The sequence below is a fragment of the Pantoea rwandensis genome (assembly GCF_002095475.1).
GTDB classification, from domain to species: Bacteria; Pseudomonadota; Gammaproteobacteria; order Enterobacterales; family Enterobacteriaceae; genus Pantoea; species Pantoea rwandensis.
On record NZ_MLFR01000001.1, the window covers coordinates 576,523 to 691,364 of the forward strand.

The 114,842-nt window shown below is 53.1% G+C and carries 112 protein-coding genes, 3 pseudogenes and 1 riboswitch (2 of these 116 only partly in view); of the genes and pseudogenes, 48 read left to right on the plus strand and 67 right to left on the minus strand.

Annotated features, from left to right (window positions below):
* The 3 genes from HA51_RS02695 to HA51_RS02705 form a co-directional block, all read right to left on the minus strand.
* Positions 1–846 carry the 5' portion of an ABC transporter ATP-binding protein gene (locus HA51_RS02695; protein ID WP_084931734.1) on the minus strand. It extends 216 nt beyond the left edge of the window, so the window shows 846 of its 1,062 coding nt (coding positions 1–846); it begins with the start codon at positions 844–846; the stop codon falls past the left edge of the window.
* The gene (locus HA51_RS02700) at positions 843–3,065 is read right to left on the minus strand and encodes an ABC transporter permease (RefSeq protein WP_084931735.1); all 2,223 of its coding nucleotides are present in this window, start codon (positions 3,063–3,065) and stop codon (positions 843–845) included. The genes HA51_RS02695 and HA51_RS02700 overlap by 4 nt, the downstream gene beginning before the upstream one ends.
* A 116-nt stretch (positions 3,066–3,181) precedes the next feature.
* Positions 3,182–4,210: an ABC transporter substrate-binding protein gene (locus tag HA51_RS02705; protein ID WP_084931736.1), complete on the minus strand. Its 1,029-nt coding sequence runs from the start codon at positions 4,208–4,210 to the stop codon at positions 3,182–3,184.
* A gap of 217 nt (positions 4,211–4,427) precedes the next feature.
* Between HA51_RS02705 and HA51_RS02710 the strand changes: the two genes are divergently transcribed.
* The gene (locus HA51_RS02710; RefSeq protein ID WP_084931737.1) at positions 4,428–5,462 is read left to right on the plus strand and encodes a LacI family DNA-binding transcriptional regulator; all 1,035 of its coding nucleotides are present in this window, start codon (positions 4,428–4,430) and stop codon (positions 5,460–5,462) included.
* Here the strand turns inward: HA51_RS02710 and argE are convergent.
* From argE to HA51_RS02735, 5 genes are all read right to left on the minus strand, one after another.
* Positions 5,459–6,607: an acetylornithine deacetylase gene (argE, locus tag HA51_RS02715; RefSeq protein WP_084931738.1), complete on the minus strand. Its 1,149-nt coding sequence runs from the start codon at positions 6,605–6,607 to the stop codon at positions 5,459–5,461. The genes HA51_RS02710 and argE overlap by 4 nt on opposite strands.
* A complete protein-coding gene (locus HA51_RS02720; RefSeq protein ID WP_084931739.1) occupies positions 6,600–7,274 on the minus strand; it encodes a DUF1028 domain-containing protein in 675 nt (224 codons plus the stop codon). Before HA51_RS02720 ends, argE begins: the two co-directional genes overlap by 8 nt.
* Entirely contained in the window at positions 7,274–7,705 is a 432-nt protein-coding gene (locus HA51_RS02725) for a RidA family protein (protein WP_084931740.1), read from the minus strand. The genes HA51_RS02720 and HA51_RS02725 overlap by 1 nt, the downstream gene beginning before the upstream one ends.
* Before the next feature lie 14 nt (positions 7,706–7,719).
* Positions 7,720–8,985, minus strand: a complete 1,266-nt coding sequence (locus HA51_RS02730; protein ID WP_084931741.1) for a flavin-containing monooxygenase — start codon at positions 8,983–8,985, stop codon at positions 7,720–7,722.
* 217 nt (positions 8,986–9,202) lie between these two features.
* Positions 9,203–10,123, minus strand: coding sequence for a LysR substrate-binding domain-containing protein (locus HA51_RS02735; protein ID WP_084931742.1), 921 nt, complete (start codon positions 10,121–10,123; stop codon positions 9,203–9,205).
* Between the two features lie 485 nt (positions 10,124–10,608).
* Between HA51_RS02735 and HA51_RS02740 the strand changes: the two genes are divergently transcribed.
* From HA51_RS02740 to HA51_RS02755, 4 genes are all read left to right on the plus strand, one after another.
* Positions 10,609–12,975 (plus strand): glycoside hydrolase family 3 C-terminal domain-containing protein, encoded by a 2,367-nt coding sequence (locus HA51_RS02740; protein ID WP_084931743.1) that lies wholly within the window; start codon positions 10,609–10,611, stop codon positions 12,973–12,975.
* A 72-nt stretch (positions 12,976–13,047) separates the two neighbouring features.
* Positions 13,048–14,148: an ABC transporter substrate-binding protein gene (locus HA51_RS02745; protein WP_084931744.1), complete on the plus strand. Its 1,101-nt coding sequence runs from the start codon at positions 13,048–13,050 to the stop codon at positions 14,146–14,148.
* 43 nt (positions 14,149–14,191) lie between these two features.
* Positions 14,192–15,955: an ABC transporter permease subunit gene (locus HA51_RS02750; RefSeq protein WP_084931745.1), complete on the plus strand. Its 1,764-nt coding sequence runs from the start codon at positions 14,192–14,194 to the stop codon at positions 15,953–15,955.
* 10 nt (positions 15,956–15,965) lie between these two features.
* Positions 15,966–17,006, plus strand: coding sequence for an ABC transporter ATP-binding protein (locus HA51_RS02755; RefSeq protein ID WP_084931746.1), 1,041 nt, complete (start codon positions 15,966–15,968; stop codon positions 17,004–17,006).
* Here the strand turns inward: HA51_RS02755 and HA51_RS02760 are convergent.
* Positions 16,995–17,900 carry a LysR family transcriptional regulator gene (locus HA51_RS02760; protein WP_084931747.1) on the minus strand — a complete coding sequence of 302 codons (906 nt, stop codon included), beginning with the start codon at positions 17,898–17,900 and terminating at the stop codon, positions 16,995–16,997. The two genes, HA51_RS02755 and HA51_RS02760, sit on opposite strands and share 12 nt — an antisense overlap.
* 132 nt (positions 17,901–18,032) lie before the next feature.
* On the opposite strand from HA51_RS02760, the gene HA51_RS02765 reads away from it, so the two are divergent.
* Positions 18,033–18,713: an SDR family NAD(P)-dependent oxidoreductase gene (locus HA51_RS02765; RefSeq protein ID WP_084931748.1), complete on the plus strand. Its 681-nt coding sequence runs from the start codon at positions 18,033–18,035 to the stop codon at positions 18,711–18,713.
* 187 nt (positions 18,714–18,900) lie between these two features.
* Here HA51_RS02765 and HA51_RS02770 read toward each other — a convergent pair whose 3' ends face one another.
* Positions 18,901–19,779 carry a LysR family transcriptional regulator gene (locus tag HA51_RS02770; RefSeq protein WP_342744868.1) on the minus strand — a complete coding sequence of 293 codons (879 nt, stop codon included), beginning with the start codon at positions 19,777–19,779 and terminating at the stop codon, positions 18,901–18,903.
* 130 nt (positions 19,780–19,909) lie between these two features.
* On the opposite strand from HA51_RS02770, the gene HA51_RS02775 reads away from it, so the two are divergent.
* A complete protein-coding gene (locus HA51_RS02775; RefSeq protein ID WP_084931750.1) occupies positions 19,910–20,731 on the plus strand; it encodes an MBL fold metallo-hydrolase in 822 nt (273 codons plus the stop codon).
* A gap of 4 nt (positions 20,732–20,735) precedes the next feature.
* The gene (locus tag HA51_RS02780; RefSeq protein ID WP_084931751.1) at positions 20,736–22,088 is read left to right on the plus strand and encodes an amidase; all 1,353 of its coding nucleotides are present in this window, start codon (positions 20,736–20,738) and stop codon (positions 22,086–22,088) included.
* A 312-nt stretch (positions 22,089–22,400) separates the two neighbouring features.
* Here HA51_RS02780 and HA51_RS02785 read toward each other — a convergent pair whose 3' ends face one another.
* The 4 genes from HA51_RS02785 to HA51_RS02800 all read right to left on the minus strand — a co-directional run bounded on the left by HA51_RS02785 (position 22,401) and on the right by HA51_RS02800 (position 26,001).
* Entirely contained in the window at positions 22,401–22,808 is a 408-nt protein-coding gene (locus tag HA51_RS02785; protein ID WP_084931752.1) for a DUF2000 family protein, read from the minus strand.
* Positions 22,809–22,842: 34 nt separating this feature from the next.
* Complete coding sequence (locus tag HA51_RS02790) at positions 22,843–23,700, minus strand: AraC family transcriptional regulator (RefSeq protein WP_084931753.1); 858 nt, start codon at positions 23,698–23,700, stop codon at positions 22,843–22,845.
* A gap of 21 nt (positions 23,701–23,721) precedes the next feature.
* A complete protein-coding gene (locus tag HA51_RS02795) occupies positions 23,722–25,020 on the minus strand; it encodes an SLC13 family permease (RefSeq protein ID WP_084931754.1) in 1,299 nt (432 codons plus the stop codon).
* A gap of 78 nt (positions 25,021–25,098) precedes the next feature.
* On the minus strand, positions 25,099–26,001 hold the full coding sequence (locus tag HA51_RS02800; RefSeq protein WP_084931755.1) for a LysR substrate-binding domain-containing protein: 903 nt from the start codon (positions 25,999–26,001) through the stop codon (positions 25,099–25,101).
* A 98-nt stretch (positions 26,002–26,099) separates the two neighbouring features.
* Here HA51_RS02800 and HA51_RS02805 point away from each other — a divergent pair, with 98 nt between their 5' ends.
* On the plus strand, positions 26,100–26,870 hold the full coding sequence (locus HA51_RS02805) for a HalD/BesD family halogenase (protein ID WP_084931756.1): 771 nt from the start codon (positions 26,100–26,102) through the stop codon (positions 26,868–26,870).
* On the opposite strand, the gene HA51_RS02810 is transcribed toward HA51_RS02805, so the two are convergent.
* The 8 genes from HA51_RS02810 to HA51_RS02845 form a co-directional block, all read right to left on the minus strand.
* Positions 26,855–27,943 carry a DUF2817 domain-containing protein gene (locus tag HA51_RS02810; protein WP_084931757.1) on the minus strand — a complete coding sequence of 363 codons (1,089 nt, stop codon included), beginning with the start codon at positions 27,941–27,943 and terminating at the stop codon, positions 26,855–26,857. The genes HA51_RS02805 and HA51_RS02810 overlap by 16 nt on opposite strands.
* Before the next feature lie 26 nt (positions 27,944–27,969).
* Positions 27,970–28,740: an ABC transporter substrate-binding protein gene (locus HA51_RS02815; protein ID WP_084931758.1), complete on the minus strand. Its 771-nt coding sequence runs from the start codon at positions 28,738–28,740 to the stop codon at positions 27,970–27,972.
* Between the two features lie 180 nt (positions 28,741–28,920).
* Positions 28,921–29,784 (minus strand): PfkB family carbohydrate kinase, encoded by an 864-nt coding sequence (locus HA51_RS02820; RefSeq protein ID WP_084931759.1) that lies wholly within the window; start codon positions 29,782–29,784, stop codon positions 28,921–28,923.
* A 2-nt stretch (positions 29,785–29,786) separates the two neighbouring features.
* Complete coding sequence (locus HA51_RS02825; protein ID WP_084931760.1) at positions 29,787–30,644, minus strand: MurR/RpiR family transcriptional regulator; 858 nt, start codon at positions 30,642–30,644, stop codon at positions 29,787–29,789.
* Positions 30,644–31,615 carry an ABC transporter permease gene (locus HA51_RS02830; protein WP_084931761.1) on the minus strand — a complete coding sequence of 324 codons (972 nt, stop codon included), beginning with the start codon at positions 31,613–31,615 and terminating at the stop codon, positions 30,644–30,646. Before HA51_RS02830 ends, HA51_RS02825 begins: the two co-directional genes overlap by 1 nt.
* A gap of 33 nt (positions 31,616–31,648) precedes the next feature.
* Entirely contained in the window at positions 31,649–33,151 is a 1,503-nt protein-coding gene (locus HA51_RS02835; RefSeq protein ID WP_084931762.1) for a sugar ABC transporter ATP-binding protein, read from the minus strand.
* A gap of 16 nt (positions 33,152–33,167) precedes the next feature.
* On the minus strand, positions 33,168–34,208 hold the full coding sequence (locus HA51_RS02840; RefSeq protein ID WP_084931763.1) for a sugar ABC transporter substrate-binding protein: 1,041 nt from the start codon (positions 34,206–34,208) through the stop codon (positions 33,168–33,170).
* A gap of 50 nt (positions 34,209–34,258) precedes the next feature.
* Positions 34,259–35,239, minus strand: a complete 981-nt coding sequence (locus HA51_RS02845) for a TIM barrel protein (protein WP_084931764.1) — start codon at positions 35,237–35,239, stop codon at positions 34,259–34,261.
* Between the two features lie 252 nt (positions 35,240–35,491).
* Here HA51_RS02845 and HA51_RS02850 point away from each other — a divergent pair, with 252 nt between their 5' ends.
* From HA51_RS02850 to HA51_RS02860, 3 genes are read left to right on the plus strand one after another with little or no spacing between them, the layout of a single operon-like run.
* On the plus strand, positions 35,492–36,253 hold the full coding sequence (locus HA51_RS02850; RefSeq protein WP_084931765.1) for an alpha/beta hydrolase: 762 nt from the start codon (positions 35,492–35,494) through the stop codon (positions 36,251–36,253).
* Between the two features lie 24 nt (positions 36,254–36,277).
* Entirely contained in the window at positions 36,278–36,952 is a 675-nt protein-coding gene (locus tag HA51_RS02855) for a heavy metal response regulator transcription factor (protein WP_084931766.1), read from the plus strand.
* Positions 36,949–38,343, plus strand: a complete 1,395-nt coding sequence (locus HA51_RS02860; protein WP_084931767.1) for a heavy metal sensor histidine kinase — start codon at positions 36,949–36,951, stop codon at positions 38,341–38,343. Before HA51_RS02855 ends, HA51_RS02860 begins: the two co-directional genes overlap by 4 nt.
* Before the next feature lie 147 nt (positions 38,344–38,490).
* On the opposite strand, the gene nfsB is transcribed toward HA51_RS02860, so the two are convergent.
* On the minus strand, positions 38,491–39,144 hold the full coding sequence (gene nfsB / locus HA51_RS02865) for an oxygen-insensitive NAD(P)H nitroreductase (protein ID WP_084931768.1): 654 nt from the start codon (positions 39,142–39,144) through the stop codon (positions 38,491–38,493).
* Between the two features lie 267 nt (positions 39,145–39,411).
* On the minus strand, positions 39,412–40,413 hold the full coding sequence (locus HA51_RS02870) for a zinc-binding alcohol dehydrogenase family protein (protein WP_084931769.1): 1,002 nt from the start codon (positions 40,411–40,413) through the stop codon (positions 39,412–39,414).
* 131 nt (positions 40,414–40,544) lie between these two features.
* Between HA51_RS02870 and HA51_RS02875 the strand changes: the two genes are divergently transcribed.
* From HA51_RS02875 to HA51_RS02885, 3 genes are all read left to right on the plus strand, one after another.
* Positions 40,545–41,453 carry a LysR family transcriptional regulator gene (locus tag HA51_RS02875; protein WP_084931770.1) on the plus strand — a complete coding sequence of 303 codons (909 nt, stop codon included), beginning with the start codon at positions 40,545–40,547 and terminating at the stop codon, positions 41,451–41,453.
* A gap of 96 nt (positions 41,454–41,549) precedes the next feature.
* Complete coding sequence (locus HA51_RS02880) at positions 41,550–42,500, plus strand: aliphatic sulfonate ABC transporter substrate-binding protein (protein ID WP_084931771.1); 951 nt, start codon at positions 41,550–41,552, stop codon at positions 42,498–42,500.
* Positions 42,501–42,587: 87 nt separating this feature from the next.
* Positions 42,588–42,776: a YjfB family protein gene (locus HA51_RS02885; protein ID WP_084931772.1), complete on the plus strand. Its 189-nt coding sequence runs from the start codon at positions 42,588–42,590 to the stop codon at positions 42,774–42,776.
* A gap of 131 nt (positions 42,777–42,907) precedes the next feature.
* Here HA51_RS02885 and cspE read toward each other — a convergent pair whose 3' ends face one another.
* Positions 42,908–43,120 (minus strand): transcription antiterminator/RNA stability regulator CspE, encoded by a 213-nt coding sequence (gene cspE / locus HA51_RS02890; RefSeq protein WP_007885867.1) that lies wholly within the window; start codon positions 43,118–43,120, stop codon positions 42,908–42,910.
* 408 nt (positions 43,121–43,528) lie between these two features.
* Here cspE and HA51_RS02895 point away from each other — a divergent pair, with 408 nt between their 5' ends.
* From HA51_RS02895 to HA51_RS02920, 6 genes are all read left to right on the plus strand, one after another.
* Positions 43,529–43,993, plus strand: a complete 465-nt coding sequence (locus tag HA51_RS02895) for a GNAT family N-acetyltransferase (protein ID WP_084931773.1) — start codon at positions 43,529–43,531, stop codon at positions 43,991–43,993.
* A gap of 142 nt (positions 43,994–44,135) precedes the next feature.
* The gene (locus HA51_RS02900; RefSeq protein ID WP_084931774.1) at positions 44,136–44,693 is read left to right on the plus strand and encodes a nucleotidyltransferase family protein; all 558 of its coding nucleotides are present in this window, start codon (positions 44,136–44,138) and stop codon (positions 44,691–44,693) included.
* Positions 44,694–44,958: 265 nt separating this feature from the next.
* The gene (locus HA51_RS02905; protein ID WP_084931775.1) at positions 44,959–45,618 is read left to right on the plus strand and encodes a hypothetical protein; all 660 of its coding nucleotides are present in this window, start codon (positions 44,959–44,961) and stop codon (positions 45,616–45,618) included.
* A gap of 404 nt (positions 45,619–46,022) precedes the next feature.
* Positions 46,023–46,613, plus strand: a complete 591-nt coding sequence (locus tag HA51_RS02910; RefSeq protein ID WP_211282890.1) for a hypothetical protein — start codon at positions 46,023–46,025, stop codon at positions 46,611–46,613.
* A gap of 12 nt (positions 46,614–46,625) precedes the next feature.
* The gene (locus tag HA51_RS02915; RefSeq protein ID WP_084931776.1) at positions 46,626–46,967 is read left to right on the plus strand and encodes a cupin domain-containing protein; all 342 of its coding nucleotides are present in this window, start codon (positions 46,626–46,628) and stop codon (positions 46,965–46,967) included.
* Between the two features lie 118 nt (positions 46,968–47,085).
* Positions 47,086–47,700: a class I SAM-dependent methyltransferase gene (locus HA51_RS02920; protein ID WP_084931777.1), complete on the plus strand. Its 615-nt coding sequence runs from the start codon at positions 47,086–47,088 to the stop codon at positions 47,698–47,700.
* 39 nt (positions 47,701–47,739) lie between these two features.
* Here the strand turns inward: HA51_RS02920 and HA51_RS02925 are convergent, their stop codons facing one another.
* Both HA51_RS02925 and HA51_RS02930 read right to left on the minus strand, forming a co-directional pair.
* A complete protein-coding gene (locus tag HA51_RS02925) occupies positions 47,740–49,641 on the minus strand; it encodes an acyltransferase family protein (RefSeq protein ID WP_084931778.1) in 1,902 nt (633 codons plus the stop codon).
* Positions 49,642–50,072: 431 nt separating this feature from the next.
* Positions 50,073–50,531, minus strand: a complete 459-nt coding sequence (locus HA51_RS02930; RefSeq protein WP_084931779.1) for an NUDIX hydrolase — start codon at positions 50,529–50,531, stop codon at positions 50,073–50,075.
* 353 nt (positions 50,532–50,884) lie between these two features.
* Between HA51_RS02930 and HA51_RS02935 the strand changes: the two genes are divergently transcribed.
* The 3 genes and pseudogenes from HA51_RS02935 to HA51_RS27420 all read left to right on the plus strand — a co-directional run.
* Positions 50,885–51,634: a YoaK family protein gene (locus HA51_RS02935; RefSeq protein WP_084931780.1), complete on the plus strand. Its 750-nt coding sequence runs from the start codon at positions 50,885–50,887 to the stop codon at positions 51,632–51,634.
* Between the two features lie 66 nt (positions 51,635–51,700).
* A complete protein-coding gene (locus HA51_RS02940) occupies positions 51,701–52,330 on the plus strand; it encodes a LysE family translocator (protein WP_084931781.1) in 630 nt (209 codons plus the stop codon).
* A gap of 27 nt (positions 52,331–52,357) precedes the next feature.
* Positions 52,358–52,524: pseudogene (locus tag HA51_RS27420) on the plus strand (AAA family ATPase); the annotation flags it as partial.
* Positions 52,525–52,544: 20 nt separating this feature from the next.
* Here the strand turns inward: HA51_RS27420 and HA51_RS02945 are convergent.
* Together HA51_RS02945 and HA51_RS02950 are read right to left on the minus strand one after the other, a co-directional pair.
* Entirely contained in the window at positions 52,545–53,003 is a 459-nt protein-coding gene (locus HA51_RS02945; RefSeq protein WP_084931782.1) for a hypothetical protein, read from the minus strand.
* A gap of 168 nt (positions 53,004–53,171) precedes the next feature.
* On the minus strand, positions 53,172–55,361 hold the full coding sequence (locus HA51_RS02950) for a TonB-dependent siderophore receptor (protein WP_084931783.1): 2,190 nt from the start codon (positions 55,359–55,361) through the stop codon (positions 53,172–53,174).
* Between the two features lie 266 nt (positions 55,362–55,627).
* Between HA51_RS02950 and fes the strand changes: the two genes are divergently transcribed.
* Entirely contained in the window at positions 55,628–56,956 is a 1,329-nt protein-coding gene (gene fes / locus HA51_RS02955) for an enterochelin esterase (protein WP_084931784.1), read from the plus strand.
* A gap of 4 nt (positions 56,957–56,960) precedes the next feature.
* On the opposite strand, the gene fepB is transcribed toward fes, so the two are convergent.
* The 8 genes from fepB to HA51_RS02995 form a co-directional block, all read right to left on the minus strand.
* On the minus strand, positions 56,961–57,896 hold the full coding sequence (fepB, locus tag HA51_RS02960; RefSeq protein ID WP_245840145.1) for a Fe2+-enterobactin ABC transporter substrate-binding protein: 936 nt from the start codon (positions 57,894–57,896) through the stop codon (positions 56,961–56,963).
* 191 nt (positions 57,897–58,087) lie between these two features.
* Positions 58,088–59,023, minus strand: coding sequence for an ABC transporter substrate-binding protein (locus HA51_RS02965; RefSeq protein WP_084931786.1), 936 nt, complete (start codon positions 59,021–59,023; stop codon positions 58,088–58,090).
* Positions 59,024–59,032: 9 nt separating this feature from the next.
* The gene (locus HA51_RS02970) at positions 59,033–59,767 is read right to left on the minus strand and encodes an ABC transporter permease (protein ID WP_084931787.1); all 735 of its coding nucleotides are present in this window, start codon (positions 59,765–59,767) and stop codon (positions 59,033–59,035) included.
* A complete protein-coding gene (locus HA51_RS02975) occupies positions 59,751–60,464 on the minus strand; it encodes an ABC transporter ATP-binding protein (protein ID WP_084931788.1) in 714 nt (237 codons plus the stop codon). The genes HA51_RS02970 and HA51_RS02975 overlap by 17 nt, the downstream gene beginning before the upstream one ends.
* Positions 60,461–61,426: a HesA/MoeB/ThiF family protein gene (locus tag HA51_RS02980; RefSeq protein ID WP_084931789.1), complete on the minus strand. Its 966-nt coding sequence runs from the start codon at positions 61,424–61,426 to the stop codon at positions 60,461–60,463. The genes HA51_RS02975 and HA51_RS02980 overlap by 4 nt, the downstream gene beginning before the upstream one ends.
* Positions 61,427–61,435: 9 nt before the next feature.
* The gene (locus tag HA51_RS02985; protein WP_084931790.1) at positions 61,436–62,194 is read right to left on the minus strand and encodes a thiazole synthase; all 759 of its coding nucleotides are present in this window, start codon (positions 62,192–62,194) and stop codon (positions 61,436–61,438) included.
* 3 nt (positions 62,195–62,197) lie between these two features.
* Positions 62,198–62,395 (minus strand): sulfur carrier protein ThiS, encoded by a 198-nt coding sequence (gene thiS / locus HA51_RS02990; RefSeq protein WP_084931791.1) that lies wholly within the window; start codon positions 62,393–62,395, stop codon positions 62,198–62,200.
* Positions 62,379–63,320: an FAD-dependent oxidoreductase gene (locus tag HA51_RS02995; protein ID WP_084931792.1), complete on the minus strand. Its 942-nt coding sequence runs from the start codon at positions 63,318–63,320 to the stop codon at positions 62,379–62,381. The genes thiS and HA51_RS02995 overlap by 17 nt, the downstream gene beginning before the upstream one ends.
* Before the next feature lie 115 nt (positions 63,321–63,435).
* Positions 63,436–63,555: riboswitch (TPP riboswitch) on the minus strand.
* A gap of 163 nt (positions 63,556–63,718) precedes the next feature.
* Between HA51_RS02995 and HA51_RS03000 the strand changes: the two genes are divergently transcribed.
* Positions 63,719–64,156 (plus strand): 6,7-dimethyl-8-ribityllumazine synthase, encoded by a 438-nt coding sequence (locus HA51_RS03000; RefSeq protein WP_084932086.1) that lies wholly within the window; start codon positions 63,719–63,721, stop codon positions 64,154–64,156.
* Positions 64,157–64,221: 65 nt separating this feature from the next.
* Here HA51_RS03000 and HA51_RS03005 read toward each other — a convergent pair whose 3' ends face one another.
* From HA51_RS03005 to HA51_RS03015, 3 genes are read right to left on the minus strand one after another with little or no spacing between them, the layout of a single operon-like run.
* Positions 64,222–64,452, minus strand: coding sequence for a glutaredoxin family protein (locus HA51_RS03005; protein WP_084931793.1), 231 nt, complete (start codon positions 64,450–64,452; stop codon positions 64,222–64,224).
* Positions 64,453–64,503: 51 nt separating this feature from the next.
* A complete protein-coding gene (locus HA51_RS03010; RefSeq protein WP_084931794.1) occupies positions 64,504–65,397 on the minus strand; it encodes a dihydrodipicolinate synthase family protein in 894 nt (297 codons plus the stop codon).
* 25 nt (positions 65,398–65,422) lie between these two features.
* Positions 65,423–66,205 (minus strand): aldolase, encoded by a 783-nt coding sequence (locus HA51_RS03015; RefSeq protein ID WP_084931795.1) that lies wholly within the window; start codon positions 66,203–66,205, stop codon positions 65,423–65,425.
* Positions 66,206–66,359: 154 nt separating this feature from the next.
* Between HA51_RS03015 and HA51_RS03020 the strand changes: the two genes are divergently transcribed.
* The 6 genes and pseudogenes from HA51_RS03020 (at position 66,360) to HA51_RS03045 (ending at position 71,643) form a co-directional block, all read left to right on the plus strand.
* Positions 66,360–66,893, plus strand: a complete 534-nt coding sequence (locus HA51_RS03020) for a helix-turn-helix domain-containing protein (RefSeq protein WP_245840131.1) — start codon at positions 66,360–66,362, stop codon at positions 66,891–66,893.
* A 240-nt stretch (positions 66,894–67,133) separates the two neighbouring features.
* Positions 67,134–68,033: a metal ABC transporter substrate-binding protein gene (locus HA51_RS03025; protein ID WP_084931796.1), complete on the plus strand. Its 900-nt coding sequence runs from the start codon at positions 67,134–67,136 to the stop codon at positions 68,031–68,033.
* Positions 68,030–68,815 carry a manganese/iron ABC transporter ATP-binding protein gene (locus HA51_RS03030; RefSeq protein ID WP_084931797.1) on the plus strand — a complete coding sequence of 262 codons (786 nt, stop codon included), beginning with the start codon at positions 68,030–68,032 and terminating at the stop codon, positions 68,813–68,815. The genes HA51_RS03025 and HA51_RS03030 overlap by 4 nt, the downstream gene beginning before the upstream one ends.
* Complete coding sequence (gene sitC, locus HA51_RS03035; RefSeq protein WP_084931798.1) at positions 68,799–69,662, plus strand: iron/manganese ABC transporter permease subunit SitC; 864 nt, start codon at positions 68,799–68,801, stop codon at positions 69,660–69,662. The genes HA51_RS03030 and sitC overlap by 17 nt, the downstream gene beginning before the upstream one ends.
* Positions 69,655–70,492, plus strand: a pseudogene (locus HA51_RS03040) (metal ABC transporter permease). Before sitC ends, HA51_RS03040 begins: the two are co-directional and overlap by 8 nt.
* A gap of 197 nt (positions 70,493–70,689) precedes the next feature.
* The gene (locus HA51_RS03045; RefSeq protein WP_084931799.1) at positions 70,690–71,643 is read left to right on the plus strand and encodes a LysR family transcriptional regulator; all 954 of its coding nucleotides are present in this window, start codon (positions 70,690–70,692) and stop codon (positions 71,641–71,643) included.
* On the opposite strand, the gene mdcH is transcribed toward HA51_RS03045, so the two are convergent.
* The 15 genes and pseudogenes from mdcH to HA51_RS03120 form a co-directional block, all read right to left on the minus strand.
* Complete coding sequence (gene mdcH / locus HA51_RS03050) at positions 71,619–72,524, minus strand: malonate decarboxylase subunit epsilon (protein ID WP_084931800.1); 906 nt, start codon at positions 72,522–72,524, stop codon at positions 71,619–71,621. The two genes, HA51_RS03045 and mdcH, sit on opposite strands and share 25 nt — an antisense overlap.
* A complete protein-coding gene (locus HA51_RS03055; RefSeq protein ID WP_084931801.1) occupies positions 72,521–73,129 on the minus strand; it encodes a malonate decarboxylase holo-ACP synthase in 609 nt (202 codons plus the stop codon). The genes mdcH and HA51_RS03055 overlap by 4 nt, the downstream gene beginning before the upstream one ends.
* A 2-nt stretch (positions 73,130–73,131) precedes the next feature.
* Entirely contained in the window at positions 73,132–74,091 is a 960-nt protein-coding gene (locus HA51_RS03060) for an AEC family transporter (protein WP_084931802.1), read from the minus strand.
* A gap of 137 nt (positions 74,092–74,228) precedes the next feature.
* Positions 74,229–75,029, minus strand: coding sequence for a biotin-independent malonate decarboxylase subunit gamma (gene mdcE / locus HA51_RS03065; RefSeq protein WP_084931803.1), 801 nt, complete (start codon positions 75,027–75,029; stop codon positions 74,229–74,231).
* The gene (locus HA51_RS03070; protein ID WP_084931804.1) at positions 75,026–75,862 is read right to left on the minus strand and encodes a biotin-independent malonate decarboxylase subunit beta; all 837 of its coding nucleotides are present in this window, start codon (positions 75,860–75,862) and stop codon (positions 75,026–75,028) included. The genes mdcE and HA51_RS03070 overlap by 4 nt, the downstream gene beginning before the upstream one ends.
* Positions 75,855–76,154, minus strand: a complete 300-nt coding sequence (mdcC, locus tag HA51_RS03075) for a malonate decarboxylase acyl carrier protein (protein WP_084931805.1) — start codon at positions 76,152–76,154, stop codon at positions 75,855–75,857. The genes HA51_RS03070 and mdcC overlap by 8 nt, the downstream gene beginning before the upstream one ends.
* A 9-nt stretch (positions 76,155–76,163) precedes the next feature.
* Positions 76,164–77,020: pseudogene (locus HA51_RS03080) on the minus strand (triphosphoribosyl-dephospho-CoA synthase).
* Positions 77,020–78,675, minus strand: a complete 1,656-nt coding sequence (gene mdcA, locus HA51_RS03085; protein ID WP_084931806.1) for a malonate decarboxylase subunit alpha — start codon at positions 78,673–78,675, stop codon at positions 77,020–77,022. The pseudogene HA51_RS03080 and the gene mdcA overlap by 1 nt, the downstream one beginning before the upstream one ends.
* A 293-nt stretch (positions 78,676–78,968) precedes the next feature.
* Positions 78,969–79,724: an SDR family NAD(P)-dependent oxidoreductase gene (locus tag HA51_RS03090; RefSeq protein WP_084931807.1), complete on the minus strand. Its 756-nt coding sequence runs from the start codon at positions 79,722–79,724 to the stop codon at positions 78,969–78,971.
* Positions 79,725–79,733: 9 nt separating this feature from the next.
* Positions 79,734–80,828: a glycerol dehydrogenase gene (locus tag HA51_RS03095; protein ID WP_211282892.1), complete on the minus strand. Its 1,095-nt coding sequence runs from the start codon at positions 80,826–80,828 to the stop codon at positions 79,734–79,736.
* Complete coding sequence (locus HA51_RS03100) at positions 80,815–81,426, minus strand: SDR family NAD(P)-dependent oxidoreductase (RefSeq protein WP_245840132.1); 612 nt, start codon at positions 81,424–81,426, stop codon at positions 80,815–80,817. The genes HA51_RS03095 and HA51_RS03100 overlap by 14 nt, the downstream gene beginning before the upstream one ends.
* A gap of 184 nt (positions 81,427–81,610) precedes the next feature.
* Complete coding sequence (locus tag HA51_RS03105) at positions 81,611–83,116, minus strand: xylulokinase (RefSeq protein WP_084931809.1); 1,506 nt, start codon at positions 83,114–83,116, stop codon at positions 81,611–81,613.
* Positions 83,117–83,126: 10 nt separating this feature from the next.
* The gene (locus tag HA51_RS03110) at positions 83,127–84,107 is read right to left on the minus strand and encodes an ABC transporter permease (RefSeq protein ID WP_084931810.1); all 981 of its coding nucleotides are present in this window, start codon (positions 84,105–84,107) and stop codon (positions 83,127–83,129) included.
* A complete protein-coding gene (locus tag HA51_RS03115; protein ID WP_084931811.1) occupies positions 84,104–85,618 on the minus strand; it encodes a sugar ABC transporter ATP-binding protein in 1,515 nt (504 codons plus the stop codon). The genes HA51_RS03110 and HA51_RS03115 overlap by 4 nt, the downstream gene beginning before the upstream one ends.
* 44 nt (positions 85,619–85,662) lie before the next feature.
* Positions 85,663–86,637 carry a sugar ABC transporter substrate-binding protein gene (locus HA51_RS03120; protein WP_084931812.1) on the minus strand — a complete coding sequence of 325 codons (975 nt, stop codon included), beginning with the start codon at positions 86,635–86,637 and terminating at the stop codon, positions 85,663–85,665.
* A gap of 232 nt (positions 86,638–86,869) precedes the next feature.
* Here HA51_RS03120 and HA51_RS03125 point away from each other — a divergent pair, with 232 nt between their 5' ends.
* Genes HA51_RS03125 through HA51_RS03150 form a run of 6 tightly spaced genes read left to right on the plus strand, consistent with a single transcriptional unit; the run spans position 86,870 to position 91,811 of the window.
* Entirely contained in the window at positions 86,870–87,496 is a 627-nt protein-coding gene (locus HA51_RS03125) for a glucose-6-phosphate isomerase (RefSeq protein ID WP_211282893.1), read from the plus strand.
* Positions 87,496–88,146 (plus strand): bifunctional 4-hydroxy-2-oxoglutarate aldolase/2-dehydro-3-deoxy-phosphogluconate aldolase, encoded by a 651-nt coding sequence (eda, locus tag HA51_RS03130; protein ID WP_084931813.1) that lies wholly within the window; start codon positions 87,496–87,498, stop codon positions 88,144–88,146. The genes HA51_RS03125 and eda overlap by 1 nt, the downstream gene beginning before the upstream one ends.
* Complete coding sequence (locus HA51_RS03135; protein WP_084931814.1) at positions 88,146–89,111, plus strand: shikimate dehydrogenase family protein; 966 nt, start codon at positions 88,146–88,148, stop codon at positions 89,109–89,111. The genes eda and HA51_RS03135 overlap by 1 nt, the downstream gene beginning before the upstream one ends.
* A complete protein-coding gene (locus tag HA51_RS03140; RefSeq protein ID WP_084931815.1) occupies positions 89,108–90,040 on the plus strand; it encodes a phosphoglycerate dehydrogenase in 933 nt (310 codons plus the stop codon). The genes HA51_RS03135 and HA51_RS03140 overlap by 4 nt, the downstream gene beginning before the upstream one ends.
* Entirely contained in the window at positions 90,040–90,930 is an 891-nt protein-coding gene (locus HA51_RS03145) for an MBL fold metallo-hydrolase (protein ID WP_139810616.1), read from the plus strand. The genes HA51_RS03140 and HA51_RS03145 overlap by 1 nt, the downstream gene beginning before the upstream one ends.
* Positions 90,927–91,811, plus strand: coding sequence for an SIS domain-containing protein (locus HA51_RS03150; protein ID WP_084931817.1), 885 nt, complete (start codon positions 90,927–90,929; stop codon positions 91,809–91,811). Before HA51_RS03145 ends, HA51_RS03150 begins: the two co-directional genes overlap by 4 nt.
* A 406-nt stretch (positions 91,812–92,217) precedes the next feature.
* Here HA51_RS03150 and HA51_RS03155 read toward each other — a convergent pair whose 3' ends face one another.
* Positions 92,218–92,775, minus strand: a complete 558-nt coding sequence (locus HA51_RS03155; protein WP_139810617.1) for a hypothetical protein — start codon at positions 92,773–92,775, stop codon at positions 92,218–92,220.
* A gap of 269 nt (positions 92,776–93,044) precedes the next feature.
* Positions 93,045–94,055, minus strand: a complete 1,011-nt coding sequence (locus HA51_RS03160; protein ID WP_139810618.1) for a GntR family transcriptional regulator — start codon at positions 94,053–94,055, stop codon at positions 93,045–93,047.
* Between the two features lie 319 nt (positions 94,056–94,374).
* Here HA51_RS03160 and HA51_RS03165 point away from each other — a divergent pair, with 319 nt between their 5' ends.
* Genes HA51_RS03165 through HA51_RS03200 form a run of 8 tightly spaced genes read left to right on the plus strand, consistent with a single transcriptional unit; the run spans position 94,375 to position 102,107 of the window.
* The gene (locus tag HA51_RS03165; RefSeq protein ID WP_084931820.1) at positions 94,375–95,754 is read left to right on the plus strand and encodes an amidase family protein; all 1,380 of its coding nucleotides are present in this window, start codon (positions 94,375–94,377) and stop codon (positions 95,752–95,754) included.
* The gene (locus HA51_RS03170; RefSeq protein WP_084931821.1) at positions 95,754–96,635 is read left to right on the plus strand and encodes a polysaccharide deacetylase family protein; all 882 of its coding nucleotides are present in this window, start codon (positions 95,754–95,756) and stop codon (positions 96,633–96,635) included. The genes HA51_RS03165 and HA51_RS03170 overlap by 1 nt, the downstream gene beginning before the upstream one ends.
* Positions 96,636–96,667: 32 nt before the next feature.
* Positions 96,668–98,038 (plus strand): MFS transporter, encoded by a 1,371-nt coding sequence (locus HA51_RS03175; protein WP_084931822.1) that lies wholly within the window; start codon positions 96,668–96,670, stop codon positions 98,036–98,038.
* Positions 98,039–98,047: 9 nt separating this feature from the next.
* Positions 98,048–98,821: an SDR family NAD(P)-dependent oxidoreductase gene (locus tag HA51_RS03180; RefSeq protein WP_084931823.1), complete on the plus strand. Its 774-nt coding sequence runs from the start codon at positions 98,048–98,050 to the stop codon at positions 98,819–98,821.
* A 9-nt stretch (positions 98,822–98,830) separates the two neighbouring features.
* Positions 98,831–99,577 (plus strand): SDR family NAD(P)-dependent oxidoreductase, encoded by a 747-nt coding sequence (locus HA51_RS03185; protein WP_084931824.1) that lies wholly within the window; start codon positions 98,831–98,833, stop codon positions 99,575–99,577.
* Positions 99,578–99,588: 11 nt separating this feature from the next.
* A complete protein-coding gene (locus HA51_RS03190) occupies positions 99,589–99,882 on the plus strand; it encodes a hypothetical protein (RefSeq protein ID WP_084931825.1) in 294 nt (97 codons plus the stop codon).
* A 2-nt stretch (positions 99,883–99,884) separates the two neighbouring features.
* The gene (locus tag HA51_RS03195) at positions 99,885–100,907 is read left to right on the plus strand and encodes a CobW family GTP-binding protein (protein WP_084931826.1); all 1,023 of its coding nucleotides are present in this window, start codon (positions 99,885–99,887) and stop codon (positions 100,905–100,907) included.
* 3 nt (positions 100,908–100,910) lie between these two features.
* Positions 100,911–102,107 carry an ABC transporter substrate-binding protein gene (locus tag HA51_RS03200; RefSeq protein WP_084931827.1) on the plus strand — a complete coding sequence of 399 codons (1,197 nt, stop codon included), beginning with the start codon at positions 100,911–100,913 and terminating at the stop codon, positions 102,105–102,107.
* A gap of 34 nt (positions 102,108–102,141) precedes the next feature.
* Here HA51_RS03200 and HA51_RS03205 read toward each other — a convergent pair whose 3' ends face one another.
* The 5 genes from HA51_RS03205 to HA51_RS03225 form a co-directional block, all read right to left on the minus strand.
* Positions 102,142–103,452, minus strand: coding sequence for an MFS transporter (locus HA51_RS03205; RefSeq protein ID WP_084932093.1), 1,311 nt, complete (start codon positions 103,450–103,452; stop codon positions 102,142–102,144).
* A 332-nt stretch (positions 103,453–103,784) separates the two neighbouring features.
* Complete coding sequence (locus tag HA51_RS03210; protein ID WP_084931828.1) at positions 103,785–105,170, minus strand: c-type cytochrome; 1,386 nt, start codon at positions 105,168–105,170, stop codon at positions 103,785–103,787.
* Positions 105,167–106,822: a GMC family oxidoreductase gene (locus tag HA51_RS03215; protein ID WP_084931829.1), complete on the minus strand. Its 1,656-nt coding sequence runs from the start codon at positions 106,820–106,822 to the stop codon at positions 105,167–105,169. Before HA51_RS03215 ends, HA51_RS03210 begins: the two co-directional genes overlap by 4 nt.
* A gap of 29 nt (positions 106,823–106,851) precedes the next feature.
* Positions 106,852–107,418, minus strand: coding sequence for a sugar dehydrogenase complex small subunit (locus HA51_RS03220; RefSeq protein ID WP_084931830.1), 567 nt, complete (start codon positions 107,416–107,418; stop codon positions 106,852–106,854).
* A gap of 183 nt (positions 107,419–107,601) precedes the next feature.
* Entirely contained in the window at positions 107,602–108,627 is a 1,026-nt protein-coding gene (locus tag HA51_RS03225) for a LacI family DNA-binding transcriptional regulator (RefSeq protein ID WP_084931831.1), read from the minus strand.
* A gap of 235 nt (positions 108,628–108,862) precedes the next feature.
* Between HA51_RS03225 and iolG the strand changes: the two genes are divergently transcribed.
* Positions 108,863–109,864, plus strand: a complete 1,002-nt coding sequence (gene iolG / locus HA51_RS03230) for an inositol 2-dehydrogenase (RefSeq protein ID WP_084931832.1) — start codon at positions 108,863–108,865, stop codon at positions 109,862–109,864.
* A 95-nt stretch (positions 109,865–109,959) separates the two neighbouring features.
* Here the strand turns inward: iolG and HA51_RS03235 are convergent, their stop codons facing one another.
* A complete protein-coding gene (locus tag HA51_RS03235; protein ID WP_084931833.1) occupies positions 109,960–110,685 on the minus strand; it encodes a pirin family protein in 726 nt (241 codons plus the stop codon).
* 123 nt (positions 110,686–110,808) lie between these two features.
* Here HA51_RS03235 and HA51_RS03240 point away from each other — a divergent pair, with 123 nt between their 5' ends.
* Entirely contained in the window at positions 110,809–111,690 is an 882-nt protein-coding gene (locus HA51_RS03240; RefSeq protein WP_084931834.1) for a LysR family transcriptional regulator, read from the plus strand.
* Here the strand turns inward: HA51_RS03240 and HA51_RS26825 are convergent.
* The 4 genes from HA51_RS26825 to HA51_RS03255 form a co-directional block, all read right to left on the minus strand.
* The gene (locus HA51_RS26825; RefSeq protein ID WP_139810619.1) at positions 111,612–111,950 is read right to left on the minus strand and encodes a hypothetical protein; all 339 of its coding nucleotides are present in this window, start codon (positions 111,948–111,950) and stop codon (positions 111,612–111,614) included. The two genes, HA51_RS03240 and HA51_RS26825, sit on opposite strands and share 79 nt — an antisense overlap.
* Before the next feature lie 27 nt (positions 111,951–111,977).
* Complete coding sequence (locus tag HA51_RS03245) at positions 111,978–113,213, minus strand: MFS transporter (RefSeq protein WP_084931835.1); 1,236 nt, start codon at positions 113,211–113,213, stop codon at positions 111,978–111,980.
* 193 nt (positions 113,214–113,406) lie between these two features.
* Positions 113,407–114,342, minus strand: a complete 936-nt coding sequence (locus HA51_RS03250) for an ROK family protein (protein ID WP_084931836.1) — start codon at positions 114,340–114,342, stop codon at positions 113,407–113,409.
* On the minus strand, positions 114,339–114,842 hold the 3' portion of the coding sequence (locus tag HA51_RS03255) for an ABC transporter permease (protein WP_084931837.1). Its footprint extends 363 nt past the window's final position; the window shows 504 of its 867 coding nt (coding positions 364–867); the start codon falls outside the window, past its right edge; it ends in the stop codon at positions 114,339–114,341. Before HA51_RS03255 ends, HA51_RS03250 begins: the two co-directional genes overlap by 4 nt.

Below are 114,842 nucleotides of genomic sequence, written 5' to 3' on the forward strand. Positions count from 1 at the left end.
TACCGATAGCTGTGCCGTACCGGGTTGCACGCCATTACCGCGCACGCGGTAACGTTGACTGCCTAGCCGCACCCACGCATCGCTGCCTTCCAGTTGCTCGACTTCACAAGGTAGGATGTTGGCTTCCCCCATAAAATCAGCGATGAACACCGAATTCGGAGCGTGGTAGAGGCTTTCAGGCGCACCCTGCTGTGCAATATCCCCCTCTTTCATGACAATAATTTTATCAGAGACCGCCAAAGCTTCTTCCTGATCGTGGGTCACGTAGACCGCCGTGAAGCCAAGCCGTTGTTGCAGGTCACGAATATCGGTGCGGACTCGACGCCGCAAGCGTTCATCGAGGTTGGATAACGGCTCATCCAGCAATAACACCTGGGGCTCCAGCACCAGTGCCCGCGCCACGGCTATACGCTGCTGTTGCCCGCCAGAAAGCTCAGAAGGCAGACGATTGCCCTGCGTCTCCAGCCCGACCAACTTGAGGCCTTCACGAGCACGGTCCTGCGCCTCACGCTTATTCATGCCGGAAGCCTGTAAACCGTACAGGATGTTGTCGAGCGCACTCATATGGGGAAATAGCGCATAGGATTGGAACACCATCGCCACATCACGTTCATTCGCGGGCAGTTGGGTGACATCTTTGCCACCAATCAAAATGCGCCCGGATGTGGGATGTTCCAGCCCTGCCAGTAGGCGTAGCGTGGTGGTTTTGCCACATCCTGATGGGCCAAGCAGCGTCACCAGCGTGCCCGGCTCAACCGTTAACGACAGATTAGGAATCGCATCAAAGCCTGCAAAGCGTTTTGTCACCTGTTCGAACACCACAGAACCCGCCGTTACACGTGTCATACCGCTCTCTCCTGGGTCAATGAAGTGGAGGATGGGATCGCCGCGACGTCTACTGGACGCGCCACACGGCGCAGACGCCGTTCACCTACCAGCCACTGGAATACACCAATAATCAGCAACATCACCACGATCAACACGGTGGAGTAGGCGATCGCCACACCGTACTCACCGTTCTCTACCAGTCCAACAATGTAGGATGTCGCCATGTTGTACTGCGCACTCACCAGGAAGATGACAGCGCTGATCGAAGTGATGGCGCGTACGAAGGCGTAAACCAACGCCGCACTGATGGCCGGTTTTAATAACGGCAGCACCACCTTACGTAGCGTGCGGAAGCTGTTTGCCCCCAACGTGAGTGATGCCTCATCCAGACTTTTATCCAACTGACTCATGGCCGCGATACCGCCACGCACGCCGACTGGCATATTGCGAAACACGAAACAGGCAATCAGGATCAATGCCGTGCCCGTGATCTCCAGCGGCGGCAGGTTATAGGCCATGACATAACTCACGCCAATCACCGTGCCCGGTATGGCAAAACTCAACATCAGCAAGAATTCAAAAGTCTGACGACCGGCAAATTTCTGTCGCACAATCAGCCAAGCGGTTAGCAGCCCGACAATCGCGGTCAGCGGCGCCGCAATAAGTGCAATCTCCAGCGTGGTCCAGAAGGAGTTCCATGCCACCCCGCTCCAGAGCAAATGCCCATCACTGACGCTGACACGGAATGCACGCACATAGTGTTCAATCGTGAGCGCATCATTGAGTCCCCACGACTGCACGAATCCTCCCACCGCGATCATGCCGTAGATGACTAAGGTGAAGAGCCCCCACGGAATCACCATGCCGTAAACCCCATAGCGCAGCACTCGTGGTAGCTGCCCGTGCTTACCGCCATCTCCCTTGCCCGTTACCGTGGCAAAGTTCTTACCCCCTAACCACCAGCGTTGCAGCACGAAGGCCGCTAAGGTGAAACACAGCAATATCATCGCCAGTACGGCGGCACGACTCGGGTCGTTTTGCGCACCCACCACTGAGAAGAAGATTTCTGTTGAGAGCACGCCATGGCTGCCACCCAGAACCATCGGGTTACCAAAATCCGCCATGCTTTCAATAAAGCTGATGAGAAACGCGTTGGCCAAGCCCGGAGCCATCAATGGCAATGAGATACGGCTAAAGGTGCGCCAGCGATCCGCACGCAAGGTTTGCGACGCTTCTTCCAGCGACGGACTGACACCTTCCACCACGCCAATGAGCACCAGGAAAGCGATAGGGGTAAACGAGAGAACCTGCGCAATCCAGATGCCAGTCAAACCGTACAACCAGCGTCCAGGTTCAATACCAAACAACTCAGCCAGATGTTGTGTGACGACACCGGATCGCCCAAACAGCAGGATCAGCGCGAGGCCAATCACAAACGGCGGTGTGATAATCGGCAGGATGGTGAGCATACGCAGGGCTTTTTTGCACGGTAGCGGTGTCCGGGTGGCGGCAAGGGCAAAGGCCAGACCGAGCAGCGTGGAACCGCTGGCCGTCATCAACGCCAACCACAGTGTGCGCCAGGCGGTGCCGCACGTACCGCCCTTGAGACAGGCCAGGCTCCAGATAGAGGGGTCCTGAATATTGCTGATCAAGCCATCGGGTTTAAAACTGCCGTCGACATCTTGGACCGAGACCACAAACATGCTCAACACCGGATAAAGCACAAACACGCTCACCAACGCTGTTAGCAACACCAGCGAGGCCACCACAAAGGCATCACCTTTCAACACGCCTCGTTCCGCCAGCGCAAATGAAAACAACAGCAGAAAAGTGGTGAGTAGTAGCAGCGCGCCTGCGCCCATCGCGGGTTGTCCTTGGTCTAGTGCGCCGAAGCGATTTTCCAGCCACAGCCAACTCCAGCCGCTGTAACCAATCGCATGCCCTTCTATCACCAAGAAAATCACACCAAGAGCGCTGAACAGCAGCAGCAAGCGACTGCGTGCACCAGACGGCAGTAGTCCGCACGTTGCACACAAGCCCCACAACGTCAGCGCGATAGCCAGCCAGGGATGCTCAGCAAGTTGCCACAGGGCAGGCGCATTGGCGCTATCGCCCCATAAATTAGTCAACCAGCCGCCATCAAAGAAACCCGCTTCCAGGCTGTACCACGGCAACAGCAGCAGCGCGACGGCGCCCAGCAGTAGCGCTGCCGACAGGCGACGATTATTTGCGTTCATGAAACACCTCGAGAGGGGTGATGGTTCTTACCGTGCCGGATTTTTGCTTGCGCAATGAATGGCGCCACTACCCCATTGCAGCGGCGTGATTCATTCATCGCGCTTCCAGTCAGCCTTTACTGCGCGCTGGCACCAATCTCTTTATCCCAGCGGCTCAGTAACGCCTTACGCTTGGCGGAATCGCCGTAGGTTTTGAAGTCATAATCGATCAACTTGATGTTCTCGAAGCGTGGAGCGTACTGAGAAATTTCCGCATTGCGGTTTGACGGTAACTGGAAGGATTTTGCCTCTTTCATGTGCGACTGAGCGGCTGCACTTAATGCCCAGTCGTACCAGACTTTGGCATTCGCCAGATTGCGCGCACCTTTGACAATCGACATCGAGCCAATTTCATAGCCGGTGCCTTCACAAGGCGCGACAGTCTTAATCGGGAAGCCGTCCACTTCCATCGCCACTGCATCATGCATAAACACAATGCCGACCGTGGTTTCACCGCGCGCGGCGGCTTTGACCGGGGCTGAGCCAGACTTGGTGTATTGCGAAATGTTAGCGTTGAGTTTTTTCAGGTAATCAAAGGCTTTATCCTCGCCCATGATTTGCACCAGCGTGGCTAAGGTGTTGTAGGCAGTACCAGAGGAGTTAGGGTTGGCGATTTGTATTTCCCCCTTGAAGCCAGGATCAAGCAGATCGGCCCAACAAGCAGGCGCTTTAAGTTTTTTATCCGCCAGTAGCTTGGTGTTGTAACCCCAGCCCAGCGCACCCGCATAGATGCCCACCGTGCGGTAACCGGAGTTTTCTGCCTGTTTCTGTGCCCAGTCTTGCTGCTGATCCAGGAGCGGTGATTTGTAGACTTGGGTTAAACCCTCGTCCGCTGCCTGCATATGCGGGTCGCCTGTACCAGCCCACCAGATATCGGTGCGTGGATTGCGCGCTTCACTCCGCAGGCGTGCATAAGCTTCCCCTGCCGACAAGCGCACCATGCTGACTTTAATATCCGGGTGCTCCTGGCTGAAGATGCGCGTCATGTGCTCGCACACCACCACATCGGCCGAGCAGACCATATTGAGATTGCCCGCTGCGGAAGCAGCGAAAGGTACAGCAGTGCAACAAACGGATAGCGCAACGGCGATAGAGGTAGCTCGCATGGTGTTCTCCTTGGATGGTAGGGTGGTGCTTCACTGGCACCTGATATTGCACGTGTGTGCAAAGTAGTAATGAACAAGAAATCACCTGTCAAATGCCTTGCTACGCAATTGATAGTCTATGTCACAAAATTGCAACAAATGAGATCTCGAACTGTTTGCACAGCTTTGCAATCTGAGGCAGACTCATTTTCAGCCGCGAAATGGGGAGAAAGGCAGCATGCAAAATGAGAAAGCGATGGTCAGTGCGCAAGATGTTGCCGATCGCGCGGGCGTGTCGCGTTCTGCGGTCTCACGGGCCTTCACGCCAGGCGCTAGCGTGTCTCCCGCAATGCGCACCCGCGTAATGAAAGCCGCCGAGGAGTTGGGATATCACGTTAATCACCTGGCGCGCGGACTGGTGCGCAATCGCAGTGGTATCGTGTGTTTAGTGGTATCTGAGATTGCGACGCCCTATCGCGCCAGCCTGGTGCGCTGGCTGACTCAGTATCTGCAAGAAGCAGGCAAAATTGCGATGCTGATCAACACCGATCGTTCTGATAACAGCGTGTCAGCCGCACTGCAGCAGGCGATTAACTTTCGTGCCGATGCCTCCATCATTCTTTCAGGGATGCCGGATCGCAACATCACCCGCCAGTGTTACCAACACGGTCAGCGTATTATTTTGATCAATCGTGATGAGGATTTACCCGGCTCACTCAGCATTCATCTGGATGCGCAACGCGCGGCGGCAACAGCGGTGATGGCATTTCAACGTGCAGGATGTCGGCATCTGGCGTTTGCCAACTCCCTCGCCGGTACACCCAGCCTGATGAAGCGCGAAGCCGCCTTTATCACTGAGGCCGAACGCGCAGGATTGCAGGTCACGGTGGAACGATTTGGTACCACCTCCTACGAGAGTGGACAGATTCTGGCGCATCGCCTGCTAACACGACATCAACGCCCCGATGCGGTGTTTTGCGTCACCGACTTGGTGGCATGTGGATTTATGGATGAGGCACGACATCGCTTTGCTCTGCGTGTGCCAGAGGATATCTGCCTGATCGGTTACGACAACATCGCGCAGGCAGGCTGGTCATCCTACAATCTCACCACCTTTGCACAGCCAGTTGAACAGTTTGCCCGTGATGCGGTGAGTTGGTTAATGCAAACCGAAAAAAATGAAACGGGTTTAACCCCGCAAAATGATCAGCAGCATGACAGCCTAATTTATCAAGCCGATGTGGTGTGGCGTGGGTCGGTGCGCGGCGGTTAAGCGCGCATCCAGTGGCAAAGATTGTCCAGCATTTGCGTGCAGCGTTTTATTTGGTCAGCAGAAACAAATTCATTGGGTTTATGCCCCTGCGCCATACTGCCTGGGCCACAAACTAATGTCGCGATGCCTGCCTCATCAAACAAGCCGCCTTCAGTGCCAAAAGCAACAGTGGAGAACTGATCGCAGTCACTCCATTGTGATAGCCACTGAGCAAACTGAGACTGCGGATCGGTGAGTAACCCAGGGTAGCGGCTTAGCGTAGTAAAGCGAATATCGCTCTCTACTGCCACGCTGCGCATTGCCGGTAACAATTCCTGCTGTGCATAGCGTTGTGCTTCAATCAGTACGCCATCAATGTTCACATCCGGTAAATGGCGAATCTCAAAATCGAACTGACAATCCTGCGGCACAATGTTCAGTGCACTGCCGCCATGAATCACACCAATTTGCAAGGTGCTGTACGGCGGGTCAAACCGGGCGTCCTCCTGTAATGACAGATGCGCACGGCTTTCACTCAGGTGAGTGATCATTTTGGCGGCAAACTCAATAGCATTGACGCCATCTGGTGCATACGCCGAATGGCAGGCGCGCCCATGTAACTGACAACGCATCGCCACTTTACCTTTATGCCCATAAACCGGTTGCATCTCGGTTGGCTCACCAATAATACACATCGCGGGTTTATCTGGAGCGGCCCGGAGCCATTCGATCATGCTGCGCACACCGAGACATCCCACTTCCTCATCATAGGAGAATGCCAGATGCAATGGCATGCGTAACGGCTCCGCCAGGAAGTGCTCAAGCGAGGCCAGTACGCAAGCCAGAAACCCTTTCATATCTGCACTACCACGCCCATAGAAGCGTCCATCTCGTTCGGTGAGAGCGAACGGTGGCACTTGCCAGTCTTGCCCAGCAATGGGGACCACATCCGTATGGCCAGAAAGCATTACTCCACCGTCACCCGTCGGCCCGATACGGGCGTAGAGATTAGCCTTGGTACCCTCGGCATTGATAATACGCACTGCCTCCACACCACGTTGAGCAAGAAAATCCTCAATCCAACTAATCAACGCCAGATTAGATTCTCGGCTGGTGGTATCAAATGCCAACAGCGTCGCCAAGATGTCACGTACAGGATTACTCATCGCCTGGTACGCCGTAACTGGGCGCTTCACGCGGGTCCAGCGCCCTTGTCACATAGGCCTGCATTTGTGGCTCATAAGCCAACCACAGCGTGTTTAAAACAGCTACCGGTTCCTCCTCGGCCCAGTCAACTCGCAAGTCCACTAACGGCCAGGTGTAATCATCCACCACTTTTACCGCCGCTGAATGCACCGGGCCTGCTTCGCCACCCGCATCAATTCCCGCCTGCAATGCACCAATCAGACGGCTGGTCAGTTCACCACTTGATAATTCAAAAGCCGTTGCCATTGCCGTAATCACCGACGGTTCCTTCAGCATGTTACCCGCCGCAACACAATTTCCCCCCTGCACCACATGATGAATGCCAAGCGTTTTATCACCACTGAATGCGGTGCTATTCCCATTAGCATCGATGACCGTCACCTGGCGGTACTCGCTAAAACGATCTTCTGCCAGAGCACTTTTCATCGCTTGCTGTGGTGTTAGACCCGCTTCCAGCAATGCAAGGATCTGCTGCCCCAACGCAGGTAACGTAATATTCTGGCTGGAAACCGCACCGATGCCTGCCACCAGCCACGGACAACGCGCCCCTACCGCAATGCTTGAAGAGCTGATGGCAATACCTAGCTGACCACTCTCTGGGCAGCGTGCTGCAATAGAAATCGTCATTATTCTTCCTTAGCATCCCACTCATCTGGAATAACGGCGATCACATCAATTTCCATTAACCACTGTGGCTGTGCCAACGCAGAGACTACTAAACCGGTGGAGATCGGAAAGACACCTTTCAACCATTTTCCGACTTCCTGATACACGGGTTCGCGATAACGTGGGTCAATGATGTAAGTCGTCGTTTTTACCACGTGACTCAGGTCACTACCCGCTTCTTCCAGCAACTGCTTAAGGTTTTTCATTGCCTGTTCAGCCTGGGCACGAGGATCGCCTAAACCTACCAGGTTACCGTCAAAATCGGTTCCAACTTGACCGCGCACATAGACAGTATTACCGGCGCGCACCGCCTGGCAAAGATCGTTATCCAGAGACTGGTTAGGATAGGTCTCTTTGGTGTTAAACATGCGAATACGTTGATGAGTGGGCATAGAGGCTCCGTTAATTAAAGGTCATGCGAAGTTTGGTACTGCTGATATTGACGCTGAATGGCGATCTGATCGGCGATAAATTTAGCGTCATGCCACACCCCCCAGATAAAAGTCGATCCACGACGTGATAACCAAGGTAAGCCGAGAAAATAGACACCTGGTTCGTTAGAGACTCCACGATGGTGCTGCGGACGTTGCTGTTCGTTGAATGCATTGACCTTAAGCCAGCTGTAATCTGCAACGTATCCGGTCGCCCAAATAATGCTGGTAATCCCCGCCTCAGCGAGATTGAGTGAGAGTGTTGGATCAGTGATGCAAGTCGGGTCAGGCAAAAACTCACGCGCCTGTGGTTCGGGTGGCAAATCGAGGCCATTGCGTTCAATGTAAGCATCAGCGGCATCCAGCAGCGACAGATAATTGGCATCGCCGTTGGCTATGTTTAAAGCAAGGTCGTCGCGGAACGACACGCTGTTTTCGCAGAAACGTTGTGTCAACCCGACCAAGTTCACGCCCTGCTGCGCAAGACGGCGGAAATCCACGGTGTGGCCGCCACGCGCACCACTTACTGCAATGGTGACGTGTTCTTTACCCGGCTGATTGGCAGCAGCATCCCATAACCCCAGAACACCAAGCCACCAACAAAAATCACGATTGCGATAGGCACGCGGTGGCCTATCGTGTGCGCCTACTGAGAGCCAGACATCCTTGCCTGCACGCTGCAATTCGTCAGCAATCTGTACGCCAGAAGAACCTGCGCCCACCACCAGTACCCCACCTTGTGGAAGCTGCTGAGGATTTTTATAGTCGGCTGAATGTATCTGCCATAACGCGCTATTCTGTGGCGCAATCGGCGGGATTATAGGACGCTGGAACGGCCCAGTCGCAGCCACAATACGCTGCACGTTGAAAACGCCTGCCGAGGTTTGCACACGGAATCCAGCATGGCCGACATTGCGCTCTGCGCTCAACACTTCTACGCCAGTGCGAACAGGCGCCTGATATTTTTCAGCATAGGTGGCGAAGTAATCAGCCACCTGCTCCTTGCCGACAAAGCTGTCAGGCGAGCAACCAGGAAATTCCATGCCAGGGAAACGGTCATGCCAGGCTGGGCCGTTAGCAACCAGTGAATCCCAACGGCGGCTGCGCCAGGATTCAGCAATGCGATTTTTTTCCACTACCACATGTGGAATACCAAGGCGCGTCAGGTGTTCGCTCATGGCGACTCCAGCCTGGCCCGCGCCAACTATTAGCGTATCTGTTTCAGTCACTGATGTTGTCATTTCAACGTCCTTCGTCCTGCATTGCACCAGGACTTCGCTCATTAAGAAGTGCCTAAGACTATTGGAGCGGACGAAAACGGTAAAATATTATAAATCTGGCGTCTGAATAGAAAATAAATAGGGTTTGAGAATAAAGATAAATATTACGACTAGGGTGAAGAGTTTCCTATTAACAGTCGCACGCACCCGAAAAAATCGCTTTTTCAACAATGTTAAATCATCGAACCATCGACGTTGGCGTTAATTCTACGCTTCGACAATAATCCATAAAAAGCCGTGTTGGGCGCGTTGGCTCGTTATTTTGCAGATAGGCCATGATTAAGGTTGAAGCAGCCATGTCATCCACAATATCCAGCTGAACCAGCCGCTGACCGTCATATGTGATATCAGAACAAGGACGGGTGACCAGCACCGAAAAACCTAAACCTTGCCCCACCATGCAGCGCACCATTTCAATCGACGGTGAGCTGTATGCGACTTCAGGATGGTAACCATTCTCTTTAAAAATGCTGATGAAATAGTTTTTGCTCGGTACAGCATCAAGCAAAATCATGGGCTCACGCGCCAGTTCCTGAAGCGTGACTTTACTTTTTTGCGCTAACGGATGTGCAGCGGGTAATAATGCATAGGGCTTGTGTGGCGCATTAAGCGGCTCTTTTTTGATGACGTTATCCAACTCAAGGTCATAGAGAAATGCCACATCGAAACGCCCACGATGTAGTCCGTGCATCAGTTCATGCTGCTCACCGTCATACAGCTGGATAGTGATCTCTGGATAGAGCTTTTTGAAACCGGCTATCAAGCGAGGCATATAGAGCGGTGCTGCAGATTCATAGCAGCCAACCGCGACAGTGCCGCACACCAGTTCATTGTCAGCGCGCGAACTTTGCTCAAACTCATAAGATAACCGCAGTAGTTCACGCGCTTTTTCATAAAAACGTCGCCCACTGGATGTGAGCGACACACCCTGCGCGTGATGACGAATAAACAGTTGTTGTTCGAAGGCGTCTTCCAAATTTTTAATCGCCACAGAAATCGATGGCTGAGCGATATGCAACTCGCGTGAAGCCTCAGCGATGCTTTCAGTTTCCACTACGGTGACGAAATACTTAAGTTGTTTTAAAGTGAAGTGCGTCATGATTAGGCCATTATTAATTTATTGTCTGAAGTGAGCATTGATTAGCTTTAAGCTAATCAACACACATTAAGCAAGCGCTATGCCACACAATGTGATCCTGATAACAACAAAGCCATTGAGCCATTCTCAAGACGGCTTTTTGTAAAGACTGACACTTAACTTGTTGGTGAACCTGATTACCCAGAGATAATTCCTTTCTGCTCATTTTCGAGAATCACATCACATCTTTGCACTAACTTAAGACGCCATGTTCCAATTTAATGCGACTAGCGCACTATTAAGGTGCATGCCATTCAATTAAACCGCCTCCGTGATATGTTAATAAAACACTTTCCCAAAGAAATCATTCGTCATTCATTGTTGGATAGTTTTTTTTAATTTAAAGGCCAACAATTTAATAATTGCTTCGTGCTCTCTACTGCCGCCATAGTGTCCGACATCTTGATAACAGTCGGTCACATCCTTCTTACTGTGGAATAACAATAATGCCTGCAAACCTGTTCGAAAATGGAGAGTTTCTCTCTCTGGCTAAAGCCATGTCACCCGCCGAATTGAGCGATATTCTCAGCGGCCATGGTATGTGGAAAACAGAGTCAAATGAACGTTTAGGCATACCGCGCATGGTGATGACGGACGGCACATACGGTGTGCGTTACTCTATTCAGCAGATCGATGATGATGAAAAAGGCGGGCAGGACTTTGCTGGCTTCCTCAATGTGGTGAACCAGCGCGCTAAAGATGTCGAAGTGGCTTGGGGTACCATGAAACCCGCAACCTGCTTTCCGAATGGCTCAAGCTTTGCCTGTAGCTGGGATGCGGGTTTGGCGCAGACGCTAGGCGATGCCTTGGGTCGCGAATGCCAAATGATGGGGGTACACCTGCTGCTCGGCCCTGGCATCAATATCCGTCGTACGCCGTTAGGCGGTCGCAGTTACGAATACTATTCAGAAGATCCACTGATTTCTGGTGAAATTGCCACAGGGGTGATTAACGGACTGCAGCAGCAAGGTGTGGGTTCGTCACTGAAACACTTCGCCTGCAACAATTCGGAGATTGAACGCACCAGCATGGATTCGCTGGTAGACGAGCGAGCGCTACGTGAAATCTATTTACGCGGCTTTGAGCGGGCGATTAAGCAGTCCCGCCCATGGACAGTGATGAGTTCTTATAACCGTCTGAATGGTACACAAACGGCTGAAGACAGCTGGTTGCTCACTGACGTACTACGTCACGATTGGGGCTTTGATGGTGTCGTGGTCGCTGACTGGCACGGCATCAAAAATCGTCCACAGTCGCTTCTGGCGGGTAACGATCTCGATATGCCTGAGAGCGAAACCCGTAAAGCAGCGCTGACGGCCGCACTTGAGCGCGGCGAAGTATCGCGTGAGCAGGCTGAAATTTCAGCGGTACGCGTACTGGAGATGGTGCAACGCGCCATTCACGGTGAGAAGCGCGAAACAAAAGTTGATCACACTGAACATCACGCATTAGCGCGCCACATGGTTGCGGAATCAATCGTGCTGCTGAAAAACGACCGTCAGGTTCTACCACTCAAACGCCATAGCGGTGCACATGTGCTTGTGGTCGGAGAAGGTGCAAAAAAACCGGTGATTCAAGGATCAGGCTGCGCCACCACACTACCTACGCAGGTCGATATTCCCTGGAATGAGTTAGAAAAACTGGCAGACGGTATTCAGCTCAACTGGTGTCAAGGCGACTCTATCGATGCCAGCCAAGCCCAACGGTTGCGTGACGAAGCCTGCATGGCAGCTCGTGAAGTGGATCGCGTGGTGGTATTTGCTAACAGTGAAGATGGTTATGACGGAGAAGGTTCCGATCGCCGCACACTGAATCTGCAGGCGGGCCAAGATGAGCTCATCAGCGCACTGGCAGCGGTTAACAATAATGTGATTGTGGTTCTTGCAAATCCAGATGCGGTGGTGATGCCATGGTTGAATCAGGTTGCAGCCGTTGTTGAAACATTCTATGCCGGCCAGGCAATGGGGGGCGGTTTAGCTGACGTGCTTTTTGGTGTTGTAAACCCGAGCGGTAAGTTGACTGTCACCTTCCCACAGCAGATCGAAGATATTCCTGGCTGGCACAGCTATCCGGGTGAGAATGGCCGCCATCTTTATAGTGAAGGCATTTTCGTCGGTTATCGCTGGTATGATGTGCGTAACCTCGCACCACTTTTCCCCTTTGGTTTTGGACTGAGTTACACCACTTTCGCTTACAGCGATATCACCGTGGACCGCGCCAACATTAAATGCGGTGAATCGCTGACGGTGAGCTTCACCCTGACCAACACCGGTAATGTGGCTGGCAAAGAAATCAGCCAGCTTTACAGCCATTATCGCCACTCACGCCTCAAACGTCCGTTAAAAGAGTTGCGCGCTTTCAGCAAAACCGAACTGCAGCCAGGTGAATCACGCCGCATCAGTTTTAACCTGCCGGTTGAAGACCTGCGCTATTACGACACGGCACGTCAACAGTGGGTATTAGAAGAAGGCGAGATTGACCTCTGTGTAGGTGGGCATTCACGTGAGCTCCCGGTGCAGGTTAGCGTCACCGCGTTAAATAAAGTAGCACGTTATCGTTTAGTCGCTCGTGATACTCAACCCGTATTTGTTCTGGAAAATCCGATAGCACGCCAGCATTTCAATCGCTTCTTGCAGCAGCAGCTCAACATTTCAGAGCCAGATGCAGACCGTATGCTTGATCACTGCGCTAACTCCTTCTTTGGTTTGATCACCACCTTTGACAGGCGCTTCCGTCAGCGATTTGACCAGCAAGCGATTGATCAACTTATCGCTGAAACCAATGCCGCAATTCTTCAGGCAGAAAGTGAATAACGCACCAACACCAGGTAATCGCCCGCTTTAAGACGGGCATCTTATAAAAACAAGGCTATGCAGAGGGTTCTAATGAGTAAACTGACTGAGATTAAAGGCCAGTACACGCGCCGTGATGCGCTAAAACTCGGCCTGAGTGCAGCGGCGGTGGCTTCTGTTGCACCGTTGCTGATGTCATCACGCACGGCACAGGCAGCTGAGGTCACCACCTTGACAGTGGCAGATGTTGGCGGTCCTTATGGCACTGGCTTCAGCAAAGCATTTTATAAACCATTTGAAGAGGCAACGGGCATCAAAATCATCAATACCGTGCTCGGTCCCGATCCCGTGCCACAGTTCCAGATGATGGTTGATACCAAAAACTATCTGTTCGATGTCGCGCTGCTCAACCCGGAACATCTGGTGCGTCTCAACAAACTCGGCAAACCCTATTTAGAAGATATCAACGTTACCGTGCCAGACCCTGAGAATTACGTAAAAGGCTCGATAACCAAACAATTTGGCGGCGTCAGTATCTTCGCGCTGGCACTGGGCTATCGCCTTGATGCCTTCTCTGGAGATAAAGCGCCGAAGAATTGGGTCGACTTCTGGAATACCGAGAACTTCAAAGGGCGTCGCGGCTTGTGGCGTAGTCCCATCTGCACGCTGGAAGTGGCGTTAATGGCAGATGGAGTTGATCCCAAAAATCTCTACCCACTCGATGTAGACCGTGCGTTCCGCAGCCTCGATAAAATCCGCAAAAGCATTGATGTGTGGTGGACGGGCGGTGCCCAGGCTACACAATTATTGCAGAGCGGCGAACTGGATATGCTGAGTATCTGGAGTTCTCGCGCGCAAACAGCAATTGATGCTGGCACGCCAGCGGCTATCGCCTGGGATCAGGGCCTGTATAACATCGATGGGTTCACCATTCCGCACGGCAGCCCGAAAGTCGAAGCTGCGCGTAAGTTTATTCAGTTCTGTATGGATGCCAAACGCCAGTCAGTCTTTACCGAGGATTTGGCTTGTGGTCCAACCAACGTGAAAGCCTACGATTTCATTGATAAGAAGAAAGCCACACTGCTGCCAACCGCGCCTGATCATATTGGCCAGTTAGCACTACTGGGCGCAGATTACTGGGGCGAAAATCAGTTAGCACTGACGGAACGCTTCGAAAAATGGGTAATGAGTTGATCCGCAAGGGGGCTTCGGCCCTCTCTCGCTGGAGGATTTCTTTTTGAGTGAATTTGCTACATCAAAGCCCAGTAACAAAACTGGGCGCAAGCGCCTTACGCTGCACCCTCTATGGCTGACCGCGCCAGGTTTGCTGTTTCTGGCCATCTTTCTTGCCTGGCCCACCCTGAAGTTAATGCTGTTGAGCTTCCAAGACAGCGAGGGGCACTTCTCACTGGATGTGTGGAGTCAGATGTTTGGCGCAGGCATTTACGTCAAAGTGACAATCAACACTTTCATCATTGCACTGCAAACGACCCTAGTCTGTTTACTCATCGCCTATCCGGTCGCTTACTGGCTGGCACAGCGCGGTGAAATCACACGCCGTCGCCTGATGTGGCTGATCTTGTTGCCATTCTGGACGAGTGCTCTGTTGAAAAACTTCGCGTGGATGGTGCTTCTGTCTCGGCGTGGTATTTTATCGGAAATCTTAATGGGATTGGGCGCGGATCAACCACTGAATGTGCTTTACACGCGCGGAGTAGTGGTATTTGCCATGGTCCACAGCATGTTGCCGCTGGCAATCATTACTATGCTGCCAACCATGACGAGTATCGATAATCGCCTGATGCCCGCCAGCCACACGCTGGGTGCATCGCGTCCGCAGGCATTCTGGCGTATTTTCTTCCCGCTCTCCATGCCAGGTCTGGTTGCTGCTTGTCTGTTGATATTCATCGGCTCGCTCGGCTTCTTCATTACACCAGCGCTACTCGGCAGCCCGCAGGATTCGGTGATTGGCCAACTGTTGATCACGCAGGTACAACAATTGCTCAACTGGCGACTGGCGGGGGCGATTGCCATGCTACTGTTGGTGGTGACCCTGCTGGTTTGTTTCTGCTACGACAAGCTGTTTGGCATGTCGTCGATTGCCGGGGGAGAAGGCCATGCCAGCAATCCTCGCATTCGTGCAATAGGCTACGCGCTGATTAGTCTGCTGGCGCGTATAAGTGATGCAATCGGCACTTTGCTGAGTCTGATACCGGGTAAACCACGCTTCGGCTGGTTATTGACGCTATTTAGCGTGTTAACTATTGCTGTGCTTATTTTGCCCGTGGTCTCTTTCCTGCCAATGGCGTTCAGCAGTTCCAGCTTCCTGCAGTTTCCGCCACCAGGCTTCTCGTTGCGTTGGATGCAAACCTATCTGGCATCCCCTATCTGGACGGGCGCAACAGCACGATCCTTCGGCATCGCTTTAGTGACCGCATTGCTGGCTGTTCTGATTGCCACCACAGCCGCCTTTGGTCTGGCCCGTCATCAGGGCAAAAGTGGCAGTTTAGTCGTGATGACCTTCCTGCTCCCGATGATTGTGCCGAACATTGTCACCGCGGTGGCACTGTTCTATCTGTTTGCCAACTTCGGTCTGGTCGGCAGCAACTTGGGCATCATCCTCGGTCACACTGTGATGGCGATTCCGGTGGTGTTTATCATCATTTTGACCACATTTAAAAATTACGATTGGCGACTTGACCAAGCGGCGGGGACATTGGGCGCTAACCGGCTACAGGTGATTTGGGAGATTACGTTACCGCTGATAAAAAGTAGTATGGTCGCGGCCTTCATCTTTGGCTTCCTCAATTCGTTTGAAGAATTGACCGTGGCGCTGTTTGTCGGTGGCGGTGTGAAGCAGACGTTACCAAAACAGATGTGGGACGATGTACTGCTTTCGGTTACGCCAACTCTTGCTGCCGCTTCGGTGATTATCCTCACCATTGTGACACTGTTATTTATTGTGGCGGAACGTTCGCGCCGAAAAGCTGAAGCCTTGTAAGGAATTGATCATGCATTCAGATATTAAATTACAGGCTGAGAAAATCGGCAAAATATACGGTCAAACCAGCGTCCTGCATGACCTCGATCTGTCAGTGCAAACCGGCGAATTACTGACGCTACTCGGGCCATCTGGCTCGGGAAAGACCACGCTTTTACAGATAATCAGCGGTCTTACTGCCCCCACATCCGGGCGTTTAATGATTGATGATCGTGATGAAACGCATACACCCGTTCACCAACGTGATATTGGCGTGGTGTTTCAAAACTACGCGCTGTTCCCGCATTTGACGCTGGAAGAGAATGTTGGTTTCCCGCTGCGTATGCGTCGTATGCCTGCTGCTGAAATTGCTCGTAAGGTGAAGGCAGCGTTGGAAATGGTGGAGCTAGGCCACGCTGCGAAACGTTTCCCGCGAGCTTTGTCTGGTGGGCAACAACAGCGCGTGGCACTGGCGCGTTGTCTGGTCTATCAGCCGAGCGTTATTCTGATGGATGAACCGCTGGGAGCGTTAGATCGCAAGCTGCGAGAAACCATGCAAATGGAGATCAAACGCATTCACCGTGAATCAGGTGCGACGATTATCTTCGTTACCCACGATCAGGAAGAAGCACTGGCACTGTCGGATCGCATTTGCCTGATGAATGAGGGGAAAATTGCGCAGATTGGCACACCAGAGAACATCTATCAGCAGCCAGAATCAACCTTTGTTGCCGAGTTTATTGGTCTGTCCAACATTCTGCGAGGCGAAATTCGTCAGGGCAATCTGGTCACTTCACAGGGTGTTTTTGACCTGCCCTCCAACAGCTGTGCAATGGCGGCGGGAGCATTAGTCATCCGCCCGGAACATATTCAGTTATGTTCATCCAGCGACGCACTCCTGCACGGCAAAATCAGCGAGCGTATTTATGCCGGTTCAGAAACGCGTTTAGTGGTGACTCTGCAAGATGGTGAGCGCTTCATCGTGCGTAGTAACCTTGCTTCAGTGGGGGCGATAGGCGATGTCGTCTCACTCAACTGGCAGACATCAAACGCACGTCTGTTATCTGCCTGAACACATTTCTTTTATCACGCCGCGCAGCCAACAGTGCGCGGCATCGTTCTCTAAGCGAGGATGCCAAAATTGTGACACCGTCACTTCAGGTGTGGCAAACGGCAATTCGAAGTGGGTTATTAATGGATTGTTTTTGAGCAGTGGATGATGTTGTACCAGCGAGCGCGGCACCAGTGCGACGTAATCGGACTCAATCGCCAGCGCCACCGCCGTGGAAAAGGCGGGCACCACCACCACGACTTTTCTGTTCAGCCCTGCCTGCTCAATCGCATCATGAATCGGCCCACCCTGTTCCGCCCGGCGCGAGGCGACAATATGTCCAAATGCCGCCAGTTGACGGATATCCACATGCTGAGCCAACGGATGTCCCGCACGGACCACGCCGATAAATCTGTCACGGAATAAGGCCTGTAGGCGAATTTCCGGTCCCATATTACCGAGTACACCGATCTCAAGATCGATACTTCCCGCGCGCAGATCGCGATCGCCCTTCTCCGGTTTCCCAACGAAAATTAACTGCACATTCGGTGCTTGCAAGGCAACAGCGGCGATAAGTTGGCTGCCAAAGGCTTCAACAAAGCCTTCATTAGTACGAAGGATGAAACGGCGATCCAGTTGCGCCAGATCGAGTATTTCGGCATCGGGGCTTAGCACCGCACGCGCGTCACGCAGCGTGTGATGAGTGCGCTCACGCATCGCTTCCGCATAGGGCGTTAGCACCATCGCGCGACCTGCACGCACTAGCAGCGCATCGCCGGTGGCGGTACGTAATCGCCCGAGGGTGCGACTCATTGCCGATTCACTCAGATTAAGCCGACGCGCAGCCCCCACCACACTGCCTTCAATCAGCAGTGCATCCAGGGCGATAAGCAAATTTAGATCGGTATCATTCATGGTTACCATCCTGCTCGATGGTGCGTCATATAACAAGCCGTTTGGTGCAGGTTATCACTGCAAATGCTGCGCGTTCCGCCCACTCTCTTCCCGCGCTAGACTTTTCTCACAACGTAACTGGAGACGCATTTTATGAAAATATTACTGATTGGCGCATCACGCGGACTGGGGTATGCACTGGCAGAAAATATGCTGCAGCGTGGTTATCAGGTGGTAGCAACTGGCCGCGCCCACTCCTCGGGCCAGCTGGATCACCTGGCGATACGCTATCCGCAACAGCTCACAGTGGAGAGCGTAGACATCACCGAGCCTCAGCAGGTCAACGCCCTGCATCAACGGCTTGGCAGCGAGCAATTTGACATGCTGTTCGTGAATGCCGGGGTAAAAAATGATGACAGCGAAACCATCGCCGACGTCTCAACCGAGGAATTCACGCGGGTGATGGTGACTAACGCACTGAGTCCGCTGCGGGTGATTGAAACCTTCAAAGATTGCATCACTCCTGCTGGCACCATCGCCGTGATGTCTTCGGGACAAGGCAGTATTACTAATAACACTAACGGCAACTACGAGGTGTATCGCGGTAGTAAGGCAGCCTTGAATATGTTTATGCGCAGTTTTGCCGCACGCAACCCTGACGAACGTACGCTGTTATTGATGGCACCAGGTTGGGTACAGACGGATATGGGCGGTCCCGAAGCGCGCCTGACCATTGACGAGAGTATCCCCAACCTGCTGAACACCATGGAAACTTACGTCGGACGCACAGGGCTGCATTACCTGGATTATTTGGGTCGAGTGGTGCCGTGGTGAGTTTGACCACGGCTGGATGGACGCGCAATAAATAAATTGCACCGCTATAGAACACGTACCTGCTAATGATCGTATTAGATCTGGGCCGCCTCTACTCAATAACCGTAGTCATCAGCGTGTGTAGGGCGCGGTCTTGAGATGTGGGTGCGCCGAGTTGCGCCTCATCACATTGCTGCAGCGGCACGATTTATCGCGCTTTAGTATGCAACAAACTGCGCAACCGATCCCGTAACCAGCGGTTCGCGGGATCGTCTTGCTGCGCATTGTGCCACAGCAGTGAAAGCTCATAATCCGGCATCTTCACCGGCACCGGCGCGGCCTGCAGATCATAGTGCTCGCGCCATGGATCCACCAATCCCTGCGGCACCGTGGCAAATAGCGGCAACTGCTTTAATAGCAGCGGCAAGCTAGAGAAATGTGGTGTCACATAGCGCACGTGCCGGGCTTTTCCCTGTCGCAGCAACTCGCGGTCCATCGCACTCTCACTGGCACCACGATAGGACACCAACGCATGGTCATGGCGCACAAACTCCTCCAGCGTCAGCTTTTTAACGGCAATTTGCTGTTGGCTCCACAACGTACTAAACCCCGCGCGGGCAATTTTCTCGCGCGTCAAATCGCGACTAACTTCATCCCCTACCGTCACGACCACATCCGCCTGCTGCTGCTCCATCAACGGAATGGCTTGCCAGGGATCGGCGGCAACCACTTTAACTTCAACATTGGGTGCCGTCGTCGCCAACTCAGCCAGTAACTCAGGCATCAACCACTGTTCCAGCCAATCGCTCATACCGATGCGAAAGGTACGGCTATCGTGCTGCGCATCGAAAGCCTTTGGCGTGAAGATCACCCGGTGCAGATCCTGTACCAGCGGCGTAAATTGCCGCACCAGCTGTTCCGCGCGGGGCGTTGGCGTCATGCCCTGAGAAGTCCGTACAAACAGCGCATCGCCGAACATCTCACGCAGCCGTTTCAACGCGGCGCTCACGGCAGGTTGCCCAAGGTACAGTCGGTTGGCCGCCAACGTCACGCTACGCACCTCGAACATCACCAGCAGTACGATCACCAGATTGAGATCGATTTTAGAAAAATCATTTTCATTGATGGGCAGAATAATTTTAATCGATTTAATTAATTAAGTTCGCATCAGTATAGTGATTTCCCAATTGAAGTCATGAAAGTAAAGGGGAACCACGATGAAAATCCGCGTAGGCGATTACCTGATTGAAAAAGTCACTGAACAAACCGGCGCCTTTCCTTTTGGCGCGCTCTATCCGGCCCATCGAGCAGAGATGAACGATGCTTTCGCCGCCGAGCCTGCGGCAGTCTCTATTCACAGTTGGATAGTGCGTTCGGGCGATCACTTGGTGGTGATCGACACCGCGACGGGCAATGGGCGTAACCGCGATAACAAACCGCTGTTCCACCAATTAAACACCCCTTATGCCGAAAACCTGGCGCGCGCGGATGTTGATCCTGCGGCAGTCACTCTGGTGCTGATGACGCACATTCACACCGACCACGTGGGTTGGAACACCCATTGGCACAAGGGTCAGTGGCAACCGATGTTTCCCAACGCGCGATATATTTGCTCGGCGAAAGAGTTAAAACAGTGCCAGCAAGACCCCGCCCTGCAAGAGCTCTATCGTGACAGCATTTTGCCATTGATTGAGCGCGGCCAACTGGAGACGATTGACGTCGAGAATTCACCGCTCTTTGCGGGGGCATTGCGTTATATCGCCACACCCGGACATAGCATTGACCATGCTTCGATAGTGTTGGAAAACGGCGGCCAGTCGGCAATTTTTGCCGGTGATGTGATGCACCATCCGGTTCAGTTTGAGCATCCACACTGGAACTCGCTGTTTTGTGAGGATTTACCCCTCGCTATCACTTCCCGCAAACAGGTTATAGACTGGTGCAGGCAACATCAGGCAATCTGGTTCAGTTCTCATTTTCACAGCAGCTCGTATGGCCGCGTTGGGCGCGACGGGCAATGGATTCAACTGGAGGATTAACTGAATGCAATACGCTGACTATCTCATTGCGTCACTCAGCGACTTACAACAGGCACTGCAAGGCGGCGAAACCACCGCACGCCAACTGACAGAGTACGCGCTGCAACGTATTGCGGAGGTGGATCAGCCGCGCTACAACGCCATCACGTGGTTGTTTGCCGATGGAGCTTTAGCGGCAGCGGATGCCAGTGACGCGTCTCGCCAGCGCGGTGAGGCTTTAGGCCAACTGGCGGGCATTCCGGTGCTGATCAAAGACAACGTTGAGGTGAAAGGTTGGCCCACCAGCGCCGGTTCTGTGCTGCTGCGCGATGTCATCGCCAATGTTGATGCGCCGCTGGTCACCACCCTACGCAAACAGGGCGCGATCCTCATCGGTAAAACCGCGATGCATGAATTAGCGGCAGGGATTACCGGCGCTTCTTCGTTAACGGGCTTTACGCATAACGCCTGGCGTGAGGGTCGCTCTCCGGGCGGTTCAAGCAGTGGCTCAGCGGTGGCGGTGGCTGCCGGGTATGTGCCGCTTGCTATTGGCAGTGACACAGCAGGCTCAGTCCGTATTCCCGCTGCCTTTAATGGTTTGCTTGGCTTACGCATGACGCGTGGCGCACTGAGCACCGACGGCATTGTGCCACTTTCGCCAACCCAAGATATTCCCGGTCCGCTGGTGCGTAGCGCCGACGATCTCCGCCTTGTCAGTGAAATCTTAAGCGGTCAACGTTTTGCGGTAGCAGGGGAAGCGCTGCGGATTGGCATCTGGCAGGAAGGGTTTGCTGCCGATGAAACTGAGATCAATCAAGCGGTGCAGGCCGCAGTTGCTGGCTTTGAACCGGTGCTCGTCAGTTGGCCGCATCTGGAAACTTTAGCCAGTGACGCCAATATTATCGGTTATGAATTCGCAGAAGCACTGGCCGGGTATTTAGCCGATAAGCCACGTGCGCAGTTCCACACCCTGCAGGAGATTGCCGCGTCTGAACTTTATCATCCTCAGTTGACCACGGTGTTCAAGACACGTGCGGCGCATCCCGGCACCCACAGCGAAGGCTATGCTGTGGTGCAGCAACGCCAGCACGATCTCTATCACCAGCTGGAAGCGATGTTTACGCAGCACAATATTAATTTGCTGGCCTACCCCGTGGTCCGTCGCCCGCCGGTAGAACATGGCGAACTGCAGGACGGCAGTAATGCGCTGGTGTCTGCGGTAACGGGTGCGCCAGCCATCAGCATCCCTGCCGGATTAAGTGACGACGGGATGCCGATTGGTGTCGAGTTGCTGGCACTGCGTGGGCGAGAGGATTTATTGCTGCGGGCCGCGGAGGCGATCGAGATGTGCATCAATGTGCGCCCAGCAGGGAAATAATGACTTTAAACGGGTCGTGATTGTAGGCGTAATGCCGCTCAATTCAGCCAATGAGTGCGTATTTAACCCGGTACGCATGAATGCGTACCCTACGAAAACCGCACCGGACAGTGTAGGGTCGCCATTCATGGTGACCGAAACGCGCATAAGTGACGAGTATTACGCCAGTGATGGCGACCGAAACGCGCTTAAGTGACAAGTATTACGTCAGTGATGACGACCGACACGCACTTAAGTGACAAGTAACACGCCAATGATAACGGCCGAAACGTACTTAAGTGACAAGTAATACACCATTGCTAGCAACCGACTTTACGCGTGCAACGACAAGCACTTAATCGCCTTATCCACCGCCTTCTTCGGGCCGCGAATCGCAATACCCACCAGATTGAGGTTATCGGCGTCTTCCGCCATAAACACTTCGCGGTTGGCTGCATCATGCCCGGTGGAGAACATCGCTTCCACGTACGGGATCAACGTCAACTCACGCTCCAGCCCCTGACGGTGCGCACGTTGCAAACCCGTTAAATCCCCGGCGAATACCAGCATCGGCTGACCGGCCATGTTGCCGTATTGACGCCCGTGCGCATCCACATAAGGTTCACCCATCATCTCGGGGGCGGCAGACGCGATGCCGGTGGCAAGAAACGCCACCACATTCAGGCGCTGCCAGGTCGCTAAATCATCACGAACAATCAGGGCGATTTTAGTATCAAACATCTGCAACTACTCTCCAGTGAGATCGAAAACCTCATCATGCAAGAGCGGCAGGTGGGGAATATAGAACGTTTGTGCACTGCCGTTGGTAGGAAGCGGGTGTCATGCGATAGGCTCGCTGGAACCAACGGCCCAAGTGGCTTTGATCGGCAAATCCCACTTGTGCAGCCACCTGCACCGGTTCAATGCCCTGCGCCAGTAACACCCGCGCGCTGCGCAGTCGCAACCGGACCAAATAGGCATGCGGTGACTGTCCGAAGGCTTGCTTAAACTGACGCGTCAGCTTGAAGCGATCGATGCCTGCCAGGCGAGACAGCTCATCCAAGCCGATATCCTGCGCCATAAAATCGTGCAGATAGTCACGCATCAGCTGCATTTGTTGCAACGCTGAAACGTTCTGGTGGCTGGGTTTAGTATCAAGATGACGTGACAGCATGGTGAGCAGATGATCGAGGCTCTGATCGCGGGCCAGCCGCCCTTCGTTGTGGTGCAAGGTGCACCAGGCTTGCTGAATCGCACTGGCGAGCAGCGCATCATCGGTCAGCGTGTGGCGAAACGCGCCTTCAATATTGGCCACATCACCCAGCCCGCGTCGCTGCATCATTTCTGCCACCCAATGCTGGGGCAGATACAGCATCACGTAGGTGAATCCTTCGGCGTCAGGCGCGTGACCATCGTGCACCGCGCCTGGTTCAATCAGAATCGCACGACCGGGTGTGCTGGTATGCAGTGAGCGATGGCAGTTGAAGCGTTGCAAACCTTGCTGAGTCACGCCCACCAATAGCTCGTCATGATCGTGCGGATCGTAAGCGTGTCCGCGAAAATGCGCGTTGACGCTTTCGATACCGGTTTCGTCATCGCGACGAAAATCGACCCAATCATTATTGGCGGACATGGCTTTGGTCTCAAGGGGAATTCAGACATAGCCTAACAGTCGGAACCAGCCATAATCCAGTGGTAACAGCAGCAGAACGCTGAAGATAAATACCAATACGCAGAGCTTGAGTCCTGCTTTTGCCGGTACGTTCCCCAAACCCATTGCTACCACCACGGGCGAAGCCTGGTAAGGCAGCAACGGCGTTGCATAGGCAAAGACCTGCAGCATAATGACGCTCAGTAATGAGAAACCCGAAGCATTAGCCAGTTCCTGTGCCATGGGCGTGACCATCGCCGGGACGCCATTGGCCGTGAGAACAAAGTTAAGTAACGAGACTAACGCGCTGAGCACCGCAAAATTCCCAAACGAGGGATGATCCTGCAGCGGCAACACGCTGAGTAACGCATTGGCAATCAGCCGCCCTAATCCTGAATCCACCACCAACGTCGCCACCCCGAGGATACCGGCGATATAGATACAGGTACGGAAATTAACGCCTGTGGCAAAGTCATCACCCGAGAGAAAACCCACGCGGGGCAGCAGGCAAATGCAGGCCGCGGCCAGACCGATCCACGCCGCAGATAATCCGTGAACGCTGTCGGTCATCCACAGCAGTAACGTGACGGCAAGCAAACCCATGAGACGCCATTCGCTGCCACTCAACGGCGCTAGCGTGTCCCGATGCTTAACCGGCTGCGGCTGGGCACGAAACAGAAACAACAAGCACCCCGTGAGCACCACTGCTTTGCCGATGCCCACCACCGGCATATGTAGCAGCCACCAAGGTAACCACTGTAGATGCAGCTGATAGGCACTTTCAGCGGCACCGCTCAACACCAGATTGGGCACATTGGCGGGTAAGATGCTGGCCGACAGCTGGAAAGTGCCAAATCCCACCGCTAATGCCAGACCAATACTGCCTTGGCTACCTGCTTTAATACCTGCGCGCTCACCCAGCGCCAGCACCACCGGCATCAGCAGGGCAATGCGTCCCATGTTGGAGGGCATAATCAGCGCCAGCAAATAAGTCAGTACAATCGTTCCCGCCACCATACGCGGCCAGCTTTGACTGAGCGGCACCACCAACCAGTTAGCCCAGCGCTGCGCCAGACCGACTTTGCGAATCGCGGCGCCAAGGACAAAACCGCTCAATACCAGCCAGAACGCCGAAGAGGCAAAGCCGCTAAAAATCGTGCTGGTGGGAACAACATTGAGTAAGGTCGCCGCAGCAAAAAACAGCAGCGCGGTGAGGTATTCCGGCAATCGCGCACTCGCCCACAGCAAAATCGTCATGCCGACCACCGCCGTGGTGAGCCAGAAATGCGCATCTGAGGTCACGGGCTGAACTCCCTTTCGTTGAACCGTTCACAAAGCCGATAAGCATAGTGCAATCCTGACAGCACTACGCTGCATCAGTTAACAGTTTGCCAGTTGCCCTAGCCAGTTTATCAAGGCTTCGCTGCCCGGCTGGCTGCGCGACCGCTGCGGCCACGCCAGGAAGTAAGGCTTACTAAGTGGCAGGCTAAGCGCATCCACCACCACCAGATCGCCGCGCGCCAGTTCTGCGCTAATCAACCTTTTTTGCCCCAACAGCAAACCCGCACCGGAGACGGCTGCATCAATCGCGAGTGAAGTGAGATTGAAGCTAAATGCCGGTTGCGCTGGGGGTTCTGACAACCCTTTGGCTTGGAACCAGCTGCGCCAGTCAGGCAGGAAGCGCCCCTCATTGCCCCAGTCGAGATGAATCAGTGGGGCCTGTTCCAGCACGCTACCGGCAGAGTAGCGCTGCAACAGCGCAGGACTGGCGACCGGCAGGACTTCATCCAGGAACAGGCGCTGTTTATCAAGCTGCGGATAGCGATCCTCACCAAAGCAGATGACAAAATCCGCTGGTGTGGCGTTAAAATCCACCTGCGCGTGAGTGCCGTGCAGTGACAAATCGATATCCGGGCAGTGCTTACGCCACTGCGCGATGTTGGGCAATAACCACTTCGAGGCCAGCGCAGGCAATGAATAAAGCGTGAGCTTGGGCATGGCAGCAACATGGCGCAGGTTCTGCTGGCCAAGATGAAGGATATCAAACGCCTCGGTCACGTAGCGCAGATACTCTTTGCCGGTCTCTGTCAGCATCACACCACTTTGCGTACGCACAAACAGCGCGCTGCCGAGTTGCTCTTCTAACTGGCGGATTTGCTGACTGACCGCCGCAGGCGTCAGCGCCAGTTGTGCCGCCGCCTTTGCCAGACTGCCCAGTTCCGCTGCAACCTTGAATGACTGGATGACGCTAATTTTAGGTAACCGCGGTGACTGAACGGGCATTAAGGTTTCCTTAGCAGGTCGTTAAATTTATATCGTTACGCACTAATTTATCAGCGAGTTACCCTGTTTATACACCTGTAATGATGAGAACTGCTGCTATGTCTGCTTTGATCCGTTTCGATATACACCCGCTGGCCGATGCCGACTGGCGACGCGATTGCCGCGAACAGCTCAACCTGCACGGTGCCTTAGTGCTGAAGCAGTTTCTGCAACCTGCCGCACTGCAAGCCATCATTGCGGAAGGTGATGCGCAGCGCCATCTGGCCTATCACACACGCAGCAAACACAACGTGTATTTGATGAAAAAGGATGAGGCTTACAGCAGCGATCATCCTCGCAACCGCGATGTCATCAGTACCAAAGGCTGTATCACTGATGATGTGATTGGCGATAATTCACCGCTGCGAGAGCTTTACATCGACGAACTGTTTAAAAGCTTCCTGTGCGATGTGCTGGGTGAAACCGCGCTTTATCCTTATGCCGATCCGCTTTCATCCATCAACCTCCATTACGCGCCCGATGGGCAGGAACTCGGTTGGCACTTTGATAACTCGTCCTTCGCTATCACCCTGCTGGTGCAGAAACCACAAGCGGGTGGTGTGTTCCAATATGTGAAGGATCTGCGCGACGCAGATGCCGGCGAAATGAACTTTGATGGCGTGGCTGCGGTGCTGGATCAACGACAGCCGGTGGATGCGTTAGCGATTGAAGCCGGAGACTTAGTGCTGTTCCGTGGTCGCAACTCAATGCACCGCGTGACGCCGACAGAAGGCGACATCACGCGAATGCTGGCGGTGTTGGCATACAACACCCAACCGGGCATTGCATTGTCAGAGACCGCCCGCATGACATTTTATGGACGCTTGTGATCCACGCCCAGTAACCCTTTCCAGGCCCGCGTAAAAATCTGCTGGGTACGAAATGCCACCAGACCGCGCCAGTCGCGGTCTGCGGGCCAGAACCCTTCCACTAGCTGCTGTTTGAGATTTTGCCCCTCATCACTGGCGGGGTCACCCTGCAAATGCAGCCAATGGTCATCTCTCACACGACGGTGCATTTCCTCACCCGGATAAGTGCCGCACTCCACCACTAACGGCAAGATGTGGGTATCGGGCAATGATTCCAGCAGAAATTGCGAGAGATATCCCGTGGCGGTGGCGGTGACGCCGGTTTCACTGGCTCGCCCTGCGCCGGTGAACAGCAACGTCAGCCATTCGCCATACACTGTTGTGCCCCACTGATGCGCGGCAACCGGCTGTTCGGTAATCGACAGCAACATCGGATGGCCCCATGCGCCCGCGCCAGTGTGCAAGTCAAAGCTTAGAATGGTGGTGGCGTGCGATAAGTGCGTCTTGATAATGCTTTGCATGGTGATGTAAGACCAACTCGGCTGCTGTCCGCCATAGAAAAAGCCATCGGCAAACTGGTATTGGCCCGCCTCAACTACCCGCTTCATCGCTGACCAGCCCGCCCCCTTGAGCGTCTCCTCCAATAGTTGGTCAGCTTTAGCACGCTCACCTTGGTAGATCCCATGCCAGGCAGCATAGTCCGGGTTAGCCGGTGCGGGTTGACTGAAATTGATAAAGTTACGGTTGAGGTCGATATTGTCTTCATTCACTCGCCGCAGATGAGCCGCACCCCAAGGGTTCAGCAGATGTAGCAACACGATCGCGGTGTCATCCGGCAACGCGGTAAGGTTGAAGCGATTGAGCCACTCAATCTGGCTGTCGGAACCGTAATAACCCTCCACGCCGTGCGTGCCTGAGATCACTAACATCAGTTTGCTGGCGTGAGGATTGCCCACTACGGCGACATCGGTGAACAGTGGTTCACCTTGTGGGCCCGTGAGTGGATGTTTGTACGAGGTTAACGTCCCGTTTTGACGTTCGACAGCGGCGACAAAACGGGCACGTTGTGACGTGTAATGCGGCAGAGCAGGCATGGAATTTCCTGTCATTTATGAAGCGACTATGGGTACACCTTAAATTTAAAATACTTCTTCGCCAGCTGGTCGTAGGTGCCGTTGTTGTGCAACTCTGCCAGCGCATCATTGATCAACTTCAGATGCACGGTGTCGCCTTTACGTAAGCCAATCCCTACGCCATTACCCAGCAGTTCTTTATCCACCAGCGTCGCTTTAATGACGTAATCCTTGCCTTCCGGCGTATTCAGGAAGCCCTGATCGGCGGACACCGCATTCGCCAACGTGCCATCAAGACGCCCGGCCACCAGGTCTGGATAGATTTCCATTTGATTCGGATACGACACCACATTCACGCCTTGCGCCGCCCACTTCGCTTTGGCGTAAGTTTCCTGAATGGTGCCCTGCGCCACGCCAATGTTCTTGCCGCGCAGCGAACTTATCTCTTCCGTCAACGTGCTGCTCTTTGGCGTTAACAGTGCGCTGGGCGTGATATACAGCATATTGCTGAAATCCACCTGCTCACGGCGTTTTTCGGTCATCGACATCGCCGATAGGATCGCATCAAACTTCTTCGCCTGCAGTGCCGGAATACTGCCATCAAAGCCAATCTGCACCCACTGACATTTCACTTTCGCCTGAGCGCAGATGGCGTTGCCGAGATCGATATCAAATCCCTGCAGCGACCCATCACTGGCCTTGGATTCAAACGGTGGGAATGTCGGATCAACGCCAAAACGCAGCGTCTGCTCAGCAAAAGAGAGAGAACTGAAAGCACCGAGTGAAAGCATAAGGGCGAAGGACAAACTCTTTTTCATTGTTATCTCCAGCAGGCAGGTAAAGTCAAAACGGCATGCAGAGTTAATAACATGGCGGATAGATTACCACCACTTAAAAAGCGGATTTATGTAGAGTGAATTCTTATAAAAGAGAAGGAGTTAAGGAATTTTATCTCCGGCAGTAAGAGAATCTTAATGCCGGGAATAATGCTTTATCTGTTAAGCGATGGTAGGACGAGAAACATGCTCGGCTGCTGCCTGATTGGCTTTGGTTGCCGCTTCAATTAGCGAGCAACCGGAGACCAATGCCTGGCTGAGCACACCGACAAAACAGTCGCCTGCACCATGAGTACTGATCAGTGTCACTGGGATAGCAGACAGGCTCTGCACGGGTTCACCCGACTGGCACACGGCAAGGCCATGTTCACCTGCCGTCACAATCACCTGGGCGAAATCTTCCGCCAGTTTTTGCGCCGCGCGCTCTGCAGACGCCAAATCAGTGACCTCGATGTTGCACATGTCGCGCGCTTCAACCGCATTCACAACCAGTAAATCAACGCAGTCCGCCAGCGACTTCTCAATTTCACGCGCCGGTGCAGCATTGATGCAGACCGCAATGCCCTTTTGCCTCGCTTGCTGCGCCAATTGCAGGTTCACGCTGGCGGGCACTTCATTTTGTAACACCAACAAAGCTGCGTCCTGCCACAGCTCATCAGGCAGTGCAGTGACATTTATGTGCAGATTCGCGTTGGATACCACAACAGCACCGTAATCGCCCTCTGCGTCGCTGATCGCCACACTCATTCCCGATGGCACATCAGGATGCATCATCACCGCATCGGTGTTAACGCCTGCACCACGCAGCGCCGTGAGCAGAAATTCGCCTTGCGCATCGGCACCTATCGCGCCAATAAAACGCACCGCGGCACCTGCGCGGGCTGCCGCCACCGCCTGATTGCCACCTTTACCACCAAATTTATAACTACAGCCGCTACCCATCACGGTTTCGCCTTTTTCCGGACGATGGTGGGCCGCCAGCATAATGTCGTAATGCAGGCTACCGGCGACGATAATATTCTTCATGATTAAAAGTCCCGCAGATCCTGAACCGCACGCTGGGTTTTCATCAGATTCTTTTCCGCCAGCTTTAGATCTTTTTTGGCGATTGCCACAAACAGCGCATCGAGAATATTTAATTGCGCGATACGTGCAGCCGCATTTTCCCCAAGCAGATGCGATCCCTGAGAGGTTGATGTCAATACCACATGCGCATTGCGCGCAATAGGCGACTCGGCATAGTTGGTAATAGCAATAATTTTTGCACCATTTCGTGCTGCCAGTTTAATCGGATCGTTTACAGCACGTGTCGCCCCTGAATGACTGATGGCGATCACCACATCATCATCGGATAACACGGCCGCTGACATCAGCATAATGTGAGCATCGTCATACGGTGTGGACTTAATCCCGATCTTCAGCAACTTGTGCGACAAATCGCGCGCCACTGTGGCCGAACCACCCACCGCATAAAGATCGATATGGCGCGCTTTAAATAAAATATCGGCAGCACGATTAAACTCAGAAACATCCAGAATCGATAATGATTCTTCAATCGCCTGAATTGAAGTTCTGAATACTTTAGCCAGTAATTGTTCCGACGAGTCGTCCGGCTCAATTTCCGCATGCAAGCCCGCCACTTCAGATTGATTATAATAAATCAGTCCAGTGCGAAAATTACGAAAGCCTGTGAAGTTGAGCTTTTTCGTAATTTTCACAATCATCGCCTGCGACACATTATTCTCTTCGGCAATTTCTTGCAGCGAAGTCTGTTCACTAATGTCCGTTCTGGCGATGATGGCCTCTGCAACACGCCGCTCCAGCGGCGTCAGCTGTGGTAATCGCATACGAATTTGAGCGCCAATGGCTCGCGGATCTTGCTTCATTACCTGCCTCTTGTCGCCCGGTCAATCAACATCGCTATGATAATGATTAGGCCAGTGGCAAGCAATTGATAAAAGGCCTGAATATTCAACAGAGTCAAGCCATTACGTAATGCACCGAGAATGATGGCACCGATAATGGTGCCGACAATACTGCCTTTACCGCCCATCAGTGAGGCACCGCCAATCGCTGCTGCGGCAATCGCGTCCAGTTCCCATAAATTACCGATAGTCGGTTCAGCCGCCCCTAAGCGCCCAATCAGAATCAGCGATGCCAGTGAGGCTAAGGTGCCGGAGATGATGAACACAGTGACCTTAGTGCGTTTGACCGGCACACCGGCGACACGTGCCGCCTCTTCATTACCGCCCACCGCCAAAATATATTCGCCCAAAGGTGTTTTATTCATCACCAGCCACAGCACCAGCGCGATTACCGCAACAATAATGATCGGAGTCGGAATACCAAACACATCACTGTTAATAATGCTGCGAAACTCCATCGGTATGCCAAACACTGGATTACCACCGGTATAAATCAGCGCAATGGCGCGGAACAGCGAAAGTCCACCCAGCGTGACGATAAACGGTTGCAGTCCTGCATAGGCCACCAACATCCCGCTGAACACCCCACACAAGGCACCGATGCCCAGCGTGGCAAGAATCGCTACCGGTACCGGCACACCGGCTACCATCAGGGTTGCACCTAATACCGCAGAGAGCGCTGCGGTAGGTCCGACCGATAAGTCAATACCGCCGGAGATAATCACCAACGTCATCCCCAATGCAATCAGCGCATTAATGGAAGATTGCTGTAAAATATTCAGCAAGTTTGGCACGGTAAAAAATACCGGTGACAAAAATGAAAATGTCACCACGATAATTAACAGCCCGATTAACGTACCGGCATCGCGAAGATTTAATTTAAATTTTGCCGACGGCGCAGCCGCTGGTTGTGTGTTTGTTTGCGTCATCATAGTTATGCCTATTTATGGAGTGCAGATTAAGTGCTAGACGGCTTCTTTAATATCGTTTATGGCAAAGCGTGCGATATTCTCTTCGGTAATGTCATCACCTGTTAATTCACGCGTAATTTTTCCTTCGCGCATCACCAGCACACGGTCGGAAACACGTAAAATTTCTGTCATCTCTGACGATACGACGACAATCGCTTTGCCTTGCTGGGCCAATTTCTCAATGAGATTATAAATTTCAGCTTTGGCCCCAATATCAATTCCCCGGGTTGGCTCATCAAATAAAAACACTTCAGCATCTGCTGCCACCCATCGACCAATGATCACTTTTTGCTGGTTACCCCCGCTCAATGTGCCAATGGGTTTTTCAATATTGAGTGGACGCAGTTTTAAATCTGACATCACCTCTTGCGCGACGGCATTCAGTTTCACTTTACGGATGACGCCGGCGAGCGTGAAGTTACGCATCGACGGCAGCGCCATATTCACTTTCACCGCACGCGCTTTGATGATGCCCTCTTTCTTACGATCTTCCGGCACCAGACCAATACCGGCACGAATTGCCGCGCTGACGTTGTGATTGCGCACTAACTGACCATTAACGCGTACTTCACCCGCGCTACGTTTGTCGATACCGGCAATCAGTTTGAGCAATTCGGTACGGCCTGCGCCGACCAGACCCGCCACGCCCAGCACTTCACCCGCGCAGACGCTAAAACTGGCGGGTTTGATTTCCGTTCCGCGTGCCACATTCTCAACCTGCAGTACTTTACGATCGGTAGCCCATGACTGGTGCGCTTGTTTATCGATTTTGCGCCCCACCATCTTCGCCACAATGGTCTCTTCAGTTTCATCACAAATGTTCACCACACCGACCTGACGTCCATCACGCATGATGGTGGCACGATCGCACACCTGGAAGATTTCATTCATTTTGTGTGACACGTAAATCAATGAGACGCCGGTGGATTTCAAATCAGCGATCAACTCCGCCAGACGTTCAAACTCGCGCGGCGTCAGGCTGGATGTCGGCTCATCCATAGCGATGATTTTCGCCTCGTCCAACAACGCACGCGCAATCTCCACGATCTGCTGCTGCGACACCTTAAGGTTCTTGATTGGCTCAGCGGGATTGATGCTGGGATCCAACTGCTTCAGGATATGCGTGGCCCGCGCTAACTGCGCACGCTTATCCACAAACAAACCGTTCAGGGTGGTCAGTGGGCGGCCCAGAAACATATTCTGGGCAACAGAGAGCTCAGGAACATGCTGCAACTCCTGATGAATCATCGCAATGCCCGCATGACGCGCACTGAGTGGATTTTTCATCTGCACCTGCTCGCCATTTACGTGGATAGCACCGCTATCCGCCGGGCGCACGCCGGAGAGAATGTTCAGCAAGGTTGATTTGCCTGCGCCATTCTCACCGATCAGAGCATGCACTTCGCCCGGCCGCACCATAAAGTCCACATCTTGCAGCGCGATGGCGCTACCGTAGGTTTTCGTGATGCCGCGCATCATTAAGCGATACTGTTCCATACGCTCTCCGCCTGTCTTACTGCTGTGCCAGCAACTGGCGTAATTTATCGTTGTCTTTGGTGGAGAAGGCATCTGCATTCTCTTTAGTGATCAACGCTTGTGGCGTTGCAATCACGCGCGATAACTTCTGCCCGTTCACCAGACGCAACATCACTTCCATCGCCACTTCACCGGTCAGTATCGGGAAGCTATCGACCGTGCCGGTCAGTTCACCGCGCTTGATAGAAGCATAGGCATCAGAGATACCATCGGTACCAAATACTGCGGTCTGCTTACCTTTGTTCAGTGAACGCACCGCTTCCACCACGCCAAGCGCCATGGTGTCGTTGTTGGCGTAGAAACCAATCAGATCCGGATGTTGCTGTAGAATGGTCGATGCGGCGTTAAAGGCCTGCTCGCGGCTCCAGTTGGCAGGTATGCTGGCGACAATGTTGAATTTGCCATTGGCCTGCAGGGTCTCTTTAAAGCCCGCGGTGCGCTGTCCGGCAGCATATACGCCCGGCTGGCCTTCAATCACCGCCACTTTGCCGCCCTGCGGATAGTGCTGGATAAACCATTTGGCGACGCGCACGCCGTTGTCTTTCTGCACGTTACCGACGTAGTACTGGGCGCTTGGCACCACGGCATCGTTGACGTTCACCACCGGAATGCCTTTGCTGCTGGCGCTTTCCAATGCAGGCTCAAGGTTGATATCGGTCTGAGGTGACACCAGCAAACCAGTAAAACCCTGCGCAATCAGGGTTTCTGCAATGGACAACTGGCCCATTTGATCGTCTTCATTGGCAGCAGCCTGATAAGCAACGGTGAAACCATATTTCTTCGCGATGTTCTGATAACCCTCGCCCAATGAGCGCCAATACTCATTGGTCAAGGTTTTCGACACGCCGCCAATTTTCAGCTTGCTATCAACCTTAGGCATCGGGCCGTATTTGCTTTCGAGTTGCGTCCAGTCGGTGCGGTCTGGCTCTGAGTCAGATTTCAGGGGGGCCAGCTGAGCTGCATGAACGCTGGAACACAGCAATGCGGATGTCAGGACAGAGAGTAAGAGCTTTTTCATGGTGGTAGCCTTTTTATCGTTTTATTTGAGGTGCAGGGTTACGCGCTTGCTTATTGTGCAAGCATGATGTCATTCACAATTTGCTGTGAGGCCACCGCATCCTGGCGGCTGATTGCTTCTTCCAGTGCTGGGTTATTATTGAGTTTTTCACTCAACTTCAGCAGGCGCTTTACAGTGATAATGTTGATTTCCGCTTCACGAATTGGGTCCAGACCACTCGCGTCCGGGAAGGTGTCGAAGTAGTAAGCGCCCTGATAGCCATCGCGCTGCATCTGCCACAGGAATTCCAGTGTGGCGCGTGGATTCACTGAGCCCGCCATTAAGCCATCATCACGTTTGCCCCAGCCATCATTCAGGTCCAGTCCTAACAAGCGAGAACGACGTGCCACCATGGCAGCCGCAAATGCCGGAACTTCATTGGCAAACAGGACATGAGCGAAATCCAGGGTAATACCAAGATTGGCGCATCCCGCTTCTTCCACGGCCAGCAGACAAGTGGTGGCATTTGGGAAAATACTGTACGCACGCGGCTCATTCGGTTTGTATTCAATGCTCACATCAATTTCCGGCGCATATTCAGCCACTTCGCGTACCGCGCTCACCGCGTCTTCCCACATCTTTTTATAGTCGGCCTGGAAGCAATAATCGAAACCATCCTGGCCCATCCACAAGGTCATTAGACGGGAACCAAATTCGCGACCAGCATCAATACCGCGTTTGGTCAGTTCAATGGCTTCACGGCGTATTTTCGCGTCGGGGTTAGTGAAAGCGCCAATTTTGAACTGGGGGGCATCCCAACGCATCTGCATGCCGTTGACCGCCAGACCCGCATCCGCAATGGCCTTACGCATGGTGGGGATGTCGCTGGTCATATGCTGCGGATAGTTAAGGTCCAGATGTGTCAGACCATTGACCTTTCCGGCACGGGCAATCATTTGTAATACAGAAGGTTTTCCCTGGATGTTAGGCCAGTATAGGTGCGCCCCAGAGGCGAAAGAGTTCAAACGTGTAGCAAACTTTAATTCTGACATGAGGAAGGATCCTTCAGTGACAAGTTGTAATGTACTTTCCTTCTTCACGATTATTTGTGAAGTTATGGCATAAATTACACAAGCCAATTTGTTTAGCAAGACAGCATCGTTGCAATTTGGGAGGACGTTCACGAAATCCAGTGTTCGACCACCCTAAAGCCCCCTGTCATTCTTTTGTCATAACTCGCTCACCCTGATGTCAGAGCCATTTTCATATCCTGTGCCCGAACCTTACTCATTCGGAGCACGACCATGAAACTGAAAAAATTGACCTTAGCAGCAGGCATCTTGATGGCAATGGCAGGCGGCGTGGCACAAGCTGAAGCGCAGCCCGTGAAAAATATTGTGTTGGTACACGGTGCCTTTGTTGGCGGTGCAGGCTGGCGTCCGGTATATGACCACCTGACGCATGATGGCTATAAGGTGACACTGGTGCAGGAACCCCTGACCGGCTTCCCTGAAGATGTGACGGCTACACGCCGCATCATCGACCAGCAAAATGGCCCGGTGATTCTGGTTGGCCACAGCTACGGCGGCGCAATCATCACCGAAGCAGGCAATGACAATAAGGTTGTGGGTCTGGTGTATATCGCGGCTCACGCGCTAGACAATGGTGAAACGGAAGCCATTAACGGCAAAAAATTCCCCAACAGCGCGCATCCGTTTGCCAAATCGACTGATGGCTACTTAACCATCGCGCCAGAAAATTATCACAGTGATTTCGCGGCAGATTTACCGGCAGCGCAGGCGGATTTCGAAGCGCATGCTCAAATGCCAACCAACGCCGCCGTGTTTACCGCCAACATTCCTGACCCGGCATGGAAAACCAAGCCTAGCTGGTACATGGTGGCGAAAGCTGACAAAATCATTAACCCCGATCTGGAGCGGATGTATGCGAAACGCGCGCACAGCCACACCGTGGAAATTGCCGGTGCCAGCCACTCAGTCTATGAGTCGCATCCTGATGATGTGGCAAAATTGATTGAACAGGCTGCACTGCACGCTCAGCCTTAACCTCTATCCCGCCTGGAGATGCGCATGAAAATTTTGGTGATTGAAGACGAAGCCAAAGCGCGGGATTACATGCGCAAAGGATTGACGGAGGCGGGATTTATCGTTGATGTGGCCGCAAACGGGCAAGACGGTTTGTTCTATGCGCAGGAGCATCATTACGATCTGATTTTACTCGATGTGATGATGCCCGGCATGAGCGGCTGGGAGGTCATGGCGGCGCTGGATAAACAGATCCACACGCCTGTGATTTTCCTTACCGCCAAGGGAACATTAGAAGATCGCATTAAGGGGCTGGAACTGGGGGCAGACGATTACCTGGTGAAGCCCTTCTCGTTTGCTGAACTGTTGGCACGCGTCCGCACCCAACTACGACGCGGCGGCCAGCAGAAATTGCCTGATCTCTTGACCCTTGCCGACTTGCAACTTGATATCCTGAAACGCCGGGTGGAACGCGCGGGTCAGCGTATCGATCTCACCAATAAAGAGTTCAATCTGTTGCATCTCTTCTTGCTGCATCCTGGCGAAGTTTTGACGCGCACGGTCATCGCTTCTCGTGTCTGGGATATGAATTTTGACAGCGATACCAACGTGGTGGACGTGGCGGTCAAACGCCTGCGTCAGAAAATAGATGGTCCCTTTGATCAACCGCTGATTCACACGGTGCACGGTGTGGGCTATCGCTGCGAAGCTGAAACATGAAAAAGCGTTCGCTGGCCAGCCGTTTGTCCTTACTGCTTAGCACTACGGTGATTGCGATCTTTGCCCTGAGCGGCTTTGCGCTTTATCAGTCTTTGGCAAAGCAGATCGGCATACGCGATGACGCGGCGCTGCTGACACGCATCGACCAGATACGTACGCTGCTACGCGATGAAGACGCCATTACGCTAATCCAGCAAAAACCGCGCTTGTTTGCCAATATGCTAGGGAATACCGAGTCATTATTAGTGTTGCGTTTTCCCGGCCAACCACCGCTGATTGTGGTTAATCCCGGATCGCGTCCGGTGCCCGACATCAAGCCCGTACCTGCCGATCAATCCCTGACCCTGGCGTCTGTGCATCACCAGCAGGCACAGGACGGCACGCCTTTTATCTCCGCAGCGGCATTAACCCCGACACGCGATGGTAATGGGCAAATTGAGATCATTACTGGCCGCTTAATGAGTGATCGCACACAGACACTCAACAGCTATCGCGATCAAATCATCCTTTCAACCGCGCTGGCAGCCTTGCTGGTGGCGGCATTAAGTATCTGGCTGGTCAGGCGTGGTCTGTCGCCTTTGCGCCGGCTGGCTGCGGAAACAGACGCCATCGATGTGCGACGTCTGTCACACCGCATTCAATTCAGCGACGCCCCCACCGAACTTGAACCGCTGGTCGCTGCTTTCAATCAAATGTTGAGCCGCCTGGAAGGGGGATATCAACAGCTCAGCCAAGTTTCGGCCGATATGGCGCATGACCTGCGCACGCCGATTAGCACCCTGATCGGGCAAACTGAAGTGGCGCTTAGCCAACCCCGCAGCGTAAGTGACTATCAGACGCTACTTGGCTCTAATTATGAGGAACTGGAACGGCTGGCGAAGATGATCGATAACATGCTGTTCCTCGCCAAAGCGGAAGACGCGAGCCAGGCGATGGATTGGCAACCTATCGATTTGGCGCAGCTAGGTGAGAAGTTGCAGGATTACTTTGATGGCATGGCCGAAGAGCATGCGATGCGGTTGGAGATGCGCATGCAGGGAGAACTTCACGCCGATCCCCAACTGCTGCAGCGCGCCTTAGCCAATCTGATGGCGAATGCCTTGCGCTACGGCGATCGTGATTCCACCATCCGCGTGCTGAGTGCAGTGCACCATGATGGCATCGAACTGGTGGTAGAGAATCATGGCCCGGCGCTCAGTGCAGAACAGCAGGCTCGCATCTTTGACCGCTTCTGGCGCGCCGATGCGTCACGGCATCAAGGCAGCAGCGGACTGGGATTATCGATTGTGCGAAGTATTATGCGCTTGCATCGCGGCAGTTGCGCGGTAACTAGTGAGAATGGCGTGAATCGGTTTAGCTTGCTGTTTCTGCTGCTGGCGGATACACAGTAAACTGCACCGCTACGGCAGGCCCAGCCAGCTATCCCTGTCACTGCGAGTCACATAAACCTGAGCGGCGTGATTTATCACGCTGACCAGCAGCGGCATGACAGCTGGCAGATGCGCATTAAATTGCACCGCTAAGGTTTAATGCATTGATCAAATAAACGTGAAAATCTCTTCACGTGGCAAACGTGATTTAGGCAGCGCCGCGTTGAAATCTTCATCACTGCGATAACCCAGAGACACCAGTACTACGCTGGTAAAGCCTTTTTCACGCAGACCTAATGCCTGATCCAGCGCTCGCTGATCAAAACCTTCCATTGGTGTCGCATCAATGCCCAACATCGCGGCGCCTAACAGTAAGCTGCCGAGTGCCAGATAGACCTGTTTCTCCATCCACTGCGGCACATCACGCTGTTCATAGCGATGCATATCAACATAGCCACGACGGCTTTTATCCTGTCCAGCCTTACCTTCCGGTTTGGCAAAGCGCCCATCTTGCTCTTCCTGCGCCAGCACATTTTGCAGATGCGCGTCATCCAGATCGGTACGCATACACAGCGCGATGACGTGGGAGGCATTGAGCACTTTGGGGCCATTGTAAACAAACGCGCCAGTCGTGGATTGCGCCATCAGCTCACGCCCTTCCGGCGTTGAGGCCACCACGAAATGCCACGGCTGCGAGTTAACGGAAGACGGGCTGTTACGCAGCACGTTCAGTAACGTTTCGATCTCTTCCTGCGGCAAGATCTTACCACCAGCAAACGCTTTCACAGTGTGGCGACGCGCCACTGCATCATTAAGTGTCATGAAGTTCTCCTGAGTTAAAATGTGGGGTCACCTTTAATGGCGTAATGCCGCTCACTTAAGCCAATGAGTGGGTATTTAACCCGGCACGCCTGAAGGCACACCCGACGAAAACCGCACCGAACAATGTAGGGTCGCCATTCATGGCGACCGAAACAAAATTAAGTGACAGGCAGTACACCCTTAATGGTGACCAATAATACTGTCATGCTTTAATACGCAGCCTACAACGAGCCGATTACCTATAGTAAATTATTATGTTTCAACAGGTTAAAATCCACTGAGCACGATTTTTCCGCGTGCACGTCCGCTTTCAATCAAGGCGTGCGCTTTACGCAAATTGGCCGCGTTAATTATGCCAAGATGCTCGCCAGCAGTGGTTTGTAGGGTTTGGTCATCAATCAACTGGCTGACCTGTTGCAAAATCTGATGTTGGCGCTGCATGTCTGCCGTCTGAAACAGCGAACGGGTGAACATCAGCTCCCAGTGCAGTGAGATGGCTTTGCGCTTCAGCGGCACGACATCCAGAGATTCAGGGTCGTCGATCAGTGCCAGCTTGCCTTGTGGGGCCAGCACATCCACCAACTGCGCATAATAGCTGTCGGTGTGGGTCAACGAGGCGACATAACGCACCTGCGGATGACCAATCGCAGCCAACTGTTCGCCCAACGGCTGGTGGTGATTCACTACATGATGCGCCCCCAGCGTACGAACCCAATCCGCCGTTTCCGGTCGCGATGCGGTGCCGATCACGGTTAGGCCAGTTAGCTTGCGCGCCAGTTGCGTCAGGATTGAACCCACTCCGCCACCCGCGCCAATAATCAGCAGCGCGGCGTTGTCTTCTGGCTGCACTTCCAGGCGGTCAAACAGCAGTTCCCACGCCGTGAGTGACGTCAAAGGTAAAGCAGCAGCATCCGCATCATTTAAGGTGCGAGGCTTGTGACCCGCGATACGTTCATCCACCAGCCCATACTCCGCATAGCTGCCGGCTCGAGTGATATCACCTGCGTAAAAGACGTTATCGCCAGGTTGGAACAGTGTCACTTGATCGCCAACTGCTTCGACGACACCGACCGCATCCCAACCCAAAATACGCGGTTTGTCCGTGGGCGCGCCGTTGCGCACTTTGGTATCCACCGGATTCACCGCAATCGCGTTAATTTTCACCAGCAGGTCGCGTGCTCCAGGCTGCGGTTTGGCGACATCAAATTCGTACAGGGCATTTTCATCTGAAATCGGTAAGCCGTTTTGGCTATAAACAATCGCTTTCATCCCGTAGTTCCTCAATTCATCAGTATGTTAGATAAGTTCCAGGCAGCATAACCTGACGTTTTCCATTGAAAAATGCCCGTAGCAGAGCAACACTTTCACTCTCAGAGTGAAAATCAACGATAAGTGATGCCATGATTCGACTGGAAGATGTCACCCTCTTCGTCCGCTCCGCCGCGTTGGGCAGCTTTTCCCGTGCGGCTCGCGAAGTGAACTTACTACCGGGTCAGGTGAGCGCCGCGATTCAGCGACTTGAGCGCGAATTGGATCGTCGTCTGTTTGCACGTTCCACGCGTAGCCTGCGCTTGACTGCAGAGGGTGAAAAATACTTGCCCTACGCACAAGAGATGCTGACGCTGATGCAGGCTGGTGCCGATAGCTTGCAGAGTCACGAAGATGTGTTGAGCGGCGAACTTAAAATCGCGCTGCCTTCTGATATTGGTCGCAATATTCTGCTACCGCTGATCACCGATTTTTGCCGTGAACATCCTGCTCTTTCGGTGCGTTTATCGTTGTCCGATCAAATCAGTGATGTGTTTCGTGACCCGGTGGATATCGCGATTCGTTATGGCAAGTTGGAAGACAGCAGCTATGTCGCGCTGCCGCTGGCCGAAGATAACCGACGTGTGATGGTCGCCTCACCTGCCTATCTCGATCAACATGGCCGACCGGAAAAACTGGAGGATTTGGCACAGCATCACTGCCTGCCCTTCGTGATGGGCGGCCACGTTTATGATAAATGGACCTTTCCACAAGAAGGCATGCGACGACAGATTACCGTGAAAAGCCGATTGCTATGTGACGATGCTGAAGTTGCTCGCCGCTGGGCGATTGCTGGAATGGGTATCGCCTACAAATCTTGGATAGATGTGTGTGAAGATATCCAGCAAGGCCGACTTGAAATCGTGTTGCCGCAGTTGCCCGGCGAAAGCACCCCTTTGCACCTCATCTGCCCGCATCGCAAACAGTTTTCTCCGGCGATTCGCGCATTGCATGGCATTTTGAGAACCCATTTACGCGCTATTACCGCGCAACTGCGATAGATGAAAATGCGCAAAGCTTATGCGAACTTGCAGTTTTGATTGCCTCTGAGCGGGCTTTATCATTTTTAAAAATGGTAAAACCTTCAGGGACTTCACATGCGCAACACCACCAAGACGATTATCGCTTCACTGCTGTTCTCCACGCTGCTTTCCAGTGCTCACGCTGAAGAGACGTTACGCATCGGCTATCAAAAATCCTCCACGCTGTTAACGCTGATTAAGCAGCGTGGTGATCTGGATAAAGCCTTAGGCGAACGCGGCATTAAAGTGAGCTGGCATGAATTCACCAGCGGCTTACCGCTGCTGGAAGCGCTTAATTTGAACAACGTGGATCTCTCTGCCGATGTCGCGGATACCGTGCCCGTGTTCGCGCAAGCGGCAGGTGCAGATCTCACTTATTATGCGCGCGAGACACCCTCACCTGAGGCACAAGCCATTTTGGTGCCCGCCAATTCCAGCATCCAATCACTGCAGGATTTGAAAGGGAAAAAGATTGCCGTAACCAAAGCGGCAGGCAGCCATTATCTGTTGATTGCTGCCTTACAGAAAGCTGGGCTGAAATTCAGTGATATCACGCCCGCATGGCTAACACCTGCCGATGGTCGTGCCGCGTTGGAACACGGCAGCGTTGATGCCTGGGTGACATGGGAACCCTTTGTCACCAGCTCTAAAGTGGAACAGCACACCCGCGTGTTGGTGAGCGGAAAAGGTCTTGCCAGCTATCAGCGCTACTATCTGGTTTCAACGCCTTACGCCAAACAGCATCCTGAAGTGCTGGGCATTGTGTATAAGACGCTCGACCAAGAAGCACAATGGTTGAAAGCCCACCCCACAGATGCGGCAAAAATTCTCTCGCCACTTTGGGGTAATTTGCCGTTATCGACGGTGGAACAGGCCAATCAGCAACGCAGCTATCAAATCGAACCAGTTAACAAGAGCGATTTGACGGAGCAACAGAAAATTGCCGACGCGTTCTATCAGGCCAAACTTCTGCCCAAGGCGATTAACGCGCAGGAGGTGGGGACTTGGCAGCCAGAGACTAAGTAACCCTGAAGCTATGTGTCAAACTGCCGATAGTCATTTCAGGCTTCTAAAGCCGTTTGCAGCTTTAATCGTTATTTAAAGGAGAGCGAAATGGATGTATCACAGATTACTTCACTGGCCATCGGTCTTGATAACATGGATCTAAGCAGTAAAGTGAGCACCTTTGTACTGAAGAAGACTCTGGATAATCAGCAATCTATGGCTGCTGGGATTCTTGACTCCATCCCTCAGCTGCCGGCTAACCCGGCGGTGGGGCGTAATATCAACACCACGGCTTAAAGATTTTTTGAGTGAATAATAGATAACAAAAAACCCCGCACTCGGCGGGGTTTTTTTATTATCTGTAGCGCTTAACTGCTCAGGCTATTGCCTTCATCGCTGTAGTAAGCGGCTATGATAATCAGCGCGACTTACAGAGGGGTAACGTTACCCGCTGCTGGGCCTTTAGCACCGTTTTCAATGGTGAAGGAAACTTGCTGACCTTCATCAAGAGTTTTGTAGTTGTCGCTCTGGATTGCAGAGAAGTGTACGAATACATCTTTGCTGCCATCGTTAGGAGTGATAAAACCGAAACCTTTATCAGAGTTGAACCATTTTACTAAACCAGTCATTTTGTTAGACATAGATATTTCCTTAATTGATGAGCCACTTAAAGCGGCGATGGTGGCCTGTAATTAGAGAGTGACTTATTTGGCACTTAGGAGGAGGCTCATGAAGAAGGGTATCTAAGATAACACTTGAACTGAGGACTGCTTTACTAAAACTGCTTTCATAAGGTCTGTTTTCCAAACCAAGGCCGCCATTAAGACATAGACAGATTGGTTTGACAACCCCTTATTAATTTTATTTTCACCACTTATACTCCTGGAGGGCTGTTTGACGACTAATTTCTTGAAAGCAGCAGTGAAACTAGCAAGAGGTGCGGTGTTAAAGAACCAAGTAACATAGGGCTGAGCACCCACCAACAGGATAAACAACGCCGTGAATTTTACACTTACGCTAACAGTTTAAACGTTATGAAGGAGTGAATTGTGAAAGTGAGACGATTTCAATCAGGTGATGAAGCGGCCCTGCTCCGGGTGTTCTTAACATCTATACGCAACATTTCCGCATGCGATTACACGCGAGAACAAATTGAGGCTTGGGCACCAGAGGATATGGATAAAGAGAACTGGTCCTTGCGCATGAGGGCGCTGAAGCCTTTTATCGTTGAGGTGAATAACGCGATAGTCGGTTACGCAGATGTTCAAACCAATGGATACATCGACCACTTCTACGTTTCCGGTCATTATCCGCGTAAAGGTGTCGGCACATTGCTAATGCGCTGCATTCATGAAGAAGCCACAAGGCTAGAATTAACCGAACTGACATCCCATGTAAGTAAGACAGCTGAACCTTTATTTGTGCGGCACGGTTTTCATGTTGTCGAGCGCGGTTTTCCTGTTATTCGCGGAGTTATTTTGGAAAATGCATTGATGCGTAAATCTCTGCCTTGAAATCCGCTTGAATTATCACACTGCCATTTTGGATTTTATAGAGCTACATAAATTTTTCTTATGAGAAATTAATCAGTCCGTTAGATAGAAGGATGCTGATAATATTCACATCTGCGGGTAACTGTTTCCAATAGAGGTTGGAGTGGAATACAAAAATTCATTAAAGAAAATACTGTTAGATGATCCTGTAAGGATGAGTATCCTATATGCGGTTCAAGCCCTAGAACTCAATGATAGTTGGATTGGAGCGGGGTTCATACGGGATGCCGTTTGGGATCACTTGCATGGATATGAGTTAAGTCCTGTTTCTGGTGATGTAGATGTCGTCTGGTTTGACTCTGAAAATTGTACTCCAGATTTTGACCGCGTTTTAGAAGAAAGACTTAAACAGCAACTACATTCGTATGACTGGTCAGTAAAGAATCAAGCCAGAATGCATCTACGTAATGGTAATCATCCCTATACCTCAACGGGCAATGCCCTATTTTACTGGCCAGAAACCGCTACGGCCGTAGCGGTCAGGTTGGGGCCGAAAGGCATTGATATCACGGCACCCTATGGGCTCTGTGATCTGTTTGAACTGCGTCTACGACCAACTCCTGCATTTGAGCGTGAAAAGCTTGATGCTTTTAAACAACGAGTCAGCACAAAGAGATGGATAGAACGCTATCCCAGGCTACAACTCAACATTCCCATATAATAACATTCACTTACCCTGCCTACTGCTGCCCGATTCACTCCGCTCTTAATTAAACTGCCGCAGTCGAGCATGAGGCTGCAGCAACCGATGCGCTTTAAGGTAATCAACAGCGACTGTGTCGCACCGCATGTGGAAGAAGGGTTTAATGTGGTGGTGCATGGTTAAATGTTCTCTCAATAACGACTGTTTCTTTGCCTCGGCTTTTGCTAGGCTATTTGGCTGGACTGCTTCCAGCCGCATTAGCGTTGTCGGTTAAGGAGTTTCCATGTCGCCTTTCAGCAAACATCGCCCCTTCATTTCTCTTTCTCGTCGTCAGCGCCGCCAAAAAGTCATTGAGCTTAAAAACCGTATCTATCGTGAACGTCATCGTTGTGGTGGCATTTTTTATGATTATTGCGATATACAACACTATAAAGATAACCCTGACCACATTTGGGTTTGGAGTGATATCTACTTTGTCGGCGGCGATCCTGCCGATCTGTGGAATGCTGAGATCATCACAGTCAATATGGCGCTTCAGAATGCAGTGCACGACCGAGCATTCAATGAGGCATGGGCAATGCTCAGTAAGCAGGAACAAGAAGATGAAGTGCGATACGAAACAACGCCCAATGTGAACAGCAAAGGCAAAATCATCAGTCATACCCTTGTGCACCGAGAAAAACAGGCTTATGAGATTTTTGGCGGGCTGACCATGTGGCAGTTTATCGAAAAGCGTGAGCGGGAAATTACGCATGATGAACCGCCGGAGGTTGTTTGTGGGTATCAGTTACTGCCGGGATTCGCTTATGGGCATGGGCTGCGGATGATTGTTGGTGCTGAGACCTTGAGTGTGCCGATTATCGAGGCAGCGATTGAGGATTTTTTGGGAAAGGGTAAGGGACGCGGCTTGATGGAAAGCGGTATAAGAGGCGCGAGGATTTAAGCTGCAGATTTCCATACATTCGGGAATAGGAGGGGGAAACTTTGCCACCCTCCCAGATTATTATTTCCCAGTGGATTTACTAGGTTTCAAGCCAGGGGTATTTCCGGGAGTATCTTTGTTATCACGTCGGCGCTGATCAGGCTTTCCTGTCGATTTAGCTATGGGTTTTGGACCAGGTTTAAGACCCATGATATCTATCCTTCATAAGTTAAGAGGGGAAGCCCTCCCATCTGGTTTATGGGATGAAGCCAAGAATATCAATAGGGTGGATACGCTACTGTGGATCAAAACATCGGAACTGATAGCATTCGAAGCCAAGCAATAAGAACGACGAGCTGACTATCTTAGTGAGTGCTTGCAGCACGCACCGGACTCTGCATAAATACCCTAAGTCGAGGTTAAGGATGATTTTACTGGGCTTTGTATCAAAAAATAGGCTCGCCAATTGGAATGGCGCCCCGCCTCACCTTCCTGATTTTCAGTTCCACGAAAAACACAGTGCTGTAATCAAAACCACCGAGCCTGAAAAGATCATGCCTCTCATCACGGCATACGATATTGGGCAAGACACGGTTATCCGAGCATTGATGTCTATCAGACAGCTGCCGCAGAAACTGCAAAAGCAGGCACAAAAAAACCACGATGATAAATTCGGTCTGCAAACCTTCACGCTTCTTCACGCGTCTGATTTAGAACTTCACTATGGGTTAAGAGGACAGTTTTGGCGCGCAGACTTTGGCCTGGAAAAAATATCTGACGCCGAAGAGTATCAGCAGCCTGCGCGGCCGGGTGCTGCGAAGCTATTGCTGCGGTATCAAGTCAATATTATTAATGACAACCAATCCGAAATTATTACAGAAACGTTCATTCACTGCCCTGATCAAATCACTCATTATAAGATGGCCGCTTACTGGCTGGCGATTAGAGCGGGGAGCGGTCTGATCCGGCGCAGAATGTTGGGCTCTATAAAGCATAAGCTGGAAAATAAACCTTAAAAGGCAAACGGGATGATTTCTAAAAAGAATGCTGAGCACTATATATGGGGTGATAATTGCGACGGTTGGTATTTAGTCAATCGACAAGACATGCTCATTATTCATGAGAAAATGCCTTCCGACACGAGTGAGACACGTCACTTTCACTCCGTTTCCAGACAATTCTTCTTCGTACTGCAGGGAGAGTTGACGATGGAACTTGAAGGTGAAAAACATGTGATTAAGGCCCAGCAGGGACTGGAAATCGCCCCTGGATTAAAACACCAGGCAAGGAACGACAGTAGATCTCCAGTTGAATTTCTTGTCATCTCCCATCCAACGCCACGAGGTGATCGTACAAATCTGACAGCCTGATATTGGCGATTGACTGCAAAACGAGTGTGGCTGCCCGATATAACTGAAGAATCAGCCCCCTTATTCTTTGCAGAGGTTTCAACTATCATGCCCCCTCACCCCTGCATAAAGACAAATCATGACTCACGAGAAAGAAGCTGAACATATTATTGATCTGTACCGAGAAGGTGCCGAAGTATGGGATAACTACCGCACAAAGCACTTCATTGAACAGCACTGGTTAGCGCGCTTTCTCGACCTGATTCCTGCTGGCGGTGAGCTTCTGGATGTAGGCTGCGGTGCCGGTATTCCAATTGCTCAGTACTTTTTGCAGAAGCAGTTCAACGTCACGGGTGTGGATGCTTCAGAACCGATGATCGCACGCTGTCGGGAACGGTTCCCGCAGGCGCAATGGCACATTACCGATATGCGCACGCTGGCACTCGATAAGACATTTAATGGCATCATCGCATGGGACAGTTTCTTCCACCTGACTCGCGATCACCAACGCGCAATGTTTCCGCGCTTTGCTCAGCATGCTCAGGTCGGCGCTGCCTTAATGTTCACCAGCGGGCACGATGACGGCGAAGCGATGGGTACTTTTCTTGACCGTCCGCTCTATCATGCCAGCCTGGCTCACAATGAATTCCGCCAACTGCTGTCGGATAACGGTTTCAACGTAATTAAACAAGTCACAGAAGATGCAACCTGCGGTGGCAGAACGGTTTGGCTGGCACAATTCAATGGATGTTAAAGCAGCATTTTTGACATCCTGCCTCTGGATTTCAAAGGGTTACCTCCCCTCAATCATTCCCCACATACCCGCAAATACCCCGCTCAGACTCTTGTTCCCCACTTCAGAAAGATGGTTGTCGTCGCGATACAGTGGCACATCCTCTCTGGCTCCGTAGCAGAAACGGCTGTCACATAACCCTTGAGTGGCATCCAGCAAGGTGACGTCAGGCGAGAGCGCCGCGATATGCTTAAGCATCGCCAACGCATCCTGGTGACGTGATTGGTACTCGGCACGAGACTGCTGAATTGACAACGCTTTTCCGCGCATCGCATCACGTGACATACGATAAATCACGTCATAACCGAACTCCGGCACGGGTGTCATGATAAAGACACGATGATGGCTGGCCAGTTGTTTCACCGCAGCGCCAAAATGCTGTTGATAGGCGGCGATGGAGTTGCCGTCCTGCCTGAAGCTGTAGGTTGGCGCGCGACTGCCGCTGCCATATTCGCCGTGCAGATAAAACGACAGGCGATTGATGATCAACACGGATGCGTTGGGATATTTGCGTTCGATATCGGCTATTGCCGCCTTCACAAAACCACCACAATCAGGGCTGGCGCTGCGTTGAATATCCGGTACCGAAGGACAACCAGACTGCGCGATGAATACCACGCCATCCTGCGGTCTGGCGCTCGCTAGAATCGAGGACAACATGGCTGAGGCGTGGCTATCACCCAGTACCACCAGATTCACTTGGCTGGCATCGCCAAACACGCACTGTGGTGACGTAACGCCGCTGAGCACGAAGCAGTTTTTAGCAAGCTCAAAGCGTTGCTGTGAATAGTGACCAATGGAGGCAACCACGGCAGGCGCGCGTGAAGGCACTCCTGCTCGAGCTACGATTGTCACGCCACACAGTATCACCAACGCAGCCTGCCCCAGCGCGATAATGGTTTTCCGGCTGAACCAACTTTGCCTGTTCTCAACCCAGGCGTAAGAAGCCCAACCGGCAGCCAATGACAGCAGGATTAAGATTAGCTGGCTGACGAACGTGACTGGCCAGTCCGCCAGATGCCAGAACACCCATAAGGGCCAATGCCATAAATAGATTGAGTAAGACGTTTTCCCAATGTGCTGCATGACGCGATGGTTTAACCATCGACTGTTCTGCACCCCCGCGTGAAGAATCAGTGCGGTGAACAACACCGGTATCAGCGTCATGATGCCGGGCCACGCGATGTTTTCATCAAACATTAGCGCACACAGTATCAGTGCCAAAATACTCACTGGCGGAACCCACCCCTGCCCGCTCAATCGGGTTTTGGGCGCCAGATACACCAATCCGCCTACCAGCATTTCCCATGCGCGGGTGGGCAACAAATAATAAGTGGCGGTGAGATGAAAATCAGTGGCAACCATTGCCAACACCAGTCCAAACGACAAGAGTGCAGCGATGCCCATAACCCAGGCAAACTGCTGGCGCAGGAAACGCGCGATGAACATTAACGCCAAAGGTAATAATAGATAAAACTGCCACTCCACGCTTAAAGACCAAGTATGCAGTAGCCATTTATACACAGAACCGGTATCAAAATAGCCGCCCTGCTTGAAGTAGACCACATTAGATATAAAGCTGAGGCTGGAGACCGCGTGCTCCGCCATACGCTTATACTCCTCTGGCGGCATCAGGAAATAGCCCATCAGCATTAATATCGCACATAGCATCATTAATGGCGGAATAATTCGTCTGCAACGCGCCGCATAAAACGCCATCAGTGAAAAGTTATTATGTTTAATTCTTGACAGAATAATGCTCGTCATTAAATAGCCAGAAATAACAAAAAACACATCAACACCGAGAAATCCTCCACTCACTTGGGTAAAGCCAAAGTGATAGAGGATGACCAGCATAACCGCATAGGCTCGCAGCCCGTTAATGTCAGAGCGGAAAGTCATGACGATGATTCCCTGAAAGAGGTTTCAGAGTAATGTAAAGATTGAGATAACACTCGGCAATCGGTGAAGACGTGGTGATTCCATAGTCACAATACCCATAATGGAACTGTGCATTCGGTGTTTTTTCTTAGGGCAATGAAATTATATATCGATTATTCATTGAGTTATCAAATTAGATATAGGAAAACTTTTTATAGACTGTTTACTCATTTAAATGAAAGATCGCCAGGACATTCAGAATAATGTTAACTCTCATCAACTAATATTAACAAACCAGAAAAGATGAACAATTAATTTTTATCTGGTACTAGTGTGGCCACTATATCTTCGATTAAACAACAGTCACATGGAGTGCGACGTAAAAGTTTAAAGATCGGGTATAAGCCACGGCATGATAAATAGACGGCGATCGTGATTGCCGTTTAACAGGGTTACCTTCTTAGAGAATGAGTCTCTTTTCCCAACAATATCGCTAAATTCTCCGGAAAATACCGTTCCCCACTACCCTCCAGTTGTGGCAAGTTCCACCAGCGAAAGTCAGTCATTACTCGCCGCTCATGTTTACTCCATCCCGAGGTGGAGATTTCCTGCTCGCCCACATGCACCTTAAAGTATTGCTCCTGCGCTAATACCCAATCGCCACTGGGCAATTGCATCTCAAACTCGCGATAACCCACCGCATCATCCAATTCTGTACGCGTAATGCCTGTCTCCTCAAACAATTCGCGAAGGGCTGCCTGTTTCCAATTCTCATTCTCCTCCACTGCACCACCGGGCGTAGCCCAATAGCGCTGTCCATCCAAAGCATCATCTTTGTGACTAAAACAAAACAGCAGTACACGCTGTTGCTGATCGATAACCAGTAATCGTGCCGAAGGCCGTGTTCTCATCTTGAAATGCCTCGCTTTATCGAGCTGTTATCTTTTAACACGCAATGATCAACGCGTGATGTTGGCCTGTGTCCACTTTTCACCTAACCACTCACCTCCCTGCTCAGGCAAAAAAACGCATGGGTCGTCATTATTCCTGCGTCCTGAATATTTCGATCAATGCCCTGCATAAGTAAAAAACATTAAGCAGGCTGACAATCTTCCTTAGATAACTTTACATCTAAATTCGGATTCATCTATATCACTAAGTTATTAAGATCCTCTTAAGATATTTGTGCTTCACTTATTCATTGGCGAACACCACTTTTGACGCATTGCGTTATCACAATACTCTCGATGAGGAAGGGTGAATTATGCTGATAAAACTGAAGCGAACCAGAACCCATGTTGAAGATCGGAATCTCGCGCTCTGCCTGGCCACGTCAGCAGGCTTGTTGAATGCTATGGCATTAGCCGCGTTTGGCTTTTTTCCCTCGCACATGTCTGGAAATATCTCGCAAATTTCCAGTGATTTGAATGAGATGGATGTCAGAAACCTGAAGATTTTTATCGCCATGATAGGTGCCTTTGTGACTGGCGCAGTAGTGGCGAGGATCTCGGTGGTACTGGGCGTGATAAATGGCCTGAGAACCATTTTCAGCTGTATTCTACTGGCTGAAGGTTTGATGCTTATTCTGACGTCGTTGTTTGAAATCTATTACTTCTCGGCCAGTAACAATGTGGAAATATTGCTGCTGCTGGCCTTCTTAATGGGTGTCCATAATTCAACCTCGACGCAGCTCTCCAACGGGCGCGTTCGTTCGACGCATATTACCGGTACGCTGACCGATGCGGGCATCTCAATAGGTTCTGTATTTGTCGCACTTTTACGCCGTGATCCTTCCAAGAATATTCGCGCTTTTAAACAGCAACTTAACACCCATCTGGTGACGATATTTTCCTTCCTTACCGGTGGCATCGTGGGACTGTTAATTTTCAATGCGTTAGGTTTTGGTTCACTGATGGGGCCAGGGCTGATTCTGGTGGTCATCGCGTCGCTCTCCATTATTTTTACCTTGTTTAAGGTGAAAAGCCGACGTCATGCAAAAATCGTCACTACCTGAGCATGGTAAATCTCAACGTCAGGCGATATAACAGGGGAAAGGACACCCACCATCGCAGAGGAATACATGGCGCTTTCACACGAACTCATTCTGATCTACACCACCTATTTTGTTGCCACTGCCAGCCCTGGCCCCAGCAATATGGCGATTATGGGTACGGCAATGAAAAAGGGGCGCAGCGCGGGATTAGCTCTGGCAAGTGGTGTGATTGGCGGTTCGATGATGTGGGCGCTACTGGCGGCCTGCGGTGTGTTAACCGTGCTGGCGACCTTCGCTCAGTTACTGATTGTGCTGAAAATCGGTGGCGGCCTGTATCTGTTATGGTTGGCGTTCAAGGCGGGCAAATCTGCACTACGCCGCCCTGATGCCACAGAATTTGCCGCGACGGGCGAGAAAGTCACGTTCGTGAAGTTGTTTCGCCAAGGCATTTTAATGCACGTTGGCAATCCCAAAGCCATTCTGACGTGGGTGGCGATCATGTCTGTGGCGTTGAAACCCGATGCGGCGGCGTCAACTTTACCGATGATTATTATCGGTTGTGCTGCCATTTGTATCTTTGTGTTCTGCGGCTATGCACTGCTGTTTTCGACTGCAGTAATGGCGGCGTTCTATCGTCGTATCCGCCGTGGACTCGATGCGCTGTTAGCCTGCTGCTTCGCGCTAGCGGGTTTGAAATTGGTTTTAAGCCGCAGTTAGGAAATACATCATGATTAACCGCATCAGCATCCAGAGATGCTGCCCGCCCTGGCTTCATTGATTGTGGAAGCTGCACGTTACAGCCAATTTGGTTAACCAGTCACTCCCCACGTTTAGCGGAGTTGATTGGATCTGCGCAGAATTTTCGCCTCTATCAACTGGCGAATCAACAGGGAGAAACGGTGCTGGCCTGATGTCAGCACCGTTTGCATAATCAGGAGTTATTTGGCGTTGCAGCCGGAACTTCACTGAAAGCAGGCTTCTGGCGCGTGACGGAATAGACCACGTTTTTAGGCGCCTTATCGTCGGTCGTCACATCGACAGATGCAATGGTCACTTTGCCAAAACCAAACAGGGTTTGCACGTACCCGCCCACCTGGTGCTTGCCTGGGGCGACACGGAGCTCTTTGTTCTCACCCTTTTGCAACAGACCTGCGTCCTGACCGTCCACCGTGAGGTACACGGAAGAGCCGTCGTCAGTTCGCGTCACCAAATGCGAGACGTTGATCACGGTCGGTCCGCTATCAAACTGGGAAGGCATATTGTCGTTCTCGATGGGGGCGGCAGCAGGAGCTTCAGCCTGCGCAGTGGTGCTGCTATCTGCGGCGTGGCGTGCACACCCGGTGAGCAGTAATGTGGCCGTCAATGCGGCGAAAGTGAAACGAGAAAACATCGTGAACAAAAAGCCTCTGCTAAATGAGAAGCGTTTATTTTAGCGTGCCTCTCGCAGTGATGACAGTCACACAAATCCAGTATTTTCTGAAAACCTGTTGCGAAGGGTTGCGATGCGTTACTGGCAGCACGGAATGCGAAAGGGGCGCCCTCACGAGCGCCCAACGGATTACCAGCTGTAGCTCACAGAAGCCACGATCGAACGACCACTGCCGTAGAAGCAAGCACTGGTGTTGCTGCAAGATGCCACATAGTGCTTATCAGCGACGTTGTTGACGTTGAGTTGCAAGGTGGTGCCACGCAGCGAGTTCGCTGCTTCACCCAACTCGTACTTCGCCATCACGTCATACAGCGTGTAGTGCGGAACCTTGTTTTCCCCGACAGAGTCGGCCCACGCGGTGCCGGTGTAACGCACGCCACTGCCGAGCGTTAAACCACTGAGCGCCCCCTCAAGGAAGCTATAACTTCCCCATGCAGAGGCGGCATGGCGTGGAATGCTGGAAGGTGTTTTGCCAACTTGAGCCGCGGTGTTGCTCTGCTTGGTTTCCGCATCAGTGAAGGTATAGGCCGCCATCACCTTAATTTCCGGTGTGATCTGCGCATGCGCTTCGGTTTCAATACCTTGCGACTTCACCTTACCAATCTGCTCGTTGTAGCCGAGCTCGCTGTTATAGGTCGTAATATTTTTCTGAGTGATATCGAACGCGGAGACGGTAAACACTGCATCCCAACCCACTGGTTGGTATTTAATACCTATCTCAGTTTGCTCTCCGGTGGTGGGTGCGAACGGATCGCTGCCCGGTGCGCCAGTGCTCAGGTTAGGCTCGAACGAGGTGCTGTAACTCACGTACGGCGAAAGGCCATTGTCGAAGGCATAGAGCAAGCCTGCCCGTCCCGTAAACTTGCTGTCATTCTGTTGGGTGTTGGTGTTTTCAACGCGGTCTTGGGTGCGCACTTCTGCCCAATCCTGGCGACCCGACAACAACAGATTCCAGTGATCCCACTCCAACTGATCCTGCAAATACACGCCAACCTGATCGAGCTTTTTGCGGGTGCTGGTATTCAACACCAAGTCACTTTCGTTAATGCTCACACGGGTCGGGTTCGCCCAGTCGAGAATGTATTGATCGCCACTGTCGCGCCACAGTTTGTTGTCGACGTCACTCCACTTGTAATCCAGCCCGCCTAATACGGTATGTGCAATGCTGCTGGTATCAAAAGTGGCTTTCACCTGGTTGTCGATGCCCAGCTCTTTGGACTTGATTTTGTCGTGCTGTGGGCGGCGGTTGATCTGGTGATCGCTGCCATCGACATCGAAGGTATACACCAGATATTTGTACGACTCATCCATATTGCTGTAGCGCAGGTTCTGCGTGAAGCTGATGTTATCGTTGAAGTTATGCTCGAAAATGTAGCCAACAGAGGTCTGTTCGCGTTTCGCTTCGTTAAAGCTGGGATCGCTAACATTGAAGTCGTAAGGAATATACCCCGCGCTGGTGTTAAACAGCGTGCCGTTTGCGGGCAGGAAGTTACGATACCCTGCTTTTGGTTCATTCTGATACATCGTCAATAACGTAAAACTGGTATCGGCATTGGGCAACCAGGTCAGCGCTGGAGCAATCGCCATGCGCTGCTGTTTGTTATCTTTCACGAACTCATGTTTGGTGCTGGCAATGCCGTTGAGACGATAAAACAGCGTGTTGTCATCATTCAGCTTGCCGCCAAAATCAAATGCCGCTTCGCCCAAGTGCTGATTACCCGTGCTGAGCTGGACTTTGTGAATGCTCTGCGCGGTCGGACGTTTGCTGGTCATGGCAATCACCCCACCGGGGTTCACCTGACCATACAGCACCGATGCCGGGCCATGAATCATCTCCACACGTTCCAGCAACCACGGGTCGATTTGCCCTGCCGCACTCTGTTGTCCAGACAGTCCGTAGCTCAAGCCATCGAGAAATTTCGGCGCATAGCGGAAACCACGCGCGATGATCTCATCATTACGGTTTGAGTTGCCACGGTAGTTGGTCAGCACACCACTGGTATAACTCAACGCATCGGCTACCGAAGCCGCGGCCTGATCATCCATCTGCTGGCGAGTGATCACCGAAATCGATTGCGGCGTTTTGCGCAGGGGCGTGGAGGTTTTGGTACCCGCCGCACTCTCTTTTGCCACATATCCCTGCAGTGGGGACGTCACACTTTCACGCGTATCTGCATTTACGGTAAGGGTTTGTTCCGCAGCAAAGCTGTTTAAGGTAGGTGCCATCAACAGCATTGAGGCCAATGACAGGTGAAGCCGTGAGAGTCTAAACGGAAGTGCCACAGCAGGTATTGCTGATTTTTTTGCTTTTACGGACATAGTTGCCATCTCTATTTCAAACTGCCTTGTCAATGAAATAATCCGTTCAACCAGCCTCAGCTTGAGAGACTAGCCGTAACAGATTGAAATATTAAAACCATGAAAATTATGTGGCCCTAAATATCGCCCCATCAGTGTAATTTGCTGAAAATAAGAGGAATTAAAGGCGACAGAATATTATTGCAAACGTAAATAGTTATCAATAGCATTTGCATTTGGTTTTTTAATGTAAACTCTTTGAGGAAAATGTGGAGACGGATTTCAAGATGTTTCGAGCCAATTCAGAAAATCAAAGCGTTAAAGTCTGGCCTACAAGTACAGTGGATGATTGGCTGCAACTGAGTAGTTTGGGCACAGATAGCTGGTGGCAAAGGGTTTGTGAGGTCGGCACACCTGTTGTTGAGCGCGATGCGGATGGGGAAACCACCATGCATTTTTTCTGGCGTGATCCACAAGGTCATTCAACACATTCGTCTACTGAACGTGTTTACATCGATATAAATGGCGTCACCGATCACCACAGTACCTCCCCAGAGTCTTTGAAGCGGATAGGCAGCAGCGATGTCTGGCATTGGTCCACGCTTATTGAATCGAACTGGCGAGGCAGCTATAGCTTGATTCCGGTGAGCGCAGAGCATTTGCCACCGGTGTTTAGCGGCGGCAGTGAGGCATGTGAGATATTACAGCGGAAGTGGTGGATATCGTTGATGCCGCTGGCAATCCCAGACATCCTCAACCGCTCTCGCCCTTTTATGAATAGTCGCCGTACCGCATTGAGCAAAGCGCATATGCCAGACGCACCTTATCAATCCGCTTGGGCGTTGCACGATGCCGGGTTAAGCGAAACGACGTCGAGAACACTGCAAACGCTGCAATGGCAAAGTACCCTGCTCAACACCACACGCACCGTCTGGCTCTTCACCACCGGAGAAACCGCTGAACCGGAGAGACGTCCACTGGTGATCCTTTTGGACGGTCAAAACTGGGTTCATGGTCAACCGATTTTTAGCGCACTGGAGCACGCCACCGCTGCAGGCGAGTTACCCCCCGCCAGTTGGTTGTTTGTTGATGTCATTGACAGCCAGCACCGTGAGGTCGAATTGCCGTGTAATGAAACGTTCTGGCAAGCTATTCAACAAGAGTTGCTCCCCTTTGCCCATCAACATGTCGATTTCAGCCACGAAGCAAGTCGGACTCTCGTTGTCGGGCAAAGCTATGGTGGCCTGGCTGCACTCTATGCGGGTTTGCACTGGCCGCAGCGTTTTGGGCGCATTCTTACGCAATCCGGTTCATTTTGGTGGCCCCACCTTCAATACATCTGCGACTATGCCAACCGCGAGCAACATGCGCCTGGGCTACTCCTGCGACAGCTGCAAAACAATGAATTACCGGCGGGAAAGTTAAAGATCTTTCAGGAGGTCGGCGATCGCGAAGCAGACATGCTCTACGTTAACCAGCAAATGCGACCCGCTCTGCAAGCGGCGGGACACTCACTCCATTTCCGTTGTTATTCCGGTGGGCATGATGCCCTTTGCTGGCGCGGTGGACTGATTGATGGCTGCCGCTGGCTGCTGGCCGACTGCCTGAATGGTTAAGCGTTTAGCGGGTAAACTGCCGTTCTATGCTGCTGAGCATATTACTGGCGCTGTAGTAATCGAGGCGGAAAGTGTCGTTGCCCATGGCAAAAATGTCGTGATGCTGCACGGCGGGTAAATGCGCGAGGAACGGATTCTTCGCCACCTGCGGCACGGTTTTATCATCGGCGGCAAACAACAACAGCGTATTCCCGGTGACGCCATCCGCCATCGTCTCGCCGTTAAGTTGAATGATGTCGTTGCGTTTGCCCATGCTGGTACTGCCCTGAAGGCTGGCGGGCGGCATCGCCAGCGTAAAGCCCAGTGCCTTGAGCAATTCGCCTTGGGCCGAAGCCGGCGTCCACACATTCATCCCGCGCCCATCTTCGTAATAAACAATCGCAGAGGTGGGCTGTGGCGGCAGGGTAATTTTGCTGCGCAGCGACTCGACGCGTTGATCAAACTTTGCGATTACCTGCTTCGCCTCCGCTTCGTGGCCAGTGATATGACCAAGCTGCAACGTCAGCGCCTGCCAGCTCTTATCGCCGTAATCAACCACCAGCACGGGCGCGATGGTTTTCAGCTGATCGTAGAGTTTCAGCGCCGAGTCTCCGCCGGTGGCAGCGATGACGATCAGGTCCGGCGCCTCGCCCGCAATCGCTTCTGCGTTGGGCTGGGAAACATACAGCGGCTTAACGTGACGGGCTTTTGCGACCTCCCCCCATTGGGTAAAGAAGCCTTGGGCATCTGAAACGCTGCTGTTACGGCTGGTGGCGCCAGACCCAATCAGCGGCGCGTTAATCGCTAGTAAGGTACCGCTCAACGTCACGCTGGTAGAAACAATACGCTGCGGTGGCTGCACTAAGGTGAACGGACCTTGCGGTGTGGGTAGCGTGCGTGGCCAGCCGGCTGAATCTTCAGCGGCAAGCGCGGGTTTGAACAGAGATAAGACGCAAAGCATTATGGCCAGAACGGGCAAACGCATCAGGTTATCCATCACGTGATCGTTGAGAATGGATATCATTATCAAAATGATGACGTGGTGCAAGCGGATTTCGTGACGAGTGATTAATAACGGGTGCCGCGTGGACAGGAGAGCTGAGAGATGCACAGTGTGTTACGGGCCAGCTATTCAGCCAGCCCGCACACGGGTTACTGCTCTAAAGAATAGCGCGTCATCGGCGCCACAGCTTTAATCAAACCGTTAGCTTTCATATATTCACCAAAGGCCTCATAACGCGCTTTATCAAAGCTTGCACTGTGGGCAGCGAACAGCGGTAACGTCGCTTGCCAAGCCTGATGGTTAAGCTTGGTATCCAGCTCTGGGTACTGCTTAATGAAGGCTTTCCACGCCTCTTCAGGATGCGCACGCAACCACACCACGCCAGCATCTAAGCCACGTAAAAATGCGGGGATACGCTTGTCCTGTGCAGCATGTTGGTTATTCGCCAGGATGATCAGCTCATCATAGGCGGGCACACCGTAATCTTCCGGCTTGAACACCACTGGCTTCGCGCCTTTATCTTTCAGGTCGATGAGCTCGTAGTTACGGAAGATAGTCATCGCGCCGTCAATTTTGTGCGTTAGCAACGCCGAGGTGGAATCCATATTCAAGCTGATCAACTTCACCGAATTCACATCCACGCCCTGAGATTTCAGCATGTTGCGGATGGCGACATCTTCCGAACCCGGCACCGCATAGCCGAGGGTTTTGCCGGCGAGGTCTTTAAGGGAGTGAATATCGCTGGAAACAGTGGTTAAGGTATTTAACGGCTGTCCAATAAGCGTGCCGACGCGGATCACCGGAACATCTTTCTCCACCAGCGTGTAAAGCTGTGGTTGATAGCTAATGGCCAGATCCGCTTTGCCTGCTGCCAACAGCAGCGGAACGGATGCAGAGTCTGCTGGCGCGATCATTTCTACGTCCAGCCCTTCCTTTTTAAAGGCACCGCTGTATTGCGCCGCAAAAATCGCTGCGTGGTTAGGATTAACAAACCAGTCAAGCAGCAGGCGAACTTTCTCTGCAGCCTGCGCACTGGTCGTTGCCAGTAACAGCAGTGCAGTCATCATTATACGTAGGGTGTTCAAGGTGCGTCCTTATGTTGAGTGCCAGAGGCGTTTTTTACGAATAAATGCCACGCTGCCGGAGAGCAGCAGTGCCAGAATCAATAGCAAAAGCAGAGCAGCAAAACTGGTGGCGGTTTCGAGGCGGGCGTTGGATTGCATCATCAGATAGCCCAGCCCTTCGCTAGCACCAACCCACTCCCCAATCACTACACCGATGGGTGCCAGCACCACCGCCATTTGCAAGCCAGAGAAAAATTGCGGTAATGCCGCAGGCCAGCGCACATGCCAGAACAGCTTCACGCGTGAGCTATTCATGGTTTTTGCCAGCTCCAGCCAGCCGGATGGCGTGCGGCACAACCCATCGAACAGAGATAAGCAGAGCGGGAAAAAAACGATCAAAGCAGCTACCACCACTTTTGACGCAATGCCGAAGCCCAGCCACAGCACCAGCAGCGGTGCCAAAGCAAACACTGGAATCGCCTGGCTGGCGGTAACCAGCGGAAACAACAGGCGACGCAACGTCTGACTACCCGCCATCAGTACCGCCAGGATCACCCCTGTCCCCACCCCCAACATCAGAGCCAATACAATCTCTGCCAGCGTATAAAATGCGTGATGCAGGAGCAGTTGGCGATGTATCCACAAGGCTTCCAGTACCGCCATCGGTGAAGGCAGTAAGAATTCCGGTACCCCGCTGCGCCGGGCCAATAGCCAAGCGCACAGCAGCACCGCAATCAGATAGATCGCGCTATACAGTTTTTTCATCTTGATTCAGTCGTGAGAAAAGTTCGGCCTGCGCTTTTAACAGGCCAGGATCGTCAAGCTGACGTGGCACATCACCATTTGGCACCGGCCAGGCTTCCACCGTTAACGGTTGGTTATGCAGCAGCACAATGTCATCAGCCATACGGCAAGCTTCGAGTGGATCATGAGTGACCAGTAGCACCGTCTTACCTTTCAACAACGTGGCAGTCAGAGTTTGTAGGCTAAGTTTGGTCATTACATCAAGCGTGGCGAAAGGTTCATCCATCAGCACCACATCACGCTGTGCATACAGGGTACGTGCCAGGGCGACACGTTGCCGCATGCCCCCTGAAAGCTGGCTGGGTGGTGACGCCGCCACCTCACTGAGTTTCACCTGCTCCAGTAGGGCTAGCGCGCGATGACGATCCGGCTTCTCACCGTTCAGGCGCGCCGAAAGCATGACGTTTTCCAGTACCGTTAACCACGGATAGAGCAGATCCTGCTGCCCCATCCACGCCACATTATCCTGTAAGCCAGTGATACTGCCGTGCTGCGGTTGCAGCAATCCTGCGACCAGCCTCAGCAGCGTGCTTTTCCCAATACCACTGCGCCCCAGAAACACCGTGGTTTTCCCACCGCGCAGTTGCAGATTCAGACGTTCGCAAAGCGCATTTTCGCCCCAGCCAAAGGTGACATCATGGAAATTAATCGTGTTCATGGACGACGCGCCGCTAAAATAGCCAGACGCGTAAAACCGCGTTGTGCCAAATCCGCTGCTGCTTTAGCCGCGCGAATGCCGCTGGCACACACCAGCACGATGCGCTGATCCTGCGGGGGCTGCCAATCCGCTAACGCCTGCGGCAAAATGCGCTCTACCTTGGCTGCCACACTATCTGGCGCTTCCTCCCGATCGCGTAATTCGACCACACAATCATCCGCCGCCAGCTGTTGCCGATCGATAAAGAGCACGGCCTGTTCCGGCTCTTCGGCCCCGTCGAAGCGGAACTGACGAAAATGCCAGTTAACGAAGTCGCAGTTCACCACACATCCCAGCGGTGAAGGCTGTAAGCCCAGCAGCACGCTCAATGCCATCTGCGCCTGCATCGCACCCAAGGTGGCCACCGCCGGTCCCATTACGCCAGCGGTGTTACAGTTTGCGGCAGAGGAAGGCAACGAGGGAAAGACCGCACGATAGCTCGGCGCATTCCCGCAGAAGCCCCCCACATAACCTTGGCGGCCCAATACAGATGCACTGATGAAGGGAATATTGGCCTGTAAGCAGGCGTCAGAGAGAGGGTAAGTGACGGCGAAGTTATCTGCGGCATCAATCACCACATCGATATCGCTGAGGATGTGTGGCAAATCGCTGCCACTGAGTGCATGCCGGAACACCTCCAGTTCCACCTCAGGATTGCGCTGCTGTAATGCCTGCTGTGCGCGTTCCACTTTGGCAAAACCGATATCTTGCATGGTGAACAAGGTCTGGCGATGTAAATTATGCAGTGCCACCTCGTCATCATCACACAGGCGGATAAAACCGACGCCCGCACCGACCAGTTGCGGTAACAGCGTGGCGCCTAAGCCTCCGGCACCGACAACCAGCACGCGCGCTGCCACTAATTTTTGCTGCCCGGCCACCCCGATTTCCGGCAGCATCATCTGCCGTTGATAACGATCCATGATGGCTCCTTAACTCAGGTTGGCGAGGCCAAAGATCGGTGTAGAAGCCGCTGCCATATCACGCTTTTCCATCAAACCCGCACGACGCGCGGCCTGGCCTGCTTCAATCGCTAAGCGGAAACTCTCCGCCATGCCGACCGGATCGCCCGCTTTCGCCACCGCGGTATTCAGCAAGATGCCATCGAACCCCATCTCCATCGCCTGCGCGGCCTGGGAAGGTGCGCCGATTCCTGCATCAATGATCAGCGGAATATCGCTAAACCACGCGCGCATCGCGCGCAAGCCCTCGATATTGCGTAATCCCTGGCCGGAACCAATCGGCGCGCCCCACGGCATCAGGAGTTCACAGCCCGCTTCCAGCAATTTTTCACCGACGATCAAATCTTCTGTGGTGTAGGGAAATACCTGAAAACCGTCTGCGCACAGGATACGTGCGGCTTCGACCAGCGCGAACGGATCGGGTTGTAAGGTATCGGCATGACCAATCACCTCCAGCTTGATCCATGAAGTGTTAAACAGTTCACGCGCCATCTGCGCGGTGGTCACCGCCTCTTTAACCGTGTGACAGCCAGCCGTGTTGGGCAGCACGCGCACATTCAATCCAGTGAGCAGCTCACGGAATGCCGCACCTGCTGCTCCTTCACGCCGTAAACTGACGGTGATGATGTCGGTGCCCGAGGCGGCTATCGCCTGTTGCAAAACGGCCGGTGAGGGATACCCAGCCGTTCCCAGCAGGAAGCGAGATTTCGGTGCAAAATCGTAGAACATGGCTCAACCTCCCTGCATCGGTGATAACACTTCCAGCTGACAACCCTCTTCTAATGCCTGGTTGCTATACTGGCTTTTCGGTACAAAGTGACCGTTGAAGGCGCTGGCGACGCAGGCAGCATCAATTTGCTGTTCGATCAGCAATTCGCTGAGTGTTTTAGCCTCGGTGCGGATCGCACGGCCATTAAGCTGAATATTCATGTTGTTCCCCGAAAAGGCGCTGCATCAACTGTTCTGCCATCATCGGTGCCAGCAGAAAGCCATGGCGATACATGCCATTAAGATAGTAAGTGTCATTTTGATAGCGGATTTCCGGCAGATTGGCCGGATAAGCTGGACGCAGGCCGCTTCCGCTTTCCACTACACGCGCTTCGGCTAATGCGGGGTGAATGGCATAGGCTGCACTCAAGAGTTCCATCATGGCACGCGCGCTAATGGGGCTGGCATCGTCGCTCTCCACCATGGTGGCACCGAGCATAAAGTGACCATCGCGGCGCGGAACCAGATAGCAGGGAAAGCGGGGATGCAGTAGACGAATCGGACGCGAGAATTGCACTTCATCGCTGTGCAGAATCACCATTTCACCGCGCACCGCGCGCAGGCTGGCTAATTCACCTTTGGCTTGAATCCCGCGACAGTCAATCACGCGCCCATTCGGTTGCTGAGCAGCAAAACGCACGCCGTGCTGCAGCAGTTTTTCACGCATTTCTGCCAGGGCGAGGCGCGGATCAAGATGCGCTTCGCGCGCAAAGAAAAGCCCTCGCGCAAAACGCCCTTCCAGCATGGGCTCAATTTCACCGGGATCGATCCATTGATGCTGGTCCGTCATACGGGCAAAGCGGTTGAGTTCCTGGCTGTCGCGTGGCGGTGCGACCACCAGCGTACCTTGGTGCGTCACGCTGCTGACGCGCTGCTGCCACCAGGCAGCGGAGTGCTGCCCAAGAGAGATAACCTCTTGCGGTGCACTTTCAGATTCACACCAAGGCGCAAGCATGCCACCCGCAAACCAGGACGCAGGTTGATGGCGATCATCGCCAATGACATTGACCTCTTCACCGCGCTCAGCCAGCAAGGTTGCCACGCACAGGCCCGCCACGCCGCAGCCTAATACCGTCCAGCGGCTCACTGCAGTCGTTCCGGAATATCAAGGGAGTTCACATCGGCCTCTCAGTTTTCGCTGAGACCCGCAGATACAGGAGGAGGGAAAGAGCGCGAGCGATCCTCTGCGCCAGACAACGTAGACGATACGCTGTCAGTCTTCCTACGCCAGTATCAACTGGGTCAGGTTCAAAGGGTCGCTAAGCCGCGCATTGCGCTTTTAGCCTCTCAGTCTCTTTGGCGAGACTCCCCCGACGCGTCTATTTGTATTGCAGGCGCCGTTCGGCGTCAAGCGTGGATTTCGTTATGCGATAAAGGCATTTATCGCTACGCAAGCGTTCTGGATCACAACCGTAACATATGGTATACAAAGGCATTATTGCTACTTTTCACGCGCAAGAAATTACAGGTGATGTCGGATTCATTATGAAAAATATCAGGATTGCATTTATTAAAGCCGGTTGGCACAAAGAAATTGTTCACAATGCTCAGGTTGGTTTTGAACAGGAATTAAAAGCGCAGAACGTTGAAGCAGAATTAAAAGTGCTGGAAGTTCCGGGTGCATTTGAAATGCCGTTATTGGCAAAACGTTTAGCAGAAACCGGCAAATACGATGCGATCGTTGCTGCTGCGCTGGTGGTTGATGGCGGCATTTATCGTCACGACTTCGTGGCTGCCGCTGTGGTGGATGGCCTGATGAATGTACAACTGACTACCAACGTGCCTGTATTCTCAGTGTCACTGACGCCGCATAATTTCCAGCCGGTTGATGTGCTGGAAAACTTCTATACCGAACACTTTATCAAGAAAGGCAAAGAAGCCGCGCGTGCTGCGCTGGCGATTCATAATTTGTCGATTGATTAATTGCTCATCCCCTATTTCGCGGTGCGGGCCCTCACCGCGAAATTAAATAAGCTTATGCGATTTTGTTATTTTAAATCAGCAATAGCAGCACCGAAATTCAAATGCAGCACCTGACCGTCAACAACCAATGCCGGTACAGATTCAACTCCCGCTTTCTCCGCTTCCGCGATTCTTGATGACTGCTCACCCAGATGCACAACTTCCACCTGGACTTTTGGATCCAGCAGACCTAACAGCGTTTGTTCAGCAGAAACACACACCGGGCAACCTGCATGGTAATAACGAACGGTAGACATAATCACTTCCTCTTTTTTGGTGTTGGCGATGAAATCCCCGCGAGGGCGGGCTCAGAATGCGTTTAAGGTTTTCAGCGTTTGCAATAGTTGCTCGCAACCCGCTTGATTCAGTTGTGAAACCGGCAAACGGGGATCGCCCACTTCTAACCCGGTCAGGCGCAGCCCCGCTTTGATGGTGGCAGGCAAGCCGCCTTTCAAAATGAATTCCAGCAGCGGCAACTGGCGATAGAACAGCTGACGCGCCTGCTCCAGATCGTTGTTTTGCACGGCGGCATAGAGATCGAGATTGAGCTGCGGAATCAGGTTTGGCGCAGCGGTGCACCAGCCTTTCGCGCCCGCCGTTAAGGCTTCCAACGCCAGCGGGTTGCTGCCGTTGTAGAATGGAATCTGTCCTTGGCTGAGCTGATACAGCTTGTGCATACGCTGAATATCGCCAGTGCTCTCTTTCACCATGGTGACGTTATCTACCGCCTTCACGATCTTCATGATCAAACTGACCGACATGTCGATACCGCTGGTGGCCGGGTTGTTGTACAGCATGATCGGCACGCTGATACTGTCGCCAATCGCTTTGTAGTGCGCGAGGATCTCGTCATCACTTAGCTTCCAGTAAGACGCGGGCAACACCATCACCACATCCGCGCCTTGCGCTTCAGCAAAACGCGCGCGCTGAACGGCTTTGGCAGTGGTGAGATCTGAGACGCTGACCACGGTCGGTACACGCCCCGCAACCCGCTTGATGCTGAACTCGCTGACCTGCTCCCACTCAGCATCGCTGAGGTAGGCCCCTTCGCCGGTGCTGCCCAACGGGGCAATGGCGTGCACGCCGCTTTCAATCATGCGATCGATTGACGTGCCAAGCGCATTCAGGTCTGGCGCCAGGCCGCCTGCGGTAAAAGGCGTAATGGTGTATCCGATAATTCCATGCAGTGCAGATGAAGACATGGCTGTGCTCCCGTTTTTTTAATTTTTAGTTAAGGCAATCGTTGCTGCGGCGCAGGATCTGGCGCGCAAAGTAGTTGAAAGCAGCGGTGTAGCGCTTCGGACGAGAAATCCAGTCGTGCGCCTCGCGACCTAATTCGGGTTTGATCGGTTTAATCGTGCCGCTACTCATAGCCAGCAGTTGCAGACGCGCAGCACGTTCAATCAGTTCGGCTATAAAGCAGGCTTCTTCCACCGTCGCGCCGGTGGAAAGCTGTCCGTGATGTGACAGCAGCACGGCGCGCTTATCGCCCAGTGCACCCGCAATCAGGTCGCCCTCTTCGTTGCCGACTGGCACGCCCGGCCAGCCTTCAAGAAACGCGCAGTCGTCATACAGCGGGCAGAGATCCATGTGCGAAATCTGCAACGGGACTTCCAACATCGACAGCGCCGAAACGTGGGACGGATGGGTATGGATAATGCAATTCACATCAGGGCGTGCACGGTAAACCCAACTGTGAAAACGATTAGCCGGATTAGGCATACCCTGCCCTTCGAGGATCTCCAAATCCTCATTCACCAGCAGTAAGTTGCTGGCTGTGATCTCATCAAAGCCTAGCCCAAGCTGCTGGGTGTAATACGTTCCAGGCTGTGGACCACGCGCGGTGATTTGGCCAGCCAGACCGGAATCATGTCCATGTTCAAACAAAATGCGGCAGGTAAGGGCCAGCTTTTCGCGAATGCTCCAGCTGTTGTCAGCCAGGTTATCCTGCATCTGCTGGATCGCCTGACGCACCAGTTCGTCTTTAGAAATTTCTAATGTCTTAGGCATATTGGTATCCTGTGAAAATGGCAACACACATCAACGCGCTAGGGTTTTCGGACAGGAAAAGTATCGCGCCAGATGACACGAAATAACTTACATGACACAATGTGTCATTTGCAATCGCATTGTTTGAAATTTTTTGGTGAAAATGAACATTCACATGAAAGTATTGAGAAAAAAGTTGGGCGTGAGCCTGGATGCGCTGGCAATAAAAACCGGCATGACCAAAAGCTATCTGTCGAAAGTGGAACGCGGCTTGAGTAAACCCTCAATCGCTACCGCGCTTAAACTTTCACAGGCGCTCAATGTCAGCGTTGAAGAGTTGTTCTGTGTTGATGAGGCCGATCAACAGGCTTACAGCCTGGTGCGCGGTGACGATCGTCAGCGTTTAGCCAGTAACAGCGAAGGTGATGAATCGGCTTATGTGGTGCTGACCAAGCAAGTCGGTAAGCGCAAGCAACTCCCTTTCATGCTTTACCCTGATGCCGAATATTCCGGCAAGGCGTTTAAAGAACACTTCGGTGAAGAGTTTATGTTTGTACATAAAGGCACCATTGAAGTCGATTTTGACAATGAATTGATCACGCTGCACTGCGGCGATTCACTGGCATTTCATGGTCAGAAACCGCACCGAATTCGCTCGCTGGGCGAAGTGCAGGCAGAGGTATTGGTGGTGATCAATACCGAAGAGTAACCCAATCCCGACATCACTCTCCCCTTTGTATCACGCACGCCCTGGCAGCGGCACACCGCTTGCGCGAGAGATCGCGCCGCTGCTGTAGGTGCGTTCACCTCGCCATTCTGTAGGGTTTTCTCACTGAATTTTCAGGTTAGGTAAATTCTTGCTGTTGATCGCAGGAATCGAACAAAAACGCTTCACATAATTAGCATCTGCTATATTGTATAGCACAAGCTATATTAAAGGGAGTTCACCATGTTTCGCCAACGCCTGTTACCTGCTGTACTGCTCATGCTCTGTATCAGCGCCCCTGCTTTTGCGGCTGAAAAACTCAAGGTCGTCACCACGTTCACCATCATTGCTGACATGGCCAGAAATGTGGCGGGGGATGCGGCGGAAGTCACGTCGATTACCAAACCCGGTGCAGAAATCCATGAGTATCAGCCCACGCCGGGGGATATTCGTCGTGCGCAGGGAGCAGACCTGATTTTGGTGAACGGCTTTAATCTTGAACTGTGGTTTAGCCGCTTTTATCAGCGTCTGAAAAATGTGCCTGAGGTGACGGTAACCGAGGGAATCCAACCCTTAGGCATCACCGAGGGGCCCTACAATGGAAAACCTAACCCACATGCGTGGATGTCGCCAGATAATGCACTGATCTACGTCGATAACATTCGTAATGCGCTGCAAAAACACGATCCCGCAAACGCAGCTATTTATCAGGCCAACGCTGAGCGCTATAAGGCGCAAATTCAGCAAACGCTGGCACCGATGCGCGCTGCCATTGATAAACTGCCTGAAAATCAACGCTGGCTGGTCACCAGTGAAGGTGCATTCTCTTACCTCGCCCGTGACCTGGGACTCAAAGAACTCTACCTTTGGCCAATTAATGCCGATCAACAAGGCACACCTCAGCAGGTGCGCAAAGTGATCGACGCGGTAAGAGCCAACCAGATCCCGACCCTCTTCAGCGAGAGCACCATCTCAGCTAAACCGGCCGAGCAGGTGGCACGTGAAGCGGGTATCCACTATGGCGGCGTGCTTTACGTCGATTCACTCAGCAACAGCGATGGACCGGTGCCGACCTACCTTGATTTACTGCGTGTCACCACCGACACCGTGGCGAAAGGCATCACCGCCGGGAGCAAATCATGACCCTTAATGTGCAGGATGTCAGCGTGACCTATCGCAACGGCCACACCGCGTTGCGTCAGGCATCGTTTTCCGTGCCATCGGGCAGCATTGCCGCGCTGGTGGGCGTCAACGGTTCAGGAAAATCCACGCTGTTTAAAGCCATCATGGGCTTTGTGCCACTCTCAACGGGCAGCGTGACACTGGCAGAGATGCCCGCCAAAGCCGCGCTGAAACGCAATATCGTCTCCTATGTTCCGCAATCCGAAGAGGTGGACTGGAGTTTTCCGGTGCTGGTGGAAGATGTGGTGATGATGGGCCGCTACGGCTACATGAACATGTTGCGTATTCCACGGGCCGCCGATAAACGCAGCGTGGATGAGGCGCTAACGCGGGTGGGCATGCTCGATTACCGCCATCGTCAGATTGGTGAATTGTCAGGCGGACAGAAAAAACGCGTCTTTCTGGCGCGCGCACTGGCGCAAAGCGGGCAGATTATCCTGCTGGATGAGCCCTTCACCGGCGTGGATGTCAAAACTGAAGCGGCAATTATCAGACTGTTGCAGGAACTGCGCGATGAAGGCCGCACGATGCTGGTTTCAACGCACGACCTCAACACCATCCCAGATTTCTGCGATCGCTGCGTATTGGTCAAAAACACCGTGTTGGCCAGCGGTCTGTTAGCCGACACTTTCACGGCCGCTAATCTGGCGCGCACCTTTGATGGTGAGTTGCAGCAGAAAAACGCCGCATTATTGCAGAGGATCGGCGCACAGCCAGGAGCCAATCATGTCGTGGATTGTTGAGCCTTTTGGCTATCAGTACATGCTGAATGCCATGTGGATCGCCGCGCTGGTCGGGGCGATTTGTGCCTTCCTTTCCTGCTTTTTGATGCTAAAGGGCTGGTCATTGATTGGTGATGCGCTGTCGCACTCGATCGTGCCAGGCGTAGCCGGTGCCTATATGCTGGGACTGCCCTTCTCGCTGGGCGCCTTTTTCTCTGGTGGCCTCGCAGCAGGTTGTATGCTGTTTCTCAACCAGCGCACACGTCTGAAAGAAGATGCGATCATCGGGCTGATCTTCTCCTCATTCTTTGGCATCGGGTTATTTCTGGTGTCGCTAAATCCCACTTCGGTAAATATCCAAACCATTGTGCTCGGCAACATTCTGGCCGTTGCCCCCGCCGATATCTGGCAGTTGGGCGCGATTGGTGTCATTACTCTGACGCTATTGCTGCTGAAGTGGAAAGATCTCATGGTGACCTTCTTCGATGAGAGCCATGCGCGTTCACTCGGCTTAAATACCACCGCGCTCAAGATTTTGTTCTTTACCCTGCTCGCGGCCTCTACAGTGGCCGCGCTGCAAACCGTCGGAGCTTTTATGGTGATTTGTCTGGTGGTCACCCCCGGCGCGACCGCTTATCTGCTGACCGACCGCTTTCCACGTCTGTTAATGATCGCCGTCGCCATTGGCAGCATCACCAGTTTTCTCGGCGCCTGGAGCAGTTATTTCCTCGACGGCGCCACCGGAGGCATCATTGTGGTCGCGCAAACCTTGGTGTTCCTGCTGGCCTTTATCTTTGCACCGAAGCATGGCGTGCTAGCCGCTCGACGTCGTGCGCGCCAGGCTCAGGAGGGTGAGCGTCATGAGTGAGTTGTTATTAAGCCCATTCCAGTTCGAATTTATGAACATGGCGCTGATCATCACGCTGCTGTTATCGCTGCCATGCGCCATGCTTTCTGCTTTCCTGGTGCTCAAAGGCTGGTCACTGCTGGGCGATGCGATGAGTCATGCGGTGTTCCCCGGGGTGGTGTTGGCGTGGTGGGTAGGCTTGCCGTATGCGATTGGCGCGTTTATCGCTGGCATGCTGTGTGCGCTCGCAACCGGGTTTATCAGCCAGAATAGCCGCATTAAACCCGACACGGTGATGGGCATTGTGTTCTCTGGCATGTTCGGTGCGGGCTTGGTGCTCTATTTGAAACTGAAACCGGAAGTGCACCTCGACCATATTCTGTTCGGCGATATGCTGGGAATTGCCTGGTCTGACATTGTGCAAACGGCGCTGATAGCACTACTGGTAGTCATTTTGCTGAGTGTGAAATGGCGCGATCTGCTGCTCCACGCGTTTGATCCGCAACAGGCGCGAGCCTGCGGTATCAATGGCCATCTGATGCACTATGGACTGTTGTGTTTGATCGCGCTGACCATTGTCGCTGCGCTGAAATCAGTGGGCGTGATTTTGTCGATAGCGATGTTGATTGCTCCCGGCGCGATTGCGCTGTTACTGGCACGACGTTTTTTTGCAGGTGATGCTGTTAGCGGTGTTAATCGCCACTTTGACAGGGTTGTGCGGTGTTTATGCCTCGTTCTTCCTCGACAGCGCACCGGGGCCAACGATTGTAGTGCTGTATAGTCTGTTGTTTGTCGTCACCTTTATTAGCGTGACATGGCGCGATAGGCAGCGGCCCGCCAGGCACGCATAAAGGGACAATTCGGCAGCGTTGAAATTTATAGGCATCACAGCCGATCGCAGTGTTAATGCAGGTTACCTAAGCGCGTTTCGGTCGCCATTAATGGCGACCCTACATTGTTCGGTGCGATTTTCGTAGGGCCGTCATCTATGGCGACCGGGTCATATAAGGCGCTATAGTGTCAGCTCCGATAACGATGTGAATCCTGCATGAAACTCACCTTCGATAACGATCTCACCGTACGTAAGCTGCTGATCTTCAGCTGCTACATGGAAAGTGAAAACCTCGCCAGAGCCGCAGAAACTTTAGGCATCAGCACCGTCAGCGTACACCGTGCACTGCACACGCTGGAAGAGAGTCTGCGCTGCCCGCTGTTCGAACATAAAGGCCGCAACTTAGTGGCACTGCCAGCAGCCTGGACATTGCTGGAATACAGCCGCGAGGCGCTGGCCACACTCAGCCAGGGAATCGATGAAACACGGCGTACCGCGGGCATTGGGCTGGGTCATCTGCGTATCGGCACACTCTATTCTCTGTCACTGGAAACCGTGCCGCGACTGATCATGAAAATGAAACTGCGCCGCCCAGAGTTAGAGCTGAATCTCACCATGGGTTCCAATGAACTGCTGCTGCGTGCACTCAAAGATAATCAGCTCGATGCGATTATCATTTCTGTCAGCGAAGCCGAGATCGATGACAAGATTTTTGAGCAAGTCGCGCTGTTTCAGGACGATATCTTTCTTGCCGTGCCCGCAGGAAACAGTGACAACTGTGACATTGATATCGACCTACGCAGCTACAGTGATAAACCCTTTGTTTCGCTGGCAGAAGGCTTTGCGACTTTTGCCGGATTTCAGGAGGCCTGTCACGTGGCCGGATTTGAACCCAATATCGTCACGCGCGTGAATGACATCTTCTCGATGCTCAGTCTGGTGCAGGCTGGCATGGGCTATTCGCTGGTGCCGGGCAGGATGCGTAAGCAGTATGAAAATGATCTGCGTTTTCTTCGCTTAGCCGAGCCGTATCAAATGCGCCAGCAGATCGCCATCGTGTTTCCGCGCAACCGTGAACACGATCCGAATCTGCTGGCACTGGTGGCTGAAGGGCGTATGTTCGCCCTGAGTTTGCAGGAAAAAGTTCAGCGCGCGCTGGCAAGCCGCTGAAACAGACGCAGCGCCAGTTCACCGCCGCTGCGCTCTAAGGCGAGACACTCACCCTGACACTGCACGTTGCGGGTTAATCCTGTCAGCACTTCGCCAGGCGGCATCTCAATAACCAGACGTACCTCGCGTTCTCGCGCTGCCACCATCGCATCATGCCAGCGCACATTGCGCGCCATGTTCATCGCTAAATCCTCCGCGATACGTTCCGGCTGCCAGATAACCCGCGCACTGCTGCCGCTCAAATACGCCAACTGCGGACGTTGCAAGGTGATGCGGCCGATTGCCGCTTTCAATTGCTGTGCCGGTTGATCGAGCAAAGCACAGTGGGAAGGTACACTGATCGCCAGCCGATGCGCACGTTGCGCCCCCTGCTCCAGCGCCTGTTGCGCGACGGCTGCCATTGCCGCATCGCTACCGGCAATCACAATCTGTGTCTCGGCGTTAATGTTGGCAATGAAGCTGCTGCGATTATCCACCAAGGTTTCCATCTGTGCGAGGTTTAGGCCGCTGATGGCGGTTAAACCATAGCCTTGTGGATAGGCTTGTTCCATCAACTCACCGCGTAGCGCCACCAGTTGCAGTGCGTCGGCAAAATCCAGCGCGCCGGCGATCACCGCCGCAGGGTAAGCGCCGATGGACAACCCACACACCATGTCGGGCTGCACCCCGTGATGGATCAGCTGTCGCCCAGCCGATACCGCAGCGATCAACAAAGCCAACTGTACCGCACGGGTGTGTTGCAGCGCAGCTGCGGAATCCAGCTGGATTAATTCTTCACCCAGCACCGTCTGCGCCACCTGCCAGGTTGCATCTCGCGGTATGTGTTGCAACATGCCCACACGCTGCGTGCCTTGGCCGGGAAAGGTGAACAAGGTTTTCATCGATTTTCCTCCGTCCAGGGAAGATGGGTCAGTCGCGGGCCGCGCGCCGTTTTCAGCAACACCTGTCCGCTGCGTAACCATTCGTTGAGGGCAAAAGCCCCGTAAGGCGTTTCTATCTGCGTATCTGCACGGCAAGGTAACTGGAGCAGTTGCTGCTGCCACACCGTCAACTCATCGGGATTGAGCGGCTGTGGTGCGCGAATCAGCAAATCGAGATCGCTCGCCGCGTGCAGCACCGGCAATGACGTTGCCAAGGCAAAACCAGTGCTCCCCGTCACCCCCCACTGCCACGACCAGCGCTGCTGTTGCAGTTGATGCAGCGCCTGCACCGTGGGCAAAGCGTGAAATCGATGTGTTGCCGCGCGCGCAACCAGGTCCTCTGGCGCATCAATGCGCGCCACATCCTGGATGCGCACCCAGCCCGCCGCCCGTTGATGGCGTGCCTCCCCGCGCACGCCAATCGGAACAGTGCTCTGCTGAACGACATCCCGCCGCACCACCACCGGCTGTTGCGGCGACCACTGCTGCGCGACCCAGCCCTCCTTTATGGCGAGCAGTGTTGCGTCAGCGTGGAGCCAGAGCAGATCGTGTGGGCGGATATTCATGTTTAAATTCCTGCAGTTAAGCTAATAAACAGCGGCAGTGACAGAATCGACAGTAGCGAACTCAGTAACAGCACCGCTTCGGCATCCGGTGACTGCACACCAAAGCGATTGCCAAACACCACACCAAAGAAACCCGCCGACAGCGCAATCATCAGAATTGCGGTGACCGCCACCGTGCCGTGCAAGCCAAACAGCAGCACAATGCCCCATGCCAGCGCGGGCTGAATCAGCAGTTTGGTGACGGTTGAGCTGATCACCATGCTGTTGATTTTCAGCTGTCGTGCCGAGAGGATGACCCCGGTCAGGAACAGTGCGGCAGCGGTCGCCGCCAGGCCCAGCGGTTTAATCGCGGCCAGCACCAAATCCGGCATTTTAATGCCAATTGCCGACAGCACCACGCCGAGCAACGGTCCCCAAACAATCGGTTTTTTCAACGAGCGCCACATCAGCACCGGTAACATGGCCAAGGTTGAGCGTTCGGTTTCCCCCGCGCTACGCGCTTTTTCTCGTTCCAAAATCAGCAGGCAGAAAGGTGTCATCAGCACCGAACCGCAGGCAATCGAGACCGCCACAGAGAGTGATGTCGCAGAACCTTCGCCCACCACGCTGCCAAGGATTGGCAGACCCAACGCCGCATAATTGGGCAACGCTACGGTCAACGTCAGTACCGCCGCATCCTGCGGAGACTTGTTGAATAACTTGGTGGCGACAAAATAGAGCACCGCGTAGGCAATCCACATTGCCAGGGTTAACACTGCAATCAGCGGCATCTGCGCCACTATCCCGCTCCAGGGGGTTTGTACCGTCGCGCTAAACAGCGCGCCCGGTAAGGCAAAATCCATCACGAAGATATTGAGTAAAGAGACATTTTTGTTATCAACCATTTTGGCCTTGCCCGCCCAAAACCCCAGCAACATAACAATAAAGATCGGGGCAAGCGCATGCAGAATCACGTAAGTCATAAATCACCTGTTTGTTATTAAAAGAGTGAGTACTGACGCGATGGTGTTGAATTTATCAGTTGCCGCAGAGGCCGGACGCCGCGTGCGCCCGGCATACTGACAGCCGGCAGGTTGATTTAATATTTATTATTATGGTGTTACCAGCTTGCGCGCAGACGCTCGCGCACCAGTGCAGAGCTGCGGCGGTTCGGCGCCGCCAACCGTGAACCTCGGCCTGGCACACGGCGCGTATCGTCAATCGCTTCCGCTAAAGTGGTTCTGACGCGCACAACCTCCTCCACCGCAGGGGTATCAGGATTCGCAATATCCAGTAGCGACGACAGCAGCCCCAAGGTGGCGTAATTGCCGATGTCATAAGCCATGGGCGGCACGCTGGCGGCCAGTTGCTCCAACGCCTCCACGGTACGTAAGGTGATACGCGCGGCTGAGTCTTTGCCCATGGCGTGCACCTGCACGGCGGGATCGTTAAAAGCGATCAGTCGGTTAGCCTGATAACCGTGCGCGAGGAACGCGCCAGACATGGCTTTACCGACAATCAGTCCAATCACCGGGTGACCCGCCAGACGCGCTTGCGCATAAGCACCGGCTGCACCCGCCAAGGCCTGGTGAATACCGAAACCCTCTTCCCGGCGGCCATAGGCCTGACTGGGTACGTCAATCACCGCGATAATGGGGCGTTTAACCGCACTTGCTGCGTCCTCAGCCAATGTTTCCTGCACCACTTTTGCCAGGGTCCAGCCTTCCAACAATCCCACTTCACCTTTGGCTGCGCGCGGATAACGGTTGTTGGCATCGGGCACCACAGCGATAAAACGCGCGGTTTCCCCATTGAGATCGGCATCCGCAACCTGTACTGAAGGGCAGAGTCCTTCCCGACGAGCCGCATTAGCGGTCAAATGATTGAGCCACAGCTCACCACGACTGACAGGTGCGCTCATGATTTCACCTCCGGAGCAAAAAGCTGATGAATAGTGGCCGTGCTGGCCTGCTGTGCGGTATCGAAGTGGCTTAAGCGATCGAGATAGAAGGCGTAATTTTCGCTGCGATGCTGCGTAGGCACGCCCCGCGTTAGCGCATCATCCACTGCACGCTTCACGGCTTGCACGCCATCATTGACCAGCGTATCGACCAGCCCGCTGTGATAGCGAATCTCGCCACCGGTCATGCTCCAGATAAACGGACGATTGCGTGAGTCATACTCATCAATGCCGGCTTCCTGTTCGATCACCTGCGGGCCATTAAGTCCCAGGCGCGCTTCACGCGTCACAATCAAATGGCTGCAAAGTGCGGCAGCAATCGACATGCCACCAAAGCAACCTACAGTGCCGGCAATAATGCCGATCACCGGGGTATACTGGCGCAGGTCGACGATGGCTGCGTGAATATCTGCAATCGCCGCCAGACCGAGATTGGCTTCCTGCAAGCGCACACCACCGGTTTCCAGACACAAAATGGCTTGTGTTGGCACGCCGTTGCGGTTGTCTTCTGCGGCCAGTTCCAGTGCTCCAGCCATCTTCGCGCCAGACACTTCGCCCATACTGCCGCCCTGGAAGGTGCCTTCAATAGCGATCACCACGGTTGGCTGACCGTTGAGCGTACCTTTCATCACCACCATGCCGTCATCGGCCTGCGGCACAATGCCCTGTTTCTCCAACCAGGGTGACATTACGCCCTCAAAGGGATCGAGCAGTTCACGGGCACTGCCGCTGTCGAGCAAAGCCAGTGCGCGCTGGCGGGCGCGTAATTCAATAAAGCTGCTGTCATCACGCATGATTCACCTCCTCAAACACCTGCTCGATACGGATACGTGCCACACCCGGCGTCGCACCAAAATCATGAATCTGTAGCTGACCGGCAGGCAGTTCCGTTAACTCACTCAGGCGGCTAAACAGTGCATCCCAGCGCGCTTTGCTGTTATCCACTGATGTCGTGATTGTTACGTTCAACGCGCCGCTGTTATCAGCGCGGTAAAGCACTTCCATATCTCCCGAGCCGACCACGCCTGCCAACGCTTGACCGCTGAGCGTGCGACGTGCCGGGTAAGACAACGTTATCTTTTCCATAGCAACCTCTTAATCAATGAGTGGCGATACTGTCAGGCGATCGATAAACAGCGTGGCGGCGAGTAAATCAGCCGCGCCGCCTGGCGACGCATTTAGCGCCAGCATCGCGCTATCCAATTGTTCTAATGCCTCGCGACCGGCTACCTGCGCGACGCCCCCCGCTTGCAGTACGGCATGAGCACCGCGCTGCATGCTGTGCATTCCTTCCAGCCCAGCGCGATTCAGTACGCAGGTATCCGAGAGTGACGTCATGATGGCCATCAGCGCATCCAGTCGCGCCGCTTCCTCTTCAGCTCCCGCGTGACGGCTGCGCCACAATTGCGGCAGCGCCAGTTGAGCGATGTGCGGAAAGCCTTGTTGCGCCTCTTCACGCGCGCCCGGAACCTGAAAGCGATGCACCGCACGGAGTCCCTTGCTGAAGGTTTTCGGAGCCGCGCGATCGGGCAAACGTGCCAGTTCGGCGGCGGTGGCACAGAGCGAGGCACTGTTCACATGACCGCCCAGCATCGCCGCCGCACTTACCAGCAGGCCCAAGGCCCAAATGGCGCCGCGATGCGTATTAACACCACCCGTTGCCGCCATCATCTGACGTTCACCTTCGCGTCCGAGTTGGCCAATGGTTTCACGCAGTGCCACATCCGCAGGGCGTAACCAGCTCTGTTGTGCCAGCGCTAAGAACGTGGGCATCAGGCTGCGAGCTGAAATTTCCATCAGTGCCAGCGTCAGGTCCTGATGTGCGCCGTTGCCACGACGATCCACCAGCCGGGTTTTGGCGTCAGGTTCACTTCTTCAATCAGGCAATCTGTGGCGTGCTGCGCCAGTTGGTGCAGACGTCTTTCAACCGATTGCGGCGCAAGTCGTTTCATTACCAGCTCCGGAATTTTGCCGGTGGGTTATAAAGGCCGTCAGACCATTCGACCAGATCGGCCACGCTACCGGCCGCCAGCAACGAACGGGTGGCATCAGAGCGGCGAATGCCGAGATCTTCCGGGAACACCACTTTGCCGCTACGGCGAAGTTCAGCGACGCGTTTGGCATCGACACCTAAGCCGATATCGGTGATACCGGCCACGGCGGCCACCATCGCCCGGCGTTCTTCGAGATCCTGGGCACGATAGAGATAGGCAATGCCCTCTTCCGTTAGCACATGGGTGACGTCGTCACCGTAGATCATCACCGGTGCCAGTGGCATCCCGGCATTTTTTGCGACCTCAATGGCATCGAGTTTTTCGACAAAGGTCGGCTTCACGCCCGCCTGGAAAGTTTCCACCATCTGCACCACCAGCTTCCGACCACGCGCCATGGCATCATCACCATTTTTCATTGCCAGCCAGGCCGCAGAGGCATGTCGGCGTCCGTGTGGATCGTGGCCCATATTCGGTGCGCCACCGAAGCCAGACAGGCGACCTCGAGTGACCGTAGAGGAGTTTGCCAACCCATCAATTTGCAGCGTCGAGCCGATAAACATGTCAACCGCGTACTGCCCTGCCAGCTGGCACATGGCACGGTTGGAGCGCATCGAACCATCCGAGCCAGTAAAGAAGATGTCCGGACGTGCGCGGATATACTCTTCCATCCCCAACTCACCGCCGAAGCAGTGCACGCTCTCTACCCAGCCGCTTTCAATCGCCGGGATCAAAGTGGGATGCGGGTTTAGCGTCCAGTGTTTACAGATTTTGCCCTTCAGACCGAGCTGTTCACCGTAGGTCGGCAGCAACAGTTCGATGGCGGCGGTGTTAAAGCCGATACCGTGGTTAAGTGACTGCACTTGATGCTCGGCATAGATACCTTTGATGGCCATCATCGCCATCAGAATGTGCTCTTGCTTGATCAAGCGAGGGTCGCGCGTAAACAGCGGTTCAATAAAGAAGGGTTTGTCGGCAACCACCACATAATCAATCCACGAACCGGGAATATCGACGCGCGGTAAATCACACTCGTCATCAACCAGTTCGTTAACCTGGGCGATAACAATGCCGTCATGGAAAGCCGCGGCCTCGACTAAGGCGGGGGTGTCTTCGGTGCTCGGACCGGTATACAAGTTCCCTTTACGGTCGGCTTTGTAACCCGCAATCAGTGCAACGTTGGGTGCCAGATCGACATAAAGACGGGAGTAGAGTTCGATGTAGGTATGAATGGCGCCGATTTCCAGCTGATCATCTTCCAGTAGCTGTGAAATGCGCAAACTTTGCGTACCGGAAAAGGAGAAATCGAGTTTACGGGCGATGCCTTTTTCGAAGATGTCGAGATGTTCACTACGTCCAACGCTCGGCATGATCATATGCAGGTGGTTTACTTTTTGCGGGTTAACCTGTGCCAGCATGCGAGAGAGAAAATCGGCCTGCTTCTGGTTGTTACCTTCCAGCACTACGCGGTCACCCGGTGAAATAAGCCGTTCCAGCATCTCAACCATTTGATCGGTAGGTAACACTTTTCCCTGCACCGGCAAAGAAGCCTGCCGCCGCTGTTTTTCCGTGCGGCGCGTATTCCACACTCGCGCCCCTTGTTGTCCTGATGACATGACTAACCTCCTGAATGAGCGAATCGCTTGATTACGTCAACGCAGGAAAGTGTGGTCTTTGGCGGTGATCTCATCAATCAACCTCAAGAGCTAATCGTTAGCCTGAGAGTAACGATTGAGGTGAGAGAAATTTGCGGTCGATCAACGATTGGCAGGGAAAATTGTGTGCAATAAAAAGGGCACCTGATGAGGTGCCCATGATTGTGTGGTAGCTGGTCAGTTGGAATGCCAGCATCGCGGATGTGTGGCAAGTGCTCAATCCGCGTTTTAAGCCATATTTGCGTCTCTTCTTACTACATCCCACTCACATAGCCACCATCCACCGGCAAGGTCACGCCTGTAATATATTGCGCAGCGCCGCTACTGAGAAAAATCACCGCGCCAGTCAGATCTTCCGCACGCCCCCAGCGTTTTAGTGCTGTGCGATGTCGGATATGTTCTGCTTCTTTTTTATCGCTCCACAGAGGGCGCGTCATTTCAGTTTGGTGATAGCCGGGTGCAACGGCATTGATACGTACACCTTGCGGGCCGTAGCGGTGGGCAAGGGCACGAGTCAGGCCAGTCACGCCACTTTTACTGGCGCAATAAGCAGGTACCGATGCATCCGCCAGATAGCTCAGCATCGATGCCACGTTCACCACGCTTCCCTTACTTGCCAGTAAAAGCGGCATTGCGGCTTCACTCAAACGCATGACGCTGTTGAGGTTAATGTCCATAACGCGCAAAAAAACATCCTCGCTGTACTCTTCTTCAGGACGTGCCACCCCTGCTGCGTTGACCAGCACATCAAGCTGTGGGAGTGATGCAAACAGGCTGGCAACCTCTTCACTATTGCTGACGTCTAACTGCTGAAACCTAATGGCCCCATCTTCGTTACGTCCGCGGCAAGCGGCTACTTTTTCACCCGAACTTCCGGTTGCTAACGTAGTCGCGCCTAGTTTTTTGAATCCGCGTGCGATCTCAAGTCCAATGCCACTGGTGCCACCAGAAACCAGTACCGTTTTCCCAGCAAACATTTGAGGAGAAAAATCTAAAAATTGCTCGCTCATTTCCGCTCCTTAGGCCAACTGTTGCAGTACACGTATCACTCTTTCAGGCGTGATTTCTACCGCTTCGTTATAAATAATCTCACCCGGTTTACAGGCTCGCTCAGCGACCAGCGACAACTGTTCTGGCGTAGCGTGATGGATACCAAGCTGCGATAGTGAAACAGGTAGGCCGATCGCGATGCAGAAGTGCTTCACGCGCTGGTAAAATTCATCACTGGCTTGTTGCAACAGCAACTCAGCCAGCACGCCCACGGCCACTTTCTCACCGTGCAAATAAGCATGAGTCTCATGCAATTCACACAGACCATGATGAATAGCGTGTGCTGCAGCCACACCACCGGACTCAAAACCAATACCGCTTAGCAAAATATTGGCCTCAATAATGCGCTCTAACGCTTCCCCCGGTTGCTGGTCGCGACATTCAGCTAACGCCTGCTCGCCAAACTCAAACAACGTATCCAGACACTGACGGGCTATCGTCCAGGCAATCGGCAAGCCACGCGTCCCGAAAGAGTTGTTGCTGTTACTCAGTCGACAAGCTTCAGCCTCACAAAACGTTGCAAGGGCATCCCCCATACCTGCCACTAGAAAACGTGCAGGAGCCTGAGCAATCAATGCACTATCAACCAACACCAGGTCCGGGTTGCGTGGCAAGAAGAGATCATGGTCGACCGAGCCATCTTCACGATAAATCACCGCCAACGCACTGCAGGGGGCATCTGATGCTGCGATAGTGGGCACAATGATATTCGGCGTGGCGAGATGCCACGCCACCGCTTTGGCCGTGTCTAGTGCTTTTCCACCACCGAGGCCGACCACCACATCTGCCTGACATTGCTGTGCATGCCGTTGCAAGCGTGCAATCTCTTGTTTAGTACAATCGCCTGCGTGGCGTTCAATAAAGATGTCCACCAGATTGGCGCAGGCATTACGCACCGGCTCCTGCAATATCTCCCATACACCGCGATCAATAATCAGCAGGGGGCGCTGACCAAAACGAGAGATCTCTTGGCCAAGATGTTGTAAAGCATTCTGACCTTGCAGGTAGCGACCAGGGAAGCGCGCCCCTTTCATCCGCGATTGATTTTGATTACCAGCAAACATAGCCACCATCCGCAAGAACAATGGAGCCTGTCATCAGGCTGGAAGCGTCGCTCGCCAGGAACAGCGCCACTGAGGCCACCTCTTCTGGCGTGCCTAAACGCTGCATGGGTGTACCACCGACCCAGTAGTGGTGCATCTCTGGATTTTCATTCACATAAGCGGTCATTTCGGTGGCAATATAAGTTGGCGCAACCGCATTCACACGAACGCCACGCCCCGCCCACTCGGCAGCTAGCGAGCGCGTAAGATGGTGGACAGCCGCTTTCGATGCATTGTATTGCGACTGTTCCTGCGGTCGGTTAACAATGAAGCCCGACATGGAACCGACATTCACCACCGTACCGCCGCCTGCTGCGAGCATTGCTTTGCCAAAGGCACGACAGCACCAGAACACACCGTTAAGATTGACATCAATGACTTTGAGCCAATCGCTATCACTCATGGTCTCCGCTTTTTCACAGATGGAAATCCCCGCGTTATTAACCAGAATGTCAACGCGCCCATAACGTTGTACCATCTCATCACTGAGGGCATTTACTGCATCGGGTTGCGTGACATCCAGCGTATAGCTGTCCACCAGGTAACCCTTTTGACGCAAGCCTGCCGCTGCTTCCTCAGCACGTGCCCCATTGATATCCGTAATGGCCAGACGGCGCCCGCTTCACCTAATGCGTCAGCAATAGCCAAGCCAATTCCTCTGCCCGCCCCCGTGATTACCGCCAGCTTGTCCGTGACGCGAAATCTCTCCAGATACATAATTTGTCTCTCCTGAATGTGCGTGATTAGCCCACAACCAGCGCATCAAGCTGGTCGTACAGCGCCTGGCTGTTGAAGTAGAGTTGGTTGAAAATAGGTTGCATCTGCTGATAAATCTCCTGCCATGCGGGATCCGGCATCACCTCTTCGCTGTAATGGACAAAGCGATCCGCGGCGGTCTGCGGGGAAAGCGCGTGCCCAACAGCAGCGGCAGCCAGAGCGGCACACCCCAGAACGCTGCATTCCGCTTCTTGAGGCACCGAAACTGGCACGCCATAGATGCTGGCTTTGATTTTTAACCACAATGCGGAACGTGCACCGCCGCTGGAGGCAACGATACGTTCCAGTTTTTGCCCGGTTGCAGCTTGCATAATCGCAATGTGGCGAGCAGCGGCAAAAGCCACGCCTTCCATGATGGCGCGGTGTAGTTCAGGTAAACGGTGATTAGCAGCCAAGCCAAAATATTGTGCACGTGCATTTCGATGTGAACCCAGCCGTTCGCCGGTGAGATAAGGCAGGAAGAACAGACCCCGCGATCCCGGAGGTGCTTCGGTGGCTAATGCATTGACCTCTGCATAGCTCAGGTTATTTTCGTGCAGTGTACGCCGGGCCCAGCGCATGCCGTCTCCCCCCGTTTCCAGCAGAACAAAAGGCCCCCAATCACCGGTGCATGTCGCAACATTGGAAATCTCTGCATCAAGGAGTGGTCGTGGTGCAATAGTGGTGATAATGCATGATGTACCGGTGACATCTGATCCCATGCCCGGACGTGACACCCCCGATCCCAACAGAGCCATAGGATAATCGCCGCCACCCACCAGCACGGGCGTGCCCGCACGTAAGCCCAATTGGGCTGCAACGCCTGGCTGTAACACACCGAGTATCTCGCTGGCTTCACGAATGGGAGGCAAAATGGCGGCAGGAATCGCCAGCCGCTCAAGCATGATGCTTGACCAGTTACCGGATTGAGGATCCATCATGAAGCTGCATGAAGCTTCAGTGCGATCCTGAGCGAGTTCGCCCGTCAGTTGGAAGTTGATGTAATCCTTGGGCATCAGCACCACCGCGGTGCGTGCCAAAGCATCGGGTTGGTGGTCACGCAGCCACTGTAGTTTAAATCCCGGCCAAGCTGGTGTGGCCGGGTTACCACTGTGCGGTAAATAAGTCTGAGGTGCGAAACGTTGTTCGAAGTCGATCACATGGTGTGTGGTGCGCTTGTCGTTCCAAAGCATCACATTGTCATTAACCAGTTGCCCTTCGGCATCCAGCAACACGGTACCGTGCATCTGACCACAAGCACAGATCGCAGCAATACGCATTGCAGCATCGGGGTGTTGCAGCACCAACTGCCGAATGCTGTGACACACACCATCCCACCAGTCGGTGGCCGCCTGCTCTGCCCAACCATATTGAGGAACTTTTTGTTCGTACTCTTTACTGGCGATTTGCACAATCTTCCCATCTCGGTCCACCAGTGCAGCCCTCGCGCTGCCAGTGCCGATATCAATGGCGAGGTAATAATCCTGATTCATGGGGTTCTCCTTAACGTTTCAGCCAGCCAGTGCCTTTTTGCAATAGCATCGCTAACACGATGATTACGCCCATGCATACCTGTTGGTGATAGCCCGGCACATTAATCAGGTTCATGATGTTGCCAATCACCCCAAAAACCAGCACACCCAACAGCGTGTTAAGCACGCCACCTCGCCCGCCGGCCAGGCTGGCACCACCGATCACTACCGCTGCGATCACATCCAGTTCTGCTCCCACACCAACAGTGGCCGACCCTACGCCTGAACGACTGGTAATGATCACGCCTGCTAAGGCTGCCAGTGCACCGGAAATGGCATACACGGCCAGCACGTAGCGCGCCACTGGAATACCCGACAGATGTACCGCCTCTTCATTGGAACCGATGGCTTTGATCAAGCGGCCAAAACGAGTGAGGTTGAGTAAAATTGCCGCTGCAATGAACACGCTTAACATCAGCAGCACTGGCAACGGCACACCAAACAGGCTTGACGTGCCGAAATCGGTAATCGCATCGCCGGTGTCTCCCATCATTACCGGCTGTCCATTCGAGATGATCAACGCCAGGCCTCTTGCTACCGCCATCATCGCTAGCGTCATAACAAAGGGTTGCAGCCGCAGATACGCCACCAGAAAACCGCTCACCAAGCCGCACAACATGCCAGCTACCAGCACCAGAGCAACGGAAGCACCCGCGCTGTAATGGTTAACGATAATGGCTGAAAGCACGCTGCCAAACGCGGCTACCGAGCCAACCGACAGGTCAATACCTCGTGTTAGAATGACCAGCAACATACCGACCGCCATGATCCCAGTCCCCGAAACCTGGCGCAGGACGTTCATCACGTTGCGCTCACTCAGGAATGAAGAAGAGAGTGAGGCAGCGCAAATCACCAGCAGCACAAAAATAATCGCCGTGCCGTAGCGGCGGAAAAACTCACCGGCATCAAACGGGACCTTACGCCCGCCAGAACTGACTGACAAGGAACTCATCTGAAATTCTCCGCATGGGAAAGTGAGGAGCGATGTGTCATCGCCATGGAAAGTAGATTCTCTTCGGAGTAGTCGTCAGGTTGCAGCTCGCCACAGATGGCGCCTTCGGACATCACGAGTACGCGGTTGCATAGCCCAAATAATTCAATGTGTTCTGATGAGATAACAACAACTGCCATGCCCTGCTGAGCAAGTTCAGCGATCAATTGGTAGATTTCACGCTTTGCCCCAACATCCACGCCGCGCGTGGGTTCATCCAAAATAATGACCTGCCCACCCAAGTTGAACCACTTTGCCAGTACCACCTTTTGCTGGTTTCCCCCCGACAACGAAGAGACTGGCGCGTGCAGTCCGGCACACTTCAGACGCATCTGCTGTGCCAATTTGCTTACAACCTGAGTTTCACGTGATGAATGGATAAAACCAAGTGGAGCCATGACCGCTTTATCATTCGCCATAGTGACGTTGGCTCGAATGGGCATATCGAGAACCACGCCCTGCCGTTTGCGATCTTCAGGTACCAGCGCAATGCCCGCTTTGACCGCCTGCTGTGGAGAACGCAGAGAGACTTTTTTACCGTGCAGGTATATGTCACCGCTGTCACATCGGTCAGCACCGAAGATCAGGCGCGCCACTTCGGTGCGGCCAGATCCCACTAAGCCACCCAGCCCCACCACTTCTCCGGCACGCACGCTGAAACTGACATCGCGCACTTTGCGACGAGCATTAAGTTTCTCTACACGTAAAACTTCCTCACCCATGCCATATGTCGCGCGATCGCTGAAGAGTTGATCAACAGGGCGGCCGACCATCAGCCGGATCACTTCTTGTAGCGTGGTCTGTTGCGGTGATTCAGTCGCGATCCACTGGCCATCCTTCATAATGGTCATGCGGTCAGCTATCCGAAAAACTTCATCGAGGCGATGAGAGATATAAACAATTGCCACGCCCACACTGCGCAGATCACTAATAATCTCAAGTAAGCGATTGGCATCTTGAGTTGAAAGCACCGCCGTTGGCTCATCAAATACGATGACGCGTGCGTCTTGTGACAAAGCGCGCGCTATTTCCACGATTTGCTGATGCGCGACCGAGAGATCACCGACGGTCGCAGCCGGATCTATCTCAAACCCCAGTCGGCGCAAGATATTCGCAGCTTTGGCTCGCAATTTCGGCCAGGCGATAAACGTTGGAAGATCGTGCAAGAAAATGTTCTCAGCCACCGTTAACTCTTGTGCCAGAGCCATTTCCTGATGAATCAATGTAATACCACGCGCCATCGCCGCTTTTGGACCTTTGATCTGTACCGCTTCACCCTTGTCGTAAACGGTACCGCTATCGGGCGTATGTTCCCCCCCCAATACGCGCATCAGCGTGGATTTTCCGGCCCCGTTCTCACCTAATAGCGCATGAACTTCACCCGCGCGAATCTGTAACTGGGCACCCTTGAGGGCATGAATGCCGCCAAACGTTTTGACGATATCGCGCAGTTCAATCAGTGGCTGAACCATGATTCTGTTCCCAGGTAGAGGGGCGATGTTGCTGCCCCGAGCAATCAAAAGATCGAGTCAGCTTTGTAGAATTGGTCCACGTTCTGCTGCGTCACCGCTGCAGGCTTGGTGTAATAGACACGAGGGAAATCCGCAGCCAGTTTGCCTTGGTACGCTTCAACACCAAACTGTGCGGCGAGCGTGCCAATCTGATCGGGATCGTTTAAGCCTGTCGCACCGTATTTCCCCTCTTTAATCAGACGGTAAGCCTCTTTCTGCCCATCTGCAGCAGCCAGCAATACCACTTTGTCTGCCTTGCCCGCCGATTCCAGCGCTTTACGTGCGCCCAAGACCATGGAGTCATTCTCACCCAGCACCACGTTGATATCGGGATGTGCAACCACGAGATCCTCCATCGCTTTCAGTCCCCCTTCTTGTGTCCAGTCTCCCCAACCTTGGCCCACAATCTGGAATCCCGCTGAGCCACCCTGCTGCAATTGCGCCTCAGTTAAGCCACGAATCACCCCTAGCCGACGTTCTTCACCAACAACGTTGCCTTTTGATCCTGAAAGCAGTGCAATTTTTAACGGCTGCCCTTTCATTTTGTTTGCCAGCCACGCGCCAGTGAGACGACCGTTCTGGTCGTTAGAGGATTGCACCAGCGTGAGATAACTGGCTCGCGGGTTTAGCGCACTGTCGAACACCACGACTTTCACTCCCGCCTTACTGGCGGCATTAACCGCAGGCACCAGACCTTCAGGATCGCGAGGGTCAATCAGCAGCACGTTAACTCCCTTCGCTACCATGTCCTCGACATCACTGATCTGTTTAGACATGTCATTACGGCCATCTGATGTTGTGACCTTACAGCCCAAAGCGCTGGCTTTTTTGCTCGCCGCATCAAGCGCGGCAGCATAGTAAGGCGCACCAAGGGTGAACATAGAAATGCCCACCAGGCAGGGGTCTGCCGCCCGCGCTGTTCCGGCGAGCAGGCTAGTGATAGCAAGGGCATAGCATGAAAGTTTGTAGGGCAGTCGCATGATGTTCTCCTGAGGCTCCGGGAAAGGTTCAAACCCGAAAGCGCATCTTTATGATTGGTCACTTACTCACCTTTTTGCGTATTATTATTACCAAACACCAAACACATAAAACGATAATTTGTCGTTTTTTGCGCAAAATCACAAAATTTTAACATTCATTTAAATATTTACTGTGATTAAAAATACTTATTATGTACTTTTATTACCAAACACCACAATGCGGAGTATTTAGATGAAATGGGTTGAACCAATCGGTTGTCAGGTCGATTTGCAAAATGGCCTGATGCAAAACAGCAGTGGCCACTATCAAAAACACCTCAACGATCTCGCCGGACTCTATGCCGATGAAGATGCGTACAAAGCCCTGTTGAGCCAAATCGGCAATGCGGTGGTGTATGAGGTGACCGAGTGGCGTCCACCTGCACGGAGCAGCGATATGATCTTCGGGTTAACACGCATGATTCCTGGTCGTGTAGGCAAGGAGTTCTTTTTAACCCGTGGCCATATCCATGCCATAGCCGATCGCCCTGAGGTTTATTACGGCCAGCGTGGTGAAGGCCTGATGCTGATGGAGTCACCCGATGGTGAAACGCGGATCATCGAAATCAAACCACAAACGGTTTGCTATGTGCCGCCTTACTGGATCCACCGTTCGGTGAACACAGGTAACGATGATCTGGTGATGTTATTCGCATACCCGTCTGATGCCGGTCAGGACTACGACATCATTTCCCGTTCTGGTGGGATGCGAAAACGTGTCATGGCTGACGCGCAACGAGGTTGGTTCTTGGAGGATAACCCGGCTTGGCAACCGCGTAGTACGGAGCAGGTACAGCAACTTCTTACGGAGGTCATATAATGACGCGGATTTTTGAGCGCACAGCGGAGATTGGCATAGTACCGGTCATCGCTATCGAACACGTTAAAGATGCACTGCCTTTGGCCGACGCACTGTTGGAAGGGGGTCTACCGCTGGCAGAAATTACGTTTCGAACTCCGGCAGCGGCTGAGGTGATCGCCATACTTACGCACCAACGTCCTGAACTGCTGGTCGGTGCAGGCACACTTCTCAATGCTGAGTCGGTGAAACAGGCTAAAGAGAGCGGTGCCGCATTTGGTCTGGCACCCGGCTTTGATCCGCTGGTACTTGATGCTGCGACAACATATCAGCTGGATTTTGCGCCGGGTATAATGACGCCAAGCGATCTGTCACTCACCGTAGCTCGCGGACTGCGCGTAGCAAAATTCTTCCCCGCTGGCATTGCAGGTGGCCCCGGAGCATTAGCCGGTATCAGCGCGCCCTTTTCCCATGTTGGAATGCGCTTTATCCCAACAGGCGGTATCACTCAGAACTCGATGGGCGAGTGGTTGCGGCTACCGCAGGTGCTGGCGGTTGGCGGCACCTGGATTGCACGTAGCGAAGACATTCGAGAGGGCAACTTTGCACAGATCACTCGCCTTGCTCGCGCAGCACGCCAACAGGTGCAACAGATTCGGGAGCAAGCATAATGGCTACCTATACCCCTGCCGATAGGCCAACGCTCTACTTTATTGGTGTCACAACCAAGAGCAGTTCAATTATGAAAGTGTTCCCTGCCTGGGCCGATCTGTTGCGCCTCGGTGATGTCACGATTAAAGGTATCGACTTCCCTCCCGGTGCATCTCCTGAGTCGTATCGCGCTGCAGTCGCATTTATTAAGCAGGATCCGCTTTCTTTGGGCGCGCTGGTGACTACGCACAAAATTGATTTATTCAACGCTTGCGGTGATCTGTTTGATCACGTCGATCCCCTGGCGGCTTTGCTGGGTGAAACCAGTTGCCTGGCAAAGCATGATGGCAAACTGCACTGCTACGCCAAAGATCCGATCTCATCAGGCCTGACACTGGAAGGTTTCCTGCCTGAACACGCCTTTGAGCAGCCCCGCGAAGTGCTGATCTTGGGCGCTGGTGGCGCCTGTATTGCCATTAGTTGGTATCTCATGCACCCCTCTCGAGGCAACAACCGGCCTGCACGGTTGATAGTAAGTGACCGTAGCGAGAAACGACTTGCGGAATTAGCAGCGCTTCATCAACAGTTCGACCCCGATTTCCATGTCAGTTACCACCTTGTGCAAAGCGCAATAGAAAGCGATGCACTGATTAATGCACTCGCACCAGGCAGTGTGATCATCAACGCCACTGGAATGGGAAAAGACTTGCCCGGTTCCCCCATCAGTAGTGCCGCTCATTTCCCAGAAAACTCTATTGTTTGGGAGCTGAATTATCGCGGGGAGCTGACATTTCTCCATCAAGCTCGCTCACAACAGCAGGCGCAGCAGCTGCAACTGGAAGACGGCTGGAACTACTTTATCCATGGCTGGACGCAGGTGATAGCAGAAGTGTTCGAACTGCCTGCGGATGCAGTGACAAATAAAGCCTTTAACTCGCTCTCAGATTGTGCTGCTCGAGTGAGTGGGCAGGAGAACGCACGATGAACAGAATCCTTGTTACACCGCGTTCGCTGACCAGTGGCGGGCACCCAGCCCTGGATTTATTGACGCGTGCCGGGTACGAAGTAGTGCTATCTGAGGCGGGCAAACTGCCCGATGAAGCGGCATTGATTCAACACATGCAAGGTTGTGTCGGCTGGCTTGCTGGTGTTGAACCGGTAACAGAGAAGGTCATCAGCGCCGCCGATACACTACAAGTCATTAGCCGTAACGGTGTAGGCATTGATAACTTACCCATCAACCTGCTTCGCACTCGTGATATCCGTGTCTGTACCGCTGATGGTGCTAATGCATCGGGCGTAGCTGAATTGGCCATTGCAATGATGTTTGCCGCCCTGCGCCATATCCATGCGACCAGCAGCGGCATCAAACAGGGACAATGGCCACGCGTACAAGGTAATGAGTTTCGTGGCCAGACATTAGGTGTCATCGGTTGCGGCGCTATTGGTCGTGAGGTGGCTCGCCTCGCCTGCGCTCTGGGTTGCCGAGTCATGGGTTTTGATCCACTTCGGCCCGAACTACACCTGCCTGAGGAACGCTTCCACTACGCAACACTGGATGAAATTTGGCAGCACGCGACCATGATTACTCTGCACTGCCCGCCCCCAAAGGAGGGTTCAGCCTTAATCGCTGCACCACAGTTAGCGCAGATGCAACCCGGTACACTGGTGGTCAACACCGCTCGCGCAGGGCTGGTGGATGAAGCCGACATGATTGCAGCACTGGACAGCGGCAAGATAAAAGCTTACGCCACAGACGTTTTTACCGAGGAACCACCACAATCTCTCGCACTGGCAGGGCATCCGCAGGTTATTGCCACCAGCCACATAGGCGGTTTCACACGTGAAAGTGTTGATCGCGCCACCGAGATGGCCGTCGCGAACATTTTGCAGGTATTGCGGGGAAACACCTGATGAATGCAATACTCACCACAAACGTCTCCGCGAGCTCGCTTGCCGAAGCACTCAAACACCCCCCGCCGGAGCGGGGAGTGTCGCTGTTTTGGCTTGGCCAGGCAGGCTTCCTGCTGCGCACCGCCAGACACTGCATCGTAATTGATCCTTATTTATCTGACTCGCTGGCGGAGAAATATCGCGGACGTCCCTTACCGCATCAGCGCATGATGACAGCTCCCATCCAGGCTGGAGCATTAAGCGGCGTAACGCATGTTTTGGTCACACATCATCACAGCGATCATTTGGATGGCGCAACACTCACCCCACTGCTCGCTGCTTCACCTGAAGCATGTTTGGTGTTACCCCGCGCGGCAACTGCACTAGCAATGGAGCGAATCCCGATGGTCGACCGCAGCAGGTTGATCGGCGTTAATGCCGGAGAAACGCATCAGCTTACGTCAGACCTCACGCTCCACGTAGTGAGAGCCTGTCACGAAACGCTGGAACAGGATGAGGCAGGCAATTTCCGCTTTCTTGGCTATGTTATAGACGTCGGCGGCATCAGAATTTTTCACTCTGGCGATACCATCCCCTTTGAGAGTCAGGTGACTGAGTTAATCCCGTTGAATATTGATGCAGCACTATTACCGGTCAACGGCCGCAGTGAATCGCTGCGCGCACAGGGCGTACCCGGTAACATGACCGCGGAGGAAGCGGTGCGTCTTTGCGTAGAGTGTAATATCCGGTATATGATCGCTCATCATTACGGGTTATTTGAATTCAATACTGTTAATCCCGCCATGCTTGATGCGATGGCTTTGAGACACACCAATCCCGTGCTAAAACGCGCTCGATTGCATACCCGTTATCAACTTGAACCACCCACGTCAGCAGAGAAGAGTGAATGACTCAGGATCACAGCCTTGTTCGGGAACCGCAGCAAAATCTATTGGAAGTGATTCGTACCCTTCGCCCTGAGTTGCGTAAGTCCGATCGGAAAGTGGCCGATGTGGTTTTGGACGATCCGCGCCTGATGTTAAACGACACCGTCGCTGAGTTGGCAGCCCGTGCCGAGGTGAGCCAACCTACTGTGCTACGCTTTTGCAGCGCCATTGGTTGCAGTGGTTATCCTGATTTTAAACTGCGTCTGGCGCAGAGTTTGGCGCTGGGAATGCCGGCGACGCATTCGGCACTCGAGATCAGCGATACGCCGGAGCAGATCATTGAAAAAATCTTCGATTACACCTTAACCAGCCTAGATTGGGCACGTTATCATCTTGATAAAACAGCCTTAAGCCAAGCGATTGACCTCCTTACGGCTGCAACGCGTATTGATTTCTTTGGCTTTGGTGCGTCTGGTATTGTCGCCCGCGACGGGCAGCAAAAATTCCCATTATTCGGCGTGCCTTGCGCCGTTGAAGTCGATTTGCATCAGCAAATCATGCAGGCTTCAATGATGCGCCAAGGGGAAGTGTGCGTCATCATTTCTAATACTGGTTCAACCCGCTCGTTGATGGATGTCGCACGCACAGCAAAAGAGCGTGGCGCAGCAGTGCTCGGACTCATTGGCGCAGTAGATGCCCCCCTCAAAGGATACTGTGATGTCGTGTTGGTGGTGGAAACACTGGAAAACACCAGCATTTATACGCCGATGACATCACGCATTGCTGCTTTGGTGGTTATCGATATCCTTTCAACGGCGGTTGCATTGCGCCGTGATAGCAATGAGGAGCACCAAAAAGCCTTCATCGCCATGAAGCAGCGTTTAAATGAGGCGCGCTTCGGCTAAATTCATTTTTCCTGAAGCAATCAAGTAATGAGGTGCTGTATGCACCTCGCCTATCTACATAAATAATCATCAACAATGTGCAAAGTCCCCTTGCATGGCACATGCCATGAGGGGTTTTTCGCCTTAAAACCACGCTGTGCACTAACACGGATAAAAGAACTTCGACCGAATGCCCCTCAGTCGAAATGAAGGGTTTGCCGAGATGAGGATATCAATGCATGACAGCCGCACCCTGCCGCACCGCTGTCATGTTAAAAGTAAGATTAACGCAAGCTACCTGGCTTTCGACGGTTGTGGAAGCGTTTTTTCTTTTTACTGTGGACGATGCTATAAACAGAATAAATAACGATCAAACATAAAATAAGCGACAAGCCTAATAAACTCACAGCAGACATAAACAGCCTTATTATTTTGTGACAATGCCTTTGGCGATATAGATTAATGCGCGTTCAGAGAAAGTACTTTTTATATGCAATCTTCGTTTGCAATACGAAAAATTATTTTTAATGGTTGAGCGACTACGTTGCATCAACGATGCAATATCTTCAATCTCCAGCCCAAGGGATTTCATGTAAATGATCTGCATACTTTGCAATGACAACTTAACCGGACGCTTGTCATGCATGATCACCGCACTCATGATATAACACATTAATTCATTGAGCGGCACGCATAGCGAGACAAAATGGATACCTTGATATATTTCAAAGCTCTCCTTGTCACAGGTCAGCACAAAAATATGGGCAGTGTCGCCATACATTTTTCGTAATCTGAAGACATCTGACACTTTGGTTTCAAGCGAAGTAGAGCAGGCGTTAACGATGATGATGGTGCTGGATTGATGTTGCTGTGGAAACCTCGCCATCATCGTTTCTGTCAAACCGAGCGTCGTGAATCGGCAATCAGAGTAAACAATGAGCGAGGTTAAACCGATATGGAATACCCTGGCGTTTTTGAGTGGCACAATAATACCTAGACTAAGCTTTTTCGCTTAGAAATTATTATATAATTTATTACTGCTATGTGGTTTTTTAACCTTACACCCATAACAATACAAAAAGCATGGGTATTTCAATTTAATTTCAATCTCCTGACGAAAATCTTACACCACCCATTTATACCAATCCTCTCTTGTCTGTATCTTACCTCGCCTTACTTCTGCACCGTGATTAATTTAAACCTTGAAACCATTTACTCTAAGAGTGTCAGTGCGAACTTTAATGAATGCAGAAATTAATGAGGCTCCATAAAATCAGGCAGCTCAGGCACTGGCAATACCGATAGTACTTTTAAACGCTGAAGCGTTCTTAATTGCGCGCGTTCAAGGTGATCGCGTAAACAAGCCGCAGCCAGATCCCAGTTTCCTTTCAACAACATCTCATACACCAGGCAGTGCTCTTCTAACATGGCAGTTTCAACAGGGATAGCCAGTAGATCGTAAAAAATCCGCGTCACGATAAAGGGAGACTGGTTTTGTCGCAGAATTTGCATCATCAACTTATTACCGGCGGGTTCAAGACAGCGAACATGCAGGTCTTCCTCTAACCATTCCAACTCGGCGGCAGTCAGCTGTTTGCCTTTATATCTCTGCGTTTTTTCCAGTGAAGCTGTAAGCCAATCCACCGCAAGATGTTGACCCGCTTTACGCAAAGCCGTGGGTTCCAGACTGGCGCGAATTTCAAAATGGTCAGCTATTTCACGGGCGGTCAGTGGACCGGTCAACCACTGCGAGTAAGGCTCTTTCTCTACTAAACCTTTATCGCGCAGGCGCATTAAACTCTCTCGAATGACTGAACGGCTGATGTTGTAATGCTGCGCTGCCTTTTGCTCATCCACCTGGTAACAACCAAAAACCATGGCAGTAGAGAGTACAATTTGCAGATTCTCCAGCACCTTCTCACCGCTGCTGCGGGTGTCGACCAACGCCTGTTGTTCATCAAGACCAAATAATTCTCGCGTCAGTGCGATACGGATCGGCTCAACTGTCTCTGCATCCTGCGCCACAATGAAGCCACGCCCTTCAAAACGAGCAATCAATCCCTCTTCATGCAACAGGCTCAGTGCGCGCCGAACCGGCACACGGCTGGTGCCAAATAACTGCGCTAACGGCCCTTCTAATAAAACTAAGCCTTGTGGAATGCGCTGCTGCAACAAGATGTTGTGTAAAACCTGGCGAATGACTTCATAACGCGCAGAACCGGTTTCTTCCTTCACCGCCTGAGCGCTCTTCATGCGTATTGTCATAAATGGGGTCCTGTGTTCATCCAGATACATTATCACAACTCATTGATGGGCGAAGCCGACTCCCGATGAAGCACACTTATAGTGCACGCTGCACAATAACGGATCATGTATATAAATATACATTTAAAATAAATCCGCAGATTTTCAACGACAACTGAAAACCTAGCAATTCTCAACGCAGCAACCCACTGAATATTCATTGATTAATCAACTTTTCAACATAAAGATCACATTTTCATCACTTTCCATTCCAAGATCTGGCATTGCTCTTGCTATGTTTAAATGGATTTTTATTTTAAATGTACATTTAAGGGTGAGCATGAACGCCGAAACTATTCGCCAGCAATTTCAGCAAGGCCAAATTGATGCCTGTGACATCGCAGCTCTCTTTGCCCAACAGCAACTCACACCGCTGGCCTTTGCCGAATGCTGTATTGCCGCTGCTCAGCGATCGCAGGGTATTTTCATCTCGCTAACACCTGAACGCGCTATCCAGGAGGCGGCGGCGGCAACATCTCGCTGGCAGCAAGGGGCACCGCTTAGTGCTTTGGATGGAATTCCCGTCGCATGGAAAGATCTGTTCGATATCGCTAATACTCGCACCACTGCCGGTTCTGCCACACGCAAACAAGCAATACCTGCCGCATCTGATGCTGCGCTGGTCACACGTCTAAGCCAGGCAGGATTGGTTAACATTGGCAAAACCAATCTGAGTGAATTCGCCTTTTCCGGATTAGGCATTAATCCCGCGTTTGGCACTCCGTTAATTATCGCTCGTGACGGTAACGAACATGTGCCCGGTGGTTCATCCAGCGGCTCTGCACGTGCGGTTGCGGAGGGGTTGGCCTGCTTTGCGCTGGGCACCGATACGGCAGGCTCTGTACGCATACCTGCTGCGTTCAGCGGCATCATCGGTTATCGCGCCAGTCGAAAACGCTATGACGATAGCGGCGTGTTTCCGTTGGCTGCCTCGCTCGACACGCTTGGCCCATTGTGTCGCAGCGTGCGGGATGTACGTGCGTTAGATGAAATTCTGTGCGGTGATGTCGAGTTAGAGGATGTCACACCTTATTTTATTGCCGACACATCACTGTTTGATCAGGTTTCCCCCGCAGTGCGCGATCAGAGTTATCGCGCGCTCCAACGGCTGGAAGCCAAGGGTTATCGCGTTGAACGCCGACCGCTTCATACCTTCCATGCCGCCTTGTCATGGATTGCAGAGCACGGATGGCCAGGCGCCGTGGAAGCCTTCCAGCTTCATGCCGCGCTGCTGTCATCGCCCGATGCTGAAAAAATGGATCCTTTTATCCGAATCCGTTTAGCGGCTTCAGGACAACTCAGTACCACCGTGCTTGACGATTTTCTCCAGCAGCGTGCTGAGTGGCAAAAAGCCATGACTGATGAGTTAGCCGGAGCCGTGCTGATAACGCCAACGGTGGCGCACACGGCTCCGCTTTTCCCGCCGCTGCATGACGCAGCCGCATTCGCCAACACCAATAGCGCTACGTTGCGCTTAACCATGCCGGGCAGTTTGTTGGATATGCCCGGCGTCGCCCTACCCAGTGGCCAGACGGATGATGGGTTGTTCACCAGCCTGCTGTTTTCGTCACCGGCGGGTGAGGATGACCACTTACTCATGGCTGCCCTTCATGCCGCCGACACTGACTTTTTTCAACATACCCCTAAAGGAAATGATTAATGGCTAAAGAAATTCTTTGCGCATTTGGCGTAGACGTGGATGCCGTTGCCGGCTGGTTGGGTTCTTACGGTGGTGAGGATTCACCTGATGACATCTCTCGCGGCTTGTTCGCCGGGGAAGTGGGTGCGCCCCGCCTGCTGAAAATGTTTGCCGAACATAATCTGCGGACCACCTGGTTTATTCCGGGTCATTCCATTGAAACCTTCCCGGAACAGATGCAAGCGGTAGTCGATGCTGGGCATGAAATTGGGATTCACGGCTACAGCCATGAAAATCCGATTGCTATGACCCCCGCGCAAGAAGAGGCAGTGCTGGACCGTAGCATTGAGCTAGTGACTAAGCTGGCAGGCAAACGCCCAACCGGTTACGTCGCGCCGTGGTGGGAATTTAGCAACGTGACCAATGAATTGTTACTGAAGAAAGGCATTAAGTATGACCACAGCCTGATGCATAACGATTTCCATCCGTATTACGTTCGCGTTGGCGATAGCTGGACAAAAATTGATTACAGCCAACATCCGGATGCGTGGATGAAGCCGCTGCAACGCGGAGCAGAAACCGATCTGGTCGAGATCCCGGCTAACTGGTATCTCGACGATCTGCCGCCAATGATGTTCATCAAAAAATCACCGAACAGCCACGGCTTTGTGAACCCTCGCCACCTGGAAGAAATGTGGCGCGATCAGTTCGATTGGGTCTACCGCGAGAATGACTATGCAGTGTTCACCATGACCATTCATCCCGATGTCTCTGGCCGCCCGCAGGTCCTGTTAATGCTGGAACGTCTGATTCAATACATCCGCAGTCACGAAGGGGTACGTTTTGTCACCTTCGACGAAATTGCAGATGACTTCAAAACGCGCCAACCGCGCTCGGCATAACGCCTTTTAACCCCTGACAGAGTGATAGCGCTATGAGCATCTTTAAGAAAATCTCCGTAAATGGCTGGCAGCCGCAGCAGTTGACCATAAGGGATGTGAAATTTGCCACCTGGATTGCTTTTTTTGCCTGGGTTTTTGCCGTTTATGATTTCATTCTCTTCGGCACGCTGTTGCCGGAAATCGGTGGGCATTTTGGCTGGAGCGAGGTTGAACAGGCGGAAATCGCCACGTGGGTCGCCGTCGGTGGCGCGGTCATCGCGCTGGCTATTGGTCCCTTGGTCGATCGCCTCGGCCGTCGAATGGGGATCGTTATCACCGTCGGCGGTGCGGCGCTTTGCTCACTGCTGACCGCCATCGGTGGGGCTTGGGGTAAAGGTGCGTTAACCGCCATTCGCTCTGTCGCGGGCTTGGGCTATGCCGAACAAACCGTTAACGCGACCTATTTATCAGAGTTGTATACCGCCATTGATGACCCAAAACTCAACAAACGCAAAGGGTTCGTTTACAGCCTGGTGCAGGGTGGCTGGCCGGTGGGTGCGTTAGTGGCTTCAGCCTTAACGGCCATTTTGATGCCGATTATCGGCTGGCAAGGCAGTTTTATCTTTGCAGCACTGCCTTCACTGGTGATCGCAGTAATGGCACTGAAGCTGAAAGAGACGCCGCAATTCCAGGTGCAGAAAAAAATTCAGCAACTTCGTGCTGAAGGTAATGATAAGGATGCGCGACAAGTCGCTTCGGACTATCAGGTATCTTATGAAGAACAGCAGCGTAGTGGTATGGCTGCGGCCTTCCGTGGTCCATCACTGCGTGCCACGCTGGTTTTGGGTGGTGCAGTCCTGATTAACTGGTTTGCGATTCAGATCTTCAGTGTGCTGGGCACCACCGTTATCACGAAAACGCACGATGTCTCATTTAACAACTCATTACTGATTCTGATTCTCTCTAACCTCGTCGGTTACTGTGGTTATCTGGCACATGGCTGGCTCGGTGACCGTTTCGGACGTCGCAATACCATCGCCGTGGGCTGGATGCTGGGCGGTATAGCCTTCGCCGGGATGCTCTACTGCCCGGATAACTTCGCCACTATCGTCGCACTCTACAGCATCGGCCTGTTCTTCTTGATCGGTCCTTACGCGGCTGCGCTGTTCTTTATCAGTGAAAGTTTCCCAACGGCCATCCGTGCTACCGCAGGTGCGCTGATTGGTGCGATGGGTCCAGTAGGCGCCATCATTGCCGGCGTCGGTACTACCAGCGTGCTGAGCAGTGGCGGGCATTGGCAGGATGCTGCACTGTGGTTTGGGGCAGTGCCTTGCTTCATCTCCGGCATCATTATGCTGTTTGCTCGTGCGGGTGCACACAGCACGACCGTTAACAGTGCTGCCACCACACAGCAACAGGCTTAAGGAGTCGTCATGCAAAGTTCAACTTCTCAACCCGTTGCCGCAATAAGCGGTGCGGCGAGCGGTATCGGTCTGGCGCTGGCGACGTTGTATGCTCAGCGCGGTGTGCGCGTCATTGCTGGCTACTATCCGGCCGACCCACACGACCCCGCCATCGCCGCCGCACAGGTAGAAGCGGCGGGTGGTGATGCCCTGTGGCTACCACTGGATGTTGCCTCAACGCCTTCCGTCGATGACTTCATTAGCAAGGGGATCGAACACTTTGGTCGCCTTGATTATGTCATCGCCAATGCGGGCATTTTGCGACGCGCCCCCATCGAAGAGATGAGCGATGCGCGTTGGGATGACATGTTAAATGTGGATTTAACTGGTGTGATGCGGTGCTTCCGTGCAGCGGCACCTCATCTTGAGGCGGGAGCCAGTTTGGTTGCCGTTTCTTCCATCGCAGGCGGCGTGTACGGCTGGCAGGATCACACCCACTATGCAGCGGCCAAAGCCGCAGTGCCAGGCATCTGCCGATCGCTGGCCGTTGAACTTGCGCCCAAGGGTGTGCGTTGCAATGCCATCATCCCGGGCCTGATTGAAACACCACAATCGCTGGACAAACAGAACTCGCTTGGCCCGGAGGGGTTAGCAAAAGCGGCCAAAGCCATTCCGCTGGCCCGCGTGGGACGTCCAGATGAAATAGCCAAAGTCATTGCGTTTCTGACCAGCGAAGAGAGTAGCTATCTCACTGGGCAAAGCCTGATTGTGGATGGCGGTCTTACCGTCCGCTGGCCAGATTAAGGAGTGAATATGCAATTGCAGGATAAACGTTGTGTTGTCACCGGTGCAGCCAGCGGGATTGGCGCCGCCATTGCACAATGCTTCGCTCAGGAAGGGGCACGGCTGATGCTGGCCGATCGCGACAGTGAAAAACTGGCTGCAATGGTTGCTCGATGCCAGCAATTCGGTGCGGAGTGCCATGGTGTTGTTGCCGATGTTGGCGAAGTCAGTGGTGCCACCGCCGCCGTGGATGCCTGTCTGGCGCGCTTTGACGGCATCGATGTGCTGGTCAATAACGCGGGGATGTTAACGCAGGCGCGCTGTACCGACATCACGCTGGAAATGTGGGAAGAGATGATGGCAGTCGATCTGCGCAGCGTATTTCTTGCCACGCAGCGGGCGTTGCCAGCCATGCTGGCCCAACGTTGGGGGCGCGTCATTAATGTCGCCTCTCAGTTGGGGATTAAAGGGGGTGCAGAGCTGTGCCACTACGCAGCGGCGAAAGCGGGGGTGATTGGCTTTACAAAATCATTGGCGCTCGAAGTCTCGTCACAAAATGTATTGGTCAACGCCATCGCTCCCGGTCCGATTGAAACGCCGTTGATCGACGGAATAAACACAGCATGGAAGAAGGCGAAAGCCGCTGAACTCCCCTTAGGGCGTTTTGGTCGGGCTGAAGAAGTGGCGCCCGTGGCGCTGCTATTAGCCAGTGAACCAGGCGGCAACTTGTTTGTTGGCCAAACGCTTGGCCCCAATTCCGGCGATGTGATGCCGTAACGGAGTGAACCATGTGTGGAGTCTGCGGCCTGCTGGATAACGGGCCGCAGTGGAGCGATCCACTGCGAAAGGATATCCCTCCGCGCCAGCTGCGCCTGCAGCAGCTGGCACTGTTAAATCGGGCCCTCAAACCCTGGCGACTGACATTGAGTGAATTTCATAACAGTTGGCTGCTCGCGAGCCCAACCGGACAGCAAACGTTGGTGAGCTCACTGGATGTGTTATGGAAAGAGGCGGAGAAGATGATTCGCCGCCCAATCGATCCGCTTGACGATAACTGGCTAGCCGCGCTAGCCCAGGAATAGCCATGCATTACGAAGAAAAACTGCCATTGCATGTGCTCAGCGGCTTTCTCGGCAGCGGTAAAACGACGCTGCTGAAAAGCTGGCTTGCACAGCAAAATCTGAATGACATTGCACTGCTGGTGAATGAATTCGGTGAAGTTGGTATCGACCACCATCTGCTCAATGAAGTGGCACCTGACACCGTTCTGTTACCCAGCGGTTGTGTCTGCTGCCAGATACGCGGCGAACTCAAAACCGCCCTGCTCGACCTCTATGAACGCCGGGCACGGGGATTACTGCCTCCGTTCACACAGGTGATTCTGGAAACCACTGGCTTAGCTGACCCGTCTCCTATTCTCTCGACCCTGCTCCACGATCGCCAACTGCAACACCATTTCACGCAAGGCACTCTGGTCACTTTGGTGGATGCAGAACATGCGCGCCAGCAAGCAGACGAACAACCTGAATGGATTGCACAAGTGAGTGCCGCGGATAAACTGCTGCTCAGCAAATGCGATCGCGTGAGCGAACTTGAGAAGTGCGCCCTGCAGCAGTGGTTGCGTAGCATCAATCCCATGGCGGAGCTCACGGATACTCAGCATATACTCGACACACCAAACCATCTGTTTCAGTCAGCGGTTGAGCGCGGCTCCCGCGAACAGCGTTTTCGTTGGTTGGGTGCCTGTGCGGATGACCATTTCGCCTTGAAACCGACCGCTCATTCCCTCTCACATCCGCCAACACAAACCTGCGTGATAACGCTGGAACAGTCGTTAAACTGGCCCGCATTTGCCATCTGGTTATCAATGCTATTACATTGCCATGGCAGCACGGTATTACGTATGAAGGGCATTTTGCGCGTCAGTGATAGCCGTTCGCCCATCGTGATACACGGTGTTCAACACACACTGCATCCACCCATCCATTTGCAGGATTGGCCTGGCGAGCTGGAAAGCTCTAAGCTGGTGTTTATTTTACGCGGTCTGGAAGCTGACCGTTTGCAACAGGCGTTTAGCCGCTATATGCAGGCGTTACAGGAGCCTTAAAGGATGAATTCTGCGGCGATCGTGAATGATCAACTGACGCTGCGCGTGCTCGGCACTTCCGTCACGTTGCTGGAACTGCTGCGCGTGCGCGCGGAGCAGGATTTGGGGATCAAAATTGAGTATCTGCTGCACAGCGTGGAGGATGCACAGCGCATTGCCGTGATGCATCCGGAGAGTTATGACCTGTATGACCAGTGGTTTCATAATATTGATTTCGTTTGGCCAGCACGCGCCATTCAGCCACTGGAAATCAAAAGGCTCAAGTATTGGGATGAAGTGAATACCCTGGCAAAACAGGGCACCTTGAGCCCAGATGGTGTGCTTGCCGATGGCAGTGTCCCCTCTCAACGGTTATACGTGCAGCGTGATCTTTCACTCAGCCGCCAACCTAGCGACCGCATCAGCATGTTGCCACTGACCCATAACGTTGACAGTTTCGCCTATCACGTGGACCGACTTCCCGCCACACTGCGCGGTCAAGAGGAAAGTTGGGGTTGGTTATTCCATGAAGCACTGACCGGGCAGGTTGCCTTGCAGGAAGATGCGGCAATGGGGGGGCTGGACGCCGCACTTGCGATGCAAGGCGCGGGTCTGGCTCGCTTTACCAATGCGGGCAATTTAACCCTGGAAGAGATTGATGTGCTGACGCAAGCGCTGTCGCGCCTCAATCGCCAAGGCCATTTTGCCGCTTTCTGGGCTACGCAGGAACAGGCGGGAGGGTTGATCGACAATCGCCAGGTCGAAGTGCAGAGCCTGTGGGCACCGATTTACTTCCGCCATCATTTCCACCAGCGCGGATATAAAATGGCGCACCCGCGAGAAGGCTATCGAGCGTGGTACGGCGGCATGTCTCTTTCCCGCTGCGCGACCGGTAAAATTAAAGATGCAGCCTATGACTATCTCAACTGGTGGCAATCGGGCTGGCCGGGAGCGGTGATGGCGCGACAGGGCTATTACATCTCTAATCAGGAACGCAGCCGAAGCCACCTTTCAGCCGCAGAGTGGGATTTTTGGTATGGCGGCAAACCCGCCGCCGAAGTGCTGTTTGATGCCCACGGCGCACCGCTGATTCCGGCTGGTGAAGTGCGGGACGGCGGCAGTTATGAACAGCGTATGAGTCATATTGCTGTCTGGAACTCGGTCATGGATGAACATAACTACCTGACGCGTCGCTGGCAGGATGCCCTTCTGCGCAAGTAAACCCCTTTAGCGCTGCCGGTGGCAGCGCTAAAGTTTACTTCACACTCATCAGCCGTTTATCCGCATCCACTTCACCCGGCGCCGAAGGATTGATATCGCAATTGCGTGGCAGTAACAGGGTAATGATGCCGGCAATCACCAGTGAACCTGCAAGCCAACAAATCGCCACACTTTGACCATACAACATCGTCATGATACCCACCAGATAAGGTCCACAGAACCCCCCCAAGTTGCCCAGCCCATTGATCACCCCGCGCGCACTCCCTGCCACTTCAGGTGCAGCAATACGGCCCGGAATCGACCAAAAGGGGCTGGTCGCCGCTTTCAGGAAGAAACCACAGACCACCAGCGCAATGTAACTCGCCACGATATTGCTATGCAGCACGACCGAAGCCAGCAGCGCGGCGGCAAAGCAGAACAGGGAAAGCATCACCCATAAACGGCGTTTACCTGTGCGATCGCTGAGCCAGGAGATGGCATAGATCCCCAAAATGGTCGCCACAAACGGAATCGCTGCCAGTAAGCCCACTCCCGCCATATTACTGCCGGTGAGGTTTTTCAAAATGCTGGGCAACCACAGGGTGTAGCCGTAATCACCGGTTTGATAGAAGAAATTAAGTGCCACTAACTTCATCAGTCCCGAGTTAGCAAAGACCGCTTTCAAGGGCGCTTTGCTGATCGGCGCCGCGCTGCGATGCGCAGCACGCTCACGCGCTAATTCTCGTAACAAATACTCTTTTTCACTTGCCGGTAACCAACGCGCCTCTTCAGGACGATCGGCAATCACCAGCCACCACACCAACAGCACCACCGCTGAGAGCAAACCTTCAATAATAAACAGCCAACGCCAATCAAGAACATTAATGATGTAGCCGGAGATCGGCGCAGTAAACATGCCACCCAGTGGGGCAAACATCATGACAAAAGCATTGGCGCGTCCCAGCTCCTTTTCCGGGAACCAGTTGCTGACCATGGTTAACACCACCGGCAGCATACCGCCTTCAGAGATACCGAGTACAAACCGCAGTGCCAGCAGTTGATAGTGATTCGTGACAAAACCGGTGGCGATAGAGACCACCATCCACGCCACCAGCGACCAGGCGATAAAGCGTTTACCACTGCCATTCACCGCGATACGCCCGCCCGGCACCTGTAAGAACAGGTAACCGATAAAGAAGATTCCGCTGACCATACCGGCCATCTGGCTGGTGATCGCCAGGTCCTGATCCATGCCACCAGGCAGCGCAAAGCTGATGTTCACGCGATCCATAAACGAGATAATGCAGGTGATTAAAATCGGGGCAATAACGCGATACCAACGTGTTCCGGGGATTTTCTCGTGCATAACGCCCTCTCTACTTTGCGCAACCATGCGTAAGCTCAATGGCTTCTATTAAAGAGAGTTTGGTAATAATTATTGCGATCCTAATCACTGGGATGAATGTTAAGAAACTGTGTTACTTACGGCGTGATCTTAAGGGCACAATTATCGGGGATAGTGGCGTTTTAGCGGAGCCGTTAAATTTCGTAGGCAGAGAATTGATTAATAATGGTGGATAAAACAGCGGATGTAACTTGAACCTGTAACATGCCAGGCAGTAAAGGTCGCCATCAATGACGACCCTTGAAGGTTTAATGCAGTTTTTAGGTGCGCATTCATGCGCACCTGGTATCAACCTACACCCGTTGACGACGCATCACACGCCACACGGCAATACCCGCCAGTAACACAATGATTGCCCCAATGATGCCCGGCAGCATCAGCGGTTGCAGGCGAGCCAATAGCGGTGGATGACCGCCCTTTCTTACCCACGCCACATCCCCCGCGGTGACCGTCACATCACTATTACCGTAATGCGCCAGAACAAAGTTGCTGATATCCGCGACCTGTTGATCATTCAGTTTGTCTACATAGGACGGCGAACTGAAGCCCGGCATCAAGACCTGGTGGTCCGCGGTGTCGCGCTGTACGCCGAACAAAATGGCAGAGATCAGGTTATTCGGATTATGTAGCCCGGTCGCCGTATTGTGGAACAGCGAAGGATAAGCCTGATTGCTACTGCCCGCGCCATCCGGCTGGTGACAGCTGGCGCAATTGCCGCTAAATAACGCAGCACCGTTATCCAGTGAATGATTGGCGTTGTTGGGATTACGCCCACGGATGCTATTTTCCACATCATAGGGCGCGCCGTAACTGAACGCTGGGATCGAATCACCTTGATCGCGAATCGGTGCAGTGCCTTTCAGATAAGTGGCAATCGCTTGCAAATCACTGTCTGGCAGGTATTGCAGGCTGTGCTCAACGGCTTCGGCCATCCCGCCTGCTGCTTGGTTTTTACCCGGAGCTTGACCGGTTTTCAAATACTGTACCAGTTCGTCATCGCTCCAGCCGCCAATGCCACTGATCGCATCCGAGGTGATATTGGGCGCATACCAACTGCCGAGTGGCCCGCCCGCTAAAGGCCGTTCCTGCTGTTCCTGCATCATAAAGCCGCGTGGGGTATGACAGGTATTGCAGTGCGCCAGACCATTGACCAGATAGTTACCGCGATTCCATTCGGCGCTTTTACTGCCGTCGTTCTGCCACATTTTGTCATTGGCAAACATCATGTTCCAGAAGCGCATGCTAAAGCGCAGATTGAACGGGAATGGCAGATCCGTCTGTGGGTTAGGCTGCGCCTGGGCTTTCACCCCATGCATCATGTAGTAATAGAGTGCGTGCAGGTCGGCATCGGTCATCATACTGTACGAGGTGTATGGCATCGCGGGATAGAGTTGCGCCCCATCGGCGCGCACGCCGTGACGTACCGCCTCTGAGAACTGCGCCTCGCTGTAGTTGCCAATACCACTGCTGTCCGGGGTGATGTTGGTGGCGTAGATGGTGCCCATCGGCGAAGCAATACCATAGCCGCCACTGTAGGCGCTTTTACTGCCCGGCGCGGTATGGCATGCCTGACAGTCAGCGGCGATCGCTACCTGTTCTCCCTGGTGCAGCAGGTTTGTATCCAATGTTTCAGCCTGTGCGCCAAAAGCAATCAGCGTTGCTAGCAGGATCGTTCTCATGCGAACTCCTTCATGCGCAAGCTGATGTCATGTGCCGCTTTCAGGCCCAGCGCTGCCATGGTTAAGGTACTGTTTACCACGCTGGCAGAAGGGATCGCGCCACCGCCCGGCAACCACAGGTTTTCGTGATCAAAAGCACGGCAGTTACCATCCACCACCGCATCTTTGCCGCTTTTGCCCATGATCACGCCACCCATAATGTGGTTGTTGGCGTTGAGGCCTTTACTGATGGCAAACTCTTTGCCATTGAACAGCTTGCCGATTTTTTCCAGCTGTCCATGCGACTCTTCCGCACCCTTGCGCACGTAATCGCCCACATCGTAGTAAATGTCTGGGCACGCCAAACCGTGTGGATCTTTACGAGTTTTACTCAGGGTTAAGCGGTTTTCTGGATCGGGCAGTGGCTCAAGACTGATTGAGATATCCACGCTGTGGACCGAACGATAGCGGATTTCCTCATCCAGCGCTTTACCCACCAGCCCCTTCTTCAGCGCCTGCTGCGTTGCGGCCACAACACGAGAAATGTTATTCAAAATCATTTTGTTGGCTGAATAGTCGCGGCGGAACTCACCATCGCGATAGCCGACCATACAGCTGCTCTGTGCTGGTCCACGCCCCAGCCATACCGGTTCTTCGGTGAGGAACGAGCAGTGGAAACCGGAGTGGTCCATCATGTTGCGTCCGACCATATCGGAGCCATTAGCGATGCCGTTCGGGTTGCCGCCGTTAGCCGCTAACAGCAGCAGACGGGGGGTTTCAATACCGTTGCAAGCCAGCGCAAAGGCTTTGCCGCTGGCCTTATGCGAGGCACCAGAAGCATCTTTCCAGTGCACAGCGGTGATGCGGTTATTGCTGTCGGTATCGATTTTATAAACCACGGCCTCAGCCAGCACCACTGCACCATTGCGTTCTGCACGTTCAATGTGGTGGATGCCGTTGTACATCGCACCAATCGGGCAGATGGGTTGGCAGTTGTTGTTGCCACAGCAGGTCGGGCGCCCTTCCCACGGACGGGTGCTGCGTCCCTGCGGAATCGGGACCAGGTTATAACCGTGTGGATTCACCACGCTGGCGAAGTAGTTATCACCATGCGCAAAAGGCACCATATCCATCGGATAAGGTTGGCTGCGCTCCGATGGCGACTGCATGCTGGCATCATTAGGACCGGCTACGCCAATCTCGTTTTCCGCACGACAATACCAAGGCTCTAGTTCGTCATAACTGATGGGCCAGTCGCGACCCACGCCATATTTAGACTGCATCACGAAATCACTAGGATGATGACGCCAGCACGATGCAGCCCAGTGCCAGGTGGTGCCGCCAACCGTGCGCAAATATCCTTGCTGGAAACTGGACGCATTAGGACCGGTCACATTGACGTAGTTATTCGGCGGGAAGTAGAGCGGCGCGGGGGCGAATTTCGACTGCGGATACAGTCCTTGGAAATCTGACCCTGCACGATTGGCGAACGGCATATTGCGCCAGTTTTCGACCGCTTGCGCGCGGTCAATACGTAAACCTGCTTCCAGTACCAGTACCGAGTAGCCTTGGCTGACAAGCTCATTCGCCATCAAACCACCGACCACACCTGAGCCCACAATCACAATGTCTGCGGAGGCATCACCCTGCGCAGTAAAAATTGGTTTTTTCATGTTTTTTCGTCGTTTTTGTTTTTAGGAAATTAAAGCTGTTCGATATGACCGTCGTGCTCATCCGGCACGGGCGCTGTCCACCAGATGGGGCCGTTTCCGCAGTAGGTCGGTACCACCAAACCGTCGCTGACCGTCTGGTACATCAACGCCTGTTTGTAAGCCACCAGCGTGCCGTGATAGTCATCCCCTACCGTCCCGGTGTACCAGGCGGTAACGATTTGGTAGAGGAAATCGTGCAGGCCTGCGGCGCTGGCTTTTGCCAGAAAATCTTGTGCATTGATTTGTGCTGTTATCAGCGCAGCGAGTTGTGCCAGACGCGGAACGAATTGCACGTCGCGCTGCGCCAAAACCTCGTAAAAACGCGCCGCTAAAGCCACATCCAGATGTTTATGTTCCGTAATCGCCTGAGAAACCGCGACGAACTGTTTCACCGCGTCACTGGCACGGACAACGCTGGCAGCCAGCGCTCGCCCCGGCAGAGCTGCGACCACGCCAGTGACGGTCAATCCTAGAGTCGCAAGCAAGAATTCCCTGCGGGTGGAACCGGTTCCATTTTTGATTGCAGAAACGGTTTCGGGTGCAAAATGTCGTTTCATGGGGTTACCTGATGCTGAGAAAAGAGGAGAAAGCCAAACGGCGTTATCCTAACGACTAAGTTGCAAAACTGTTATCAGGATTTGAACGAAATCCCATTAAACAGTGTGGAAATAGCTCTAAATGATAATTTAGGTCAAAAATTGTTGAGTCTGCGATAGTTTCTGACGGGCACGGGATGATGTTCAGGAAAAATACGAATAGCGATGATAAATCAGCAACGGCGTTTTGACGTCATTCACCGAACGTGCGCTGTGTGGTTGGTTGAAAATCGTCAAACACTGTTCGATCTCACGCCGCATATCGTGCCCCAGCACCATATCCATCACGCCGCGCTCCAGCAGCACACGGCTGGATTCACTCAATTCGTGACCGGTAAAGATCACCTGATCCTGCACACCACACTCTTCTAGCGCTTTGGCCACGCCCTCGTTGCCGCCGGCGGTGTTATAAATTCCTGCCAGCGGTTTGCCTTCATCAAGCCAGTTTTTTACGCTATGCCAAGCTGTCTCTGCCTCGTCGTTGATATTGACGCGATCACGAATCGTCAGCCACGGAAAGGCCTCACGTAATACCCGGCGGAAACCAACTTCACGCTCCTCTTGCGTGCGGTAGGTTGAACTACAAATCAGTAAAATGTTACCGGGTTGCTGCTGAGGTAACATGCGTCCCATAAACCAACCTGCGGTGGCACCCGAGGCGATTTGATCCACGCCAACATAGGCAGTGCGGCGTGAATTGGGGAGATCGCTGGTGAGACAAATCACCTGCACGCCATTATCAATAGCGGTCTTTACTGCTCGGTTAATTTTTACATCATCACGACAGACCAGAATGATGCCGCTCGCTTCACCCGCGCGGCGTTCAATCAACTGGCTAAACCGGTCAGCATTAAATTGGGCGCTGGGTAAGGTATCCAGGCTGATGTGCAGGTGTGGACGTTCAGCCATCACCGCTCGCGCCTGACGTTCTAAATGACCGAGAAAGCTAGTGCCGGATTCGCACAAAATCGCCACACGCTGTAATTCTGTGCTGTGGTTTTCACCCTCGCTGTGCATTCCCAGCCGCGCCATGGCCGTTTCCACTTTTTTACGCGTCACCTCGCGTACGCCTTCACGCCCATTAAGTACGCGGTCCACCGTGGCCGGACTGACGCCCGCTTCCTGCGCGATATCCTTAATTGATGGCAATTTCCAGTTGTGTAACGTCATGACCCTTCCTGATGTCTTCCACCTCGTTTTGACCACGATATCTCGATAAGTTTATAAAAATCAAATTGATATAACGCTATGTTTTTACGTAATTAGTTTTTATTTGATGTATTAAACCTCAAATTTTCATGTGATCAGCCTCATCTTTTCAGCATCATTTTTGGGCTTTGTTTTGACTTAAAACGCGCAAAATCGATTAATAGCGCCATCACCTGTCGCCCTCAAAGGAAATAAAATGCTAAATGTTGCTCTCTTAGGTGCTGGCCGCATTGGACAGATTCACGCCGGGAATATCGCCGCGCATCCGCAGTGCCGTCTGGCCTACGTGATGGATGTCTACGCACCTGCCGCCAACGCGCTGGCTGAGAAATACGGTGCTAAAGTGGCCGATCTCGACACTATTCTGGCGGACAGCGCCATTGACCTGGTCGCAATTTGCAGCGCCACTAATACTCACGCAGATTTGATCGAAGCCGCCGCCCGCGCCAAAAAAGCCATTTTCTGCGAGAAACCGGTGGATTTAAGCCTGGAGCGCGTACAGAAGTGCCTGGCCACAGTGCGCGATGCAGGTGTTCCGCTGATGATTGGGTTTAACCGTCGCTTCGACCCAAGCATGGCGCATTTGCAGGCGTGTCTGCGTGATGGCGAAATTGGTGAAACCGAATTAGTGACTATCAGCTCTCGCGATCCGGGCGCCCCACCACCTGAGTACGTCAAAGTCTCTGGTGGCCTGTTCCGCGATATGACCATCCATGACTTTGATATGGCGCGCTGGTTGCTGAATGAGGAACCGATTTCAGTGTTCGCCAGTGCCGCGGCGCTGGTTGATCCGCAGATCAAAGCGCTGGGCGATGTTGATACCGCCGTGGTCACCCTGACCTGTGCCAGCGGCAAGATGGCGGTGATCACTAACAGCCGTCGCGCCAGTTACGGTTACGATCAACGTATTGAAGTTCACGGTAGCGAGGGGATGCTACAGGTAACAAACCAGCTGGAGTCACAGTTGGTGAAATCAGTGGCGAATGGCGTAGTCGCACAGAAGCCGCAGCATTTCTTCCTGCAGCGTTATGCCGATGCTTATCGCAACGAATTGGCGACCTTTATTGAGGCACTGGCAAAAGGTGAAGGGCATTACCCAAGCGGTAACGATGGATTGCAGGCGTTGTTGCTGGCAGATGCCGCGCTGGCATCGTTGCAGAGCGGTAAACCGGTGGCACCGCAGTCGTTACTGTCCTAATGATCTGCACATTCCGTAGCGGCACGATTTATCGTGCGATTGGAGAAATCGTGCATTACATTGCACCGCTACGGTTCGTGCTTCTGCTCTAAGCTTTAACGCTGTGGATGGTTCACTTCAAGCGGACGCAGGTCGAACAGCAGTACTTCGGCGTTATCACCGTTAGTGAAATGCAGCGCGGTTTCATTGCGCACACGTGCACCGTCACCTTCTTTGAAATTCACGCCGTTAACTTCGATGTTGCCACGTGCCACATGAATGTAAGCGTAACGATCAGTACTCAGCTCAAAAGTCTGCTGCTCAGCACCATCAAAGAAGCCAGCATAAATACGGATATCCTGACGCACGCTCAAGCTGCCTTTCTCGCCTTCTGGTGAGATGATTAAACGCAGCTGGCCGCGTTTTTCACTTTCAGCGACTGAAATCTGCTGATAACCCGGCTGGGTGTTGCGCTCACCAGGCACAATCCAAATCTGTAGGAAATGCACGTTATCGCTTTTCGAGTGGTTAAACTCGCTATGCGTCACACCGCTACCCGCACTCATTAACTGCACATCACCTGGGACAATAACAGAACCTGTGCCCATGGAATCTTTATGCTCCAGTGCACCGTCTAGCACATAGGAGATGATTTCCATGTTGTTATGCGGATGTGCACCAAAACCACGCCCCGCCGCGACACGGTCGTCGTTAATCACCAGCAGGTCGGAAAAACCAGCCTGTTTTGGGTCCCAGTAGTTAGCAAAAGAAAACGTGTGGTGCGAGTTCAGCCAACCGTGGTCACCCACTCCGCGTTGTTCTGCCAGGCGTTGTTCAATCATGGTTTGTTCCTCTAATGTGCGAGGGTCAGGCATTTGCCCTTCCGAATGAGGATAAGTATACGTAAACTGATTTGCCCAACAATGTGCTAGCCTGACAATGACTGTCACCAATTAGTGGACAATATGCAGATAGAAGATCTTCGTATTTATGTCGCCGTGATCAAAGCCGGTAATTTTACCGCCGCTGCCGAGCAGTTAATGCTGTCAAAGCAGTACGTGAGTCGTCGCATTGCGTCGCTGGAAGAGTCACTCGGCGCGCGCTTGCTGAATCGTAATACGCGTAAATTATCGGTGACAGATAACGGCCAGATTTTTGCCCAACATGCGCAGCGCATTCTGGATGATGTGCAGGAAGCCGAACTGGCCGTATCCGGGCGACGTCAGGTACTACAGGGCAGCTTTCGACTCAGCGTGCCGATGTCATTTGGTATCAGCCATTTATCACCCTTCATCGCCGAATTTCTCAGCCAGCATCCGGGGTTGCAGTTCCAGGTTGAACTGGCCGACCGCTATGTCGATATGGTTGGTGAGGGCTTCGATATGGCGATCCGTATTGGTACCCTGCCCGACTCCAGCCTGATAGCTAAACGTCTCGGGGTATTTCGCCGCGTGATTTGTGGCAGTCCGTCGTATATCCAAGGCGCGGGCGCACCACGTGAGCCAGAGGATCTGCTGCAACACGCCTGCCTGCGTTACGGACGCGAAAGCCAGACTGGCTGGGAATTGTTTAACGGCGATCAGCGCAAAGTGATGGCGGTTCAAGGCCCAATGGTCAGCAATAATGGCGAGATGTTGCGTGATGCGGCCGTCGCCGGTTTGGGATTGATTCTGCTGCCGGAATTTATCGTCGCACCGGCGTTAGCCAGCGGTGAGTTAATGACCGTGCTCGACGAATGGCGACCTTCGTCACTCAACCTCAATGCGCTCTATCCGCAACATCGGCAGCGCAGCGAAGTGAACCGGGTGTTTATGGCGTTTTTGCAGGAGAAGTTGGCGAGGGAATGAAACCAGGTCGCCATAAATGGCGACCCTACAGAGGTAAGGTACTCAGCACTGGCACTGGCACCTAAATCGTCACCAACACCAACATCGGCATCGGCATCGGCATCGGCATCGGCATCGGCATCGGCATCGGCATCGGCATCGGCATCAACATCGTCATCGACATCGACATCGACATCATCACCGACATTATCACCGACATTATCACCGACATTATCACCGACATTATCATCAGTATTGACATTACACCGTAGGGTGCGCATTTATGCGCACCTGGAATCATCAGAAGATTAGAGGCCGCCCTCGTGGGCAAAGGTAATCGATTTTCTGCGTGCATCGCGCACCGCTATGCCGTGAATCAGCAGGCCCAATACCGCCAGGATTGCGCCAACCCAACCGGTGGATTGCCAGCCGAGGCCCGCAGAGATGGTCACACCACCAAGCCATGCACCCAGCGCGTTCGCCAGGTTAAACGCCGAGTGATTCAACGCGGCGGCCATGGTTTGCGCATCACCTGCGACATCCATTAAACGGATCTGCAGCACGCTCGCCAACGCCACCATGGTGCCGACCAACATCACGTTAAGCGATCCAGCAAACGCGTAGTGCGCTGTGAAGACAAAGGCGCTCAATACCAGCACCGACCAAATCAGCACCAGCCGGATGGTTTTCTCAAGGCCGCGATCGGCCAGACGCCCGCCAACCACATTGCCGATGATCATACCAAGACCAAATAGCGCTAACACCGCGGGGATCCAGCTCACCGGCATTTGCGCCAGCTCGGTCAGGGTCGGTTTTACATAGCTGAACACCGAGAACAGGCCACCACTGCCGATAGCCCCAATCGCCAGTGTCAACAACACCTGCTTACGCGTCAGGGCCGAGAGTTCACGCAGAGGGCTAGCATTTTTGTCACCCGCGACATTGGGCACCCACAGTCCAACCAGCACCATCGTCAACAGCGCCAGCACACCCACAATCGCAAAGGCTTCACGCCAGCCAAAGATCTGACCAATCGCTGTTACCGCTGGCACGCCCAGCAGGTTGGCAATCGTTAGCCCGAACAGCACCATCGAAACCGCCTGGGCACGCCTCTTACGCTCAACCAGACCCGCCGCTACCAAGGCTGCTACCCCGAAGAAAGTGCCGTGCGGGAAGCCAGCGAGGAAACGCGCCAACAGCATCGAGTAATAGCCCGGCGCAATTGAACTCAATAAGTTGCCTGCTGCGAACAGGCCCATCAAGGTCATCAGGAAATTGCGGCGTGAGGCGCGAGCGCCGAGAATGGCCAGCAACGGCGCACCAATCACCACGCCAAGCGCGTAAATACTGATCAGATGGCCCGCAGAGGGAATGGAAACGTTGAGACCTTTGGCCGCATCGGGCAGCAAGCCCATAATAACGAACTCGCCAGTACCAATGGCAAAGCCACCAGTACCTAGCGCAAACAGCGCTTTCAACACATTACCACGCGGCAGCGATGCCTCGTCCGGCAGCTGATTAAGTTGGGGTTGAACAGATGACATGTTATTCCAGAAACGCAGGTGAAAAGTTCAGCTCTAATCCATTGTCAGAACTGAAAGGATTTAGCGGGGCATGATAACCGATTTAGATAGGATTTGGATGACTTGTCGCGGCGCAATTTATTGTGCATCTGTCAGCGGAACGGTCGCTGTAAGTCGCGCGATGAATCGCGCCGCAACTGAAGCGTATTGAACATTATGCTGTTTGGCGCGCCAGCAGCGCCGCACCGATCATCCCGCCATTATGGGCAAACATTCCTGGCACCACCAACGGATGATGCGTGCTGCGCAGCACATAGCGCTGCACCTCATCATTTAGCGCGTTCATCAGTGGCGTGACCGAGGCCAAGCCACCGCCGACCGCCACCAACGAGGCCCCGGTGATATTGATGGTGTACGCCAGAGGTTGGCTCACCAGTTGTAACCACACTTGAAGGGTGCGTTGTGCTAGACGCTCTTGCTGCTGCCAGCCCGCAATAATGTCGATGCTGCTGACGCTGATGTTATGCAGGGTGCGATGAAGATTTTCCAGTCCGCGCGCACCTCCGTAGCTATCCAGGCAGCCCTTTTGGCCACAGGGACAAGACTGACGTGGCAAACGCACCGTTTCACCCGCGATGTCCACTTCGGTCAAGGTGATCGGGCCATGCCCCCATTCTCCGGTCAGGCCATTTTGGCCGGTAATGATACGCCCATCCGCCACCAAACCGCCGCCAACGCCGGAACCGAGAATGGCACCAAATACCACTTTGTGACCTTTGCCAACCCCCGCTAGCGCTTCTGCAAGCGTGAAACAGTCAGCATCATTGTGAACAATCACTTTGCGCTGTAGTAACTCTCCCAAAGACCGACTGAGATTGCGCTGATGGAAGGCAGGGATATTACTGGCAAACATCTCACCGCTCTCCGGGGAGACAATCCCCGCCGTGGAGATCGCCAGCGGTGAGTCCGCGCTGAAATGCTGTTGATACTGTTCAATCATGCGGCCAATAAGCACGGTGAAATCCGGCCAGCTCTGTGCCGGGATTTTTTGCTGATCGAGTATCATTAACTGCTGCTGCGCATCCATTACGCCCAGTTTGACGAACGAACCACCCAGATCAAGGCAGATCACTGCCGGCTGTTTACTCATAAACGTTTATCCATTACATCGCGCAGGCCATCACCCAGCACATTAAAGCCAAGCACAGTCAGCAAAATCGCCAATCCAGGAAACAGCGACACATAAATATTCAGCCCAAGGAAGTTACGCCCGTCGCTCATCATCGTGCCCCACTCCGGCATCGGGGGTTGTACCCCTAAGCCGAGAAACGACAAGCTGGCCGCCGATAATACCACTGCGCCTGCCGTCAACGTCGATTGCACAATCAGCGGTCCAATCGAGTTGCGCAGAATGTAATGGGTGATGATGCGTGGATAGCGCACCCCTAACATATGCGCCGCTTCGATATACTCCATGTTTTTTAGCCCGAGCGTCAGGTTACGGCTCAAGCGCGCATACACCGGAATCGAGAACAGTGAAATCGCGATCAGCATGTTGGCAAGCCCCTCACCCAGCACGCTAACAATTAAAATCGCGAGCACGATGCCGGGGAAGGCGAAAATGATGTCCATCACCCACATGATCAGCGC

What these genes read in the sequence shown, in the direction of transcription:
- fes (WP_084931784.1), top strand. Translation starts at nt 55,628, where the DNA reads ATGTTTCGAGCCAATTCAGAAAATCAAAGCGTTAAAGTCTGGCCTACA.
- HA51_RS02705 (WP_084931736.1), bottom strand. Translation starts at nt 4,210, where the DNA reads ATGCGAGCTACCTCTATCGCCGTTGCGCTATCCGTTTGTTGCACTGCT.
- HA51_RS02940 (WP_084931781.1), top strand. Translation starts at nt 51,701, where the DNA reads ATGGCGCTTTCACACGAACTCATTCTGATCTACACCACCTATTTTGTT.
- mdcA (WP_084931806.1), bottom strand. Translation starts at nt 78,675, where the DNA reads ATGTCATCAGGACAACAAGGGGCGCGAGTGTGGAATACGCGCCGCACG.
- HA51_RS03205 (WP_084932093.1), bottom strand. Translation starts at nt 103,452, where the DNA reads ATGCACGAGAAAATCCCCGGAACACGTTGGTATCGCGTTATTGCCCCG.
- HA51_RS03115 (WP_084931811.1), bottom strand. Translation starts at nt 85,618, where the DNA reads ATGGTTCAGCCACTGATTGAACTGCGCGATATCGTCAAAACGTTTGGC.
- HA51_RS03070 (WP_084931804.1), bottom strand. Translation starts at nt 75,862, where the DNA reads ATGCGTGATGACAGCAGCTTTATTGAATTACGCGCCCGCCAGCGCGCA.
- HA51_RS03220 (WP_084931830.1), bottom strand. Translation starts at nt 107,418, where the DNA reads ATGAAACGACATTTTGCACCCGAAACCGTTTCTGCAATCAAAAATGGA.
- HA51_RS26825 (WP_139810619.1), bottom strand. Translation starts at nt 111,950, where the DNA reads ATGCGCACCCTACGGTGTAATGTCAATACTGATGATAATGTCGGTGAT.
- HA51_RS02800 (WP_084931755.1), bottom strand. Translation starts at nt 26,001, where the DNA reads ATGCCCGTTCAGTCACCGCGGTTACCTAAAATTAGCGTCATCCAGTCA.
- HA51_RS02830 (WP_084931761.1), bottom strand. Translation starts at nt 31,615, where the DNA reads ATGATGACGCAAACAAACACACAACCAGCGGCTGCGCCGTCGGCAAAA.
- HA51_RS02845 (WP_084931764.1), bottom strand. Translation starts at nt 35,239, where the DNA reads ATGTCAGAATTAAAGTTTGCTACACGTTTGAACTCTTTCGCCTCTGGG.
- HA51_RS03105 (WP_084931809.1), bottom strand. Translation starts at nt 83,116, where the DNA reads ATGAATCAGGATTATTACCTCGCCATTGATATCGGCACTGGCAGCGCG.
- HA51_RS03165 (WP_084931820.1), top strand. Translation starts at nt 94,375, where the DNA reads ATGAACGCCGAAACTATTCGCCAGCAATTTCAGCAAGGCCAAATTGAT.
- HA51_RS03190 (WP_084931825.1), top strand. Translation starts at nt 99,589, where the DNA reads ATGTGTGGAGTCTGCGGCCTGCTGGATAACGGGCCGCAGTGGAGCGAT.
- HA51_RS03045 (WP_084931799.1), top strand. Translation starts at nt 70,690, where the DNA reads ATGAAACTCACCTTCGATAACGATCTCACCGTACGTAAGCTGCTGATC.
- mdcH (WP_084931800.1), bottom strand. Translation starts at nt 72,524, where the DNA reads ATGAAAACCTTGTTCACCTTTCCCGGCCAAGGCACGCAGCGTGTGGGC.
- HA51_RS02925 (WP_084931778.1), bottom strand. Translation starts at nt 49,641, where the DNA reads ATGACTTTCCGCTCTGACATTAACGGGCTGCGAGCCTATGCGGTTATG.
- HA51_RS03015 (WP_084931795.1), bottom strand. Translation starts at nt 66,205, where the DNA reads ATGCCTAAGACATTAGAAATTTCTAAAGACGAACTGGTGCGTCAGGCG.
- HA51_RS02810 (WP_084931757.1), bottom strand. Translation starts at nt 27,943, where the DNA reads ATGCCTGCTCTGCCGCATTACACGTCACAACGTGCCCGTTTTGTCGCC.
- HA51_RS03225 (WP_084931831.1), bottom strand. Translation starts at nt 108,627, where the DNA reads ATGACGTTACACAACTGGAAATTGCCATCAATTAAGGATATCGCGCAG.
- HA51_RS02905 (WP_084931775.1), top strand. Translation starts at nt 44,959, where the DNA reads ATGTCGCCTTTCAGCAAACATCGCCCCTTCATTTCTCTTTCTCGTCGT.
- eda (WP_084931813.1), top strand. Translation starts at nt 87,496, where the DNA reads ATGACGCGGATTTTTGAGCGCACAGCGGAGATTGGCATAGTACCGGTC.
- HA51_RS02880 (WP_084931771.1), top strand. Translation starts at nt 41,550, where the DNA reads ATGCGCAACACCACCAAGACGATTATCGCTTCACTGCTGTTCTCCACG.
- HA51_RS02850 (WP_084931765.1), top strand. Translation starts at nt 35,492, where the DNA reads ATGAAACTGAAAAAATTGACCTTAGCAGCAGGCATCTTGATGGCAATG.
- HA51_RS03060 (WP_084931802.1), bottom strand. Translation starts at nt 74,091, where the DNA reads ATGACTTACGTGATTCTGCATGCGCTTGCCCCGATCTTTATTGTTATG.
- HA51_RS02725 (WP_084931740.1), bottom strand. Translation starts at nt 7,705, where the DNA reads ATGCCCACTCATCAACGTATTCGCATGTTTAACACCAAAGAGACCTAT.
- thiS (WP_084931791.1), bottom strand. Translation starts at nt 62,395, where the DNA reads ATGAATATTCAGCTTAATGGCCGTGCGATCCGCACCGAGGCTAAAACA.
- HA51_RS03210 (WP_084931828.1), bottom strand. Translation starts at nt 105,170, where the DNA reads ATGAGAACGATCCTGCTAGCAACGCTGATTGCTTTTGGCGCACAGGCT.
- HA51_RS02855 (WP_084931766.1), top strand. Translation starts at nt 36,278, where the DNA reads ATGAAAATTTTGGTGATTGAAGACGAAGCCAAAGCGCGGGATTACATG.
- HA51_RS02930 (WP_084931779.1), bottom strand. Translation starts at nt 50,531, where the DNA reads ATGAGAACACGGCCTTCGGCACGATTACTGGTTATCGATCAGCAACAG.
- HA51_RS03030 (WP_084931797.1), top strand. Translation starts at nt 68,030, where the DNA reads ATGACCCTTAATGTGCAGGATGTCAGCGTGACCTATCGCAACGGCCAC.
- HA51_RS02885 (WP_084931772.1), top strand. Translation starts at nt 42,588, where the DNA reads ATGGATGTATCACAGATTACTTCACTGGCCATCGGTCTTGATAACATG.
- HA51_RS03170 (WP_084931821.1), top strand. Translation starts at nt 95,754, where the DNA reads ATGGCTAAAGAAATTCTTTGCGCATTTGGCGTAGACGTGGATGCCGTT.
- HA51_RS02860 (WP_084931767.1), top strand. Translation starts at nt 36,949, where the DNA reads ATGAAAAAGCGTTCGCTGGCCAGCCGTTTGTCCTTACTGCTTAGCACT.
- HA51_RS02915 (WP_084931776.1), top strand. Translation starts at nt 46,626, where the DNA reads ATGATTTCTAAAAAGAATGCTGAGCACTATATATGGGGTGATAATTGC.
- HA51_RS02820 (WP_084931759.1), bottom strand. Translation starts at nt 29,784, where the DNA reads ATGAAGAATATTATCGTCGCCGGTAGCCTGCATTACGACATTATGCTG.
- HA51_RS03185 (WP_084931824.1), top strand. Translation starts at nt 98,831, where the DNA reads ATGCAATTGCAGGATAAACGTTGTGTTGTCACCGGTGCAGCCAGCGGG.
- HA51_RS03180 (WP_084931823.1), top strand. Translation starts at nt 98,048, where the DNA reads ATGCAAAGTTCAACTTCTCAACCCGTTGCCGCAATAAGCGGTGCGGCG.
- HA51_RS02755 (WP_084931746.1), top strand. Translation starts at nt 15,966, where the DNA reads ATGCATTCAGATATTAAATTACAGGCTGAGAAAATCGGCAAAATATAC.
- HA51_RS03010 (WP_084931794.1), bottom strand. Translation starts at nt 65,397, where the DNA reads ATGTCTTCATCTGCACTGCATGGAATTATCGGATACACCATTACGCCT.
- argE (WP_084931738.1), bottom strand. Translation starts at nt 6,607, where the DNA reads ATGAGTAATCCTGTACGTGACATCTTGGCGACGCTGTTGGCATTTGAT.
- HA51_RS02790 (WP_084931753.1), bottom strand. Translation starts at nt 23,700, where the DNA reads ATGTCCGCCAATAATGATTGGGTCGATTTTCGTCGCGATGACGAAACC.
- HA51_RS02760 (WP_084931747.1), bottom strand. Translation starts at nt 17,900, where the DNA reads ATGAATGATACCGATCTAAATTTGCTTATCGCCCTGGATGCACTGCTG.
- HA51_RS03125 (WP_211282893.1), top strand. Translation starts at nt 86,870, where the DNA reads ATGAAATGGGTTGAACCAATCGGTTGTCAGGTCGATTTGCAAAATGGC.
- HA51_RS02700 (WP_084931735.1), bottom strand. Translation starts at nt 3,065, where the DNA reads ATGAACGCAAATAATCGTCGCCTGTCGGCAGCGCTACTGCTGGGCGCC.
- HA51_RS03110 (WP_084931810.1), bottom strand. Translation starts at nt 84,107, where the DNA reads ATGAGTTCCTTGTCAGTCAGTTCTGGCGGGCGTAAGGTCCCGTTTGAT.
- HA51_RS03000 (WP_084932086.1), top strand. Translation starts at nt 63,719, where the DNA reads ATGAAAAATATCAGGATTGCATTTATTAAAGCCGGTTGGCACAAAGAA.
- mdcE (WP_084931803.1), bottom strand. Translation starts at nt 75,029, where the DNA reads ATGAGCGCACCTGTCAGTCGTGGTGAGCTGTGGCTCAATCATTTGACC.
- HA51_RS02720 (WP_084931739.1), bottom strand. Translation starts at nt 7,274, where the DNA reads ATGACGATTTCTATTGCAGCACGCTGCCCAGAGAGTGGTCAGCTAGGT.
- HA51_RS02825 (WP_084931760.1), bottom strand. Translation starts at nt 30,644, where the DNA reads ATGAAGCAAGATCCGCGAGCCATTGGCGCTCAAATTCGTATGCGATTA.
- mdcC (WP_084931805.1), bottom strand. Translation starts at nt 76,154, where the DNA reads ATGGAAAAGATAACGTTGTCTTACCCGGCACGTCGCACGCTCAGCGGT.
- iolG (WP_084931832.1), top strand. Translation starts at nt 108,863, where the DNA reads ATGCTAAATGTTGCTCTCTTAGGTGCTGGCCGCATTGGACAGATTCAC.
- HA51_RS03055 (WP_084931801.1), bottom strand. Translation starts at nt 73,129, where the DNA reads ATGAATATCCGCCCACACGATCTGCTCTGGCTCCACGCTGACGCAACA.
- HA51_RS03245 (WP_084931835.1), bottom strand. Translation starts at nt 113,213, where the DNA reads ATGTCATCTGTTCAACCCCAACTTAATCAGCTGCCGGACGAGGCATCG.
- HA51_RS03135 (WP_084931814.1), top strand. Translation starts at nt 88,146, where the DNA reads ATGGCTACCTATACCCCTGCCGATAGGCCAACGCTCTACTTTATTGGT.
- HA51_RS03200 (WP_084931827.1), top strand. Translation starts at nt 100,911, where the DNA reads ATGAATTCTGCGGCGATCGTGAATGATCAACTGACGCTGCGCGTGCTC.
- nfsB (WP_084931768.1), bottom strand. Translation starts at nt 39,144, where the DNA reads ATGACACTTAATGATGCAGTGGCGCGTCGCCACACTGTGAAAGCGTTT.
- HA51_RS02780 (WP_084931751.1), top strand. Translation starts at nt 20,736, where the DNA reads ATGCAATACGCTGACTATCTCATTGCGTCACTCAGCGACTTACAACAG.
- HA51_RS02875 (WP_084931770.1), top strand. Translation starts at nt 40,545, where the DNA reads ATGATTCGACTGGAAGATGTCACCCTCTTCGTCCGCTCCGCCGCGTTG.
- HA51_RS03250 (WP_084931836.1), bottom strand. Translation starts at nt 114,342, where the DNA reads ATGAGTAAACAGCCGGCAGTGATCTGCCTTGATCTGGGTGGTTCGTTC.
- HA51_RS02775 (WP_084931750.1), top strand. Translation starts at nt 19,910, where the DNA reads ATGAAAATCCGCGTAGGCGATTACCTGATTGAAAAAGTCACTGAACAA.
- HA51_RS03215 (WP_084931829.1), bottom strand. Translation starts at nt 106,822, where the DNA reads ATGAAAAAACCAATTTTTACTGCGCAGGGTGATGCCTCCGCAGACATT.
- HA51_RS02840 (WP_084931763.1), bottom strand. Translation starts at nt 34,208, where the DNA reads ATGAAAAAGCTCTTACTCTCTGTCCTGACATCCGCATTGCTGTGTTCC.
- HA51_RS03005 (WP_084931793.1), bottom strand. Translation starts at nt 64,452, where the DNA reads ATGTCTACCGTTCGTTATTACCATGCAGGTTGCCCGGTGTGTGTTTCT.
- HA51_RS02730 (WP_084931741.1), bottom strand. Translation starts at nt 8,985, where the DNA reads ATGACAACATCAGTGACTGAAACAGATACGCTAATAGTTGGCGCGGGC.
- HA51_RS03160 (WP_139810618.1), bottom strand. Translation starts at nt 94,055, where the DNA reads ATGACAATACGCATGAAGAGCGCTCAGGCGGTGAAGGAAGAAACCGGT.
- HA51_RS03240 (WP_084931834.1), top strand. Translation starts at nt 110,809, where the DNA reads ATGCAGATAGAAGATCTTCGTATTTATGTCGCCGTGATCAAAGCCGGT.
- HA51_RS02980 (WP_084931789.1), bottom strand. Translation starts at nt 61,426, where the DNA reads ATGGATCGTTATCAACGGCAGATGATGCTGCCGGAAATCGGGGTGGCC.
- HA51_RS02975 (WP_084931788.1), bottom strand. Translation starts at nt 60,464, where the DNA reads ATGAACACGATTAATTTCCATGATGTCACCTTTGGCTGGGGCGAAAAT.
- HA51_RS03145 (WP_139810616.1), top strand. Translation starts at nt 90,040, where the DNA reads ATGAATGCAATACTCACCACAAACGTCTCCGCGAGCTCGCTTGCCGAA.
- HA51_RS03095 (WP_211282892.1), bottom strand. Translation starts at nt 80,828, where the DNA reads ATGTTTGCTGGTAATCAAAATCAATCGCGGATGAAAGGGGCGCGCTTC.
- HA51_RS02785 (WP_084931752.1), bottom strand. Translation starts at nt 22,808, where the DNA reads ATGTTTGATACTAAAATCGCCCTGATTGTTCGTGATGATTTAGCGACC.
- HA51_RS02935 (WP_084931780.1), top strand. Translation starts at nt 50,885, where the DNA reads ATGCTGATAAAACTGAAGCGAACCAGAACCCATGTTGAAGATCGGAAT.
- fepB (WP_245840145.1), bottom strand. Translation starts at nt 57,896, where the DNA reads ATGCTTTGCGTCTTATCTCTGTTCAAACCCGCGCTTGCCGCTGAAGAT.
- HA51_RS03025 (WP_084931796.1), top strand. Translation starts at nt 67,134, where the DNA reads ATGTTTCGCCAACGCCTGTTACCTGCTGTACTGCTCATGCTCTGTATC.
- HA51_RS03235 (WP_084931833.1), bottom strand. Translation starts at nt 110,685, where the DNA reads ATGATTGAACAACGCCTGGCAGAACAACGCGGAGTGGGTGACCACGGT.
- HA51_RS02910 (WP_211282890.1), top strand. Translation starts at nt 46,023, where the DNA reads ATGATTTTACTGGGCTTTGTATCAAAAAATAGGCTCGCCAATTGGAAT.
- HA51_RS02735 (WP_084931742.1), bottom strand. Translation starts at nt 10,123, where the DNA reads ATGACGCACTTCACTTTAAAACAACTTAAGTATTTCGTCACCGTAGTG.
- HA51_RS02765 (WP_084931748.1), top strand. Translation starts at nt 18,033, where the DNA reads ATGAAAATATTACTGATTGGCGCATCACGCGGACTGGGGTATGCACTG.
- HA51_RS02805 (WP_084931756.1), top strand. Translation starts at nt 26,100, where the DNA reads ATGTCTGCTTTGATCCGTTTCGATATACACCCGCTGGCCGATGCCGAC.
- HA51_RS02815 (WP_084931758.1), bottom strand. Translation starts at nt 28,740, where the DNA reads ATGAAAAAGAGTTTGTCCTTCGCCCTTATGCTTTCACTCGGTGCTTTC.
- HA51_RS03175 (WP_084931822.1), top strand. Translation starts at nt 96,668, where the DNA reads ATGAGCATCTTTAAGAAAATCTCCGTAAATGGCTGGCAGCCGCAGCAG.
- HA51_RS02970 (WP_084931787.1), bottom strand. Translation starts at nt 59,767, where the DNA reads ATGAAAAAACTGTATAGCGCGATCTATCTGATTGCGGTGCTGCTGTGC.
- HA51_RS02745 (WP_084931744.1), top strand. Translation starts at nt 13,048, where the DNA reads ATGAGTAAACTGACTGAGATTAAAGGCCAGTACACGCGCCGTGATGCG.
- HA51_RS02870 (WP_084931769.1), bottom strand. Translation starts at nt 40,413, where the DNA reads ATGAAAGCGATTGTTTATAGCCAAAACGGCTTACCGATTTCAGATGAA.
- HA51_RS02950 (WP_084931783.1), bottom strand. Translation starts at nt 55,361, where the DNA reads ATGTCCGTAAAAGCAAAAAAATCAGCAATACCTGCTGTGGCACTTCCG.
- sitC (WP_084931798.1), top strand. Translation starts at nt 68,799, where the DNA reads ATGTCGTGGATTGTTGAGCCTTTTGGCTATCAGTACATGCTGAATGCC.
- HA51_RS03090 (WP_084931807.1), bottom strand. Translation starts at nt 79,724, where the DNA reads ATGAGCGAGCAATTTTTAGATTTTTCTCCTCAAATGTTTGCTGGGAAA.
- HA51_RS03140 (WP_084931815.1), top strand. Translation starts at nt 89,108, where the DNA reads ATGAACAGAATCCTTGTTACACCGCGTTCGCTGACCAGTGGCGGGCAC.
- HA51_RS02985 (WP_084931790.1), bottom strand. Translation starts at nt 62,194, where the DNA reads ATGTTCTACGATTTTGCACCGAAATCTCGCTTCCTGCTGGGAACGGCT.
- HA51_RS03020 (WP_245840131.1), top strand. Translation starts at nt 66,360, where the DNA reads ATGAAAGTATTGAGAAAAAAGTTGGGCGTGAGCCTGGATGCGCTGGCA.
- cspE (WP_007885867.1), bottom strand. Translation starts at nt 43,120, where the DNA reads ATGTCTAACAAAATGACTGGTTTAGTAAAATGGTTCAACTCTGATAAA.
- HA51_RS02945 (WP_084931782.1), bottom strand. Translation starts at nt 53,003, where the DNA reads ATGTTTTCTCGTTTCACTTTCGCCGCATTGACGGCCACATTACTGCTC.
- HA51_RS02740 (WP_084931743.1), top strand. Translation starts at nt 10,609, where the DNA reads ATGCCTGCAAACCTGTTCGAAAATGGAGAGTTTCTCTCTCTGGCTAAA.
- HA51_RS03120 (WP_084931812.1), bottom strand. Translation starts at nt 86,637, where the DNA reads ATGCGACTGCCCTACAAACTTTCATGCTATGCCCTTGCTATCACTAGC.
- HA51_RS03150 (WP_084931817.1), top strand. Translation starts at nt 90,927, where the DNA reads ATGACTCAGGATCACAGCCTTGTTCGGGAACCGCAGCAAAATCTATTG.
- HA51_RS02710 (WP_084931737.1), top strand. Translation starts at nt 4,428, where the DNA reads ATGCAAAATGAGAAAGCGATGGTCAGTGCGCAAGATGTTGCCGATCGC.
- HA51_RS03195 (WP_084931826.1), top strand. Translation starts at nt 99,885, where the DNA reads ATGCATTACGAAGAAAAACTGCCATTGCATGTGCTCAGCGGCTTTCTC.
- HA51_RS02835 (WP_084931762.1), bottom strand. Translation starts at nt 33,151, where the DNA reads ATGGAACAGTATCGCTTAATGATGCGCGGCATCACGAAAACCTACGGT.
- HA51_RS02920 (WP_084931777.1), top strand. Translation starts at nt 47,086, where the DNA reads ATGACTCACGAGAAAGAAGCTGAACATATTATTGATCTGTACCGAGAA.